Annotated in this window: 122 protein-coding genes and 2 pseudogenes (2 of these 124 only partly in view); 46 read left to right on the top strand and 78 right to left on the bottom strand. The window is 52.3% G+C overall.

Annotated elements, in window-relative coordinates; genetic code table 11:
• Both QY332_16375 and QY332_16370 read left to right on the top strand, forming a co-directional pair.
• A protein-coding gene (locus tag QY332_16375) for an ABC transporter permease (GenBank protein WKZ35189.1) crosses the window boundary here: on the top strand, positions 1-56 show its end. 733 nt of this gene lie to the left of the window's left edge; 56 of the gene's 789 nt are visible here — the last part of the coding sequence; its start codon lies beyond the left edge, outside the window; the stop codon is at positions 54-56.
• Between the two features lie 112 nt (positions 57-168).
• Positions 169-1,209, top strand: coding sequence for an ABC transporter ATP-binding protein (locus QY332_16370; GenBank protein ID WKZ35188.1), 1,041 nt, complete (start codon positions 169-171; stop codon positions 1,207-1,209).
• Positions 1,210-1,232: 23 nt separating this feature from the next.
• On the opposite strand, the gene QY332_16365 is transcribed toward QY332_16370, so the two are convergent.
• The 5 genes from QY332_16365 to QY332_16345 are packed head-to-tail and all read right to left on the bottom strand — an operon-like array spanning position 1,233 to position 4,749.
• Positions 1,233-1,817, bottom strand: a complete 585-nt coding sequence (locus QY332_16365; GenBank protein WKZ35187.1) for a metal-dependent hydrolase — start codon at positions 1,815-1,817, stop codon at positions 1,233-1,235.
• Between the two features lie 45 nt (positions 1,818-1,862).
• Positions 1,863-2,309 carry a redoxin domain-containing protein gene (locus QY332_16360; protein ID WKZ38476.1) on the bottom strand — a complete coding sequence of 149 codons (447 nt, stop codon included), beginning with the start codon at positions 2,307-2,309 and terminating at the stop codon, positions 1,863-1,865.
• Positions 2,310-2,438: a hypothetical protein gene (locus QY332_16355; GenBank protein WKZ35186.1), complete on the bottom strand. Its 129-nt coding sequence runs from the start codon at positions 2,436-2,438 to the stop codon at positions 2,310-2,312.
• 17 nt (positions 2,439-2,455) lie between these two features.
• Positions 2,456-3,058, bottom strand: a complete 603-nt coding sequence (locus QY332_16350; GenBank protein ID WKZ35185.1) for a CDP-alcohol phosphatidyltransferase family protein — start codon at positions 3,056-3,058, stop codon at positions 2,456-2,458.
• Positions 3,058-4,749: an NAD(P)/FAD-dependent oxidoreductase gene (locus QY332_16345; protein ID WKZ35184.1), complete on the bottom strand. Its 1,692-nt coding sequence runs from the start codon at positions 4,747-4,749 to the stop codon at positions 3,058-3,060. Before QY332_16345 ends, QY332_16350 begins: the two co-directional genes overlap by 1 nt.
• Before the next feature lie 131 nt (positions 4,750-4,880).
• On the opposite strand from QY332_16345, the gene QY332_16340 reads away from it, so the two are divergent.
• Positions 4,881-5,531: a sigma-70 family RNA polymerase sigma factor gene (locus QY332_16340; GenBank protein WKZ35183.1), complete on the top strand. Its 651-nt coding sequence runs from the start codon at positions 4,881-4,883 to the stop codon at positions 5,529-5,531.
• 105 nt (positions 5,532-5,636) lie between these two features.
• A complete protein-coding gene (locus QY332_16335; protein WKZ35182.1) occupies positions 5,637-5,834 on the top strand; it encodes a hypothetical protein in 198 nt (65 codons plus the stop codon).
• 509 nt (positions 5,835-6,343) lie between these two features.
• On the opposite strand, the gene QY332_16330 is transcribed toward QY332_16335, so the two are convergent.
• From QY332_16330 to QY332_16290, 9 genes are all read right to left on the bottom strand, one after another.
• Positions 6,344-6,832: a transposase gene (locus QY332_16330; GenBank protein WKZ35181.1), complete on the bottom strand. Its 489-nt coding sequence runs from the start codon at positions 6,830-6,832 to the stop codon at positions 6,344-6,346.
• A gap of 25 nt (positions 6,833-6,857) precedes the next feature.
• Entirely contained in the window at positions 6,858-7,337 is a 480-nt protein-coding gene (locus QY332_16325; GenBank protein WKZ35180.1) for a winged helix-turn-helix domain-containing protein, read from the bottom strand.
• 51 nt (positions 7,338-7,388) lie between these two features.
• Positions 7,389-7,679 (bottom strand): VOC family protein, encoded by a 291-nt coding sequence (locus QY332_16320; GenBank protein ID WKZ35179.1) that lies wholly within the window; start codon positions 7,677-7,679, stop codon positions 7,389-7,391.
• A gap of 284 nt (positions 7,680-7,963) precedes the next feature.
• Entirely contained in the window at positions 7,964-8,140 is a 177-nt protein-coding gene (locus QY332_16315; GenBank protein ID WKZ35178.1) for a hypothetical protein, read from the bottom strand.
• Between the two features lie 75 nt (positions 8,141-8,215).
• A complete protein-coding gene (locus QY332_16310; GenBank protein WKZ35177.1) occupies positions 8,216-8,443 on the bottom strand; it encodes a hypothetical protein in 228 nt (75 codons plus the stop codon).
• A gap of 150 nt (positions 8,444-8,593) precedes the next feature.
• Positions 8,594-9,085: a hypothetical protein gene (locus QY332_16305; protein ID WKZ35176.1), complete on the bottom strand. Its 492-nt coding sequence runs from the start codon at positions 9,083-9,085 to the stop codon at positions 8,594-8,596.
• Positions 9,086-9,240: 155 nt separating this feature from the next.
• A complete protein-coding gene (locus tag QY332_16300; protein WKZ35175.1) occupies positions 9,241-9,546 on the bottom strand; it encodes a hypothetical protein in 306 nt (101 codons plus the stop codon).
• Positions 9,547-9,708: 162 nt separating this feature from the next.
• Complete coding sequence (locus QY332_16295) at positions 9,709-10,086, bottom strand: hypothetical protein (GenBank protein WKZ35174.1); 378 nt, start codon at positions 10,084-10,086, stop codon at positions 9,709-9,711.
• Positions 10,087-10,167: 81 nt separating this feature from the next.
• On the bottom strand, positions 10,168-10,479 hold the full coding sequence (locus QY332_16290) for an antibiotic biosynthesis monooxygenase (GenBank protein WKZ35173.1): 312 nt from the start codon (positions 10,477-10,479) through the stop codon (positions 10,168-10,170).
• 213 nt (positions 10,480-10,692) lie between these two features.
• Here QY332_16290 and QY332_16285 point away from each other — a divergent pair, with 213 nt between their 5' ends.
• A complete protein-coding gene (locus tag QY332_16285) occupies positions 10,693-13,671 on the top strand; it encodes a BTAD domain-containing putative transcriptional regulator (protein WKZ38475.1) in 2,979 nt (992 codons plus the stop codon).
• A 332-nt stretch (positions 13,672-14,003) separates the two neighbouring features.
• Here the strand turns inward: QY332_16285 and QY332_16280 are convergent, their stop codons facing one another.
• The 3 genes from QY332_16280 to QY332_16270 all read right to left on the bottom strand — a co-directional run bounded on the left by QY332_16280 (position 14,004) and on the right by QY332_16270 (position 15,217).
• Positions 14,004-14,360, bottom strand: coding sequence for a hypothetical protein (locus QY332_16280; protein ID WKZ35172.1), 357 nt, complete (start codon positions 14,358-14,360; stop codon positions 14,004-14,006).
• Positions 14,347-14,883, bottom strand: a complete 537-nt coding sequence (locus QY332_16275) for a DUF6036 family nucleotidyltransferase (GenBank protein ID WKZ35171.1) — start codon at positions 14,881-14,883, stop codon at positions 14,347-14,349. Before QY332_16275 ends, QY332_16280 begins: the two co-directional genes overlap by 14 nt.
• 193 nt (positions 14,884-15,076) lie before the next feature.
• On the bottom strand, positions 15,077-15,217 hold the full coding sequence (locus tag QY332_16270) for an LUD domain-containing protein (GenBank protein ID WKZ35170.1): 141 nt from the start codon (positions 15,215-15,217) through the stop codon (positions 15,077-15,079).
• A gap of 535 nt (positions 15,218-15,752) precedes the next feature.
• Here QY332_16270 and QY332_16265 point away from each other — a divergent pair.
• Positions 15,753-16,115, top strand: coding sequence for a hypothetical protein (locus QY332_16265; protein WKZ35169.1), 363 nt, complete (start codon positions 15,753-15,755; stop codon positions 16,113-16,115).
• Between the two features lie 5 nt (positions 16,116-16,120).
• On the opposite strand, the gene QY332_16260 is transcribed toward QY332_16265, so the two are convergent.
• Positions 16,121-18,691: a helix-turn-helix domain-containing protein gene (locus tag QY332_16260; GenBank protein ID WKZ35168.1), complete on the bottom strand. Its 2,571-nt coding sequence runs from the start codon at positions 18,689-18,691 to the stop codon at positions 16,121-16,123.
• A gap of 158 nt (positions 18,692-18,849) precedes the next feature.
• Between QY332_16260 and QY332_16255 the strand changes: the two genes are divergently transcribed.
• The 14 genes from QY332_16255 (at position 18,850) to QY332_16190 (ending at position 31,964) form a co-directional block, all read left to right on the top strand.
• On the top strand, positions 18,850-19,467 hold the full coding sequence (locus QY332_16255) for a sigma-70 family RNA polymerase sigma factor (GenBank protein WKZ35167.1): 618 nt from the start codon (positions 18,850-18,852) through the stop codon (positions 19,465-19,467).
• A gap of 140 nt (positions 19,468-19,607) precedes the next feature.
• Complete coding sequence (locus QY332_16250) at positions 19,608-20,981, top strand: hypothetical protein (protein WKZ35166.1); 1,374 nt, start codon at positions 19,608-19,610, stop codon at positions 20,979-20,981.
• 241 nt (positions 20,982-21,222) lie between these two features.
• Positions 21,223-21,915: an AAA family ATPase gene (locus QY332_16245; protein WKZ35165.1), complete on the top strand. Its 693-nt coding sequence runs from the start codon at positions 21,223-21,225 to the stop codon at positions 21,913-21,915.
• 511 nt (positions 21,916-22,426) lie between these two features.
• Positions 22,427-23,488 carry a PAS domain-containing protein gene (locus QY332_16240; GenBank protein WKZ35164.1) on the top strand — a complete coding sequence of 354 codons (1,062 nt, stop codon included), beginning with the start codon at positions 22,427-22,429 and terminating at the stop codon, positions 23,486-23,488.
• A 15-nt stretch (positions 23,489-23,503) separates the two neighbouring features.
• Positions 23,504-24,151 (top strand): response regulator transcription factor, encoded by a 648-nt coding sequence (locus tag QY332_16235; GenBank protein WKZ35163.1) that lies wholly within the window; start codon positions 23,504-23,506, stop codon positions 24,149-24,151.
• 21 nt (positions 24,152-24,172) lie between these two features.
• The gene (locus tag QY332_16230; protein WKZ35162.1) at positions 24,173-25,054 is read left to right on the top strand and encodes an alpha/beta hydrolase; all 882 of its coding nucleotides are present in this window, start codon (positions 24,173-24,175) and stop codon (positions 25,052-25,054) included.
• Positions 25,055-25,094: 40 nt separating this feature from the next.
• Entirely contained in the window at positions 25,095-26,282 is a 1,188-nt protein-coding gene (locus QY332_16225) for a serine hydrolase (GenBank protein WKZ35161.1), read from the top strand.
• A gap of 434 nt (positions 26,283-26,716) precedes the next feature.
• Positions 26,717-27,382 carry a DUF5698 domain-containing protein gene (locus QY332_16220; GenBank protein ID WKZ35160.1) on the top strand — a complete coding sequence of 222 codons (666 nt, stop codon included), beginning with the start codon at positions 26,717-26,719 and terminating at the stop codon, positions 27,380-27,382.
• A 140-nt stretch (positions 27,383-27,522) separates the two neighbouring features.
• The gene (locus tag QY332_16215; GenBank protein ID WKZ35159.1) at positions 27,523-27,948 is read left to right on the top strand and encodes a DUF3887 domain-containing protein; all 426 of its coding nucleotides are present in this window, start codon (positions 27,523-27,525) and stop codon (positions 27,946-27,948) included.
• Between the two features lie 129 nt (positions 27,949-28,077).
• Entirely contained in the window at positions 28,078-28,470 is a 393-nt protein-coding gene (locus QY332_16210) for a hypothetical protein (GenBank protein ID WKZ35158.1), read from the top strand.
• Positions 28,457-29,743 (top strand): MFS transporter, encoded by a 1,287-nt coding sequence (locus QY332_16205; protein ID WKZ35157.1) that lies wholly within the window; start codon positions 28,457-28,459, stop codon positions 29,741-29,743. Before QY332_16210 ends, QY332_16205 begins: the two co-directional genes overlap by 14 nt.
• A 1-nt stretch (position 29,744) precedes the next feature.
• Complete coding sequence (locus tag QY332_16200; protein WKZ35156.1) at positions 29,745-30,761, top strand: alpha/beta hydrolase; 1,017 nt, start codon at positions 29,745-29,747, stop codon at positions 30,759-30,761.
• 10 nt (positions 30,762-30,771) lie between these two features.
• Entirely contained in the window at positions 30,772-31,242 is a 471-nt protein-coding gene (locus QY332_16195) for a hypothetical protein (protein ID WKZ35155.1), read from the top strand.
• 29 nt (positions 31,243-31,271) lie between these two features.
• On the top strand, positions 31,272-31,964 hold the full coding sequence (locus QY332_16190; GenBank protein ID WKZ35154.1) for a hypothetical protein: 693 nt from the start codon (positions 31,272-31,274) through the stop codon (positions 31,962-31,964).
• Positions 31,965-32,379: 415 nt separating this feature from the next.
• Here the strand turns inward: QY332_16190 and QY332_16185 are convergent, their stop codons facing one another.
• Positions 32,380-35,019, bottom strand: coding sequence for a helix-turn-helix domain-containing protein (locus tag QY332_16185; GenBank protein ID WKZ35153.1), 2,640 nt, complete (start codon positions 35,017-35,019; stop codon positions 32,380-32,382).
• 128 nt (positions 35,020-35,147) lie between these two features.
• Here QY332_16185 and QY332_16180 point away from each other — a divergent pair, with 128 nt between their 5' ends.
• Positions 35,148-35,633: an SRPBCC family protein gene (locus QY332_16180; protein ID WKZ35152.1), complete on the top strand. Its 486-nt coding sequence runs from the start codon at positions 35,148-35,150 to the stop codon at positions 35,631-35,633.
• A 33-nt stretch (positions 35,634-35,666) separates the two neighbouring features.
• Positions 35,667-36,116 (top strand): cupin domain-containing protein, encoded by a 450-nt coding sequence (locus QY332_16175; protein WKZ35151.1) that lies wholly within the window; start codon positions 35,667-35,669, stop codon positions 36,114-36,116.
• 22 nt (positions 36,117-36,138) lie between these two features.
• Here QY332_16175 and QY332_16170 read toward each other — a convergent pair.
• Positions 36,139-36,911, bottom strand: a protein-coding gene (locus QY332_16170; GenBank protein ID WKZ35150.1) for an IS5 family transposase whose coding sequence is annotated in 2 segments (ribosomal slippage) — positions 36,139-36,578 and positions 36,578-36,911 — 774 coding nt in all. Because the reading frame shifts where the segments join, the coding sequence is not laid out codon by codon here.
• Positions 36,912-37,206: 295 nt separating this feature from the next.
• Here QY332_16170 and QY332_16165 point away from each other — a divergent pair.
• The 3 genes and pseudogenes from QY332_16165 to QY332_16155 all read left to right on the top strand — a co-directional run bounded on the left by QY332_16165 (position 37,207) and on the right by QY332_16155 (position 39,854).
• Positions 37,207-38,382 carry a transposase gene (locus QY332_16165; protein WKZ35149.1) on the top strand — a complete coding sequence of 392 codons (1,176 nt, stop codon included), beginning with the start codon at positions 37,207-37,209 and terminating at the stop codon, positions 38,380-38,382.
• Between the two features lie 72 nt (positions 38,383-38,454).
• A complete protein-coding gene (locus tag QY332_16160; protein WKZ35148.1) occupies positions 38,455-39,525 on the top strand; it encodes a recombinase family protein in 1,071 nt (356 codons plus the stop codon).
• 68 nt (positions 39,526-39,593) lie between these two features.
• Positions 39,594-39,854 (top strand): annotated as a pseudogene (locus QY332_16155) (transposase).
• 26 nt (positions 39,855-39,880) lie between these two features.
• On the opposite strand, the gene QY332_16150 reads toward QY332_16155, so the two are convergent.
• A protein-coding gene (locus tag QY332_16150; protein ID WKZ35147.1) for an IS5 family transposase occupies positions 39,881-40,698 on the bottom strand; the annotation gives its coding sequence in 2 pieces (ribosomal slippage) (positions 39,881-40,317 and positions 40,317-40,698; 819 coding nt in all).
• Here QY332_16150 and QY332_16145 point away from each other — a divergent pair.
• Together QY332_16145 and QY332_16140 are read left to right on the top strand one after the other, a co-directional pair.
• Positions 40,697-41,545 carry an IS3 family transposase gene (locus QY332_16145; GenBank protein ID WKZ35146.1) on the top strand — a complete coding sequence of 283 codons (849 nt, stop codon included), beginning with the start codon at positions 40,697-40,699 and terminating at the stop codon, positions 41,543-41,545. The two genes, QY332_16150 and QY332_16145, sit on opposite strands and share 2 nt — an antisense overlap.
• A gap of 238 nt (positions 41,546-41,783) precedes the next feature.
• Positions 41,784-42,431 carry a transposase gene (locus QY332_16140; GenBank protein WKZ35145.1) on the top strand — a complete coding sequence of 216 codons (648 nt, stop codon included), beginning with the start codon at positions 41,784-41,786 and terminating at the stop codon, positions 42,429-42,431.
• Here the strand turns inward: QY332_16140 and QY332_16135 are convergent.
• The 27 genes from QY332_16135 to QY332_16005 form a co-directional block, all read right to left on the bottom strand.
• On the bottom strand, positions 42,423-42,785 hold the full coding sequence (locus tag QY332_16135) for a hypothetical protein (GenBank protein WKZ35144.1): 363 nt from the start codon (positions 42,783-42,785) through the stop codon (positions 42,423-42,425). The genes QY332_16140 and QY332_16135 overlap by 9 nt on opposite strands.
• A 16-nt stretch (positions 42,786-42,801) precedes the next feature.
• A complete protein-coding gene (locus QY332_16130; protein ID WKZ35143.1) occupies positions 42,802-43,185 on the bottom strand; it encodes a hypothetical protein in 384 nt (127 codons plus the stop codon).
• A gap of 4 nt (positions 43,186-43,189) precedes the next feature.
• Positions 43,190-43,990 carry an alpha/beta hydrolase gene (locus QY332_16125; protein ID WKZ35142.1) on the bottom strand — a complete coding sequence of 267 codons (801 nt, stop codon included), beginning with the start codon at positions 43,988-43,990 and terminating at the stop codon, positions 43,190-43,192.
• A 14-nt stretch (positions 43,991-44,004) separates the two neighbouring features.
• Complete coding sequence (locus QY332_16120; GenBank protein ID WKZ35141.1) at positions 44,005-45,156, bottom strand: isoprenylcysteine carboxylmethyltransferase family protein; 1,152 nt, start codon at positions 45,154-45,156, stop codon at positions 44,005-44,007.
• On the bottom strand, positions 45,153-46,457 hold the full coding sequence (locus tag QY332_16115; GenBank protein WKZ35140.1) for a glycosyltransferase: 1,305 nt from the start codon (positions 46,455-46,457) through the stop codon (positions 45,153-45,155). The genes QY332_16120 and QY332_16115 overlap by 4 nt, the downstream gene beginning before the upstream one ends.
• A gap of 326 nt (positions 46,458-46,783) precedes the next feature.
• Entirely contained in the window at positions 46,784-47,470 is a 687-nt protein-coding gene (locus QY332_16110; protein WKZ35139.1) for a DUF4386 family protein, read from the bottom strand.
• A 94-nt stretch (positions 47,471-47,564) separates the two neighbouring features.
• Entirely contained in the window at positions 47,565-48,284 is a 720-nt protein-coding gene (locus QY332_16105) for a DUF4386 family protein (GenBank protein ID WKZ35138.1), read from the bottom strand.
• A gap of 46 nt (positions 48,285-48,330) precedes the next feature.
• A complete protein-coding gene (locus tag QY332_16100) occupies positions 48,331-49,044 on the bottom strand; it encodes a hypothetical protein (GenBank protein WKZ35137.1) in 714 nt (237 codons plus the stop codon).
• Complete coding sequence (locus QY332_16095) at positions 49,041-49,502, bottom strand: hypothetical protein (protein WKZ35136.1); 462 nt, start codon at positions 49,500-49,502, stop codon at positions 49,041-49,043. Before QY332_16095 ends, QY332_16100 begins: the two co-directional genes overlap by 4 nt.
• A gap of 144 nt (positions 49,503-49,646) precedes the next feature.
• Complete coding sequence (locus QY332_16090) at positions 49,647-50,339, bottom strand: hypothetical protein (protein WKZ35135.1); 693 nt, start codon at positions 50,337-50,339, stop codon at positions 49,647-49,649.
• Between the two features lie 39 nt (positions 50,340-50,378).
• A complete protein-coding gene (locus tag QY332_16085) occupies positions 50,379-51,461 on the bottom strand; it encodes an alpha/beta hydrolase (protein WKZ35134.1) in 1,083 nt (360 codons plus the stop codon).
• Between the two features lies 1 nt (position 51,462).
• Positions 51,463-51,762, bottom strand: coding sequence for a hypothetical protein (locus tag QY332_16080; protein ID WKZ35133.1), 300 nt, complete (start codon positions 51,760-51,762; stop codon positions 51,463-51,465).
• A 17-nt stretch (positions 51,763-51,779) separates the two neighbouring features.
• Positions 51,780-52,634, bottom strand: coding sequence for a hypothetical protein (locus tag QY332_16075; GenBank protein ID WKZ35132.1), 855 nt, complete (start codon positions 52,632-52,634; stop codon positions 51,780-51,782).
• Positions 52,631-53,317, bottom strand: coding sequence for an MIP family channel protein (locus QY332_16070; GenBank protein WKZ35131.1), 687 nt, complete (start codon positions 53,315-53,317; stop codon positions 52,631-52,633). Before QY332_16070 ends, QY332_16075 begins: the two co-directional genes overlap by 4 nt.
• A gap of 152 nt (positions 53,318-53,469) precedes the next feature.
• Positions 53,470-54,690 (bottom strand): glycosyltransferase, encoded by a 1,221-nt coding sequence (locus QY332_16065; GenBank protein ID WKZ35130.1) that lies wholly within the window; start codon positions 54,688-54,690, stop codon positions 53,470-53,472.
• Positions 54,691-54,694: 4 nt separating this feature from the next.
• Complete coding sequence (locus tag QY332_16060) at positions 54,695-55,768, bottom strand: serine hydrolase domain-containing protein (protein ID WKZ35129.1); 1,074 nt, start codon at positions 55,766-55,768, stop codon at positions 54,695-54,697.
• A gap of 25 nt (positions 55,769-55,793) precedes the next feature.
• The gene (locus tag QY332_16055) at positions 55,794-56,444 is read right to left on the bottom strand and encodes a CPBP family intramembrane metalloprotease (GenBank protein WKZ35128.1); all 651 of its coding nucleotides are present in this window, start codon (positions 56,442-56,444) and stop codon (positions 55,794-55,796) included.
• A gap of 126 nt (positions 56,445-56,570) precedes the next feature.
• Positions 56,571-57,179, bottom strand: a complete 609-nt coding sequence (locus tag QY332_16050; GenBank protein ID WKZ35127.1) for an isoprenylcysteine carboxylmethyltransferase family protein — start codon at positions 57,177-57,179, stop codon at positions 56,571-56,573.
• Between the two features lie 2 nt (positions 57,180-57,181).
• Complete coding sequence (locus tag QY332_16045) at positions 57,182-57,664, bottom strand: nitroreductase family deazaflavin-dependent oxidoreductase (GenBank protein ID WKZ35126.1); 483 nt, start codon at positions 57,662-57,664, stop codon at positions 57,182-57,184.
• Positions 57,665-57,667: 3 nt separating this feature from the next.
• Positions 57,668-58,126 carry a hypothetical protein gene (locus QY332_16040; GenBank protein ID WKZ35125.1) on the bottom strand — a complete coding sequence of 153 codons (459 nt, stop codon included), beginning with the start codon at positions 58,124-58,126 and terminating at the stop codon, positions 57,668-57,670.
• 27 nt (positions 58,127-58,153) lie between these two features.
• Positions 58,154-58,606, bottom strand: a complete 453-nt coding sequence (locus QY332_16035) for a hypothetical protein (protein ID WKZ35124.1) — start codon at positions 58,604-58,606, stop codon at positions 58,154-58,156.
• The gene (locus QY332_16030) at positions 58,603-59,880 is read right to left on the bottom strand and encodes a DUF418 domain-containing protein (GenBank protein ID WKZ35123.1); all 1,278 of its coding nucleotides are present in this window, start codon (positions 59,878-59,880) and stop codon (positions 58,603-58,605) included. Before QY332_16030 ends, QY332_16035 begins: the two co-directional genes overlap by 4 nt.
• The gene (crtI, locus tag QY332_16025; protein ID WKZ35122.1) at positions 59,877-61,373 is read right to left on the bottom strand and encodes a phytoene desaturase family protein; all 1,497 of its coding nucleotides are present in this window, start codon (positions 61,371-61,373) and stop codon (positions 59,877-59,879) included. The genes QY332_16030 and crtI overlap by 4 nt, the downstream gene beginning before the upstream one ends.
• A gap of 85 nt (positions 61,374-61,458) precedes the next feature.
• The gene (locus QY332_16020) at positions 61,459-62,460 is read right to left on the bottom strand and encodes a squalene/phytoene synthase family protein (GenBank protein WKZ35121.1); all 1,002 of its coding nucleotides are present in this window, start codon (positions 62,458-62,460) and stop codon (positions 61,459-61,461) included.
• Between the two features lie 106 nt (positions 62,461-62,566).
• Positions 62,567-63,130 (bottom strand): nitroreductase family deazaflavin-dependent oxidoreductase, encoded by a 564-nt coding sequence (locus tag QY332_16015; GenBank protein ID WKZ35120.1) that lies wholly within the window; start codon positions 63,128-63,130, stop codon positions 62,567-62,569.
• Positions 63,131-63,231: 101 nt separating this feature from the next.
• Positions 63,232-63,543, bottom strand: coding sequence for a hypothetical protein (locus QY332_16010; GenBank protein WKZ35119.1), 312 nt, complete (start codon positions 63,541-63,543; stop codon positions 63,232-63,234).
• Between the two features lie 53 nt (positions 63,544-63,596).
• Positions 63,597-63,887 (bottom strand): ATP-binding protein, encoded by a 291-nt coding sequence (locus QY332_16005; GenBank protein WKZ35118.1) that lies wholly within the window; start codon positions 63,885-63,887, stop codon positions 63,597-63,599.
• On the opposite strand from QY332_16005, the gene QY332_16000 reads away from it, so the two are divergent.
• Both QY332_16000 and QY332_15995 read left to right on the top strand, forming a co-directional pair.
• Entirely contained in the window at positions 63,882-64,037 is a 156-nt protein-coding gene (locus QY332_16000; GenBank protein ID WKZ35117.1) for a hypothetical protein, read from the top strand. The genes QY332_16005 and QY332_16000 overlap by 6 nt on opposite strands.
• A gap of 96 nt (positions 64,038-64,133) precedes the next feature.
• Positions 64,134-64,766, top strand: a complete 633-nt coding sequence (locus QY332_15995) for a hypothetical protein (protein WKZ35116.1) — start codon at positions 64,134-64,136, stop codon at positions 64,764-64,766.
• Positions 64,767-64,779: 13 nt separating this feature from the next.
• Here QY332_15995 and heR read toward each other — a convergent pair whose 3' ends face one another.
• From heR to QY332_15975, 4 genes are all read right to left on the bottom strand, one after another.
• Positions 64,780-65,592: a heliorhodopsin HeR gene (gene heR / locus QY332_15990; GenBank protein WKZ35115.1), complete on the bottom strand. Its 813-nt coding sequence runs from the start codon at positions 65,590-65,592 to the stop codon at positions 64,780-64,782.
• 49 nt (positions 65,593-65,641) lie between these two features.
• Complete coding sequence (locus QY332_15985) at positions 65,642-66,211, bottom strand: heme-binding protein (protein ID WKZ35114.1); 570 nt, start codon at positions 66,209-66,211, stop codon at positions 65,642-65,644.
• A gap of 124 nt (positions 66,212-66,335) precedes the next feature.
• Positions 66,336-67,247, bottom strand: a complete 912-nt coding sequence (locus QY332_15980; protein WKZ35113.1) for a dienelactone hydrolase family protein — start codon at positions 67,245-67,247, stop codon at positions 66,336-66,338.
• A gap of 177 nt (positions 67,248-67,424) precedes the next feature.
• Positions 67,425-68,582, bottom strand: coding sequence for a lipocalin-like domain-containing protein (locus tag QY332_15975; GenBank protein WKZ35112.1), 1,158 nt, complete (start codon positions 68,580-68,582; stop codon positions 67,425-67,427).
• Positions 68,583-68,629: 47 nt separating this feature from the next.
• On the opposite strand from QY332_15975, the gene QY332_15970 reads away from it, so the two are divergent.
• Complete coding sequence (locus QY332_15970) at positions 68,630-69,328, top strand: ABC transporter ATP-binding protein (GenBank protein WKZ35111.1); 699 nt, start codon at positions 68,630-68,632, stop codon at positions 69,326-69,328.
• Between the two features lie 5 nt (positions 69,329-69,333).
• Positions 69,334-71,886, top strand: a complete 2,553-nt coding sequence (locus tag QY332_15965) for an ABC transporter permease (protein WKZ35110.1) — start codon at positions 69,334-69,336, stop codon at positions 71,884-71,886.
• A 79-nt stretch (positions 71,887-71,965) separates the two neighbouring features.
• On the opposite strand, the pseudogene QY332_15960 reads toward QY332_15965, so the two are convergent.
• The 18 genes and pseudogenes from QY332_15960 to QY332_15875 form a co-directional block, all read right to left on the bottom strand.
• Positions 71,966-73,083, bottom strand: a pseudogene (locus QY332_15960) (IS3 family transposase).
• 167 nt (positions 73,084-73,250) lie between these two features.
• Positions 73,251-74,135 carry a hypothetical protein gene (locus QY332_15955; GenBank protein WKZ35109.1) on the bottom strand — a complete coding sequence of 295 codons (885 nt, stop codon included), beginning with the start codon at positions 74,133-74,135 and terminating at the stop codon, positions 73,251-73,253.
• A gap of 53 nt (positions 74,136-74,188) precedes the next feature.
• Positions 74,189-76,408, bottom strand: coding sequence for a DEAD/DEAH box helicase (locus tag QY332_15950; GenBank protein WKZ35108.1), 2,220 nt, complete (start codon positions 76,406-76,408; stop codon positions 74,189-74,191).
• A 1-nt stretch (position 76,409) separates the two neighbouring features.
• Entirely contained in the window at positions 76,410-77,744 is a 1,335-nt protein-coding gene (locus tag QY332_15945; protein ID WKZ35107.1) for an ATP-binding protein, read from the bottom strand.
• 1 nt (position 77,745) lies between these two features.
• Positions 77,746-79,404, bottom strand: coding sequence for a TerB N-terminal domain-containing protein (locus tag QY332_15940; GenBank protein WKZ35106.1), 1,659 nt, complete (start codon positions 79,402-79,404; stop codon positions 77,746-77,748).
• A gap of 381 nt (positions 79,405-79,785) precedes the next feature.
• Positions 79,786-83,073 (bottom strand): UvrD-helicase domain-containing protein, encoded by a 3,288-nt coding sequence (locus QY332_15935; protein WKZ35105.1) that lies wholly within the window; start codon positions 83,071-83,073, stop codon positions 79,786-79,788.
• A complete protein-coding gene (locus QY332_15930) occupies positions 83,073-86,105 on the bottom strand; it encodes an exodeoxyribonuclease V subunit gamma (GenBank protein ID WKZ35104.1) in 3,033 nt (1,010 codons plus the stop codon). The genes QY332_15935 and QY332_15930 overlap by 1 nt, the downstream gene beginning before the upstream one ends.
• 134 nt (positions 86,106-86,239) lie before the next feature.
• The gene (locus QY332_15925) at positions 86,240-87,349 is read right to left on the bottom strand and encodes a hypothetical protein (GenBank protein ID WKZ35103.1); all 1,110 of its coding nucleotides are present in this window, start codon (positions 87,347-87,349) and stop codon (positions 86,240-86,242) included.
• Between the two features lie 3 nt (positions 87,350-87,352).
• Positions 87,353-88,054: a M23 family metallopeptidase gene (locus QY332_15920; GenBank protein ID WKZ35102.1), complete on the bottom strand. Its 702-nt coding sequence runs from the start codon at positions 88,052-88,054 to the stop codon at positions 87,353-87,355.
• The gene (locus tag QY332_15915) at positions 88,054-88,986 is read right to left on the bottom strand and encodes a hypothetical protein (protein ID WKZ35101.1); all 933 of its coding nucleotides are present in this window, start codon (positions 88,984-88,986) and stop codon (positions 88,054-88,056) included. The genes QY332_15920 and QY332_15915 overlap by 1 nt, the downstream gene beginning before the upstream one ends.
• Position 88,987: 1 nt before the next feature.
• Positions 88,988-89,479, bottom strand: a complete 492-nt coding sequence (locus tag QY332_15910; GenBank protein WKZ35100.1) for a hypothetical protein — start codon at positions 89,477-89,479, stop codon at positions 88,988-88,990.
• A gap of 7 nt (positions 89,480-89,486) precedes the next feature.
• On the bottom strand, positions 89,487-89,753 hold the full coding sequence (locus QY332_15905) for a hypothetical protein (protein WKZ35099.1): 267 nt from the start codon (positions 89,751-89,753) through the stop codon (positions 89,487-89,489).
• A gap of 22 nt (positions 89,754-89,775) precedes the next feature.
• Entirely contained in the window at positions 89,776-90,258 is a 483-nt protein-coding gene (locus QY332_15900; protein WKZ35098.1) for a hypothetical protein, read from the bottom strand.
• Entirely contained in the window at positions 90,255-91,064 is an 810-nt protein-coding gene (locus QY332_15895; protein ID WKZ35097.1) for a DnaB-like helicase C-terminal domain-containing protein, read from the bottom strand. The genes QY332_15900 and QY332_15895 overlap by 4 nt, the downstream gene beginning before the upstream one ends.
• A 46-nt stretch (positions 91,065-91,110) precedes the next feature.
• Positions 91,111-91,581 (bottom strand): hypothetical protein, encoded by a 471-nt coding sequence (locus QY332_15890; GenBank protein ID WKZ35096.1) that lies wholly within the window; start codon positions 91,579-91,581, stop codon positions 91,111-91,113.
• Positions 91,578-93,284 (bottom strand): hypothetical protein, encoded by a 1,707-nt coding sequence (locus tag QY332_15885; protein WKZ35095.1) that lies wholly within the window; start codon positions 93,282-93,284, stop codon positions 91,578-91,580. Before QY332_15885 ends, QY332_15890 begins: the two co-directional genes overlap by 4 nt.
• Positions 93,281-94,186 carry a hypothetical protein gene (locus QY332_15880; protein ID WKZ35094.1) on the bottom strand — a complete coding sequence of 302 codons (906 nt, stop codon included), beginning with the start codon at positions 94,184-94,186 and terminating at the stop codon, positions 93,281-93,283. Before QY332_15880 ends, QY332_15885 begins: the two co-directional genes overlap by 4 nt.
• Positions 94,176-94,571 (bottom strand): A24 family peptidase, encoded by a 396-nt coding sequence (locus QY332_15875; GenBank protein ID WKZ35093.1) that lies wholly within the window; start codon positions 94,569-94,571, stop codon positions 94,176-94,178. The genes QY332_15880 and QY332_15875 overlap by 11 nt, the downstream gene beginning before the upstream one ends.
• A gap of 211 nt (positions 94,572-94,782) precedes the next feature.
• Between QY332_15875 and QY332_15870 the strand changes: the two genes are divergently transcribed.
• From QY332_15870 to chrA, 10 genes are all read left to right on the top strand, one after another.
• The gene (locus QY332_15870) at positions 94,783-95,202 is read left to right on the top strand and encodes a LuxR C-terminal-related transcriptional regulator (protein WKZ35092.1); all 420 of its coding nucleotides are present in this window, start codon (positions 94,783-94,785) and stop codon (positions 95,200-95,202) included.
• Positions 95,203-95,308: 106 nt separating this feature from the next.
• A complete protein-coding gene (locus QY332_15865) occupies positions 95,309-95,839 on the top strand; it encodes a hypothetical protein (GenBank protein WKZ35091.1) in 531 nt (176 codons plus the stop codon).
• A gap of 24 nt (positions 95,840-95,863) precedes the next feature.
• Positions 95,864-96,115, top strand: a complete 252-nt coding sequence (locus QY332_15860; protein ID WKZ35090.1) for a hypothetical protein — start codon at positions 95,864-95,866, stop codon at positions 96,113-96,115.
• Positions 96,116-96,136: 21 nt separating this feature from the next.
• Entirely contained in the window at positions 96,137-98,287 is a 2,151-nt protein-coding gene (locus QY332_15855; protein WKZ35089.1) for a DNA polymerase domain-containing protein, read from the top strand.
• 142 nt (positions 98,288-98,429) lie between these two features.
• Complete coding sequence (locus tag QY332_15850) at positions 98,430-98,861, top strand: hypothetical protein (GenBank protein WKZ35088.1); 432 nt, start codon at positions 98,430-98,432, stop codon at positions 98,859-98,861.
• A complete protein-coding gene (locus QY332_15845) occupies positions 98,858-99,277 on the top strand; it encodes a chromate resistance protein (GenBank protein WKZ35087.1) in 420 nt (139 codons plus the stop codon). Before QY332_15850 ends, QY332_15845 begins: the two co-directional genes overlap by 4 nt.
• Before the next feature lie 14 nt (positions 99,278-99,291).
• Positions 99,292-99,687 carry a hypothetical protein gene (locus QY332_15840; GenBank protein WKZ35086.1) on the top strand — a complete coding sequence of 132 codons (396 nt, stop codon included), beginning with the start codon at positions 99,292-99,294 and terminating at the stop codon, positions 99,685-99,687.
• 25 nt (positions 99,688-99,712) lie between these two features.
• The gene (locus QY332_15835) at positions 99,713-100,156 is read left to right on the top strand and encodes a chromate resistance protein (protein WKZ35085.1); all 444 of its coding nucleotides are present in this window, start codon (positions 99,713-99,715) and stop codon (positions 100,154-100,156) included.
• Positions 100,157-100,242: 86 nt separating this feature from the next.
• A complete protein-coding gene (locus QY332_15830) occupies positions 100,243-101,166 on the top strand; it encodes a YncE family protein (GenBank protein ID WKZ35084.1) in 924 nt (307 codons plus the stop codon).
• Positions 101,167-101,186: 20 nt separating this feature from the next.
• On the top strand, positions 101,187-102,389 hold the full coding sequence (chrA, locus tag QY332_15825) for a chromate efflux transporter (GenBank protein ID WKZ35083.1): 1,203 nt from the start codon (positions 101,187-101,189) through the stop codon (positions 102,387-102,389).
• 62 nt (positions 102,390-102,451) lie between these two features.
• On the opposite strand, the gene QY332_15820 is transcribed toward chrA, so the two are convergent.
• The 3 genes from QY332_15820 to QY332_15810 all read right to left on the bottom strand — a co-directional run bounded on the left by QY332_15820 (position 102,452) and on the right by QY332_15810 (position 104,710).
• Complete coding sequence (locus QY332_15820) at positions 102,452-103,576, bottom strand: cation diffusion facilitator family transporter (GenBank protein ID WKZ35082.1); 1,125 nt, start codon at positions 103,574-103,576, stop codon at positions 102,452-102,454.
• 46 nt (positions 103,577-103,622) lie between these two features.
• Complete coding sequence (locus QY332_15815; GenBank protein ID WKZ35081.1) at positions 103,623-103,910, bottom strand: metal-sensitive transcriptional regulator; 288 nt, start codon at positions 103,908-103,910, stop codon at positions 103,623-103,625.
• 131 nt (positions 103,911-104,041) lie between these two features.
• Positions 104,042-104,710, bottom strand: coding sequence for a class I SAM-dependent methyltransferase (locus QY332_15810; protein WKZ35080.1), 669 nt, complete (start codon positions 104,708-104,710; stop codon positions 104,042-104,044).
• A 121-nt stretch (positions 104,711-104,831) separates the two neighbouring features.
• Between QY332_15810 and QY332_15805 the strand changes: the two genes are divergently transcribed.
• From QY332_15805 to QY332_15785, 5 genes are all read left to right on the top strand, one after another.
• Complete coding sequence (locus QY332_15805; protein ID WKZ35079.1) at positions 104,832-105,392, top strand: TetR/AcrR family transcriptional regulator; 561 nt, start codon at positions 104,832-104,834, stop codon at positions 105,390-105,392.
• Between the two features lie 113 nt (positions 105,393-105,505).
• Positions 105,506-105,694, top strand: a complete 189-nt coding sequence (locus QY332_15800) for a hypothetical protein (protein ID WKZ35078.1) — start codon at positions 105,506-105,508, stop codon at positions 105,692-105,694.
• 260 nt (positions 105,695-105,954) lie between these two features.
• The gene (locus QY332_15795) at positions 105,955-107,337 is read left to right on the top strand and encodes a serine hydrolase domain-containing protein (protein ID WKZ35077.1); all 1,383 of its coding nucleotides are present in this window, start codon (positions 105,955-105,957) and stop codon (positions 107,335-107,337) included.
• Entirely contained in the window at positions 107,334-108,422 is a 1,089-nt protein-coding gene (locus QY332_15790) for a hypothetical protein (protein ID WKZ35076.1), read from the top strand. The genes QY332_15795 and QY332_15790 overlap by 4 nt, the downstream gene beginning before the upstream one ends.
• A 10-nt stretch (positions 108,423-108,432) precedes the next feature.
• Positions 108,433-109,656 (top strand): glycosyltransferase, encoded by a 1,224-nt coding sequence (locus tag QY332_15785; GenBank protein ID WKZ35075.1) that lies wholly within the window; start codon positions 108,433-108,435, stop codon positions 109,654-109,656.
• Between the two features lie 60 nt (positions 109,657-109,716).
• Here the strand turns inward: QY332_15785 and QY332_15780 are convergent, their stop codons facing one another.
• The 5 genes in view from QY332_15780 to QY332_15760 are tightly spaced (at most 15 nt apart) and all read right to left on the bottom strand, a layout consistent with a single transcriptional unit that may run on beyond the window.
• Entirely contained in the window at positions 109,717-110,919 is a 1,203-nt protein-coding gene (locus QY332_15780; GenBank protein WKZ35074.1) for a hypothetical protein, read from the bottom strand.
• Positions 110,916-111,932, bottom strand: coding sequence for a hypothetical protein (locus QY332_15775; protein ID WKZ35073.1), 1,017 nt, complete (start codon positions 111,930-111,932; stop codon positions 110,916-110,918). Before QY332_15775 ends, QY332_15780 begins: the two co-directional genes overlap by 4 nt.
• Before the next feature lie 15 nt (positions 111,933-111,947).
• Positions 111,948-112,364: a pilus assembly protein TadG-related protein gene (locus QY332_15770; GenBank protein WKZ35072.1), complete on the bottom strand. Its 417-nt coding sequence runs from the start codon at positions 112,362-112,364 to the stop codon at positions 111,948-111,950.
• Positions 112,361-112,789 carry a hypothetical protein gene (locus QY332_15765; GenBank protein WKZ35071.1) on the bottom strand — a complete coding sequence of 143 codons (429 nt, stop codon included), beginning with the start codon at positions 112,787-112,789 and terminating at the stop codon, positions 112,361-112,363. The genes QY332_15770 and QY332_15765 overlap by 4 nt, the downstream gene beginning before the upstream one ends.
• A protein-coding gene (locus QY332_15760) for a pilus assembly protein (protein ID WKZ35070.1) crosses the window boundary here: on the bottom strand, positions 112,786-112,960 show its final stretch. The gene runs 218 nt beyond the window's last position; only the last 175 of its 393 coding nucleotides appear in the window; its start codon lies beyond the right edge, outside the window; it ends in the stop codon at positions 112,786-112,788. Before QY332_15760 ends, QY332_15765 begins: the two co-directional genes overlap by 4 nt.

The raw sequence follows: 112,960 nt of genomic DNA, 5'->3' as shown, positions 1-112,960 counted from the left end.
CCTTCACCGCGCGCGAGTTGATGCGACACGGGAATGAGATTCGGGAGCAGTATTAGCGAGTATGTCATTGCGAGTGGCGATGCTCTTTCGCCGCGAAGCAATCTCATCATCGTGGGGGATTACTTCGTCGTCGCTCCGCTCCTTCTCGCAATGACATAAAAGGAATTTATGACCCACATTACTATCACCTCTCTCCACAAAACCTACCCCAACGCCTCTGCGCCTGTGTTGAAGGATTTTTCGCTTTCCGTCAACGACGGTGAAATGGTCGCCTTGTTGGGACCTTCTGGCACGGGCAAGTCCACGCTGCTGAAACTGATTGCGGGCATCGAACGACCCGATGGCGGCGACATTCTCTTCGATGGCGAGTCGATTCTGAAGACGGAGCCGAACAAGCGCGGGGCAGTGTTGATGTTCCAGAAGTCGTATCTTTTTCCGTTCTTCAATGTGGAAGAGAACATTGGCTTTGGGTTGAAGATGCAGGGTGTTTCAGCGGGCGGGATTCATGGGGAAGTGAAACGCATGTTGGATTTGATCGGCTTACCTGGGATAGAGAAGCGCAATGTGGGTCAGCTTTCGGGTGGAGAGGGTCAGCGGGTGGCGTTGGCGCGGGCGTTGGTGACTAATCCCAAATTGTTGATGCTGGATGAACCGCTCTCGAGTTTGGATACGTCAGTACGGATGAATTTGCAGGCGGCGATCCGTGAAATTCAGCGTGAGTTGGGCATTACGACGATCTTCGTCACGCATGATTTGAGCGAAGCCATGGCGATGTCTGACCGTATGGCGATTTTGTTGGATGGGGAAGTCACCGCATATGACAAGCCCAATGTGCTGTTTCATCGTCCGCCGTGCGTGCGGAGCGCAAAATTTGTCGGGGTGGATCTGTTCCTCGAAGGCGAATCAGGCGACGGGTGGCTGGAGGCGGCGGAGGTGGGCAGGGTGAAACTCAAGGATGAGTCAAAGGTCGGTCGAAGTGTGTTCGCCATCAGACCAGAACACATCCGCATTCAAAAAGAGGAAAGAGGACATTCTCTAAAGGGCGTGGTGCAGAGTTGTTTATTTCGCGGCGAGGCGTTAGAGCTTCAGGTGCGGCTGGGCAGTGTGACGACGCGCGTGCGCCTGCCGATGCCCGCGCCGATGTATGCGCACGGCGAAAATGTTTTTGTGCAGTTGCCTGCCGATCATTTGTTTGAGGTGGCGGGGTAGTGAGTGGAAAGTGGGGAGTGTGTTCAGTGGTTAATCGTCCGCGGTCGCTTGAGTCTTTGGATCAACTTCGGCAAAAATAAATATCCCAACAGCAGGATATTGATCCCCAACTCCACCCAGAAGAATTGACTCGCGTGGTGCGCCGTGTCCCAGTAACTGACGGGGCTGTAGAAGCGCGTGTGCCAATCGAAAGGGAAGAGGAGCACGGGACCGTCGTTGTAGTGGGTGAGGATGTCGATGACGGAGTGAACCATGCAGCCGAAGACGAAGGAAAGCCACCAATGTCCGCGCGTGCCGACCTTGTCCACGAAGCGCCAGAGTAGGATGGCGTAGATGATGAGCACCGTGGGCGAGTGTAGGAAGTTGTGTCCCGCGATCCAAAATGGGTTGTTGAAATAGGCAGGGTGGATGACGTTCTCCATCACACTGCTGGTATCCTGCTGAAGAATGAAGCGATAGTACAAAAGCGTTCCCCACGAAAGCAAACCAAACGGCAGGTCAGGCAGGACCGATCCCCACAAAAACGCAGACCTGGCAAGTTTGAATTTTTCGCCAAATTTCTTTTCGATGGCGGCGTTGATGACGAGGTGGGAGGGGATGGTGTTCATGGTTGGACGATTGACCATTGACCGCGGACGATGGATGATGAGCCTTTATGATCTATTGTCCGTCGTCCGCGGTCTTTCGTGTGAGATTTTTTCCAGCGTTTTCAAGAGTTTTTCCACCGACGGTCTGTCGGCGGGGTCGTGGCTGGGATAGACGAAGCGCAGGTTGCCATTCATGTCCACGATGAAGTCGCCACCAAGTTGAGATGTGTCGTCGCCGTGCGAGTCGTGGAATCTTTGTCCCTGCAGCCAGCGGGTGAAGTATAGCCATATTGTGCGCGGACTGCGCGAGCGCAGTTTTGAGCGTTCGAGTCCGTAGTCGTTGTAGACGTTTCGCTCACGGTCGAGCAGGACGGTGAAATTGCCGCAGGTTTCTTTGAGCCATTGTTGCATGGCTGGGAGGGTGCCAAAGGAAATGACAAAAACGCGGGTGTTGAGTTCCGCAAATTCGACTTGACGGTCGCACAACTGTGCGACATGCTCACGGCAGGGAATTCAACCCAGGTGACGAAGGAATACGAGCAGGGCATTTCCGCTTTTGAGGACTTCGCGAAGGGAGACTTGGCCGTCTTCGGCGGAGGTCAGGGTGAAGGCGGGGGCGGGGGAGTTGAGTTTGAGTTCCAAGTTTCAGGTTCCAGGTGTCAGGTTAGGATTCGTTTTGCCCAAATAAGTCTTTGAGCGATGGTGATGAAGACGAGTATGGCGAAGATGGAGTAGAGCGTGGTGAGATAGGCAGGAAAGAGGGTGAAGACTCCGAAGGCGATGATGGTTTCAAATCCGCCGATGAGACCTGCGGGCATAACGATGGTCGTTTGTGTATCGTCGCCGTGCATGGCGCGTTTTTCGAGAATGGCGGCGAGGTACATCCATGAGGCGGTGTTGATGTAAAAGGACGCGAGCATGAAAGCCAGGGCAAGGTAACGCTCACTCGAAGGCGAACCCGCCACCAGTCCGATGGGAAGCGCGGCGTAGGCGACGAAATCGGTCAGGATGTCCACGTATCCGCCGAAGTCCGATTGCTTGTTGTGCATGCGAGCGATCAAGCCGTCGAGTCCGTCGAGGGCGCGGTTGAGAATCCACAAAGCAAACGCGGCGGGATAGAGTTGACGATAGGCTGACCACGCGGCAAGCAGTGCGACGACGAGTGCGACGAGCGAAATGACAATGGGAGGCACACGGCTCAGACGTCGGGCGAGCGGAGCGCCAACCCGATCTTTGACCTTGCGAAGGGGCGTGTCGAACATTACTTGATCTGCCACGAAAGCCGCGCACGGGTCTTGCGTTGTTTGCGGATGCCGCGCTTTGAATATTTCATTTCATCCTTCGCGGCAAGGATCAGCAGGTTGAGCATGGACTCGTCACCGAAGAAGTGATCGCGGTAAATACCACTGCCCATGAAGCCGACTTTGCGATTGAGTAGATTGAGGCGCAGTTTGTTATCGGGCAGATGATTCTTGCCGTGCAGCAATGCGCGGATGGTGGTGGGCATCCACGGGAAGCCGTCGAAGAGGCGGCGGATTTCTGCAACGGTGCGATCTACGTCCGCTTCATCTTCGGGGTTGACCTTGTCCATCAGCGCGTCGATCTGTTCCTGGATTTCAAAGAACTTGCTAAAGCCGCCGCCTGCCAAACGATGTGGTTTCATCAACTCAAGATATTTTTCGCGGTCGTCGTTGGCGCGGAAGCGGTTCATGATAAGACGCAGATATTCGAGATACGCGCCTTGCAGCCAGACGACGGAATAGACCCGCCAAAGTTTGTAATTACTCCAAGATTTGAACGAACTTGCCACCAGCCTGTCGTGCATGTTGATGTACCCAAGCGTCATCGTTTCAAGGTCGGCAAAGGCATTGGCAGAATAATCGCCCGTTTGTTTTGCCTTCAACAACAAATGAGCCATCAGGAAAATGCTGGCATGGGTGACGTACAAACCTTTGGAGTACAACGGGTCAATGAAGCCCGCCGCGTGAGCGAGCAGGGCAAAGCGGTCACCAACGATGTGATGTGCGGAATACTGCAAGCGGTCAATGCGCATGAAGTCGCGCACGGCGCGGGCGTCTTTCAATTGCGCTTCGATATCGGGAAACTGCTTGATGAACTCGCGGAATTCCTGTTCGGGTGTCAAATCATCCCGCTGGGGATACAACCTGGGGTCGAGTTGCAAGCCCACACTGCATAACGGATTCGTCGAGCCTGTGTGATTATTGAACGGAATCACCCACAGCCAGCCACCTTTGAAGACGTGATGCAGCGTCCCTTCCGATAAACGATACGGATGATGAAACTCTTCTTGCGACGGTCCCGCATTGTTGAAGCAGGGCACATCGATCATGTGCGTAAAGATCGTGCGTGAATGAGACATGCTTTCACGATGGCGCCAGCCTGCCTTCTGCGCAAGGATGGATTTCATTCCGCCCGCGTCGATCACATATTCCGATTCGTACACTACATCTTTTGTGGTGATAATTTCCACGCCATCAGATTTCACGTCAATATCCTTGATGAACGTACCCTGCGAGATCGTCGCGCCGTATGAAATCGCCACCGATGTCAAAAAATAATCCGAGTCCTGGCGCGTGATGTGAATCTCATGCCCATACGGCAAACGCGGAATCACCGCCTGCAAACTTTTTTCCACATTCACATGCTGTCCCGCGGTGTGATGCACGAAACTAAAATGCCGCTTCACGCCATGCTGCGTGCCGATGTTCTGATAATAATTTTCCGAACTGTAATACGCCAACTCGGGCACATCGTAAAACTCCGCCAGCGCCCGCATCGCCTCCGACGTTTCAAGGATCATCGACTCGCCGATCGTAAAGCGCGGGTGCGTCCCGCCTTCGAACACGATCACCTTCAATCCCTTCCGCGCCAGAACGCTTGCCAATGTCGAACCGCCAATGCCCGAACCAATGATCGCCACGTCATATTTCATGGGTACTGCCTCCGAGTTGAGTCTACTTTAGATAAGACACATGTCGGGGTGGAGTTCTTACACAATGGCTGACCGCAAACCGTCGACCATGGACGGTGAATAACGGCCTGACGTCTGCGGTTCACGGTCGGATGCGCTATAATCACACCATGCCGCGCGACAACCAGACTTGGCTCCACGACTTGCGCTCGCCCGATGCCCGCGACTCCGCTCTTACAGACCTGCACGGAATCCTGGAGCGCGTCCTGCCACGGGCGTTATCCCGCTGGCTTTCCCCCGACTCTGGTCATTTCGATTCGTTCCTTGAAGACGTCATTCAAGAAAACCTCCTGCGCGTGATGGACAAACTTGACTTGTTCGAGGGACGCAGTCAATTTATCACATGGGTTTACAAGATCGCCACCCGCATTGCGCTCAATGAACTCCGTCACCGCCGATGGAAGGAAGTCTCGCTCGACGGGTTGGAATCCAGCGACGACCCGAGCGAAATCCCTTCTGAACGGTTCGCGTCGGATGATCCGCACCCCGAATCCGCGTTAGAGCGCAAGGACGCCGTCACTCTCGTGGAAACGATCCTTGCCGAAGAACTCACCCCGCGCCAGCGCGCCGTGATGACCGCCATCGGCATCAAAAGCGTGCCAATGGATGAAGTCGCCCGCCGCATGGGAACGAACCGCAATGCCATCTATAAAATGATGCACGATGCGCGGCTTCGCCTAAAACGACGGCTTAAACGGGAAGGCTTTGAACCCGAAGAGTTGTTGAACCTGTTTGGTAAGTAAATACGGTAGTTGAATGTCAAATAGAAAATGAGAAATTTATTAATTTGGTTGCAGGGATTATTTCACAAAACGCCTCGGAACCCGGAGGTGAAGGTTGCGCTTTCCATGATGGCGATGACCCACGACCAGGAACTTACCTGTGACGAGGTCCACGCGCTCATTGACCAATTCGCCGAAATGCAAATGCGCGGCGAAGACCCCGCGCATCTATTCCCGCTTGTCCAGCGTCATCTTGATATGTGCCCCGAATGCAGGGAGGAATTCGAGGCGTTGCTGGCGGCGTTGGATGTTAGCCCATCGTAATCATTGGAAGGTGTTGTAAGTTTCTCCGCCAGAAGTTGTGACTGTGTTTCTTCAATGCCTGCGAGGTTTGAAATAGTTTTTGTCAGCTTTAAGAGATGTGGATACCGATTCTGTCAAGGCTGTTAGGATAGGACCAACAGGTGGCGGCTGTGGAGATTGAAGTGCATCTATTACCCCCATACTTGGATTCGGCGAAATTGCCTGTAATGCACTATTGAGGTAGATTAGAAATCTTGCCGGGTCGTTATCGTTCTCGTCCAGCGATAGCCAGACGGCTGGTCGCCCGCTACTCATTATCCATTCGCTGGCCAATGTGCTTTTTCCGAAGCCAGCCGGAGCAGAGATAAGGGTCAGTTTGTGCCCCGTAGTTAAACCCTCTGAAAGTTGCTTGATCAGGCGGGAATGGGCTACTACTTTGGAAGGTGGCGGCGGAATATAGAGTTTCGTAGCCAGTATTGGGGTAACCATAAATAGATTATATAACACCTACTTGAGTTTTCGTACATTATTCAGGTTAACTGAAGTTGCCTAACAGAAAGACCGGCGGCATGAAAGAAGCCAAGAAGTAAGTCTGGTCGACGACGCAAGCGAGCAAAACCACGATCAAGCATTGAGCGAATCTCCTCTTTAGAAGTTGGACGAGCATTTCTGAGATGTTGTTTAACATTTCCGTGACAATACTCTTCCGGATTGAGCTGTGGAGCGTAAGCAGGTAACTCTTCAATCATGATCTCAGGATGCTGGCAGAGATAAGCTTTGGTGAGCTTGCTAAGATGAATACGGGCTCGATCCCAGATCAAGATGATTTTTCCAGGTACCTGCCTACGGAGGTGTTCAAGTGCCTCAATCAAGTTATCGCTTTTTATCGAACCTTCAAAACATTTCTTGTAGATCTTGCCTGTAAGTGTCAGCGCTACGGCTGTCGATAGCGCTCGACGATCTTTGGTTACCCGTCGAAAAACGGGTCTCTTGCCAGTCCGAGCCCACGTCGTAGCCAATATTTCTTGAAAGGAGAACCCAAATTCATCCCAAAATACGATTTTTGCTTTGAGACGATGTGACTTTTTTTATCCTTGGCCAATCTCCTAGCAACCAAGCTTCCACTAACTCTTTTTCCTGTTCAATAGCCTGTGGCATTGGCTTTTGTGGACTGAAACCTAGTTTGCGCAACAATCGATTGAGGTAATTCGGATGATAAGTGACATCAAATTCTCTTTTGATCAATTTTTGGACACGGTCCAATGTCCAGCGATCAGTTGGATATCCATTCGCCAAAGCCCCTCGTTCCAGCTTCCTCTTTAAGCTTTGCTTTTGTGGATTACTCAACTTCGGCTCGCTACCAGCCGCTTTTCTTTTTTGGAGTCCGCGCATACCTTTTGTTTCTATGATTCTGGCCCATTGGCCGACCGTGGCCCGGCTTACTCCGAGGTGTCTTGAGATTTCGGCTTTTGACATTTTTCCAGCTTTCAACAGCCGTCCACCTTCAAGCCGTCTTTCTTCCATTTGTTCTCGGGTTAGGTATGATGGTTTCCATGTCATACCGACTATTGTAAATCAATCTAAGTAAACCTGAATAATTGCAAAATGAGAAAGGGTAGTCAGCTTCGGGTCGATTTGAGGAGATTTATCTCTCGTGAACCAATCCATCCATTTCTCTTCAAACAGCGCCATGTGGTCATTCCCTGCCCCGACGGCATAAAATATAATTGTGCCATTGCTATCTTTGATTTCTCGTAGAACTTCAAGACCTATCACTTGTTCGTAAAATCTTCTCATCAGATCGAGGTCGTGGACACGTAACGCTATTTCAGCAATTCCTGTAATCGATTGGTTAGGCTTGTTCATGGCTACTCCTTTAAGGGTGATTGGCTTCAACAACGCTCTTCATTTTTGGGAAGAATGCTATGGGTGAGCACATGCTCTTTCACAACGGCCGGTTGCACCAATGCAAGGCTCACCGATGGATGCCCACGCTGCTGATTGCATAATCGGCATCCATTTAGGCTTGATTGCAGGATCGCTCAAGAAGTCGAAAACATCCTGCGGTGAACGGTTGATAAAAACGCTTACTGTGAACTTTCCCATTGTCTGTTCTCCTTGTGAACTTATAAATACGATGAACGATGTTCTTAAAACGGTTTGAACCTCATCAGCCAGAGGAGGATGGCAAGCCCAATGATACCTGTAACCGAAACGATCATCGCATTGGGCGCGTTGCGCACCTCATCAAATTCTTTTTGCGCGGCGGGCAAGTCCACATTTGTTTTTCTGGCTTCGATCAGGCGCCGGGCAGCGTTCGAGATCATGCCGTAGTAACCTGCCCCATATTGATACATGACCCAGGATACGATCAGGAAGACAAGCGCTGAGAGCCAAACCCACTATTGTCGCCACCAGACAGTCATGAATGCAGGAGCAAAGCCGAAGAGCCCCATTGCGACAGTGAGATACCTGACATACCTGATGTCGGGAACATTGCTGAAGAAGGTCAGGCTTCGTTCAGGGTCGGGCTCACCGCGGAATTTCAGCATCGCGGCGGCGTGGGCTCCGTGGGTGAGCATGAAGAGAAAGGCGAAAAAGATGTGCAGAAGTACCAGCCAGTTGTACATGTAAGACTCCTTAACCACTAAAACTATGATATGTTATTGCGAGCGCACGGAGCGAAGTGATCTTCGTGCCATCTGCAACGGACTCGAACTGGATACTTCACTTGGCCTTTGCAATCCTGGTAGCTTCGCTCTCATCAGTGATTTTCTTGTTCACCGCGCATTCCACCTGACGAGTAATCCCAACGGCAGCCCGATGAGCAGATTGTGCTGTAAGATGAGTACAATGAGCAGCCACAATGGTGGGGCTGGCAGCGTGGGCGCAGCACTGAGCGGCAGGACAATAAAGTTCATCACGATGAAAACGCCAAACCCATATAGGAACGAGCCAAGGATGACATGGCGACGCAGGAGCGGAATTCGGTCAACGCTGAAAATAAAAACGCCAGCCATAATCGTGATCATGATGAAATCGAGGACCAGCCCAAACAAGGCAGTGGCAAGTCCGCCTGCAAAAGCAGCCTCGCCCATTATGCCGCTGGCTGCAAATTGCAATGAGCTAACAATTGGAGTCTTAAGAATCAGCCCAAAAACGATTCCTTGTAAGATCACAAGATGGAGAAGACCTCCGATAAACCCGCCGATCAAAGTTAAGCGGAAGAGTGAATTGCGGGAGGTGGGGGATGAGCTGGTGATAGTAGACATAATTAAGGGTTCCTTATTTGTTTAATACTAATTGTTTGCAATGTATCACTAACATGGTATAAGCCTGCACTAGCTAAGAGGTGATTTTGCTGGAGCAGGACGCGAAGCGGCTCGAAGTCACGCTCTGCGAAAGGCTTGATTGCCGCGTAGTCCCGCTATGCCGCAAACAAAAAGTATCCGGCAACCAGAATAATGACGATATTAAGTGGCCAGATCACCATCTCCAGCCTTTTGTCGCGGGCTATTTTGTTGAATGTGATGGTCAAGCCGACAGTGCCGATGGTCGTCAAGGACAGCACAACCCACAGTACATTTGGTACGGAGAGATAGACCGCGATGCCCAAAGCGGCATACACCAACATGAACACGAAGACAGGTAGGTTATTCCGGATTCCGAAGCGGGCAACGATGATGCCATGCAGGACGACGTTGAGGATAAGAAGGGTTAGAAGTAGTGACATGGTGAAAACTCCTATTTAAAAAGATTATGACGTTTAAAGATTTGCGCCATCGTCCCCTTTAGGGGATATCCACTTGAGGTTGGATGAAACTACGCCATGCTTATATGAGCGGACTCGCCATTCCAACAAATGTAGAATGATGAGTCTGCTCATATCAATGAATTACCTTGCGCTTGCTGACATACTGGCTTTGCCTGCCATGAAGAAGCCAACTGCGATCAAAGCTTGGATCAAGGCGGGTATCCATGAAATATTATGGGATGGCATGTCCGTTAATGTGACCCCATATAAGCTTACTAAAGCCCACAGAACAAATAACAAGGTGTAACCCAGGACGACCGAGTCACGCGTTTTTGACGTACCGTCATTCCGAACCAGCCAAGCCAGCACACCAAGCGCAAGCAATATCACACCATTTATTTTGGCGCTGAAAGCTGCCGTCGGATCAGTTCCCGCAAGAGCAGGTGGAGCGAAGAATGACAGTAAGCCGAACAAGATCAGAACAATGGCCGCGATGGTGAACATAACATTGAGTTTCATTTTATTTTCTCCTTTGGTTATATGGGATGCAACTCAGAGCGAGCGCATCAATCGTTACAATTTTATGGATGTGTGAACACATCAAGGCAGTTGCCTGATGACCATCGCCCTGAACGGCGCGGCCAACAGTTCCTCCAGAGGCGTATAGGCGCCGTCGTTCATCGCTTGTTGCATGACTGCCGCCCGCACCTCGGCAGATACCCAATCTGCGATCTCGACCAGGATGTCGGGGTTATCGATCACCTCGTAGCACGTGCTGCCCAGAAAACCTGGCTGGCCCAATCCATATTCCCCCACAACACATTCAAGCAGATTTCTGAGCTCAGTCCGCCTGCCCGGTTTGGCATGGAGTTCGACGATCACTTTGATTGGCGCTTCATTTTCCGTTGACATGGAGTACTCCTACGGTAAATCGGGTTTGATTTGCAGTGCATTGGGTTATGTTGCAAACCATCAGTTGGGATGGACCAGATCTGTTGTAACAATAAGCAGTTCCTTTCTGATGGGAATCATGTAATAATTGACTCATGCTCGTTGCGCCATACTCTTTTGATACTTTAACGAAACGCCATTAATTCATCATTATTTGGACACATATTGTCTGAAATGATTTTTTCTTTATTGGGTCGCTTGCAGATCGAGAATCGCCAGTCGGGAGCCATTACGCTCGCCAACCGCAAAGCGATCGGGCTGCTTGCCTATCTCCTGATCGAGTCAGATCACGCGCACAGCCGTGAGTCTCTGCTGGGCTTGCTGTGGCCCGACTTGCCCACCGCTTCAGCACAAAACAATCTGCGCGTCACCTGGGCGCATCTTCAGAAAGCGCTGGGAAATAGCGCTTCCGATGAACAACCCTTCCTGATCGGTGACCGACTCACGCTGCGTTTCAACCCCCTCAGCGATCATGAACTGGATGTAACCCGCTTCAACACCTTAACCGAGGCTTGTCGCCTCCACCCGCATCCTGATCCACTCTCTTGCATTGAGTGCGCTGCCCGGTTGACACAGGCGCTCGAATTGGTGCGCGGCGAATTTATGGAGGGATTCTCGCTCGGCGATTGCGCGCAATTTGAGGACTGGCTCCTCATTCAGCGGGAAGGATTCCGCCTGCGGGTGACGTCCGCACTGGAACAGCTTGCCGAGTTTCACGAACGTGCTGGTCAACTGGCTGAAGCGGAACGTTCCATTCGCCGTTTGCTTGAATCTGAACCCTTGCGCGAATCCGCTTACCGTCAATTGATGCGTGTGCTGGCGCGCGCAGATCGGCGCAGCGCCGCATTGGATGTGTACGAAACCTGCCGCCGCGTGCTGGCAGCCGAACTTGGACTCGCTCCAGCCGTTGAAACCGTAACTCTTGCCGAACAGATTCGTGCCCGAGCGCTGGTTGAGGCGCATGCCACGCACATCGACCTGCCGCCCGTTCTGACTCGCTTCTTTGGGCGTCAGCAAGAATCCGCGCGTCTGGTCGATTTTCTGTCGCGCCGAACGGTCAGGCTGGTGACATTGGCAGGACCTGGCGGAGTTGGCAAGACCCGCCTCGCAATCGAAGCTGCCCACCGTATGGCAGGCGTTTTCGCCCACGACATCTGTTTCGTTGAATTAGCCGGGGTTACGGATGAAAAGTCCGTGGATGATGCGGTCGCGGCGGCACTACATTTGCCGACCGGTAACGGCAGATCATCCACGGGCGCAATATTGGATTATCTGCATGGCAAGACCATGCTCCTGGTGTTGGATAATTGCGAACATCAGGTGAAAGCCTGCGCGCGACTCGTCCAAACCCTCTGCCGCGATGCCGAAGGGCTGACCGTACTTGCGACGAGCCGTATCCCGCTTCACATTGACGAGGAGCATGTAGTCCGGCTGGAGCCATTTGCGATCCCCACAGTCAATGACACAGGACAACTCACGGTTGTGGACGCGCTAAAGTTTGACTCCGTTCAACTGTTCACAGACCGAGCCGCACAATCGTTGCTGCAATTCAAGCTAAACGATGCGAATGTCAAGGCGGTTGTTCGTATCTGCCAACAGCTGGACGGTATCCCATTGGCGATCGAGATCGCCGCCGCACAGGCTCGTGCGCTGCCTATCGAAGCAATTGCCGAACGGCTGGATCAACGCTTCGCCTGGCTGAATAAGCGGGCGGGCGAAACCACATCACGGCAACATACGCTTCATACCTTGATTGACTGGTCTTACGGACTCTTGAATCCTCAGGCGCGTGCGTTATTGCTCCGATTAGCGGTCTTTGCTGGCGGGTGGACTTTGGAAGCTGCCGAGGCAGTCAGTTCACCTGATGAACCGTGCGCCGATTTACTTGCCGAACTGGTCGACCACTCACTGGTGGTTTTTGGGGCGGATGCCGAGCATCGCCGTTATAGTATACATGAGATCATCCGTCAGTTTGCCCAGGAGTATTTGCGCGGCAGCGATCAAGAACTGGATGCGTCGGAACGCCATGCGCGCTATTACGCACAACTTGTCTCCAAAGTAGCAGAAAACCGAATAGGAAAATCTTTCTCTGAAAGACTGCAGATCGCTGTAAATGATCACGATAACCTGCGACAAGCGTACGAATGGTTGCTCGTTCACGATCGCGAGCAGGCACTTGCCCTGGTCGCACAATTGGGCACACAACTGAATTTCTGGGAACTGGGCGGATTTTTCCAGGAAGGACGTCGCTGGCTGCAACGCGCGTTGGAAGACACTCAGGGTTCGGTTTCGATCGAGCGGGCAAAAGCCCTGCTGGCGGCGGCCGAGCTTTCGTCAGCGATCACGGATTTTGAATATGGGTTGCAATGTGTTCAGCAAGCTCGGCAGTTGTTTCAACAATTTGGCGATCAACGAGGGGAGATTGATGCGTGGTTGAGGTATTGCGATCTGGCTGGGCTTGCTGGCATTGACCCGAATAAACAAGCGCAGGCTGAAGAAGCCCTTGCGATGGCTGAGCAGCTCTCATATACTTTTGGGATGGCAAAAGCTAGGCAGATACTGGGATCTATTGCTTACGATGCCGATATGCCTGAAACAGCACTTCAATATCATATCCCTAGCGTCACGCTATGGCGCGAACTGGAGAACCCGTTTGAACTTGCAAATGCCCTTAATAACCTTGGCGTAGTTTTGATGGAAATTGGCGAATACGTGGAAGCGAGACAGGCATTCGAGGAAACACGGGAGATCTTTCAATCGCTCGGATATCAACGCGGCGTCGCTCTCGCCATACACAACCTGGGAGAAACGGCTTATAAGATGGGGGAGGTTGCAAGTGCCAGGGAACACCTCACCGAAGCCCTTCGTATTCGCCAACATTTAGGCTTGCCGCGTGGTTATCCCTACTCCTTTGAGCTTCTCGCCCAAGTCAACGAAAGGGAACGGCGCTACGAACATGCGGTTCAACTCCTCGCGGCAGCCGAGACCTTGCGGATCCGCATTGGCGCGCCGCTCGAACAAGTCGCCCAGAAGCATGTCACGGCTGTATTGGCCAGCGCACGCACTCAGCTTGGGGATGTGGTATATGAACTGGCATGGTCAAAAGGTGCGGGAATGACCATCGAGCAAGTGATCACACTCGCGCTGAGTTGAGCGGGTCTACACTATTGAAGTGCCTTAAAACAAACTCCCCGGCTTTTTAAAGCCGGGGAATGGGGCATGATTGTTTATGATAGAAATTCCTATTCCCATACACGATCATTCAACTATATAGAGAACTTTACGCTGTTCTTAGCATCCTGCCCCCATATATGGGAGCAAGGTGTGCTATGTATTAAATGTGGTTCAATGTGGGGCGAAACTTATACCCGTATACCAGATATGTACCCCGCCAGGCTGATCCAATTGCGGTTGTGAGGTAGAAACTGGAGGCAATGACGATATTGATCAACCGCCAAAAGAATATTGGAATAAATAGCATGGGCTTATGCAAATTCGAGAAAATTTGGCGGGGCATAAAGGTGGCGTTTACGCATAGGCTCAGGCGATTGGGTTTCGCAAAGCAAGCGTAAGCGTTTCATCTTCTCTGCGGATTGAAGTAAATAGAAAGGTTCTTGTAATGGCTCAATCTCTTTTGTCCATGCAGGAGGTTCTTGTTTTTGACGGGACGCCAAAAGTTCCGCCAGCGATGCAGACAAAGCAAGCAGACGTAAATCGTTTGTTTTCGGTCGCAAGATCAGGCCCCAATTAATGTTAGCGCGGGCAATATCCTGTACTAAACTACGAAGCCGCAAACTATCCCTTTGAAGCGCTGCTTCAGCGAGTTGTTCAATCAGTTCCATGCAGAGCCTCCCATAAATCTAGAAAGGCGTATTGTGCAGTTAATTCATCTCCCGGGACAAGATACGGTTCAAGGCTAGCCCATATTTCATCCTTGCCGCGTCCCGATACAATTTCCTGTAAAAGACGGCGGGCATCGGAAATATCAAGATCATCGCGCCATGCACAAAGTTTCATCGCAAGCAATTGCGCAAGTGATGGGGAGAATGCGTCTATTCCTGGTGCGCTAAATAAAAGCGACCCTTCACTGATGCCCACCATATAGCCCTTAGCTCCATCGTTTAGCCAATCTTCGGGCCAATCGTTTTCAGCAGCGATTTTTTTTACCAGATTTCTGACAAGTTTTGCTTCAGCAGGGGACAGAATCACAGCATCTACATCACGTGTGGATTGTCGGGCGTCATATCCCAATACCATTGCTGCGCCACCTATAAGCGCAAGCCGCACATGCAGTCCCTGACTCTGCGCCAGTTCACCAAGCCGCCGTAAGCCATCTTGAATTTCTTCGCGCGAGAATGTTGCCATATAAATATTTTACCCCAAAAAAGGAGCGCTGCTCTCATATGCTTTGAAACACTAGCAATCCTATTCCCAGCACAGGTCAGTAAAAGTGATTGACTTAACCAACCCTATATTGCGGCAGGTAAGGTTGGTTTCAATCTAATATATTTATCAACTCGTTTCGCAACAAAAAATTATCTTGAATGCGTTTACCGATCTATTTACCCAGCATCCACACATACAAGTTCTTTGGACCATGCACCCCTAATGTGGTCAACTCAATATCCGCGGTGCGGCTGTGACCGGTGATGAAGACGAGGTAACTGCTGTCTTTAGCTTCGGCGAAGACTTGATGCATATCCACGCGAAGGATAGTGGGGTGTACAATGGCAAGGTGAACACGCGTTCTTGACCTTCATTGTAGTTCGGTTGTAGAGAACAGCTTGTAATGAAAAAGATAACGTCTTGACAATCCTGCGAAAGCAACGGATTGTCAAGACGTTTTTTTCAATTAAATTTGCGCCCTTTGATGGAAAGTGCGACATGATCGTTTATGAGAGAAATTCCTATTCCCATATACGATCATCCAGCAATATAGAGAATTTTATTCTATTCTGAGCATCCTGTCTCCCTATATGGGGAGCGGATGTGGTATGTATTAAATGTGGTTCAATGTGGGTCGGAGCTTATACCCGTATGCATGATATATGCCGCGCTGGGCAGATTTTTGTGCAGCTTTGAATGTAAAAACAAGAGCAAGAAGGCTAAAACCTGATATTTCATTGAAACAGCCAAATTCCCACGCTCTTCCCCTGAACCCGTCGAGGAACATTTTCTCGCTCAAGTTCGTTATGCGGTGGTTCAAGAGACCGTAAAGGAATTTTTTGTCAACAATGAACATCTATACTCACTTCCCCGCCTGGCACGTGCTGGGAGAACTCGTACTTCACATCGCCACAAGCACGGACGAGGCTGTCCATACCTGGTTGGCAGAGGTACTCATGCCCATCAACTTGTCACCAGATTTTCTGGAAAGGGTATTGAGGTCTGCTCAAGAGTCCGTTGGGAACACTATTCATCCCAACTCTGAAGATACACTCTCTCATATCCACATCTCGATCCTTGTGCCACGAGGACACACCCCATCGAGAAAGCCCTGGGGATTTTTCCATATCGAAAGGATAGAGGCGAGCGCAGACAACAGCGATGAACGCCATCATGCCATCGATTTTTATTTGTATGTCGAGGGGGAATAACCAGCTTATCTTAAAACTTCCTGCGCCCACTCTTCGGTTGCCTTTTGCTTTGCGTAGTTCTCCGCCGCTTTGACCTGGTCGGCTGTCAGGTGTGATGAGATCGCTTCACGCAGCTTTTCACTACGGGCACGCAGATGCGGGGTCACGGAAGGATTCGAGATGACAGATAAAGCCACCGCCAGCTTCGTCTCTTGTGGAAGCCCATTTTTCATTTCCATCTCTATAAATGAAACCAACGCACTCAGTGTGATAAGCGTCCATTTGTTGTCGCGGGCGGCGGCATAGGCTTCGAGGAACAGGCGTTTCGCTTCCACATTCGACCGAAGCGCGGCATACGTCTGCCCGAGATGGATGACAGGCTGCATGGAGTTCAATTGGTCGCCAATCTCTTTGTAGAGCATGATGCTCCGCAAGAAATGCTGCAACGCTTCTTCATTCTGACCTTGTGCCAGTTCCACCATCCCAAGCATATCCGACCCGAACGCCTGCGCCCAACGATCCATGTTAGCTTTTGCAAGCGCGTTACTCTCATTCAAAATGGAGCGAGTCTCTTCGACCTGGTTTAGTGCAAAGGTTGTCATTCCCAGATATAACATGCAGAAGACCAACCCGCGCGGGTCGCCGACGGAACGCCAGATATTCAGGCTCTCGGTCAGTTGCTGATAGGCTTCGTTCAGGTTTCCGTGCTGGTACGCCACGATACCAAGCATATTGACGGAGATGGCTGTGTGCCACGGCGTCAATGACCTGCTATGGTTAAGGCTTTCGGTAATTAGTCTACCCGCTTCAGAGATCTCACCCTGCATCAGCGCAAGATATCCCCAATTGCCAAAGATGTAATACAGGACTTCGGGGTCGTTGTGTTCGCGGGCGATCTCCAAACTTTCTGCAAGCAGAGTTGTCGCCCGCTCTGTGTTGCCTTTGCGGAACTCGAACCAGCCCACCTGATCTACCAATGCAGCAAAGGATGATTTTTCCTGCGGGCTTTTGAGGCTGTCTGGCGCCCCACCAGCACGGAACTTATTCATGGCGGCTGTGAATGCAGAGAGTGCTTCATCGTAATGAGCATTCACTTCGAAGTACCAATTCAAACAGGGAGACATCCTGCGCAGGATCTCCAGCCGTCCCTGTTCGACAGCCCAATGCCAGCCTGCCAGCCAGTTTGATGTCTCTGAGCGGACCAGCTGCGTTGTCTGTGGCTGGTCCGCGCTTTTGAAGGGGGATTCCAATGCCGCGATCCATTCGGCAAAATACAGGGCATGCTGTTCAGAGGCATCTTGCTCTTCTTCGAGATTGGAATGAAGTCGGGCAGATGCATACTGGCGGATCAACTCGTGGAGGTGGTAGCGGTCGGGGTTGCGATTGAAGCGCAGGAGGGATTTATCCACGAGCGAGGACAGCATGGGAAGGGTCGCTCCCATCGCCTTGATGGCGGCTTCACGCGTGAAACCTCCCTGAAACACGGACAATCTTTTGAGCAGTGTGTTTTCCTGTTCGGTAAGTAATGCCCATGAGTGGTCGAAAACGGCTTTGATCGAGCGGTGACGTTGAGGGACATCGAGCATTTTGGTTTCGAGGAGGTCGAGACTCTTCTCAAGTTCCTCTGCGATCTCGCGGCAGGCTAAAGACCGCACCCAGGAGGCGGCGAGTTCGATGGCGAGAGGCAACCCGCCCACGAGTTTGCAGATGCGGACAAGCGCATTCGCATCATCCGGCTCCAACGAAAAATTCTGTGAAGTCTGGCGGGCACGTTGGAGGAAAAGAGAAACGGCGCTGTTGTGCTCGATGTTTGCATCCGTTCCTTCGGGGATGGGAAGTCCCTGTACTTCGAAGAGCCATTCCCATTGCAGGCGCAGTTGTTCGCGCGAGGTGATGAGCATTTTAACCTGCTGGGTCTGTTGGAGGAGCTTGCCCAGCAGACTGGCTCCTTCGACCAGATGCTCCATGTTGTCGATCACCAATAAAACGTTCTTTCCTTGAAGGAATGTTGCGACTTGCACGAGTGGTTCAGCAGGACCCGAGAACGCCACCCCGAGCACATCCGCAACCGCAGGGACGATGGACTCGGTCATGCCGACGCCAGCGAGGGAAATGAAGTAGACGCCGCCGCTGAAATGGGATTCGAGTTGGCGTCCCGCTTCGATGGCAAGACGGGTCTTGCCGATTCCGCCTACGCCTGTCAATGTGAGCAGGCGGCAGGCGGGTTCGAGCAACTGGCGGGTAATCACATTGACTTCGTGTTCACGCCCGACGAGCGGGGTGGGAGGAAGGGGCAGATTGCCAGGATTCAGTTTGGGAGGTGAAACAGGTTCGATACGGGAAAGAGGCGGGATGGCGTCCAGGCTGGAGGTGCTTTTTTCCTGTCTGGCAATTTTGAGGAAGTGGGCACGCTGGTCGGCGGGGATGTCCAGTTTTTCGGCAAGCAGTTCGGCGATTTGGCGCGAGGGACGACGCTCATCCGACTCGATCTTGAACACAAGCGAAACAGAACATCCCACCTGCTTTGCGAGTTCCTGTTGTGTCAGGTCGAGTGCTTTACGTCTTTTTCTAATCCAGCTTCCGAATGAATGATCCACAAGTGTGTTTAGGTTGAATGATCGGCGAAACGACGCCGAAATTGTACTACTTTTTGTCCAGTTTCTTGTGTTGATTAGCGACACCCACCCCAGATTGACAGAGAATAAAGTAGGCATGGTGTTGAGCAATTGTTTTGGAAGTATTTGAGGAGATCGGAATGAATACCCAAATCCATGATGAATCTCTGGTGCTGGCAGCTTCGAAAGGCGATCTGGAGGCGTTCAACCAGTTGGTGCTGAGTTATCAGGATCTAGCCTACCACCACGCATATTCTCTGATGGGCGATTCAGCTTCCGCTGAGGATGTTACGCAGGAGAGTTTTGTGAAGGCATTTCGGGGATTGAACGGGTTTCGTGGAGGGTCGTTCCGCGGCTGGCTGTTGCGGATCGTGACCAACTGTGCGTATGACGTTCTGCGGCGTTCGCAGCGCCACCCGTCGCAGCCGTTGTTCCCTGAGGATGATAACGGTGAGGAGTTGGAGTCTGCGCCGTGGCTTGCTGACCCGTCCGCTTCGGTGCAGGATGCGGTGGAACAGGCTGAACTCTCAGAGGAGATCCGTGCGTTGATGGAGCAACTGCCTGAGACATATCGCAATGTGCTGACACTGGTGGACATCTATCAGTTTGATTATTCGGAGGCGGCTCAGACTCTGCGTGTGCCGATCGGTACTGTGAAGAGCAGACTCGCACGGGCACGCCTGCAAATGAAGGACATGTTGAAGGATGTATTGGATGATAGATCTTTATTGAAGACGACGAACCTCCTGTACTCATAAAACAGGCGGTTCATCTTGTACGATTTTGATACAACCTTTTAAGTCACATTCGGGAACATTTTCATATGTCACATCGTTATCTGTCCGTTCAAATGGTTGACCATCCTTTTTCTAAAACCATTTATTTGTAAGGAGAAAAAATGAAAACAACCCCCCTATCGTTCCTATTGTTGAGCCTATTCCTGCTGCTCAACGCCTGCTCGCCGCTGACCACCATCGTAAGCGAATCTGGGCAACAACCCACGCCCGTCGAATCGTACGACTCGCCATCAGTTGGCTACCAGACCATTGCGGTGGATCAGGTTGAGGTGGAGGTCGGAGTCGGCTCGCCCATCCCCGTGCATGTGATCGTCAGCGGCTGGATGCCCGATCCCTGTTCGCAGGTCGAACATACCGAGATCAAACAGGACGGCTCGAACTTCATCATCACACTGTCTGCCACGCCCGATGTTGGTGGACCCGCAGTGGACGGATGTATAAAAGATCCGATGTATTTCAAGATGGGAATCCCGCTCAATGTGGTGGACTTACCCGCCGGTTCCTATTCTGTGACCGTGAACGGTTCTCGCGCCGACTTCAAGCTGGATACTGCCAATTCAACCTCTTCCCTGCGGGCAGTGGATATGCCCTTCGATAAAACTGACATACAAGTAGATGCGGTCAACGTTGACATTGGTCGTGGCTCACCGCTTCCCATCCATGCCATCGTTTCGGCGAACCTGCCGAATGCCTGTGCCCAACTGGGCAAGGTGCGTGTGCATCGTGATGAAACAACTTTCTTCGTGCGGCTTGTGGCGTATGTCCCTGCAGAGACCGACTGCAATCCCGATACGCTTCCGATGCGTGTCGAAGTCCCGCTGAATATCGCATTCGCTCCCGAGGGACCCTATGAAGTGAACGTCAATGGCGTCACGGCAAGTTTCGATCACCGCGCGGCATCGACTGAGACCAGCCAATCGCCGATCCCAGCTACTTGGATGACCTACAACAGTGCCAACCAGCAGTGCGGATATGCAATCAGCTACCCACCAGAAATGCAAGCCACTGAGCAAACCCCGTATAGTCAGATACTTCGTTTCAACCTGCCAGATTCAGATGCCGGCATCCCAAATTTCATCTACATGTCCGTGGTTACCCCTGAAATCCAAAAAATGGTCGAGGATGGTGTCTATAACCATGATGTCTACAATTATGACCCAGCGGCAACATCAATCATGGTAAATATGCAGCCTGACGAGAGCAAATCGGTACACCAGGCACCTGGCATGGAAACAGGGTTTACCTTTGAGCGTAAACTGGATACACAAATCAGCGGTCACATTGCTCAAACCTATGAGAATATCCATCCGTGGGAGTTCCCTGGCGGGACGAAGGAGATTCGATATTACCTGTCATTGGACGGGTGCATTTACCTGATTGGTGGATACGTAGATACAACCCAGTCGAATCAACCTGGTGCGATTATGGAAAATCTTTTCCACCAGATTATCGCTACCGTGCAAGTGGCGCCGTGAGTAGTGGTCATCGTGGAAATTATATGGCGCATGGATAATCTCGGGCTTCTCTTCCGCTTTGCCGTTCCACTGAACACGGTTAAGATGGGAGATGATGGGAGATGGTGCATCATCACGGTGCGCTGCACCAGCAGATTTGTATCCGCAAGGCAGGTTCGATTGCGATTATGAATATCGAAGTTTTCCAAAGGTATTCTTATATTGCCCATACCTGAAAGCTTTCCGTTTTATAATTATCTACATGTCGTTTCCGCTCCTATCCACCAAACTGTACCCGCCGCTCCCAACAGATGGGTTGGTCATTCGTCATAGATTGGTCGCACGGATACAGGCAGGCGCGAACGGCAGAGTGACGGTCATCTCCGCCCCACCCGGGTTTGGAAAAACAACCCTGCTTTCCGAATCGCTTGCGGCGAATAAAAATATAAAAGTGGCTTGGTACTCATTGGATGAAGACGACAATGAGCCGGGTCGCTTTTTTACTTATATTGCTGCCTCATTGCGCCCGCTTGAGCCTGATCCTGTCCCAGCGCTTGATCCCCTGCTGGCGGCTGGTCCCTCCAACCCACGCGAACTGACCGCCGCACTCATCAACGACCTCTCAGAATTTGTCAGCAAAAGCGTCGTCCTGATCTTGGACGATTATCACCATATCACGCAGCAGCCCATTCACGACGTGCTTGCCTACCTGATCGACCATCTTCCCAACAACATCCATCTCGTCTTCATCAGCCGCGCCGACCCGCTGCTCCCGCTGGGACGATGGCGCGTGCGCGGACAGTTGACCGAGATCCGCGCCGATGACTTGCGCTTCACCGAAGAAAAAGCCGCGCAATTTCTGAACCAAACGATGGGACTCTCACTGAGCGCCGAAGACATCCGCACGCTGGAAGGGCGCACCGAAGACTGGGTGGCGTCGATCTTGAGAAGATAATGGAGGAAAAAACAATGGGCGAAGTTATTGCGCGTTATATTGGGTGAATTTCAAGTTATCGTATTGATGAACGAAAACACCCCTATACGTAGGGGTGTTCATTCGTTTTTGGCTTTTTGTTCTCTATTTGGCGGGTACAAAATTTTGTGGCCTGAATCTATACCCATATACCAGATTTGTACCCCGCCGGACAGATCCGATTACGGTTGTGAGTGGAAAATTGGATTTAATTATGGTCAGCAGACCATCAAACTTGAATCTTTGGATACAAATATTTTAGGTCAATACGAGCGTTGCAGATTGTAAAACACCAAAGGTAGTATCTAATATCGAAATCACGATTTCATGTCGTTGCGAGGAAGACAGAGTCCGGCGAAGCAATCTCCCCAGGTTATGAGGAGATTGCTTCGCCCTAGCGGGCTCGCGATGACATCGAATATCTTGGATATTAGACACCCTCAAACAAACCATTAAATTTTTCCCTATCTAATTCCGATTATAATGCCCTGAAATGTCAGCCGAAACGCACCTACCTGCGATAGAGCCTGAAATCACCCCAAAGCCATCCCTCACCGACGAAGAAAAACTTCAGCTTGTCGCCAAAGTCTCTGCCGATGCCATCTACGATTGGGATATCGTGGGAGGTGAAACGCGCTGGAACCACGGCATGCGGACGTTGTTCGGTTATGCAGGGGATACTGTGCAGACTCATCACTGGTGGCAGGAACGTATCTTCCCCGATGATAAGGAACGGGTGGTCGAGAGTGTCCGAAAAGCGCTCGAAAAAAAAGTGGATTACTGGACAGAGGAATACAAATTTCGCCGCGTAGACGGGACAAACGCGCACGTCATTGACCGTGGTTATTTTATTTATGATAAGGATCGCAATCCGCTTCGTATGATCGGTGCAATGGTGGATATAACCAGCAGAATCAATCTGGCAGAGGCGGAGATCAAGTCTGCCATCGAGGAACGTCAGCGGCTGGCGCGCGACCTGCACGATACCGTCGCGCAGACGTTATACAGCATGACACTTTTGGCGGAGGCAGTCCGCCGCATGGCGAACGCGGGAGATCTGGATCAGGTTCAGGCGTATGCGAGCCGCCTGGGAGAAACTGCCCAGCAGTCCTTGAAGGAGATGCGGCTCCTCGTTTACGAGATGCGCACGTCGGTTCTCGAGGAACAGGGTCTGGCGAAAGCCATCCAGAATCGCCTTGATGCCGTCGAAAAACGTTCAGGCATTGATGTCCACTTTCAGACCAACCTTGAGGGGAAATTGCCCGAGCCCCTGGAGCAGGGTTTGTTTTACATCGTGAGCGAGGCGCTGACGAATTCGCTGAAACATGCCAACGCAACTTCGGTTAAGGTTGTGATGTGTGTGGATGGCACAGAAGAAGTGGCAATCGAAGTCAGCGACAATGGGCGCGGCTTCGACCTGAACGCGGCAAAGGACGGCGGCGGCATCGGGTTGAACAGCATGAAGGAGCGCGCCGAAAAACTGGGCGGCGCAATGAAGGTCGTTTCGGAAACGGGACAGGGAACGCGCGTGCTGGTGCGCGTCCCGTTCCCTTAGTTTTGGAGGAGAGACATGACGGACAAGATTCGCATCCTGATCGCAGACGATCATGCCATCGTGCGCGAGGGCCTGCGCGCCCTGCTCGCCACAGAACCTGACCTGGAACTGCTCGCCGAAGCGACGGACGGGGTCCAGGCTGTGGACAAAGCCCGCGCCCTCAAACCCGACGTGATCCTGCTCGACCTGATGATGCCGCGCATGGACGGCGTGGAAGCCATCGCCGAGATCAAGAAGGATTGGCAGGAGGCGCGCATCATCGTGTTGACCTCGTTCTCGGACGATGAGAAGGTATTTTCCGCCATCCGCTCTGGCGCGCTGGGATATTTGCTCAAGGATTCATCCCCGCAGGATTTACTGCACGCCATCCACACGGTTGGAAACGGTGAAGGCTTTCTCTCCCCGACCATCGCATCCAAAGTGATGCGCGAGATCAACCAGCCACCCAAACTGCCGCCCACCAAAGATCCGCTCACGGAACGTGAAAATGAGATCCTGCAACTCGTCGCGCAGGGACTGACCAACGACCAGATTGCAGAGCAACTGGTCGTCAGCGAGCGGACGGTGCGAACGCACGTCAGCAACATTCTGGCAAAACTGCAATTGGCAAACCGCACCCAAGCCGCGTTGTACGCGTTGAAAGAGGGATTGGCTTCGCTGTAACTCAATAACACTCGGAGGAATATGACAAAACTGAATCAGCAACTTCAACTACCCGATGGGCGCAAACTTGGTTATGACGAGCGCGGTCCAGCAGACGGGAAGCCGCTTTTCTATTTTCACGGTTCGCCGAGTTCGCGCGTTGAATCCACGTTGTATGTAAGCGATGAGTTGTTAAAGTCGCTCAATGTGCGTTTGATCGCGGTAGATCGCCCAGGGTTGGGACTCTCCGATTTTCAGCCGACCCGCCGAATTCTGGATTTCTCCAAAGATATGCTCGCGTTGGCGGATTATTTGAACATCGAACGTTTTTCCGTGCTTGCCTATTCACTTGGCGGACCATATGGATTGGCTTGCGCATTTTCTATTCCAGAGCGAATAACTAAGGTTGGTATTGTGAGCGGCGCGGCGATGTTCACCGAACCAGAATTGATGAAGAACATCAACGAAGGGACGCGAAAATTCTTAACCATGCCGCGCGAATCTCCCTTCGCCTCGCGCCTGTTTCTGGGGATGATGATGGGATTAATGCCGCGCCTCGCGCCCAAACAGTTCATCGCGGGAGCCGCATCCGTGCTCCCTGCTTCCGACCGCCAAATCGTCGACTCAGATCCTGAATTCCAGCAAGGATTTATCCGCATGGTGCGCGAAGCCACGCGGCAGGGAACGCGCGGCGCGTTCCGCGAATCATTGCTGTCAGTCACGGATTATGGATTCCGCTTTCAGGAGATTCAGATGCCGATCCTGCTCTGGCACGGGGAGGCGGATCAAAATATACCTGTGGAGATGGCGCGTTTTGCTGCATCAGCCCTCCCGAAGTGCGAAGCGAAGTTTTATCCAGCAGAGGGACATCTCTCGCTATTCAAGAAGCACGCGGAGGAGATCATCCGCGCTCTGATAGGTTGAATCTGAATTGCTGCAACCTTTATAAGTTATGGAGGTTTTCATGTCCAGATTGAAGAAGATAGTAGGAATACTCTTTTCCTCCATCCTCATCCTTGTTCTGGCGGTATTTATTTCTGCAAGCCTGTACGACTCGCCTGAATATGCGCGGCGGCTGTTAATGTATGGGCAGTCTGATATTAACGACCGCGCCATTTTTCCTGAGCGCCCGATCCAAAATGGCGGGAATGTCTCTGTGCTGGAAAAAGGCAATGGGGGAATTCCCGAAACGCTTACATGGACCCTTCCCAGCGGTGAAGCCCGCACGGCAAGTTGGGAAGAGGTGTTCAGCCGCACCGATACCAAAGCCTTCATCGTGATTCGGGACGACAAGATCATCTATGAGGGCTATTTCAATGGCGCGACACGCGACACGATCAACACCTCCTTTTCATCAGCCAAGTCATTTAACTCAGCCTTGATCGGCGCGGCTATCGCGGACGGTTTGATCGAATCTGCGGATGACCCAGTGATTAAGTATGTCCCCGAAATTGCGGGACGTGGACTCGATACGCTCACCATCCGCGACCTGTTGTTGATGAGCACTGGCATTCGATACGCGGAACATCCCACTCCGTTCGGCGATGACGCGTTGACTTACTATTCGCCTGATCTGCGCCGCACTGCTTTGCGTGTCCGAGCCTCTGGCGCGCCGATTGGCGATGAATGGCTCTATAACAATTATCATCCACTGCTGGAGGGTTTGATAATTGAACGAGTCACGGGTGTGAACGTGTCGGAGTATTTGCAGGAGAAATTCTGGAAGCCGATGGGAGCGGAATATTCCGCCTCATGGAGTTTGGACAGTGAGGCCTCCGGCTTCGAGAAGATGGAGAGCGGCATCAACGCCCGCGCTGTTGACTATGCCCGCTTTGGACTGGTCTTCCTCCATACTGGAACTTGGAACGGTAGTCAAATCCTGCCTGAGGAGTGGGTGAGTGAGTCGACAACCCCTGAAGATGCCTGGAAGGTTCCATCCCTTTCGGGTTTGTCCCTGTATTACAAGTATCACTGGTGGGGATTCCAGAATGAGGACGGTACATATGATTTCATGGCACTGGGCAGATACTGGCAGGTTGTCTATGTTGCGCCGCGCAGGAACGTGGTGGTGGTTCGCCTGGGCGACGATCCAAACTCATATCCCGTCAATTGGACCGAAGCGATTCACAATCTGATCGATCAAATGGAATAGGCGAACTTTTTCAAAATAAGCGGAAAGTTTGATTGAAATTCAAGTCACACCGGTGACGGGTTCAGGATGGACAATGTCAGCGGGCACACAAATGATGGAGACGGAATCAGCGGAGTCTGCGTCAATTCCAACGAAGGTGACTGGAGGTTTATGGAACACCTGTTGTGACTTTATCATGGTGTCCACAAAGCGTATTTACAGGAGTACGCAGGTAATCAGGGATTGGCTGTCAATACAAGCGCGTTTCTCCGAATGTCGTCTCCGAGTTAATCAAACTTCACTTGTCCTGAGCATGGGCTATACGTCATTTGTCCTATCCAAGACCGCCGAAAAGGCGGTCTTTTGTTTTAGCTGTCTCACGTCACTCCGCCGATGTGATTTCTTCATCAATATCGTATTGTTGGCGCAACCCCAATTCAAAGGAGCGCCAACTCATGTTACGCACCATCTCCCAAAAATTCGACTCAAATGTCTGGAAACGAAAAATCATCTGGGTGGGTATTGCCGCCGTCGCTGCCATTAGCCTTATTGCCTTCACTGCTGAGATCATATCCGATTCGATTAATTCACTGGCGTTCCTCATACCGTGGAGTTCGCTCGGTGGCGCGCTCTTTATCGTCGGATTGCGTCTTGCCGATGTTCCCATTGGAACTCTGAAAACCGTCCTGATGGTGCGCGGCATGCGGACGTGGGCGACAATCCTTGGCTTGATCGAGGTCACAGTATGGATCACAGCAATTGGCAAAGTGATGGGTCATCTCGACAACCCGTGGAATATTGCAGGCTACGCGCTCGGTTATAGCGCAGGCACTTGGCTGGGCATGTGGATCGAGAACCGACTGGCGTTCGGCTCGGTGGAAGTCCACACGATTTCGATGACCAGAAGTGACGAGGTGGCGGATGCCATCCGTGCCTTCGGGTATGGCGTTACGCAGTTTCAGGCTCTTGGTCAATCAGGTCCCGTCTGCATTGTCGGTACGATTGCCGAGCGCAAGCATCTGGATGGACTGCTGAATCGGATTCGGGAGGTGGACGCCAGCGCCTTCGTCACCGTGGACGAGACCAAACAAGTGCTCGGCGGCTACCGCCTTGGCAAGTAACTGTACGTCATTTGTCGCATAAAAGACCGCTCGAAAGGCGGTCTTTTGTTTTACCCGTTTCACGTCACTCCGCCGATGTGGAAAGGAAGGGAAAACCGTACACTCATGGCAGCAATTCAAATTCAAAAGGAGAATGAATCATGAAAACCAAATTCACCACCCTGTTCGTCTTATTGATCGTCGCCGTGCTGGCATCCGCGTGCGGAGGTTCAGCGCCAGAGGGCGAAGCGACATCCGTTCTGAGTCAGGAAGAAGCCGCAGCCATCGTGGAAAACGCCATGCAGGGACTTGCGGACGGCGACTACCCCGCCTGGAGCCGAGATTGGTCCGACACGATGAAGAACGCCATCCCCGAGAAAGCCTTTCTGGATTACCGCAGTCAGGTGACCGCCCAATACGGTCAATTCGTGTCCATCGAGTCCGTGACCCTCGAGCCTGGCAAGACGCAGGGCTACGTCCGCTGGGCGGCGGTCTGCACCTTCGAGAACGGCAGGATCAAATTCAATTTCAGTTTCGAGAACGACGGCAGACTGATCGAAGGCGTTTTGCCCGAAGCCGTGCAATAACCTGAGCCGCTGAACGAAGCCTCCGAGCTGCACATGACGGAGGCTTCGTTCTCGAATACGTCATTTGACGTACCTCAAATCCGCCTCCCCGCCGATGCGCCAGCCTGTTGGAAAAGGTATTCTTGAAACATGGACAAACACATCGAAATCCTTATCGTCACCCGTTCGGATGTTTTACAACAAGGGCTCGGCGCATTGCTCGGATCGCTTCCGCACATCTCACGCGTCCAAGCCGCCAAGGATCTGCCTGACGCCCACACCCTCACCGAAGAACACCGACCCAAAATCGTCCTGCTCGACGAAACCTTGCTTGGCAAAGACCCAATATCCGCGCTGGAAACGTTCCGTTCACTTTCGCCTGGCACGAGACGCGTTTTGCTCGTGGATGATGTTTCAGGAAGGGATGTGCTGATCACACATGCAGAGGCGGTTCTGATCAAAGGCATCGCACCCGCTGCCATTGCATCAATCATTACCAATTTATTGTCAGAAGAAGGAGATGAACACAATGATTCAAACTGAAACCAAAACCAATCCGTTCCGCGAAGTGATTGGCAACTATAACTTCCGCCTGCTGTGGGTCGGCGAAGGCATATCTGTGCTTGGCGACCACTTCTACATGATCGCCCTGCCGTGGCTCGTCTTGCAATTGACAGGCGACTCACTTGCGATGGGAACCGTGCTGGCCCTCTCGGCGATTCCCCGCGCGTTGTTGATGCTGGTCGGCGGCGCCCTTACTGACCGCTTCTCGCCGCGCTCGCTTATGCTGGCGTCAAATGCGGCGCGTTTTATGTTCGTTTCCCTGCTCGCAGGATTGGTCTTCACGAACAATGTCCAACTGTGGATGTTATATACTCTTGCCATTCTATTTGGCGTGGCAGATGCGTTCTTCTATCCCGCGCAGAGTTCGATGACGCCGCAACTGGTGAAGAAAGAAAACCTCCAGGTTGCCAACTCTCTTATCCACGGCATGATGATGCTTGCCATGCTGGCAGGTCCTGTACTGGCAGGTGTGTTAATCGCAGTGTTGGGAGATGGTCGTTCTGCTACGGCAGATATGAAAGGCATTGCCGCAGCGTTCGGTCTTGATGCGCTGACCTTCCTTGCCTCGCTTGTCACGCTGGTGTTTATCAGAACCCCGCAGAACGAATCGCGCGAAACCAGCGAGAACATCCTCGAATCCATCCGCTTAGGCCTGAACTTCGTCTGGAATGATGTTCCCCTGCGTGCTTTCTTCTTCGTAGTCGCAGCGGTCACCTTCTTTTTCAACGGGCCCTTCAACATCGGCGTGCCCATCCTCGCAAACACGCGCTTTCCCGAAGGGGCGGTTGCCTACGGAACCATCCTCTCCACTTGGGGAGCGGGCTCGCTCATTGGGATAGCGCTGGCTGGCATATTACCTCGCCCGAATCCGAAGCGCATGGGTACAGTGCTCCTCAGTCTCGTTAGTGTGATGGGCATCGGACTCGCCCTCCTTGGCGTCTCGTCATCCACCCTCATCGCAGCAGTCATTGGACTCACGCTTGGCTCAGTCAATGGGTATATCAACGTCTTCTTCACCACCTGGGTGCAAAGTCGTGCTCCTAGAGCCTTCATCGGTCGCCTGATGTCGTTGCTCATGTTCTCCAGCACAGGTCTCTTCCCCGTCTCGATGGCGCTCTCTGGTGCTCTCAGCCGTGTGGATGTGACTCTGTTGCTCACCGTCTCTGGTGGGATCGTCGCCCTGCTTGGAATTTTGATGACTCTAAATCCAACTGTCCACGCGATGGAACCTGCCGCGCAGATTGGAGATTGACATGAACCTCTCGCCTCTTTTCTGGACCTTGAGCCTGCTCGCTGTTTCGATCGGCATTTTCCTCGCCCTAGCATCTCGTGCCAAAGCCCGCCTCAGGAAGCAGTATCTGCCCATCGGGCAGATGGTGGACATTGGCGGTTACCGCCTCCACATGCACGTCGAAGGCGAAGGGACTCCCACCGTCATCCTCGACTCAGGCGCAGGCGGGATCGGACTCTCATGGGAACTCGTCCGCCCTGCCATTGCCAAAGCCACGCGGGTCGTCACCTATGACCGCGCAGGTCTCGGCTGGAGCGACCCCAGCCCCTACCCGCGTGATGCGTTCACGATGGCGGTGGAATTACACACGATGCTGGTCAATGCAAACATCCCTGCCCCATACATCCTCGTCGGTCACTCCCTCGGTGGACCTGTCGCCCGTCAGTTCGCGGCGAAATATCCGGGTGAAGTCGCTGGGCTTGTGATGGTGGATTCCGCTCACGAACAGCAGATGAAACACTTCCCTGAAGCGATGGTGAAAATGGCAAACTCGATGAAAGGCATGATGGGCGTAATGAAGTTGATGGGTACACTCGGCATCTTTGCCCTCAAGCCCAGCCTGATCGCAATTGGAGACAACGGCAAACTCTCGAAAGAAGTAGTCGCACAAATGCAAGGTGTGATGGCATCCAGCAATAGCCATGCTGAAGCGTTGGTCGCTGAATCTGAAAGCGTTTACGCGGCGCAGACCCAGCCTGTGTCCACGCTTGGCGACCTGCCTCTGACCGTCATCAGTCATGGGCAATTGGATGCAAATGCCGTTCCACCATCATTGGGTCAACAGGTGCGCGACGAGTACGAAGCCGCGTGGCAAAAACTTCAGGCGGAGATTGTATCGCTGTCAACTCGAGGCAGGCGCATCGTCGCGGAAAGAAGTGGGCACAACGTCATGTTCGATCAGCCTGAGATCGTTACCGAATCCATTTTGGAAATGATGGGTAAAATTCGATATAAGGATTCTTTATCCATCAAAAAATAGGAGATGAGCCATGTTCAAGTTGGTTGAGCCGTATCAAAAACGTCCGATCCGCTTTTTGGAGTTGTGGGAAAAGGATGGCTGGCGCTTGAAAGTGTACAGCCTTGCCTATCGGATGCCGCTTGCGCGTCCGCATGTGGTGGAAGCATCGAAGTCCGTTTTGTGGAAGCACTTGCAGAAGGTCGCGCGCGACAAACCGCATTACAACGTCGGCTTTATCGGCGTCAACGACGGGCGCGGCGCGATCTTCGCCTTCGTGGATTTCTGGGCGGACGAGAACGAACTGCATCATCACGTCTTCGTCTCTCCGAAGGAGGAAGTGGAAAAACTCGAATACAAGACTCACACAGGTCTGACCGCCTGCGTGTGGGACGCGGCGCTGCTCGGCTTCGAACGTCAAGCCTGGGTGGATAATGTGCTGAATAATCCGAATGGTCCGAGCATCGAAGCGTATCTGTTCACGCGGATGAATGAGGATATGTAAATCAATATTCGTTGATATACTTTTGCTGTATGGTTATACAGACCCTGACCACAAAGCTGTTTCCGCCGCAAACATCTGTGAATCTTGTTGAGCGTGATGATCTGGCAGCCAGACTCGACAAGCTCTTGAACACACCGATCACCATTGTTGCTGCGCCGCCAGGGTTTGGAAAAACGACGTTGCTCTCTGCGTGGCTTTCAAATAGACCAGACATAAAAGTGGCTTGGTACTCATTGGATGAAGACGACAATGAGCCGGGTCGCTTTTTTACTTATATTGCTGCCTCATTGCGCCCGCTTGAGCCTGATCCTGTCCCAGCGCTTGATCCCCTGCTGGCGGCTGGTCCCTCCAACCCACGCGAACTGACCGCCGCACTCATCAACGACCTCTCAGAATTTGTCAGCAAAAGCGTCGTCCTGATCTTGGACGATTATCACCATATCACGCAGCAGCCCATTCACGACGTGCTTGCCTACCTGATCGACCATCTTCCCAACAACATCCATCTCGTCTTCATCAGCCGCGCCGACCCGCTGCTCCCGCTGGGACGATGGCGCGTGCGCGGACAGTTGACCGAGATCCGCGCCGATGACTTGCGCTTCACCGAAGAAAAAGCCGCGCAATTTCTGAACCAAACGATGGGACTCTCACTGAGCGCCGAAGACATCCGCACGCTGGAAGGGCGCACCGAAGACTGGGTGGCGTCGATCTTGAGAAGATAATGGAGGAAAAAACAATGGGCGAAGTTATTGCGCGTTATATTGGGTGAATTTCAAGTTATCGTATTGATGAACGAAAACACCCCTATACGTAGGGGTGTTCATTCGTTTTTGGCTTTTTGTTCTCTATTTGGCGGGTACAAAATTTTGTGGCCTGAATCTATACCCGTATACCAGATATATGCCGCATTTGGAATATCCTTTTGCAGATTTGATATGAAATATGTCACTTTGAACAAAAAGCTAACACGAGATCAAACCGAGCAGACACCCGCCCGGTTTTCGCTTACAGTTCTTTAGTAGGGCAACTTTTTCACTAGAAAGTAACTAACTTCACCCTGCTGAGGACTTCCGTTTCCGCTTGCCGCCTATGATAAAACCTGCCAAAAATAATGGTGTTTGCAATGAAACCCGGTGATTATATTGGTTTCTTTCCCGCAGGAATTTCATTATTTGCAAGTGATGATTTGTGTATCCCCTCCAATGCCAGCGCGATTGCTGCTTCCATCGTCATCGTGCGCCCTTGAGTGGAGAGCTCGGCAAATTTCGTTTCATCGATCATGGTGTGGATTTTTGCAAGAATCTCGTCAATGAATGTCCCTTGCATGGGCCAGATAATCGAACGACTCTTTTGGCGCAAGTCACCTGCCCAGGCGATCAACAACGCGGCACGGACGGGGTCTTCTTGTCGCACAAACAGACTTGCCACTGTTTCGATGGTTTTCGCCAAACCATCGAATGCATTTAGCTTTTGAAACTGTATGACGCAATCATGTAGCAGTTCTTTGGCTTCCTCCATGTCGCCCTGGTGAAGGAGCCCCATTGCCAATTCTCTGCGATTGTAGAGAGCTGGCATGAGATCGCCATTCTTTTCGTTTAATTCGATCGCCTTCTTGACGTATGCGATGGAATCCTGATACTCATTTCGAAAAAATGCAAGATATCCGTAGATCGTCAAAGCATTTGCCTCCCCTACGGAGTTTCCAAGTCGTTGAAAAATTGACAGAGCCTCTTCCGCCATGGGTAACGGCGAGGAAAAATCTCCATGCAAGATCAAAAAGATGGAAAGATAGTACAGGGAAAAGGCAAGCCCTGAAAGATTCCCCAACTCACGTTGAAGACGTATGCTTTCAACCATATAGGCTTTCGAGGCTTCATAGTCAGAGGAACCTACCAACCGCATCAAGGTGGTTGCCTGCCCGAGTTTGTCGCCCACCGCCTCGTACAATGCCAAACTCTGTTTCATGATCGGAACCCCTTGTTCGAAATCTCCCCGCTGCCAAAAACTCACCCCCAAAATATAAAGACTGTACGCTTCAGTAGACTGATCCGAGATACTACGCGACAATTCCAGACCTTGATTGACGCTTGCGCGCGCCTCGTTAAATTTTCCAAGATTTGTCAGTATCAAACCACGATATGCCAGCGCCCGAGCGCGCAGTGAATCCGCAGCGTGGTATTGCTCCAATAAGCGATTCAGCCATGCATCACATTCCTGCGGGTTGATGCGTGCATTCCAATACAAAACCAGCGAAACCAATAAACGCATGCCAGCTTTCGCATCGGCAGCAATCGCCCATTCCAAAGCCAGGCGCAGGTTATCCAGTTCGTCGTCTAATTTGTTCACCCAGACGATTTGATCTGAACGATATAACTCAGGTTCGGCTTCTTCTGCCAGCTTCACAAAATACGCCAGATGTTTTGCCCGCATCGCGGAGGCTTCTTCGGCTTCAGACAATTGCTCAAGCGCATATTGACGGATCGTTTCCAAAAAGTGGTAGCGGCTTTCGGCTTGTCTGGTTTCGACAAGCACCAACGATTTGTTAACCAGTTGCGACAGCAGATCAAGGATCTGGTGGGATTCAGGATCCCCGCTTCCTTCGCCGCCGCAAACTGCTTCTGCAGCTTCGAGCGTCCATCCGCCGACGAAGACCGCCAGCCTACGGAATAGAATCTTCTCCTGCTCCGAGAGCAGGTTGTAACTCCAGTCGATCATGGAGCGTAGGGTTTGTTGGCGCGGGATTGTTGTCCGTGCGCCGCCTTTCAGCAGTTGGAAGCGGTCATTGAGCCGTTTCACAATTTCATCTACCGTCATCATTTTGATGCGCGCCGCCGCCAACTCGAGGGCGAGGGGAATGCCGTCTAACCGGAGGCAGATTTGGGCGATGGTTGAAGCATTTGCCTGGGTCAAGGAAAAACTCGTAGAGGCAGCCGAGGCGCGTTCCACGAAGAGGCGTCCAGATTCGGAGTCCATTAAAGTAGAGAGGTCTGATTTGGAATCGGGAATGTTGAGCGGCGGCACAGCATAGGCGATCTCGCCCTTGACCCCAAGCGTTTCGCGGCTGGTGGCGAGAATGACCACATCCCTGCATGACTGCGTGAGCAGATCCGCCAGATGCGCGATGGGCTCGATGAGATGTTCGCAATTATCGAAAATGAGCAGCGCCTTGCGAGAGCGAAAATATTCGACCAATACTTTGGTGACAGAAGGCGCTGATTTGCTCGACTCTTTCAACCCAACCCAATTCGTAACTTCAAATGCGACCAAGGTAGGCTCGCTGATGGACGCAAACTCAATCAGCCGGACTCCATCAGGAAAGAAGGCGAGCAAATCGGATACGACCTGAAGCGAGAGGCGAGTTTTGCCTGTGCCGCCTGGACCTGTGAGGGTGACGAGGTGATGAGCTTTTAACAGGTCAGTGACTTCAGCGATTTCCTTTTCGCGCCCGATAAAACTGGTCAATTGATGAGGGAGATTATGCGGCGTGCTATTTGTTTGGGAATTATCTGAAGGGAGTTGGGGCTTGTCTTTCGCGAGTTCGAGCAAACGCATCATCCACTTTGAATCATTTTCGAGTCCCAATGCAGGAACGAATAAAGCCGTTATCGTTGCCGCGTCGGGTGTCCGTTGATTCTTTTCAATACGGCTGATCTGTGCATCGCTATACCCGACTGCCATGGCAAGCTCCATCTGAGTCAGATGCGCCTGTCGGCGAAGGTGTTTAACCAGATCACCAAACGTGGAAAATTGATCGGGGGTAACGGCTGTGGGACTCAATATAAATTTACTCCGCTGGCAGGCAAAGTATAGCCGAATTACTATCCCTTCGAGAATTTTTGGAGAAAAATGTCAAGTTCTGAAGTTGAGGGAGGTGTATAGTTGAAACATCAACAAAGGAGACTAACATGGCTTACAGTTTTGAACGAAGTATCGTTATTCATGCAACACCGGAACAAGTCTACGATAACCTGCTCGACGTAGCCTCCCACAAGAACTGGGGAGAGATGACCGAAATGGAGCTTTTATACGCAGGTCCTGTGAAAATTGGCAGCCGCTGGCGTTCGGTCGGCGTTATCGGCAAGGATGTCATGCACGACGAATGCACCATCATAGCGTTGGAGCGTCCGCACTTGTTCCAGTTCAAATCCGTTACCCAACATTCGTCGATGGGAACAGCAGGCATGATCTTTACCTATCAGCTTGAAAAGGCGCCAGATGGTACGCGAGTGACCATTAGCCGCGGATTTGTTCCCGATGAAATGTCAAGCAAGCTGATGCGATTTTTATTACTGATAGGGATCGGAAGGCTGATGGACCTTTCCATGACAGCGCCGATCATGGACCGGGGGCTCGCCCGCTTGCGCGACTATGTGGAACAAGCCCACAAATAAAAATATTCGACCACAGCTAAGCAAAGAGGAAGTATGGAGCCTGTCACCCCAAAACCGATTTTAATACCGCCTGGCTCAGGCAGAGTTTTGAAGTTGATCGGTGTTACGCATAAGTTGACGAGTCAACAAACGGGTAGTGATTATTACCTCTTTGAATCTGAGTTCGATTCCGAAAGCGGGAATCGCCTGCATGTCCATTCGTATGAAGATGAAATCATATACGTCTTACAGGGAACGATTCAGATCAGGCTGGGCAATGACAAACTGGAAGCCAGCGCAGGCGGGATCGCGCATCTGCCAAAATGGATCCCGCACGCTTTGTATAACCCGCTGAAAGTACCTCTCAGAATTTTGGCACTGGCAATCCCAAGCGGCATGGAGCTATTCTTCGATGAACTCGAATCCGCGCTACAGGCTGGCACGATAGACGACGCGAAGCACAGGGAAATTTCTCAAAAGTATGGGATTGAGTGGTTGGAATAACAGCAAACTATTAGAAGTCATCTCAAAAACACGATCTGAATAAAATGATCATGCAGCCCAACAAGACAAAGGCAAGATAGTTTTCAAGGATCCGTTCATGTCGAGTCTGTATTCTCCGAAAGTTTTGCAGCCAAGCAAACAACCGCTCGATCTTCCAACGGTTTCGATAACGCCGCAGAGGCCTGCCATCTTGGGTGCGTGGCTTTGTGCGGTTGGTCTTGTGAGGTGCGATCAGCTCAATGCCTTGTTTTCGCAACCTCTCGTCAAGTGGGTCACTATCATACGCTCGGTCACCGATCAGTTTTCCCGGACGCTCCTTGGTGAAACGGCTTTTGAGCGTGCTTTCGACCAGTCTGACTTCATGCGGCGAAGCACTTTCAACGGATATGGCGATAGGAAGACCAGCGCGATCTGCCACTGCCATGAGCTTTGTACCCTTGCCCCGCTTGGTTTTTCCCACCCCTCGGCCCCCTTTTTTGCGATGACAAAGCTGCCATCGATGAAACACTCTGTCAAATCCAGCTTGCCACGCTCTTTCACGTCTCTCACCAGAGCCTGCAGCACCTTTTCGAAGACCCCCGCCTGCACCCACTCTTGAAAGCGTCGATGGCAAGTCTGGTATGGCGGGTAGCGCTCTGGCAAATCCTGCCAACGTGCTCCCGTTCGCAAAATCCAAAGGATGCCATTTAGGATCTCGCGATCATTGACCCTCGGCCTGCCGCGTCCATCCGCTCTTCTAACAGGCTTAGGAAGAAGGGGTCTGACAATTGCCCATTGTTCGTCTTTGATGTCCATTGGCTCGCTCCCAGTTCGGGTTTGAGCCCCAGTCTACCATTTTTGAGATAGCTTCTAGTCAAATCCCAATAGGGCGATGATAGGCACGCTCCGATAAATTAAGCTGACTCATGCACAGCACGATGTCGCCGCTCGCATCAAACTCTGACCTTCGGGCTAGGGCTGCCTGTACAATTACGCAATGTAATTGCGTAATTGTACAGGCAAAGCGATTCGACGATCAATTTGAAAATCAGTAGTTCACGAAAAGGCTTGAACGTGGTTAACTTGGCTCCGACCAAGGAAACCCATAACCATGTCCAAGCCCACAATCAAGATTACCCGAACAATTCGTTCCGAGCAAGTGCTGAATGCCTTCATGACGGTGGTTCGCAAGAACCTGCCGCTGGAATTGCGAAACACCCGGATCACTGCCGAAGATATCCTGTATGTGTTGGCATACGCCAATGTGCATCGTTTGAGCATTGAATCGGCTTGTCTGGAGTTGCAGAATGCGCCTTCGGGTAATCGTCTGCGAGAAGTATTAGCCCAGTCGCTGCCAGACCGAGCCGGTTTGCAGAACCGATTGAACCGCATCTTTCATCGGCAACTCCATCCCAGTGTATGGAAGTGCAAACGCGATTTCAATGTGGCGATTGACCTGACCCTGATCCCATATCATGGTCAGCCGTATGAAGACAGAAAGGAGATCGTACGCAGTGCACCCAAGTCTGGGACAACCCATTTTCATGGTTACGCCACGGTTTCGATTGTGCGGGACCATCGGCGCTACGTTGTGGCGTTGCGCTTCATCGAACATGGCGAGGATATGGCCGACATCGTCCGCTGGCTGCTGAAACGCCTGAAAACACTCAAATTTCGCATTCGACGGGTGTTTTTGGACAAAGGTTTCTGCTCCAAGCCGGTTTTCAAGGTTCTGGACCAACACAAGGTCAGTTTCGTAACGCCCATTCCCGTGCGTGGCAAGTCGGGCGGTGTGCGGACTTTGTTTCAAGGTAAATCACGTGTCACCACCTACACCTTTAACAGCCCAAAATATGGCATATATACAGTGCAGGCGGTGGTCGTCCAGCGCTATTCCAAAGGACGCTATGGACGACACAAGAGCAAGTGGTTTGCGTACGCCGTCTCCGGATTGCCCTCTGGCATTTTGCCTGCCCAGGTGTTTGAACTTTATCGTCAACGCTTCGGCATTGAGTCGAGCTACCGACAAATGAACCAGGTGCGCGCTCGAACTTCCACCCGTAATCCTGTCATCCGCTTGCTGCTGGTTGGTTTGGCTTTTGTCTTGTTCAATCTGTACATTGCCTTGCGCCAGAATCTGGCCTCCGCGCTTAAAACACCGTTAGAATCTTTCAATCGCTTCTGGCTTTCTTTGCGCCGTGTCGCTTTCCTGCTCAGTCGTGCCATTGAACGCTTCTGGGGTGCGACTGAGGTCATTCAACATCAATCATGTTTTGTGCTTTCGTGATCTACTGAAAATATATAAAGGAAGTGTTGGAGCATAGAATAAAAAGCATCATAGATTACCAAGGAATCAAAAATGTCTCGCCGAGCAGTGATCTATATCCGTACATCATCAGAAACACAGAGCGAAAAATCCAGTCCCAGTGAGCAAGAAAGTGATTGCCAAACGCTGGCAAAACAAAAAGAATTACAAGTGGTTCATGTTTATCGGGAAGTAGAAAAATATCGAGTGGGGAACAGGTTAGTCGAACCTTCTGGCAGTCGTTCAGATCGCCCCGCCTTACAAACCATGCTCAAAGATGCGTCTAGGGACAAATTCGATGTCATCCTCGCCTGGCGCGAAGACAGACTATATCGCGGGATACGATCCATGTTGACAGTCTTGGAAACCGTCCAAGAATACAAGATCGAAATCCTGCTCGCAAGAGAAACCTTCGATCCCAAGATCGCTCCAATTCGTGCCTGGGTAGCCCAAATGGAATTGGATGGGATGAAAGAGCGGATGGAAATGGGAGTCAAAGCGCGGCTGAAAGCGGGAAAAGCAAACACGGGACAAGATCGTTACGGTTATATTCGCATAGGTGAAACCATCCACCTTGTCGAAGAAGAAGCGAAATGGGTTCGGAATATCTTCGCATGGTACATCCAAAAAACTCCCCTCAATCAAATACGAAAATACCTGATCGCTGGCAATGCTCCACAAAAGGGGAGCAGCATTCCCCGACACATCCAATGGTCCCGGTCCAGCATTCAGGCTATACTCAAATCCGCCAAAGAGTATGCCTATGGCTTCAAAACCTATTCCCGTGCAGGGCAGACTTTCCAAATCCCTGTTACACCCATCCTCGATATATCCACCTATGAATTGTTTGTGAAGATGCGAGAAGAAAACAAAACCTACCCAAAACACCGCAGGCAAAATGACTACCTGCTATCCGGGCACCTGAAATGTGCCTGTAAACTGACCTGGCGGGCACGCACCGCAACCCACCGCAATAGTCGCAAGGGCGAGTGGGTGGAGCGTAAAACTCCCATAGGGACCTATTTCTGTCCGCAACCTCATAAGGAACTCAGACCGCCAGACTGTCCCAAGTCCGTGAGCGCCAAACAAGCAGAAACACAGGTCTGGGAGAAATTGTATGGGTAACCCTCCCCTAAAATAGTACCAGAGAAAAGTAGACAACTCGTGGCAAAATAGAGTAAGGAGAGCATGTCATGAAGAAGTCGAAGTTTTCGGAAAGTCAGATCGTAAATATCTTGAAAGAAGCAGAAGCCGGAGTGTCGGTAGAAGATCTGAGCCGCCAGCACGGGTTCAGCAAAGCGTCCTTTTACAAATGGAAAGCCAAATATGGCGGGATGAGTATCAGTGAAGTGAAGAGGATGAAGGAGTTGGAAGAGGAAAACCGCCGCTTGAAGCAGATGTATGCGAACCTGAGCCTGGAACATGAAGTGCTGAAAGATATCATCGAAAAAAAACTCTCAAAATAGACCTCTTGCAAAAGTCAAATTGAGTTGAGTTCAAGGTTGTAAATAGCAGCAATCAGGTTGAAGCGCAAAGCAAATCTCTTTCTACGATTGCGATACCTCTCGCTCAAAATGCGAAACACTTTCAACTTACGGAATATATGCTCAATCACAATCCGTTTCCGTGCCAAGCTTCGATTGCTCTGTTTCTCTCGTTTCGTCAGAGCATGGTATTTGGATTTCTTGAAGGGTGTTTGACTGTTCTGATGAAACTCCATCAATCCTTGATAGCCCGCATCTGCCAGAATACGCAGATGTTCAGAGAACTCACAGGCATCGTCTTTGAACAGTTGGAAGTCGTGTTTGCTTCCATGACTAAAGGCGGTGGTTATGATTTGGGTACTTTTTCGATCAGCCATCACCTGCGCTTTTTGGGTGTGACGCTTCTTTTTGCCACTGTAATGCCGTTTTTGGCTTTTTTTGGACGTTCCACTGGCTGTTCGCTGACATCAACCAGCACTACCTCGAACACCGTGTCACTGGCTTGGAGTGCCTTTTTGCCAGGCAAACGAAACTTTTTTGAACGGACTAAGGCCTCCTCTACCTTGCGAATGGTGCGGCAAACGGTTGCTTCACTGACACCATAGGATTGCGCAATATGAAATTCTGTGCGATATTCTCGCCAGTACATCAAGGTCATCAACAACTGATCGGCTCGGCTCAGTTTTGGCGGTCTCCCGAAGTCTCGCAGCCCTTTCTCAATGACTGTGAGCATCTGCTCGAAGGTTTCGCGCTGGACGCCAGTTAGCCGTTTGAAGTCACTACCTTTGAGATGTGCGATTGTCTTATAGTTCATGTGCCTATTATGGCACACTTATGCAAGAGGTCTAATAGAAGAACGACGGAAACTGGCTGGATATGCTATTGCGGAGTTTGGACTGAGTGAACGACGGGCGTGCCGCACAATTCAGGTGAGTCGTTGTGCGTATCGCTACCAGGCTAAGCGAACTGCAGATGGACCGATCGAAACGGAGTTGCAGCAGTTAGCACATAGGCAGCCGCGCTGGGGCTGTGGCAAGATGAGCGATTATCTGAGAAACCAGGGATATGCCTGGAACCACAAACGGATCCGCAGAGTGTATCGCGCGTTGGCGCTGCACCTGAAAAGAAAACCGAAGAAACGATTACCTGCCCGCACTGCCCAGCCACTGGGGGCGCCTGGGCGTGTGAACCAGACTTGGTCGTTGGATTTCATGAGCGACAGTCTGTCCAATGGCAGACCATTCCGAACCTTGAACGTGATCGATGACTTCAACCGCGAAGCACTCTGGATCGAAGTGGATACCTCCCTCCCAGCCGAACGGGTTGTGCGCGTTCTGGAGCAACTGCTCTTGTGGCGTGGAACGCCCACTCGTGTTCGCATGGATAATGGTGCGGAGCTGATCTCACAGCGGCTGGAGAACTGGGCACAAGAAAAGAACATCGAATTGCTCCACATCCAGCCTGGCAAGCCTGCCCAGAATGCCTACATTGAGCGCTTCAATCGAACCTTCCGAGAGGAAGTTTTGGATGCCTATGTGTTTGATGATCTCCAGGAGGTGCGCACCATCACCGAACGTTGGTTGGAAGACTACAACACCATCCGTCCGCACGAGGCCTTACAGGGTTTACCACCCCGCCTGTTCACACAACAACATGCCTAGATTTGTCTACTTATGAGTGGTACTAACTTGGGGAGGTTGACAGCCATAGAACAATTGGCTTGCAGTGAGCCTTCGGGTGTCGGACTGGAAATGACGCACTGGTCAACCCGAAGTTTAGCCAAAATCGCCATGCAACAAGGCTTGGTTTCTCGCATTGCACATTCCACGGTGTCGCTGATCTTGCGTAACGCAGACTTGCAACCGCATCGTCACCGCTACTGGATTACGCCAACGCTCAGTGAAACCTTTTTGGAGCAAGCCAGTCGGGTACTGTGGGTACTATGAAAGGATTGAAACGCTCAAGGCGCAAAATGAAATCGCTTTGGCGTTGGATGAGAAGCCCAATACACAAGCCTTGCAACGCTCTCATCCAACCCAGCTCATGCGTACTGGACAAATTGAACGACATGAGTTTGAGTATATACGGCATGGTGTCGTCAACTTCCTTGCTTTGCTCAACCTGTACAACGGCAAAATCCGCAGTTGCTGTTTAGAGAAAAACGACAGCGAGCATCTTTGTAAATCTTTACCTGTTCTACTGCAACCCTTTCACTCTTTTAACCGAGTGCATCTGATTTGGGATGGCGGACCCAGCCATGTTTCTGCCGCAACGAACTCGTTCCTAAAAGCTCGTTATGGGGACTGGCTGCGAGTGGTTCCTACTCCAGCACATTCTTCCTGGCTCAATCAGGCAGAAATTCTTCTGAAGTGTTTTGAAGTTCGGTACTTACAACGCGGCAACTGGACAAGTCGCCAACACTTGATTGGTCATTTACATGCCAGCACGCCCGAATACAATCGCTTATGGGCTCACCCCATCAATTGGTCATGGACACGTCGCGACCTTCGCGAATGGGCTGAGAAAAAATCGACAGGACTATGTTAAATTACTTTGCAAACGCACCACTAGGTGGGCAAAAAAAGGCAAGGTGAGCGGCATGGCGGCTGCATAAGCAATTGAGTTGTAGGCTACATAGAACAACGCGCCGGGCAGCCCCAGCAGACCAAATAAGTTCCCGCGGCGGAATAACCACAACATGCCGAGCAGGATGGGCAGGCCAATGACCAGATTGACGACATCGTTGGCGAGGAAAGATTGGCGCAAGTCATCATTGGGGTAGGATGCCATTGGGAAAAGCAGGCCGCCCAGCGAGGCCAAGGTCATCAGGATCGTCACAAGCAGGGCAAGCCGGGAAGCGAGAGCAAGGTCGCGGGTCAGGGGCAGGCGAGGAGTATTCATTGCGGTTGTTTCCTTTTCAAATCACCCAAACCGCAGCCAAAATCCCCAGGCTGATCAACAATCCAATCCCACCCTGGTCGGGCAGTTCGTTGAATTTGCCATCCCAAAAAAGCAGATAAATGAACACGGAAAACCCTGCCGCGCCGAGGGTCATGGTTCGCCACCAGCCGGCCCCGAAGAACAGCCCCAGCCCTGCGGATAAGAATCCGAGCGCCGCCAGCGCCAGAGAAACGGCAGCCAGCCAGCGGGCAACCGGGTCGCTGAGCAGCCGCGAGAACAGCCAGGAACCGTCGGGCCAGATCAAGCCGGGACGCAGTTCAAAAAAGCGCAGGGCTTGTCCAGCGTAAAGCAGATGGACAAAGGCATGCAGAATGAAAAAGATTCCAGCAAAAATGTTCATCGCATTATTCCTCTTTTAAAAATGCCAGCACCTCGCGCTCGAACTGCTTCCCAGTGGCCGGGTGGCGCATGTTTTCGTAAAGCGCCAATCGCGCATGGGGGATGCCCGCCGCCGTCTCGCGGAACAGGACCGGGGTATAAAAGGGGTCGTCGGTGCCGGCAATGACTAGGGTGGGAGCCTTGATTTCGGACAGGCGGTCTTTGAAGGCGTGCTGGTCTTCGGTTTCGATGGTGATAACCAGGTCGGACAGGTCGGGCGTCTTGCCTAGGGACAGCAACTGAGCCGCCGTCCAAGCCAGCGGTGGGTTGAGCACCTTCCAGATTCCCGTACTGGGTAAAATGAACCGAATCATGGCCTGCCAGGCTTGCCTAACCCGTCCCTGCTGCGCCAGATGCCCGATGTCAAGTTGAATCTGCTTGCCTGCTTCGCCCAGGGTGTGCGCGCTGGAGTGAATCACCAGGCGGCGGACAAGATCGGAGTGGTCGGCGGCGAAGTGGAGGGCGATGGAACCACCGGTCGAGACGCCAATCACGTCCACGGGACCGTCGAACTCCTGGCGAATCATCCCGGCGTAATCGTCGGCCATGTCTTTGAATGTGCACCCACCCGGCAGGCCTGGTTTGCGCAATACAGCATACAGGGTGTAGTCTTTTTCCAAGAATCCGTAGCCGAAAGTCATTCCCGATTGCGGTTTGTTCTCAAACATCAGGCCCTGGAAGATGACCAGGGGTTTGGGACCGTGACCTGCCCGGTTGTAGGGCAGGCCGTTGCGAAAATAACCGGAAGTTGCGAATTTTTTAGCCATTGCATTTCCTTCTATCAGCGTTTCGCGCGCCCAAAGCCGGATACCGCCGCCAGCGCCGGCAGGCCAATATCGAAGACAAAAAACAGCAGTCCGCTCGCCGAAAGCATGGTCCCGCCGATGAAATGCCCCAGCAGCCAGTTGCCCGGCAGCCAGAGCGCCATCAAGACCAGCGGCCAGGGCCAGAGTGCGGCGACAAATCGCCAGCCCGCCCCGCCCGGCCTAGCCGGCGAACCCAGGTTGCCCGCTGTCACTGCCGCCGCCATCCCAATAAAGACCGGCACGAAGCCGCCGCCGACCAACAGCGCCAGCAGGGTTAGCAACCCGAGGACACGCCCGCCGCGCCTACGCCCGACAAAAGCCGCTGCCCAGACGGTCATCCCCACACCGGCCAACATGGCGGCAATCCCGGTAACGAGCAGGTTGGGAATCAGCGTCATGGCTGGGAAACAGGCGTGCCAGACCATCTCCGCCTGGCAGGGCGTGCCGATGGCGTTGAAAATCAGGCCGTCCGGCGCAGTGTTTCCCTGCAAAATCTCGAAAATGCCGTGCTGGATGGCAATCAGCCCGGCGTAGATGCCTAGGAAAGCCGTCGTAACTCGCAAGGGGTCATTCCCGTCCAAGCGCGGCAGCAGCATTCCGACCTGTTCCCGATAAGCGGCATACGCTTCCCCAAACATCCTTTCCAGAATGTACTTTTCCTCAATCCGAGCCTGCGCATAAATCATCCCTGCTATGAGGGGCATAAAGCCGAGCGCGTACCATGCGCCCCAGGCTAGGAACCAGCCCAGCAGCATAACCCATCCGGCAGTGTACTGCGGATGCCGCACCCAGGCATACGGGCCGCTGTCCACCAGTTTGCCTACTTTGTCCAGCGTGGTGGTCGTGCCTTTCTGGCGCAGGTAAATTGCCGGGTAGACCCGACCGAACAAGCCCAGGATGAGCAGCGGCAAACCAAATCCGTATTGCACAAGTGGACTCTGGAAAGTGGGTTGAGTGAACAAAGGCAGCGCCAAGCCTAGAAATCCAAGCATGGCTCCTGCCCCAACCAGGGTTTTCCGCACTGTTTCACTTTCCAGTTTGCCCGAGCGGGTCAGCAGAAACGAGAGCGCAGTAAACACAAGCGCAACAGCGGGAAACAACCACCAAATTGCCGGAAAGGGTATCATTTGATTTGCTCCATTCTTGATCTCGATGCGCCAAAAAAGTTGACGATTTCCCTGGCGGCGATGGCCGAGCCGTCTACCTTATCCTGAAGGGCCTTCAGGCGCAACATATTCTCGCGCAGGCTGGCATCCGCAAGCAGGCGTTCCAGGGCGCGAGCCAGCGAACGTCGGTTAAGGTCCCATTTCGAAAGCATCAGGCCGGCCCCCTGGCGCGTGACCAGCGAGAGATTGCCGGTCTGCTCCAGGTGCATGGGGATGCCGACCAGCGGCGTCCCGGAATGGATGGCGGTCTGCACCGTCCCGGCCCCGCCGTGCGTGATGGCGATGTCGGCCAATGGGTTTACCAGGTGCGCCGGAACGTGTGGCGTCAGCAGGACACGACCCGAAGCGTTCCCATCCCGCCCTGGCAAGACTGTGGTGGTGGCAATTACAGATTGAATCTCCAGTTCGTCCGCAATCTCGACGACCTCCCCCAAGACGCGCGGCGAACCGGAAACGCCCATCGCGCAGTACAGTTTGGGGCGCGGGGTATCAAAGTGGGCACGGATGGCTTCAGGGACATCTCCCGGCAGGCGGGCAAAGCACGGGCCGCCGTAGCGATAGACCGGCGACCGGTGGAAGAAGCGCGGATGCCTGGGGCGGTAGGCATTTAATTCGTCGGCCGGGATGCCCAGGATTTCGGGCGCGTCCATCACTAGGGTCAGGTCGCCGGCCATCAGGTCGAGAGTGCTTTTCCACTGCGGCAATCCCAGCGATTCTGCCATGCGGTTGAAGGTCCCCAGCCAGATTTTGGTACGCGGCAGCCACCAGTTGACCAGCCAATTCAGCGGCAGGCGGCGGGCCGCGCCGAACAACGAGGGCTGGAAGACGCCCATCTTGCGGTCGAAAAACGGCGCGGTGAACGGGCCGGGTTGTTGGACTAGGATGGGAATCCCCGCCAGCGGCGCGGAGAGATACGAGGGCAGGTTCCAGCCAATCAGGACGGAGTCGGCGCGCGCCTGGCAGAAGGCGTCGGCTTCGGCGGCGATATAGGCGGCGAGTTCGTCGTCGGTGAAGAAACTCTCCCGAAAGGGGTTGCCCTTTTCGCCGCGGTTGAAGGCCATGTACTCGGCGGCCCGCTCCGGCGACATGGTCGGCGCGACGGCCACGACCTCGAAACCCGCTTCTCGCGCCACAAATTCATAACCCCCGCCGTGACTGAAAAAGACGACCTCCTGCCCCAACCGGCGCAGGGCCTGTCCCATCTCGACCAGGCGCGAGACTTCAGACAGGTAATAGAAATGCGGGAAGCAGATAATTTTCATGGTTTTCTATAAAAAGCATAACCAATCCCATTCCAACGACCAAAACGACTGGCGCAATACGATGGATGGTCAACAACCCTGAACAAACTCGAACCAACCGTGTTCGAGACCGGTAATCCCGGCGATAATTCCCAGCCAGGTGGCGACGGTTTTGGTTGATTTTCTCATCATTTACTCCTTTAAAAATTTCCACAAAACCCGGGCCAGGAGAAAATACCAGAGTATCCAGAATAACCCGGCAACTGCCAGTTCAACCCATCTGCACCTATCCGGCACGCAGCAGTTTACCAAAAACAAAATCGTGGATGACAAAAACTTTGTTCACATCATTGTCCTTTTGCCAGATGGAATAAATCTCGCCCCAGCAAGATGCTCCAGGGCACGGAACCCAGCATACTCAAAAACAGGAACATCAGGCCCACAGCAGGTACCCAGAAGAAAGCACCAATTGAAAAGGTGACGATCCCGATATAGGCAGTCGCTCGTCCAAAGAATTGGCTGCGCCGCATCAAAAACGAATAAATCAGGGAGGCCAAAGCGCCGAGGAACATGGAAATATGCCAGGCTGCGCCATGAAACTGCGCCAGCAGGCTCTCGCCAGCAACCAGGTAATACCCTTTGTCCATCTCTGCTTGGGCGGAAGCATATAACTCGCCGAGCGTGAATATCTCGAAAATCGGACGGGCGGCGATCATGGCAGTCACCGCAACCAATCCGAGGGTCAGGGCAATCAGGGCATACGTCTCATCCACCCGCTTGAGCGCAACGTACAGCGCCAGGTAGATGAATATCGAAACCAGATTGGTAATCGAGACTCCCAGGTCGAGAGCGATGAAAGCCGCCCAAATATTGGTTTGAACCAGGGTGTAGATTTCTTGCGTCGGAGTGACCCCGGCTGCATACGGCCAACGGATGTATCCTACTACCGAGGCCAGCATCAATACCAGGTTCACCAGGACGGCAATCCCGCCGATTGTATAGAGATTTTTCCAGTTGAAGTTGGTTTCGCGCATGTCATTTCCTTTTTGATAAGCCAGATTTTCTCAGTTTCATCATCCCTTGCAAGCCACTGGCGACCTTAGCCTTTGCAGAACAAAATATGACTCTTCAGGCAGGTTTCGAGGCAATTTGGGCGATTTTGAACAAATAACGCGCCATCAGCAAACACCAGGGAATCGTACCAATGGTATTGAAAAAGAGGAAAAGCAGCCCAATTTCGGGCAGGAAGAATCCCAGCCCGGCAGCGCTGATGACAATGCCGAGCCAGGCCGTAGCCTTGCTGAAGAAACGAGAGCGCAACATCAGCAGGCTGTTGAGCAGCCCGGCCAGCATCAAGAAAGCCGTTTGCATGACCCAGGCGCTACCATCCAACTGAACGCGCAGCACTTCGCCGGCAGCCAGCAAACGCATTTTTTCGGCAGCATCTGTTGCAATGGCATATTGATTGCTGAGCATCACCAGTTCGACCAGCGGACGACAGACAATAATCAGGCCAACCCCCAACAGGTTCAGCGCCAGGGCAATCAGGGCCAGCGATTTGTCCACCTGGCGCAGGGCAGCATACAAAGCCAGGTACAACAGCAGACTGACCGGGCCAATCACAAGCATCGAAACATCGAGCGAGATGAGCGCGCCCAGGCGGTCGGTTTGCAGCAAGCCGAAGAGGGCTTCAATCGTTGTCTCGTTGGCCGTGTAAGGCCAGATAAAGTAAGCGCCGATTGCCAAGACCACGAAAACGGCAATCAGGATGCCGGCAATGCCGCCAAAACGGTAGAGTGTTTTGTAGTGTGGGTCAAAAATTGGTGTTTCAGTGCTTTGGACTGACATGAGTTTCTCCTAAGATAAACAAGATTCCGGCAAAGCCCCTCATCGTTTATTCTTTTGCAGATTGCCATAAAACCCGCGCTACCAGCAAATGCCAGAGCATCCAGAACAGCCCGGCAGCGGCCAGGAGCAGGTAAACCGGGACAATGGGTGTCAGCGGGAAGACCAGGCAATAGGCCAGGTCGCAACCGCTGGCGAGCAGGCCGAGGATGGCTGTGGTTCGGTGCGAGGGCAGCAGCACAAGCGAGAACAGCAATCCTGCTAGGGCGACCAACAGCAGGCTGACCAACCCGCCTGTGCCGGGAATGCCTGCCAGCGGGTCATTGCCTGCCAGAATGGTCTGCCCGACGGCCAGCAGGTCGGTGCTTTGCGCGGCGGAGGTCGCGGCAGCGTAGCGTTGACTGAGCGCGAACATGGTCAACGAGATGTTCGAGGCAAGGTTGAGCGTGACGCCCACCAGCCCGCTGGCGAGGGCCAGCGTCGTCAGGCTTTTGTTCAGTGACCACAGCCGTGCCGCCAATGACAGGAATATCACCCCAACCAGTCCATAATTCAACAGGTCAAAAAAAGCCAGCAAAGACAATCCGACGAAGGGATTGGCTTGCAGGAGCGCGTACCAGTCCGCAATCGTGTTCGGGATGGCTTCAATGCCGGTGAATAAGGATACTTCCGCGCCAACGTTGCGGCGGAAGAGCAGGGCAGCCAGGACGGCGGCAATTGCGCCGAGACGATAAATCGGTTGCCAGGTTTCGGTTTGGGTCATTTCAAACCATCCTTTTTGCCATCCAGTAATTTCTTCCAGCGGCGCTGGCGGTGACGATAAAACAGGTGAGCAAAGGCCCAGATTAACCCGGTCAGTAGTCCGGCCTGGATTTCGATTTCATCGCTGTAATGCAGCTTGCCATTTGCAAGCGCGTGAAATCGAATAGTGTGGTTCCAGACCGGCGCGAGCGCGCCGCTTTCCTTGCTCTCGATCAGGTTGGCTTCCCGGTCTATGTTGGTAAGCGTGAGGCGGTGCTCGCCAGCAGGCAGGAATCCAAACAGGGACAGACGCAGGGCATATGTTTTGCCCACAACCCAGTCGCTATCCAATTCGCCGGGAACCAGCGGCTCGAAATACAGCAGCGGCGCGGCAACAAAGCGCAGTGAAGCCGGGCGGCTGATTTCATCCCAAAGTTGTTCAGCCGTACAATCGAACGTGGTGGAAATACTTGCAAGCATTAGTCAATCTCCTTTTTTGCCCGCATAATAAGCCGGGAAGCCAAACATCTTGCCCGCCTGCACCAGGGGGTGAGAGAGGAGCATACTGTCAAGCATAGTTTTGTGGTTGGGGTTGAAATTTGCCATCAGAGGAACCTTTCGTCTTTATTTTTGTAACGCGCGGAAGATTTCCATGGCGCGGTTGAGGCGGCGGGTCATGCTCTGGATGTCGGCGATCTTGAAGTTGGGATCCATCTCGGCAAACGTGAAAATATTTCCGGCGGCATGGAGCATGTACATTTCGGTCTGGCCGAAAAAACGCGCCAGCGATTCATCCATAAACAAACGTAACCCATCCGAATCTTGGGAGGTAATCACATAACGCTCAGCCAGCGCCGGGTATTGGGGAAATGCCACCGGTTCGCCGATTTTCGACATGCCCCATTCCACAATCCGGTTAGCCAAACCGCTGAGGGCGTATTTTTGATTGGATTTTGGGAAAAAAGCAAACGGCGGCAAATTTAGGGATGGTGAAATAATTGCCACTGCCTGTCGCTCTGTCCAACTGTCATCTTCACCGGATGTATCCACCAGGTCGAACAGGAACATTTCTCCATCCGGGATGAGACGCCGGGAAACGTTTCGCAACTGGTAACTATTTTTCGACCATGTGCGGTGATATAGGCTGTAGATTTTCTCGGACACGGATTCGTCTGCTTCGGATGAGGAGAATCCCAGGCTTTGGATAACCTGTTTTTTGGTTTCCTTCTCCTTACGGCTCGATTGAATCGACATGGTAACAATCCAGCCAAATATGACCAGAAAACCGAACATGAAAAGGATGGCAGTAAGGTCCATTGTATAAACTCCGTCTTAGCTGGGGAGACTGTTACAAAATCAGGGAATATTTTCCTGTAAAAAACTAACAGATCGATTCTTAATGAAAGACCAATGATTTTGTAAAAATGGAGCATGTCCTCCTTCAGGTGCAAAATAAATTTCTACGTTATTCAAACTATTTTCCAAATATTGACCATGTAATAGAGGTACTACAGGGTCTTTTTCCCCGTAAAAAGCCAGCACTGGCGATTGAATAAGACTGTAATCGGGTGTAGCCATTAAATTTTGTTGCTGGACTAAATCGTTCTCCGTGCCCTCCCACCTGCGACTTAGCGGCGTTGAATCGCGAAAAGTCCGCTTCAGGTTGTTCACTTTTTCCGTATCTTGTGCAGCTTGATCGGCAATTTCTTCTATTTTGGATGGTTCCAGATTTGTGTTGTCTACCAAGGTTTGGCGAATCGCTCCTTTTGTATCCAACTTCAGGAGTATTTCTTCACTGAACCATATGGTCAGATCAACGAGAATTGGGGGGAAGTCCAAATAGGCTGTGCCTTCCTGGGATGCTTCGTTGTGCTCCCACTGGTAGGTAATGGCAATAGCCATGATAATCCCCCAAACTCTCTCCGGATAACGATTGGCAAACTCCAAAGCCGAAGGTCCTCCGCCGGATACGGCTATCAAGGCCACGGATTGGATATCCAGATAGTCCAACAAGGCCGCGTATAAATCTGCTTGATCAGCAGGCGTGAGGTTGTTTTCATGCAAAGGAGTGTTCAGATACCCCGGACGAGAAACAGACAGAACTCGAAAACCAGCTTTATCAAGTTCTAGCATTTGAGCTGTGCCTAACCCAAAATCATAGCCACCCATCACCCCGTGAATGCTTAAGACTACGGGGCCAGTTTCGCCAAACAAGGTGTACTCTATTGATCCTCGGCTTGTGTTTGCGATCTGGCTTCCTTCATCTATTACCCGGTTGCGCTCGTCTGACCATCGCCAAAAACGGAAACCAACAAACGCAATTAAAATAGTGCTGAGAGCTATCAAGGTTGTTAGTCCTCTGGAAACCAGTCTTTTCAAATGTTGCCACCGGTCGGGCGCTTGACTTTCGGGTAATTTGCCCTCAAAAAAAAGATTCATTTTATCCTCCCCTAAAATGCTCTGCGTCATCCATCGCGATAAGGATGAAAGGATTCTCGCTGCCGTTGATGGAGAGAAAAGCCAGGGATTCTTGAAGGGTGCAGGCATCAAAAATCGGTTCGGGGATATTGGCGATGACCGGGGCAATGCCGGCAATGACACCAGATGTTTCACAATCCAGGCGATATGTCATCATCTCGCCATTGGAAGCGCCGGTCACATAGACACGGCTGGTATCCAACGAATGGGATAGGAGCAGGTTGTCGAGGACGATATTATAGTTGGGGTTGAAATTTGCCATGAGATATGAAAGAATTCCTACGAGAGCTGTACGAACCAAATTGTCGGCAGCAAGACGACCACAGCCAGCAGGAAAGTCAACACGGCGGCAATCCACCAGACTGGTTGCGGCTGCTCAGGCAGGGCAACCGGGTTGGGCAAAGGCTTGTGGACATCCAGCCAGTAGGCTGCCAGGAAAAAACCCCAGAAGAAGCCGATATAGCCAAACCAATATTGGAAGACGACAACAAGGACACCGTCGCCGCCAAGCGGATGCCAGAACGATAAAAGGGTAAAGAGGAGGTTGATTGCCAGATACGGAACCAGCAAAATTGGCAGGGAGACGCGCATCCGCTCGGCTTTGTCGGTGGCGTTGGCGGCGAATCGCAGCGCAGTGCGCGCCAGCCAGAAAAAGCCCCACAGGGTGCCACTCACGCCAACCAGCAGGATGGGAATTCGCGCGCCCCATGAACCGCCGAGCATGTCAATGACTTTTCTCCAATCCCCCACTTGTTCGCCGCCAGGTTGGTAAAACAGGGGGTCAACAAATAGGTAACCAAAACCCATAAACAAGGAATATCCCGCGAAGTACATCCAGAACAGGGCGGGCATGGCGCTCTTTTGTTTCATTGCGCGTTCAAAGAGAAAGACCGCCAGAAAGCCGGTCAGGATGTTGAGCAAAGCCGGGCTGCCCTCGACGATAAGCGCGCCGGTCTCATTCGGTGTGCCAGGCCAGTCCCACAATACAGCAAACAGATTGAATGCCTGCCATTCCGCGCCGACCAGCACAGCCGCAACTCCATGACAGGCTTCATGGAATATCTGCGCCCCAAACGCGCCAAGCAAAGCGGCGGTCAGGGTATTGATCAATGTGGGAGTGGATACTGTTTTCATATTTTATTTTCCTGAATGTGTCCCTTTTCGGAAGGTTCCCGGATCAGTTGGTATGCCAGCGCACCCAAAACTGCGCCGACGATGGGTGCAACCAAGTACAGCCATTGATATTCCCAATTTCCATTAATGAGAGCAGGTCCAAATGAACGGGCTGGATTCATGGACGCCCCGCTGATGGATCCTCCCCACAAAGCGTTCACCATGACCGTTGCGCCAATCATGATGGCAGCCAGTTGCCCGACAGCCTTTGTATCAGTTGCCACAGCCGTAATCACAAACATGAGCGCAGCGGTGAGAAGGACTTCGAGCAGAAAGGACTGTGCCAGTGATCCGGAAGGTTGGGTAACTCCCAGTTGGGTATCAAATCCGAACAATATTCCCAATACAGTGCTTCCCGCAACTGCGCCGGCAAATTGCGCTGCGAGATATCCGCCCACCCAACGTAGGGGGAAATGACGTGTAAAAGTGAAAGCCAGGGTCACCGCCGGGTTGAGGTGTGCCCCGGAAATATGTCCGGTGGCGGAAATCATAACCATGACAACCATGCCAAACGCGAGGGCAACACCGCCATGAGTCAGGCTGCCTGTTTGCGATTCCACAACGATTGCGCCGCATCCGACAGTCACCAGTGAGAACGTACCGATAAATTCTGCCAGAACACTGCGCCAGGAAAAAGTTTGCATTATCTGCTCCAATTTGAGTTTTACACTAATACTAATTGAGCATCGGCCTCCCTTGCAAATGTTTACCAGACCTTAACATACGCACCTTGTAAAGCATTTCCAGCATCTTTTTGTGCCATCTGGGGGAGGAAGAAACATTCCAGTTGGTTGGTTCATTTTGGCTCCACTCGGATAAGTTCTTCAATCAACCGCACCGCCTTCGTCACCCCGTCTGGTTCGGCGCGGATGGCTGCGCCCAGGTCGGCGGCTTTCTGGCGCATTTCGGGGGACTGCATCTGGCGCAGGGCGACGGCCATGTTCGCCGCATTGAGTTTGGGGCGCGAAATCGGTTGCGGCCCGACGCCCAATTGCGCGACCTTGCCGCCCCAGATGAATTGGTCAATGATGTGCGGGATGACCAACATTGGAATCCCGGCGCTGAAGCCGGAGGCAGTCGTGCCGAAGCCGCCGTGATGGACGAGACCGCTGGCACGCGGCAGCAGCCAATCGTGTGGGATGGAACCGGCGTGGAAGACGTTCGAGGGGATGGGCAATTGCTTCATCGCCTCGTCCCAGCCCTGGACGATGGCGCGGAAGCCAGCCTGTTGCACTGCAGCAAGCGTGATTTGCGCCGCATCAAGCGAGTCCTCGCCGCTGAGCGCCATCGCTCCCAGGCTGACCACCACTGGCGGCTCGCCTGCCTCGAGGAAGGCGGCCAAATCATCGGGTGGAGTCCAGGTTTCGGGCGCAGGGGCGAACCAGTAACCGGTCAGGCGGTGACGCGGCTCCCAGAGCGGGTTAGGCGGGGAAATCTGCGGGCTTAACGGAATCAGGTTCAAGGTCTCGGAGGTGATTCCGGTCGGCCCCATCGGCGGCAGTTCGGCTCGTTTGCGAATCTTGTCAATTGGGCGGGTCATCAGCATGCCCATCCCTGCCCCGGCCAAGCCCATCAGGGCGCGCTTGAGGAAAGAGTCCTTTGGGTCTTTGGCCGGGATGGCTTCCGGCATCAGGGTCACGCTGACGGTGGGCAGGCCGAGTTTGTCGGCTTCCATGCGTCCAGCGGCGGAGTGCGAGACGATGACCAAATCTGTGCCGCGGCAGGTTTCCAGCAGGCCGGCGTGCGATTGTTCGAGCATGGCGAAGGAAAACTTCATCACGCGCATGAAGCCAACCATAAAGTGCGGGGCATTGGCGCGAATCATGGCCGCTTCGTGGCCGATGTCGATGTCCGGCCCCATAGGAGCGAAGTTCACGCCATAGGATTCGACCAGCCCGCGCATGCAAGGGTGGCTGGCGAGGGTGACGTCATGCCCGGCCTTTTGCAATCCGAGCGCCAGGGCGATGTAAGGCTGCACATCGCCGCGCGTGCCGATGGTGGGGAGGATGATTTTCATCGTATCAACTTATCGCGCGAACCAGGTTCAGCATGAAGAAAAACGGCCGGGCTGGGGTAATCACGTTGAGTGTCCCAGTGAGATAAAGTGAGCGCGATGGGCAGGCGAAGGCGAACGATCCGGTCGAGCCGGAATGCCCGATGAATTCCGGGAGCGGGGTTATCCAAAAGTAGCGCGGCAACTGTAAGTACATCAGCCCATAGCCGTAACGCAGCGGGAAAAAGATCTTGTTCCAGGTCATCATGCGTTCCAGCAGGACTTTCTCGAACAGACGGTCCTCGAAGAAAGCGCGCAGGAAACGCATACATTCGGAGGCGGTAGAAACCAGGCCGCCATCCGAGATATTCGAAGACAGGTATTGGGGGACATTGGCCGGGGCGTTGTTCAAATAGAGCGTGGCGGGCGACTCGCCGGGGCGGAGCTTCGTCCAGTCGTAGAGATAGGTATGCTGCAAGCCAAGCGGCGCGCTGATGCGTTCCTCGAAATTGACTGCCATGGGCTTTTCGGTGATGGATTCGATGATTTCACCGAGCAGGCGGTAGTTGAGATTGGAGTAATAGGCCCAGCCCGGCGTTCCCGGCGCAAAGTGCGGGGACAAGTTATGAGTAATCCTGAGCGCTTCGGCAGTATCAATGGCACGGTCGTGACCGGCCATCAATTCATCGAGGACGCTTTTACCGCCGCGCGGTTTATCGGCCTCGAAATCGGCCAGGCCGGAAGTCTGGTTGACCAGTTGGTAGACCTTGAGTTGGCGGCTGTAATCTACGCCTTTGTAGATATGAATCCCATCGAGCAGGTTAGCCCGTAAATATGCCGAGACCGGCGCTTCGAGGTCGAGGCGTTTTTCATCATACAGTTGCATGAGGATGGCGGCAGTGTACATTTTGGTAACGCTGGCGATGAAATACGGCGTTTCGGGTGTCATCGCCGCTCTGGTAACAGGGTTTGCCTCACCCGCCGCACCGACGAAATCCAGGCTTTGGTCGTAGGATTGCACCGCCGCGACGATGTTATGCAGGCCGCCTCTGCCAACCTGGGAATTCAGCAGGGATTGTAGCTTTTTGGTCTTGTCGGTCATGATTTTGCCTTTCATTGCCATAGAATTATTTTAACAACGCCAATACGCTTGGTGCGAGATAACCGCTCAGTGCCAGTGTTCCACTCAGGCTGTGGGAAATTGCCGTCCATTTGGTGGAGCCGGTGCAGTAGGCGATGTAACCGTATGCCAGGCCGAGTAAAAACGTCGACAGGACGAAACTCCATTTGTTTCCATCGGAAAAGATCGATAACGGGACAAGATGCCACAGTGCGAATCCAATTGACGGGAAAATGACTGCCAGCCAAAAATTATCCGGGAACATCCGGACATACAGTCCGCGCCAGAGGATTTCTTCGCAGATGCCATTGATCGTCGCGGCGGGGATGGCGATCAGGATGAGGGTTGGCGAGGCGCGGAGGAAGTCTCTGCCATACATGAGAATCGATACCAACGTGATGAATGCCCATAGAGCGGCAGCCAGCCAGTTCGGCCGGGCAAGAAGCGGGGTTTTATCCACGAAGAGCGAGAGATAGCAGTCCCAACCCACAATGAAAAGGGGAAGCAGGATACACCAGACCGCCCAATAAAAGAGAAACCCAATCAAGTGTCCTTTTTCCTTTCCAAGTCCCTTGGCGGCTATGGAAAAGACAAGCGCTGTGCTTGGAAGCAAAAGAAAGGGGATTGCAATAGTCAGGATGAGATTAGTTTCTGCCATGTTCATGCTGTTAGGTGTTGTCGATCATTGCGAGCGCGGAGATAAGCATCCCCAATCAAGAGGATATGCCCGCTGAATTCGAAGACACCGATACTGCCTATGTATACATCAACTTGTTCAAGCGCATTACCCCGGGCGATCTTTTTGGGAATTCCCAACCCAAAACAAATACCTGGGAACTTTTTGACAATAACGCACGTATTCCTCTCCAAGTAAGACCCGTAAGTGCTCCTCTTCGGTCATGACCATCCAGTGACCAATTACTCCGTAAAGAACGATCCAAATTACAGCAAACCAGGAAGGCCATTGCACTGTTACCCCGATGACCAACAGATACCCTCCCAGGATTTGTGGATTTCTTGTAAAGCGGTAGGGTCCGATACTTACCAAACCTTTTGTTTCAACGCCGAATGCCCGTCGCATTCCAAACCATCCCATCGTGCAAAAGGCAACGAGGAATCCCAATAGAATGATGACCAATCCCAATATTTGCTGCTGCCTGGATGTTGGTCCTGCTAACATCCAGGATAAGGCCCACTCTGGTGGGTTGAACAAGTATGGGAAAGCCATCAGCCCCGCAAAGGCAAGCAATTGAACGATCGATGACCAGCTTGTCAGGCGTCCATGCAGACGATACTCCCGGCGAACAATCACTCGGAACACCACGTAAGCAACTGCCAGCAGCAGGAAAACGCCACCCAAGAAAACCGCGGGATTTGGATTCGTGCCAGCCATCTTTACCTCCATTGATTGGAATCTTGTTCCCTGATCGGACGCAGGATCGCCATTGCTTTTTTCCGGCAGAACTTTTCCAGATCGGCGCGTTTGAAGCGTATGGGCAGACCATCGAATAAGTGCATGATCAGGCGGATCATGATCGGGTGACGTTTCAGGCGTAGTTCGATGAAATCGGCGATGCGGACCGGGTCGGTGACCGGCTCGGCAGCGGCATCAAACTCACGATCCCGGATCTGAACCCGGACCTTGGGATTGGCGCGGATATTCTTGATCCAGTCCGCGTCTGATCCACGCGCCGAGGCGATGTAGTAAATTCCGTCCACTTCTTCGTATTGGAGCGGGGTCACACGCGGCAGACCAGACTTGCGCCCGATGGTGGTCAGGAGCATCACTACGCGGGTGGGACCGAATCCGCGTTTGTAGTTCGCCATCATGCGGGTGTTGAGACCCTTCATGCGGTGGTAGATGGTTTGGGCTGGCATTACTTAATTCGCCTGTGCAAGCGCGGTAAACAACAAGACCAGCACTCCGCAGATTGCCATCGCGTTGACATACCAGCGAAAGCGGGTAAGCGCCAGCGCCGCGCCCGTGTTCGAACTCATCAGTGGACCGACGCGTATGATGGCATTGAACCAGAAGCCCATGGCGATCATGACTACGATCAACAGATGCTTGACCAGCATCATCATGCTCCAAAAGTTGTTGAATTTTCCAATCCCCAAATAATTTGAATCAACAAACGTCAGGTACAAACCTGTGATGGTAAACACCAGGAGGGAGACATACAGCCATTTGCGGCTTTGTTTGGATATTGCACTGAGTGCCGTGGGAGTGTCTGCAAGTGCGGGCAGATAGATTGCCGCGAGTAAAACAAAATGCCCAACGAAGACCACAGTAGCCAGCGCGTGGAGCCAGTAGGAGAGTGTGATAAATATAGGCGTCATGTTTTTTTCCTCCGAAGGAAACGTTTTTCAAAATGTCAGGTTTTGGATCCCATGCCAGGTATGCAGAGCGACGAATATGACAGAGAAAACAACATAGGGCGCAGAGTGACCGATTAACGCAATGCCGAGAAACGGGAGGAGTGGAGTGAGGCGCGGGGCGAGTAATCCAAGCGGGCTGGCGCTCCAGTCAGAAGCGGGCATCCATATTAGGGGAATCCAGGAAGCGAAATAGATGAGCGTTCCAAAAACATAAATCACCAACCCCGCCTTCCCCAGTACATCTCGAAACTGAAGAGCAAGCAAAATTGGAAAAACAAACACGATGATTCTTGTGATGCTTTCCGCTGTCAATAGCCAGGCAGGCGAGTTGGCATCCGAGACAACTTGTTCAAGGGTTATTTTGGGAGCCAGGACAATGTTCCATGCCAGCAATGGAAGCATCAGCCACAAACCGTTGAGCCAGTGTAGTTCGAACTTCATTCAGACACGCCGTTTCTGCCCATCGGCTGAGGCTTGAGATAGGTCAGGGAACGCCAGAGCCATTCAGCGGGTCCGTATTTGAAGCGTTTCATCCACCAATGACTGAAAGGGATTTGGAGCAGGTAGATGACGAAAGTCAAACCGATGCCTGCCGCCGCGCCCATCTGACCGAACAAGCCAAGCCCGTAGCCGTAGAAGATCAGCGTGCAGACGATGGACTGCGTCAGGTAATTAGTGAGCGCCATCTGCCCGACCGGGGCTAAAACTTGGAGCCTTTTCCCCCAGACCGGTGAAAGCGCCAGCAGGCAAAAGGCGGAGACGTAAGCGAGCATCAGCAATGGCGCGCCGATTGCCTGTGCCGCGGTTGCCATTAACAATAGACCGGACGGTTCGATGCGCGGAAGCGGCATGATGAGGGTGGCATAGAGCGCGTTTCCGGTCAAGCCGATGAGCAAGCCCCAGAACAGCAATGTGCGGAAGAAGCCGCGGTTGTCTTCGAGGTGTTTGAAGATTTCGCGCCTGCCAAAGTAAACGCCCAGCAGGAACATCGCCAGCACGTTGAAACCCATCACAAAAAAGGCTGACAATCCCATGCTGGTATAGTCATATATGCGCTGTTCGGTGATTTCGGCGAAATTACCATCCGCATAGACGCGGTTGGCACGCACCAGGTCGGTCTTGAAGGACGCAATGGTCTCGGCAAAGACCGCATCGATTTGCTGAGCGCCCTCGGGGACGGAACGCCCAAACTCGAGCAGTCCGGCCACCGCAGTGTTGAACAACAGCGGAATCGAGATCAGAATCGCCGCCCAGATCAGCAGGGTGCGCGGCTTTGCCTTGCGGAAAAGAACGAGCAGGAAGCCGAGCAGGGCATACAAGATAAGAATGTCGCCGATCCAGATTAGGAAGGCATGAACAAGACCAATCAACAGCAGGACGAACAACCGCCGCAGATAGAGCGGGACGAACTTGCCGCCGCGCGCTTCAATGTGCTCCATTTGCAGGGTTAATCCCAGCCCGAAGAGCATGGAAAACAGGGCGTAGAACTTGCCTTCCCCGGCAAAATGTATGAACCATTCGGCGGCGCGGTCAAACCAGGGCATGGCTGGGTCGGCGGGGAAGAGGATGGCTTGTATCGGGCGGTAGAAAATGGTCATGTTCACGAGCAGGATGCCGAATAGGGCGAAGCCGCGCAGGATGTCCACGATCTGGACGCGTTCGGCTTGTTGGACGGGGGCGATGGCGGGTTTGGACGAAAGGTCAGGTGTAGTCATTGTTCAACTCCTTGGATTCTTAGGTCGTTCAGAATTCGGTGGGCGGACTGGCGTCCCGAGACCATTGCTGTCGGCATGCCCGTGCCGGGGCGGGTGCTCGCGCCAGTGAAATACAAATTTCTATAACGCGGATGTTGAAAATCGGGACGGAAGTAACCCAACTGGGTCAGGTTGTGACACAGCCCGTGCGTGGAGCCTTTCGCAAGGTTATAGCGTTTCTTCCACGAAAGCGGCGTGAAGGTCATCTCGAATTTGATATGCGCTTCCAGGTCGGTAATTCCCAACGAAGCCAGCCTCCTGAAAACATGCATCCGCGCTTCGTCGCGCAAGCCAGCCCAATCCTGGTCGCCATTCCCACTCATGTGCCCGACAGGGACAATGGCAATCAAAGTATCTTCTCCACACGGTGCCATGGACGGGTCGAGGCGGGCTGGGGCGTGGATGTACAGACTGGGATTGGCGGGCAGGCTCAGGTCACGGATGATGCGCTCGAAGTTGGCGCGGTAGTCACGCGCAAGGAAGAGCGTGTGCGGCGGGAGCGTCTCATAGGGCTTATCCATCCCCCAGAAAAAACTGATGACCGAACACGAATAGCGTTTACGACTTAACTTTCTGGCTTCGCCATCCTGCGGTATAAGGTTTTGATAGACGTACGGGAGGTCGGCGTTGGCGAGGACGGCATCTGCTTCGAGCAGTTGACCGTCCACCCAGACGCCGCGTGTGCTTCTTCCGTTGACCTCGACCTGCTCGGCGGACGAATTGAAGAGGAACTCCACCCCAGCCTCTTGCGCCAGCAACATGAGCGCTTCGACGACTTGATACATGCCGCCGCGCGGATACCACACGCCGTGCGCCAGTTCGGTGTACGCCATCATCGAAAAGGTGGCGGGCGCCTCGAACGGACTCAAGCCCATGTACACGTCCTGGAATGTGAATGCGGCTTTGAGGCGCGGGTCGTCGAAGTAGCGCTTCATATTGGCATAATGTTTTGCCAATGGCTTAACTTGTTGAAGCAATGGCAGGTTGCCCAGCTTGAAAAAATCGGATGCGTTGCGAAAATCTGGGCGAACCAGTTTCTCGATACCAAGATGATAGTGACGATGCCCCTCGTCCATGTAGCGCAGGAGACCTTGAAAACTTCCGCGCTCGAACCCTTCGAGTTGCTCCTGCATGGATTTCATGTCGGATGTCAGCGCGAGTTGGCTGCCATCATCGAAGACCAGATGATAGGTCGGGTCGACGCGTTGCAGGTCGAGCGTCTCGCGCATGGATACGCCAAGTGCGGCAAACTCCGCTTCGTAGAGCAGCGGCATCACCAGCAGAGTCGGACCCGTGTCGAAATGATGTCCGTCGCGGCTGATGCGGTCACAACGCCCGCCCGCATGGGGGTTCTTCTCGATGACGGTCACATGCAGTCCGCGTTTTGCCAGATGGGTTGCGGCGGTGATCCCGCCGATGCCCGCCCCTATCACAAGTACAGTTTTTGTTTTCATTATTCACCCATTGGAACGTCCCGCAGGTTTCTCGATGAGCCGAGATTGATTTGTTCAAACCTTCGGGACGGTGTTTCCCATCTGTTTACCTCTTCTCGAACCGCACAGGTTGCGACGCCAGTTTGCGCGCTTCGGTCCTGGGTGGCTGCAACGTGAACATGGAAGTTATCGTATGCCAAGCCATCCACAACCCTGCTGCAAATCCCTTCCGTTCTGGATATTCGGAACGCAGGCAATAGTTGTCGCGTTCGATGGCATCCAGCATCCATGCGAAGCGCGCCGTGTACGCATATCCAGCCAGGCGGAGGCGCCAATTCTTCACCTGCGCCGTGCATTCGCGTCCCACCTTGAAATAGCCGCGCGCGAACTGGACCCGCCCGCAAACCCAGTCGCGGTATGCCTGACTGTTCACCTGATGCGGTGAAATTCCACACGCTTCAAGATGCTCGCGCGGGATGTTGAAATAGCCGTTTTCCACATCCTCCTGCGCATCCCGCAGCATGTGGGTGATGTGAGCCGCATGCACCGCCAGATAACGCGCTTCGTGAGGCGGAGAAGGATCATCGTGACCGATGAAGTAATACAACGCCTCCGTGACCGCCTTCGCCAGTTTGTGCGAGTACTCGAACAACTCCGCCTGCGAGACAACTCGTCCGCGCCGCCCGGCATCGAAGACCATCACGTCCATCATGTTGCGCAAATAGATTTGCAGTCCGCTGTTCCTTTCGGTGTCGTTACGGATGAGGTCGACCAGCATCATCTCCTGGCTGGTTGCGTCGCGGGGCGAATCGCCCCGATAACATGCCTCCAGAATTGACTTTTGCCGCTCGACAAATGCGATTCTTTCCGCGCCCGCATCATCCCCGTAGGGGGAGCCTGATCCTTCGTCGATGACATCGTCCACCCAGCGGAAATATCCGTATGCCCGATACGCGTCGGCGGCGCGCTCATGGTCTGCAATGAAACGGATCGTATAATAGGTCTGCTTGCTGGCTGTTTTTGTGATGGAAGCGCCCAGCCGCCCGCTTGTGTTAGCTTGCTTGTCCACGTCATCCTCGATGTTATTTCCAGGTATGGTTTGTGTCATTTTGTACATTATCAAGATGTACGGGTATTAACATTTGTAGTTGCGGGGGAGATATACCTGCGGGCATTATAGTTTCAAGAATGGTGTGCCATTGATATACCATCTGTTAATGCATCATAAAGCATGTTAACAACAAACAGATAAGTAGCAAAAACGCCCAGAGCCAGGCCAAATCTGCTTGTAGGGGCGAAGGGGTGACCTGGGTGGTGGGTTCGAACGTCACAAAAGTGAAGCGTTCTTTTTCGGCGAGAAATTGTTCCAAAGTCATCTCAACCTGGGCTCTTTTCATCATGTTTCGCATCGTGGGGTTGGATTGTGTCCATTCAAAGGCGCGGGTTAACTCTTCTTCTGTTGTGATGCGCCGCGCCCGAACGGATTGCGCCCCGCGCCAGGTCTGGATTGTGGCGCGGGGGTTGGCGTCGAGGTTACGGTACCAATCCGCTTTTGTTCCCCAGCCGCTCATCACGGTTGGTTTGCCTTCAAACTCGTGGAATTCGATGCCCGTCCGGCGCGGCTGACCGCTTTTTCGTCCGATGGTGGTCAGCGTCATGAACAGGCGGCCAATGAGAAAACCCATTCCCATTCGGTAGAGCAGGATGGGCAATTTATATAGCCACTTCAGCAGCCCTTTGGGGTAGGGCATGCTCTCGATCCAGGTTTTATGATTCATAACTGACCACTTTGATTCCAGGGACACTTACAAAACAGCGCTTGTCACAGCCTGCTTTGCCCATTATACAAAATGTGAGAAATTTCACATAAATTTGGAGGTTAAGGTTTTGTAAATAATTCGCGGATGACGTGGCTTAACACATCGGACACTTCGCCAAGGTACGACACCATACCCGTTTGATTTGTCCAGCGACGGTGTTCGATCACATCCCCTTCGGCTGAATCCAGCAGAAGTTTGGCAAGGCGCGCCTCCGCTGTTTCTAACGATAGGTCTGCCTCGAGGTTACCAGTTCGATGATCCTGTCTGTCATGGGATTGGGTCGTTTCATCAACATGCCGACCTCGTTGAAAATCTCCCCTGTATCCAAAAAAACGCAAGACTTGCTCACGTCCATCCGGCGATGTTTTCATTACTTTCAACCAGTTTTCATTTCATTGTTGGTTTTCGTTTTGTTGTGAAATTATCACCCCAAAGGCAGGGTAAAGATAAATTCACTGCCTTTATTTTCACCTTCACTCTCCGCCCAAATTTTCCCGCCCTGCGTTTCTACGAGATGTTTTGCAATCGTCAACCCAATGCCTGAGCCGCCATGTGCGCGCGAGCGGGATTTGTCCACGCGGTAGAAGTGGTCGAAGATGTGCGCAAGGTGTTCGGCAGAAATGCCAATGCCCGTATCGTGGATGGAGAATTTCGCAAACGATTTTTCGCGCTCAATGGTCACGGTCACTGTGCCGTTTTGGGGCGTGTATTGCAAGGCATTGCCAATCAAATTGGTAAGGACTTGCAGCGCGCGGTCTTCGTCAGCGAGGACGAGGATGGAGTCGTGTGGCAGGTGGGTGCGGGCATCACGCGCGCGCCGCTGGCATGTTTTGAGCAGGCAATACGGGCGTTCATGTCACTCTGAGGGGTGACGCTGCGCGTCACGTCCAAAGTGTCTCAATGGCTAACAGAGATTCTTCGCTTTGCTCGGAATGCCATACTACTTTATAGGAGAATCCCAATGATTAAAAAACCTAAAGTTGCAGTAGTAGCCGTCGGCGGTAACGCTTTAGTGCGCGAGAAGGGCAAGGAGACATTGCCCGATCAATATGCGGCTGTTTGTTTGACCATGCCCCATATTGTGGACATGATCCAGGATGGATGGAATGTGATTGTCACCCATGGGAATGGTCCGCAGGTTGGGTTTATCTTAAGACGATCGGAGTTATCGATCAGCGAAGTGCATTCCATCCCGCTCGACTATGCCGGTTCGAATACGCAGGGCTCCATCGGTTACATGTTCCAGACCGCGTTAATGAATGAATTCAAGCAGCGTGGAATGCCCAATCAAGCTGTGACAGTTGTCACTGAAACACTCGTGGATAAAAACGACTCTGCATTCAAAAATCCTACCAAGCCCATTGGCTCCTTCATGGATGAAAAGACTGGGCCTAAACACCGTGATGCTGATGGCTGGTCTGTGATGGAGGACGCGGGACGTGGCTGGAGGCGCGTGGTTGCCTCGCCCGGGCCATCAACTTCCTTTGGTAGGTCGCAACTTGGGTTATGTATTAAATGTGGTTCAATGTGGGTCGAAACTTATACCCGTATATCAGGTTTGTACCGCATCGATGTAATTCTGGTGATGATTTGATTGAAATATATATTTATACAGGAGCCAGGGTGCCGGTCCAGATTAGCCAGCACAACACGGTTTTGGCTAATAAGCTCAGGATGATGTAGGCGCGTTCGCCGAACAGATAATCCTTCCAGGGGCCGATCTTTTTGTATTGTAAAACCATGTTGATGGCGAAAATGTTAAAGAAGACAAACAGTGTGGGAACGATGGCGTACACGAAGGCAGGTGGCTTGGCACTGCCATCGCCGGAATTTACTGCGCCCACAAAGTACAGCATGATCACCACCCACGGGATGAACCCGGCGACACAGCCATAGATAAATGCGGTCCAGTCGGTCTTTTGGGTGTGCTGGTTATGCAACTCCATCATGATGCCAAACAGGTTCATCGTGGCGTTGAGCGTGAAGAGCAGGATGATCGCGCCCAGATCCCAAAGCCCGATCAACATGCCGATCAGCACGATCATCAGCGATGAACTCAGGGCATACTCATAGAAACGCACCGGGTTCATACCCTTCTTGAGATTCTGGACATAACTCCCATACCCGATGGTTGACAGATAGAAGTGCGCCACAGCTGAGATAAGCAGGAACATCGCAACGGCTGGGCCGAAAGGAAGTTCATAGAATAGCTCAGTGCCCGGCTTCAACGAACGGGTGGCGAGGTCAAAATTCAGATAATTGGTGAAGATGGGGTAGGTGGTGTCATTGCTGACCCCGATCATGAATATCCCCTGAGCTAGGTGCAGGAATCCCATGATCAGGTTGAATCGCCGCAATCCGGTAAACTTGCGCTCCGTTGCGCTTGTTGAACTGTCCGTTCCTTTACTTTTGGTTGCCATTTCATTTTCTCCTTTTGTACAAATAGATTGATCACTGAATATCGTATTTTTAGGGTTGCGAATTTGCTTCGCTCTTGATCTGAATCAAAACTTCATTACGCGCCAAAAAACCCGGCACCCACGGAGGGTTATAACCAGCCACGAGAAAATCACCTTCGGTTTCAAATCCCTGTTCCTCCAGCCAATGACTGAGGCGCTGCTTGTTTTTCTGGATCGTCTCTTGCTGGAAATATCCCGAAAAACGGATGGCAGCCATGGTTCTGGGTGGGAGGTGTGTGAAATGAATACGAGTATCTTTCGGTTGAGGCAGCGTTTCCAGGGTGTATTCGGCAGGCATAATGAAAGCCACGGTGAAGCTCGCTGCACCGGTGACGGTCACCGGGGTGGTCATGGCAATTTTCTCGGATTGCGAAGCCTGGACAGGCGTAGTCATCTCGATTTTCTGTCGCGATATGTTATTGCCGAAAATATAGCCCGCCAGAAAATTGAACCCTTTTTCAATCGCTGATTTGTAGTTCGTATCCTCGACAATCACCTCGGCTTGGATATAACCCGGATATTGCCGAATTTCAAATTCGTTTTGTTTCCTGAATACGGAATACTTTGGGGTTTCGGCCATGTATGCCTCTCTTTTCTTCTTATTATCCTACATTCTTGCTCTCTGTGCGCAGACTTACGCCAATAGAATTCATTTGCATGCAATCTGCCGAATAATTCCAGCGCTAGGCGTACCAGGTTGCGAATCAGTGCATGTGACTGGCTGTGCCAAAAGCATGTTCGTAGGTTAACATCAGATAATACTGCCAATCAAACTCAGGGAGATATGCAATTGATTGGCCGGTTTGGCCCGCGCCAGGCTGGCTGAGGTGGACACCCAAAAATTTGAGCATTTGCGCCCAGGCTTGGCCCTGAGCGCCACCAGCCCGAATACCCGCCATGTCCTGGACAAAAGCATGTGGCTGATCGGGATAGATCGTGATTTCATGCTGAACCCCGGCCTGGGTCAAGGCCGTCTCGAAGGCTGTCACGTTCTCCAACGGGATGGATTGATCGGCTCCGCCAAAAATTCCCAAAACGGGGCCCGGCAGGTTTTTCAACACAGCGGGGTCAGTCTCGGGAGAACCGTAGAAAACAACGGTAGCCGCCAACTGGTTGTTATGCAGGCTGTAGGCAAGCGCAGTACGCCCACCATAACAAAACCCGATAATCGCAATCCGCGAGCTGTCAACAGCCGGTTGGGCTTCCAACCAGGCGTAGACTGTATCCAGGTCGGCATTGACCTGTTCAGGCTTGGTGGTGCTGACCTGATAAATCGCGCGGGGAATCCAGGAGGTTGTGGAGCCGCGAAACGTATCGGGGGCAACAACCAGGTACCCTTCGGCGGCCAGGCCATCCGCCTTGCTAACAATGGATTCGTTCAAGCCAAAGAATTCATGAATCATAATCACAACCGGAAATGGGCCGGCACCCTCAGGTTTTGCAACGTAAGCTCGTACATCGGGTATACCGCTCATTCCAGGAATGGTGGTATTGGAAATTCGGTCAACACGCCCGGCGCCCAAGACATAATCCGCGGCAACCGAGCCGACCAACAACACAACCACTAAAACCACAACAAACAGCAACCCCAACAAAACACGCCTGACGATTTTCATGTTCAACTCCTTCAATTAATTAATGTACTTTCCAGGTTGTTCAAGAAATGTGATTTTTTCGAAAAATAGAATCTTGATAAAGCTCTGATTGGAAGTCCTTCGACAGTCCGAACGATTAAACAAACCATGAATTGACAAACAACAGCGGATGGGAGTTTCTAACACGATGCTTACGAACTACGGCAGGGGCAGGTTCCCGGCATACCCTGTCAACTCGATGTAGCCATTCCCGTTCACAGACTTGCCATCGCATGTCCCTTCAAAGCGGACGGCACCCTCCCAGTACGTGACCGCAGGGAAGTTGACCTCCTGGTCCGCCATCCTTGGTTGGACGTTCAATTCGCAGTTCGGTTCATTCAGTTGGATGTTCCACGCGGCAGGATACATACCTGCTGTGTGTGGACTGCGCCACTGGTCGAGGACGGTGATGCTGAAATCGTCGTTTTGCAGGGAGCGGGTCGAGCCGTCAGCGTGGATAAAGGTCCCGCTGGACGAATCAGACGTCCCGCCGCCTGATTCGCGCAACTGGAACAGCATCAACGCTGAGCCATCGTCGAGTTGCAGGGATAACCAGTCCCAGCCGATCTGTACTTTATCCAAAACGCCGGTGCTGAATTCGTGGTCTTTCCACGCCAGCCCGCTGACCGGGTACGTTTTACCTCGCACTCGCACCAACCCATCAGCGCGCAGGCGCGGCTGACTGTAATAGTATGAGGCGTTTGTTACTTCTTGTCCCTTGCGGCTGTACCCGTTCTCGCCGTGCAGGATGACGCCCATTTCATCGGTCAGGTTCAGGTCAGTGGCAAGCCCGTCCTGTGTGGCTTGCAGGCGATAGGAGTCTTTGTCTATCTCGACAATGCTCCAATCTTCGAGCCAGACGCGGTACGGACTTGCCTGCGCGCCTGCCAAGCCGGGTCCCGCGCGGGAGTAGCGTTCGTAAGCATGGAACTCGTTTGCCTCGATGTCGCTCAGGGCAAAGTGGGCAAAATACAGGCTGTCGCCATACCACGCTGAGTCAGCGGGCAGGTCAACTGTCGGGGGCACCAAGCTCACTCGAAACACGGTCAACTCGAAGCCGAAGGGACGACCATCTGGCGTGGACAGGTTTCCGGTGTAGTACCACCATTCCGTCCGAAAGTCTGGATGCGCACCAAAATCGGCTGGAAAGGTCAGGGGACGTGATCCATCTGCGGAGGTGAATCCTTCCGGGATTTCAGGGGAGAAATCCACGGCTTGCAGCTCGGCGGCAGGGGTCGTTTGCGGGGTGCAGGCAGTCAACAGGAGCGCGGTTGAAATGAGAATCGTATGAAAGAGTGGGAGTTTTAGAAAGTTCATAGCAGTATGATGCGTCTGTGGATTGGTGAAAGATTAGACAACATGCTTTGCGAAAGTCCTACCTGATGACAGCCTTCCTGCGTTTCCAAGACCTGACCAAATCCTATTATGAGGGCGACGTGCAACGCGTCGTCCTGCAGAACGCGCACGCCGAATTCAAGCCCGGCGAAATGACCGCCATCATCGGCAAGAGCGGGAGCGGCAAGAGCACCCTGCTAAATCTGATCAGCGGCATCGACGCGCCTGACAGCGGGCAGATCTGGGTGGAGGGGCGCGACCTCGCCGCCCTGCCCGAGCGCGAGCGCACCCTGTTCCGCCGCGCGCGCATCGGTTTCATTTTTCAGTTCTACAATTTAATCCCCACGCTGACCGTCGGCGAGAACATCAGCCTGCCGCTGGAACTTAACCGCTTCCCGCGTGCTCAAGCACAGAAGAAAGCCAAAGATTTTCTGGACTCTGTCGGACTGGTCGACCGTTGGACGACGTTTCCCGAGAAACTCTCCGGCGGCGAACAACAGCGCGTCGCACTTGCCCGGGCGCTGGTCCACGACCCGTTGCTAATCCTCGCCGACGAACCGACTGGCAACCTGGATGAAGAAACCGGCACACAGGTTATGTCCCTGCTGGCAAAACTAACCCGCGAACAAAACCGCACCCTGCTGATGGTCACGCATAGCGTCGAAACCGCCTCCTACGCGGATAGAGTCTTGCGTCTCTCGCACGGTCAACTGGTAACGGAGCGCTGAAGCCCATGCTTTCGCTTCGCACCCTGCTTCGACACCCGATCCAATTTGCGCTGATGACTCTTGGCATCGCGCTCGGTGTGGCGGTCATGGTTGGGATCGACCTTGCCAATGCCAGCGCCGAACGCGCCTTCGACCTGAGCGCAAGCGCAATCACAGGACGCGCCACGCATGCCATCGTTGCCGGGAGCGGCGGGGTGGATGAAACTCTTTATGTCCGTCTGCGCACCGACCCGCAGTGGCGGGGTCAATTCGAGAGCGCGCCGACTGTCCGGGCTTTTGTCGTCAGCCCGCAGTTGGGGGAGATTCCATTCACCTTGCTTGGTATTGACCCGTTCGCCGAAGCACCCTTCCGCAGTTATCTAGGCGGGGGACAGGGCTTCGACTTTCGATCCATCGCTCCGCTGCTCACCCAGCCCGGCGCAATTTTGCTCTCCGCGCCGACCGCCGAGCGTTACGGCTTGACGCTCTGCACGAACGAACTGAACGACTCCTGCCGCCTCGACCTCTCCATCAACGGTGAGACGCGCCCTGCCTACTTCGCCGGTCTGCTCGAACCCTCCGATGACTTCACCCGCCGCGCGCTCGATACGCTTATCATCACCGACATCGCCACCGCCCAAAGCCTGACCGGCACAGCAGGAGAATTGACCCAGATTGACTTGATTCTGCCCGAAGACTTTGACACAGCCGCATTCACATCAGTGCTCCCAGCGGGCAATCTGCTGGTCGCCTCCGCCACACGCAACGACCAGGTCAACACCATGACCGCTGCCTTCCGCGTGAACCTGACCGCGCTCAGCCTGTTGGCGTTGGTGGTTGGCATTTTTCTGATTTACAACACCATGACTTTTTCCGTGATCCAACGCCGTGCCATGTTCGGCACCTTGCGCAGTCTCGGCTATACCCGCGAGCAGGTCTTCGGCATGGTGCTGGGCGAAGCCGCGCTGGTCGGTGCTTTGGGAGCAGGCATCGGGCTGGGCTTGGGCGTTTTACTGGGACAGGGAGCCGTGCAGATGGTCACGCAGACCATCAACGATCTGTTCTTCGTCGTAAGTGTGCGCGGCGTGCAAATCCCCGCATCCAGTTTGCTCAAAGGTGGTTTAGCAGGTTTGTTTGCCAGTTTACTCGCCGCCGCCCCGCCAGCATGGGAAGCCGCCTCCGTCCCGCCGCGCCTGGCACTCTCCCGCGCAGGACTGGAGAGCAAAGCGGATGCCGCTGTCAATCTCGCCGCAGTTCTCGGCATCTTTGCCGCCCTCGATGGCGGATTGATTCTCACCATTCCCACCCGCGACCTGGTCGTCAGTTTCACGGGTACGTTTGCTGTGGTCATCGGCTTGGCGGCACTGACTCCATTTGTGACGGTGACACTCATGCGCCTGCTCAACGACCCTCTTGCCGCACTCTTCGGTTTGCTGGGGCGGCTTGCCCCGCGCAACGTTATCCGTTCGCAAAGCCGTACTGTTGTTGCTGTCGCTGCTCTGATGATCGCCGTTTCGGTCACCATTGGCGTGCAGGTCATGATCACCAGTTTCCGCACCACCGTCACACTCTGGCTCGACCAAACCTTGCAAGGGGACATCTACGTTGCTGCGCAAGGCTTGAGCGCCACCCGTCTCGACACCCCGCTCGACCCTGAAGTGATCTCCATTGCATTGTCACATCCGCTCGTGCAGTCCAGCGCGGTCGTGCGCGTTATCAGTGTGGAGACCGAGTCTGGGTCTGTGGATCTGGTTGCGGCGACGCCCGACCCGCTGCTCGATGCACGCATCCTGCTGGATGGGAATCCCGATGAGGTTGTCAGGAAAATGCGAGATGGGGCGATTCTCCTCTCTGAACCATTGGCTGCCCGTCTTGGCATTGATTCTGCAAATGGGACGTTCCCGCTTCTGACTCCTGAAGGCTGGGTTCAATTTCCTGTGGCAGGAATCTACGCCGATTACGCATCCACGAGCGGGACGATCCGCATGGATATTGATGTGTATCGATCCATTTGGAAGGACAACACGTTCAACGGTGTTTCCCTGACACTTATCCCATCGGCAGATGTGGATTCCGTCACCGCTGACTTGCGCGGGCAATTGACCGGCTTCGAGCGCGTTCAGGTCAACCCAAGCGGTGCGCTGCGTGACGATGCCATCAAGATATTTGACCGCACGTTTGCGATCACCACCGCCATGCAGTTGGTCACGACACTAGTCGCGTTTATCGGTGTCTTGAGTTCTCTGTTGGCTTTGCAGTTGGAGAAAGCCCGCGAAATGGGCATCCTGCGTGCGCTTGGTTTGACCCTGTCCGAAATGCGTCACCTCACATTTTGGGAGACGGGTCTGCTCGGCGCTTCTGCGGGACTGCTCGCCCTGCCCACCGGCTACATCCTTGCGTGGATACTGATCTTCATCATTAACCAGCGCTCCTTTGGCTGGACACTTCAAATGCAGATGGAGCCCCTTCCATTTGCGCAGGCATTTGTTCTGGCGGTCAGCGCCGCCTTGCTTGCGGCAGTTTACCCTGCCTGGCGACTGAGCCATATGCAAACCGCCGAAGCCCTGCGCGGAGAGTGACCATCATAAAGAAAAGAGACCTTCAATGAGTTGTAGTGACCCCAAAAAACTGGACAGAAAAGTGGCGTATGCTATCAAGCTAATGCCACTGGGCTTCAAATTCGACTGGGGTCAGATAGTTCAGGGAGGAGTGTACACGCTTGCGCATGTATACATCCTCGAGAAATCGACCGATCTGCTGGTAGGCTTGATCATAATCTTCGTAATCGGAGAGGTCAACCTCCTCTTCTTTGATGGTACGCATCAGACGTTCGGCAAACCCGTTCTCGGTGGGTTTCCCGACGTGCGCCATACTGATGCGAATGCCTTGGGCTTGTAAGAGTTCGGTGTAGTCCGTGGCAGCATATTGAACGCCTTGATCCGAATGATGGATCTGTGGGCAGTGCTGCGTGGATAAAGCCTTGAGCAGCGCTTCCATCGTCAACATTTGTTCAAGCGTCTGTCCCAGGTGCCAGCCGCGAATGGCACGTGTGCAGACATCCATGAGGACCGCCAGATAGACAAACCCATGCTTCAGGCGAATGTAAGTAATGTCTGCGACCCAAACTTCATCGGGCTGAAACACCTGCCGTCCCTCGACCAGGTTCGGATAGCGTGGAAACGGGTGCCGGCTATTGGTCGTTCGTCGCTTGCGGACCACTTTTTTCGCTTGCAGGCCCATCTGGGACATCCAGCGAGCGACTCGTTTGCGGTTGACATGCCAGGCACGCCGACCCAATTCTGCGGTCACACGTCGATATCCATAACAGGGGAATTCGGCACATACATCGCTGATGGCGCGTTTGAGCTCGGAGACGCTCTCACGCTGAGATTGATAATACAGACTGCTGTGGGGTACGCCCAGCGCCTGACAGACAGCCACCTTAGGATACTCTTTTGCCATCTGGCGGCTCAACTCGAGCCTGGTTTGCGGTTGGGCGGCAAGATCGTCAATGCTTTTTTTAGAATTTCGATCTCCAGGCTTTGCTTGCCGGCCAGTTTCTCCAGCTCCTCAATCCGAGCTTGTTGAGGATCCACTGTGGCACCACTCTCAAAGACCTTGGAAGCATTGGCCAGAAACTGGTTCTTCCAGTGTGATAACAGGTCTGGTTTCAAATTATGTTCTCGACAGATCTCGGCTGCGCTCTTGGCTCCACTGAGAATCTCCAGTACAACTTTAGCCTTGAATTCGGCACTGAAATTCCGTCTCGTACGCATTGGCACTCCTTCTTCGACAGTTTACCTTGTTTAGACCCTCTGTCCAAGTTTTGGGGTGCACTACAATGTATTCAAGTGTTTGTATTGACCGTTCAAGTAATTTACTTGAACACATAGGGCTATTTTACAACTTCTGTTGAGTTGAGTCAAGCTTGAAAAATGTGTTATTAGCTTTGCAGTAAAGAGAAATTGAGCCCCAGCGCGATTTGTGTTCCTGGAAAAAAAACTGTCTCAGATGTAAATACCCTACCCGCCTTAAAGTGGCTTAGTACCGTAGCGTCATGAGACCGCAAATAAAGCGAACCGTTATTATCTTGCAGGATTTGCTCAACCCGTCTTAAACCAAGTCCACCGCGTCCTGTGTCTCTGGCTGATTGTCCTTCCATAGCCAATTTGAGGTAATCAATTGCAGAGCCAGCTATGAGGCCATAGCGCGATTCTAAACTTCCCCTTATCCCGCATCCAAGATCCCCAACTGCCACTTGCACATTGACCACGTTTAGTGCTTGTTTCTCGTATTTTTGTATTAGGACAATCCCATTTTTGTCAGCGCTATGTTGGTAGACATTTGAGCACAGTTCGCTTAAAGAACCCAACAAGCTATTTAATGCACTCTTGTTTAGCCAATGACTAAAAATATTCTCGGCTCTTTCAATAGTTTTTTCAACATCTGAATTTGTACTAATCCTGGTCATTTCCAATAATTGACTGGTGTGTGAATTTCGTGCCCACTCATCTGCACCTAAATTCTCTATTTCCAACCAATCTTGTGCTCCAACAGGAATATCCATTCTTTGTAAATATTTTTGCACTTCTCGGGAAACATTTCTCAGCAACACCTTTTTTTTTGTAATCCCGTATATATGCCGGCAAACAAGAATTAATCCAAGAGCGCGAGATGGTGTGATAAATCCTGCTCTCTCCATGTTTATAGAAATAGTTGATGTTGAAGTAGTTTTATTAGCAAGATCGAATAACAAATTTAAATCGGAAAAATTATCTTCCGACGTTGAAGTCGAGTAATTAATTTGTATTTCATGATTAATGTTCATGAAGTTCAAATCCTATTGAGCAAGAAAAATTGCTACAGAGCATTTTGCCTTGACTATTTCTCATTTTGGTATATTTGATCCTTGTATAAATTAGAAACGATAATACCTTGTAAATCTTTTCTTGCCTGTTCCCAATCCAGCCATTCCTGTCCGGTGCGTCTCGCAATCAAATGATCAGGAATAAATTCATCGAATTTTTGGATGCGTTGGATCTCGACCGGGATCATGTTGACAATATCTTCCAAACCATATCCCGAATGGGCAACATCCTGCAATCTGGACGTAAACTGCTCTCTGGTTTCACCTTCTGCCTTGGCAATGGTCATAACCCAGGGAAACATCATCATGGGGAAGTCGGCTTTTAGTCCACAAGCTTGGAACCAATATTGAAGCGTCCGGGCAGAACGTGTGCCTGTCCAGGGGAAGATCACCCAATTTCCAGGAAGTTCAAATATCTGCTTTTGCCCAATACCCCAGTCCAAACTGAGCCGGCGCGTATCTGCCACAGCACGTTGCCCATTTGCATCCAAATATGAAAAGGTCTTGTCAGATAATAGAATTTCCAGAACACGCTGAGCAATACGCGGATGCATTTCAGGGATGCCTGCCCCAAGGAACATAACATCGCGGGAGTCTTTCGCCGGCTCCACCAGGACTTGCTGCTTGTCTTCAAATATCTGCTTTACCTCCCATATCCTGCCCACCAAGAGTAGGCAAGTACCGGGAGCCAAATCTGGACGAGGACTGATCCGTCCAAGAATGCGTTCCTTATGGAAAACATCCCATTCCGGCGGAGTGGTAAAAACAGCATAGAAATCCCTGGAACGAACCACCTTTTCACCAGTCAGCCCCAGAATGATCTCGCCTGTTTCCAACTGTTCAATATGATCTGTAGCTCCCAAATGTTTGAGTAGACCGGCATATTCCTGCGATGTCACACCAGGGAAAACATTCGAGCCTAAGAAATGCCCCACCAAATCCTTGGGGGAACTGCCATGTGTCTCCACTAATCTGGAAAGCATTTGGTGATAGAGAACATTGTAGGCAACGGTTCTCTCAAGGGGCGGCTCAAGCCAGCCTTCGAGGAAGAGATCCACGATTGCCAATGACTTCAACAAGGAGAAGGGAATTCTTTCATAGAATTCATCACCTGCTTCGGACTCGATCTCTGATGTGTAAATCTGCATAATGCGGCTGGCATCCTGCCGCCGTCCGGTTCGTCCCAAGCGTTGTACAAAGGACATCACCGTGTGAGTGCTGTCCATTTGCACGGCAAGATCCAACTGACCGATGTCGATCCCCAATTCCAGCGTGTTCGTACAAACCACGGAGGAAGGTCGGTCATCATCCCGCATGCGGACTTCCGCGTCCTCCCTGATTTCCTTGCTGATCGATCCATGATGGGGAAGGAAATGTTCAGGCAGGCGTTCGCGTTGATTGCGGCGGTTCAATTCTGCCGTCAGAACCTCCACATGCCTACGGCTGTTGCAAAAGATCAGCGACCGTTTGTTCTTGGTAAGAGCATAGAGATCGTCAAGCAGTTCGGAAGGGATATCCTCTTTTGTAAGAGAAAAATGCAAATGGCTTAACTTCGTTGGGGGCAGGCTGACATCTGGGTCGATGACCTGCACCTTCGAGGGGTCGGTTGGATTTAACCACCTCTTTGCCGCCTCCGTATCACCCACGGTGGCGGACAAACCAATCCGTCTTGGACGGTTGGATTTTGCATACTTCTCGATGCGTTGCAACTGGCTGCGGAGTTGCACACCGCGATCCGATTCCATAAAGGAATGGACTTCATCTACTACGATGAACTGCAAACCGCCAAATAAACGATGCAGGTGATTGGTTTTGTTGACAAATAGACTCTCAATGGATTCGGGGGTAATTTGCAGGACCCCGCCCGGCTGCTTGATGAGGTCGGCTTTTTGACTGCTGCCCACATCGCCATGCCAGCGGTGGATGGGAATATCGCCTGCTTCACACAATAGATCGAGCCTGCGGAATTGATCGTTGATCAACGCCTTGAGCGGACCGATATACAATGCTTTAATCGATCCCATTGGCTCCTGGGCGATCAGGCTCAGAATGGGAAGGAATGCCGCTTCGGTCTTGCCGCTGGCGGTGCCGGTTGTGATCAGGACATCGTTCTCGCTGTCAAAGATCGCGTTAATCGCCTGGGCTTGAAGTTCCCGAAGTTCCTGCCAACCAAGACGATAGACAAATTCCTGTACAAACGGGGCAAGTCGATCAAAGGCGTTTGGGGAAGACATGCTAGTTCACTTTGAAGTCGCTGAAACGATCCAATGGGTTTTCATCATTGGAGATTGAAACATCTTGCGGCTGGTCTTCCTTCGGTGCCGGCAAGCCCATGACAATTTCCTGCCAGGTCTTCTCCGGATACTGGTCCAGCAAATTCGATAGATTGACAAACTCACGCACCAGTTCACGCGGCGTGGTAAATTCCCTGGCGCCCATCCTGCGCAGCGTTTCCTCCATGTAGGCATGGATATCCTGGTCTGTCATTTTCACCGGAGCTGCAGCCTGGCTTTGGTGGATCTCGCGGATCTTTTGGAGCAGGACGAAAATCTCTTCCGCGGTTAGGGAAGATAACTTGATAACTGGTCCGGTGAAATCCTGCAATCCCTCCCCGAGAAAACGATTACCTGCCAGACGGGAGCGTAATGCCTCATAGCTGAATAACCCGCGACGTTGATCTTCCAGAAATTCGGGTGTTCCGCCAAAGATAAAGCCAATATGTGCCGCCTTGCCCTGCAAACAATCATTGATGATCGAGAGGATAGCCTCGTAATTATTTTTTCGGGAAACACTGTTGGTGATCGTGTAAAGATAAGCCGCTTCATCCAAACAGACCGTGAAGCCGCTGTAGCCGATCTTTCGGAAAAAGACGGCAAACACCTTTAGATAATCATAGAAGTTATCGCTGTCAATGATCGTTCGGATCTTCAACGCGGCGTAGGCTTCTGTCTTGGTGCCATATTCCCCGCGCATCCAGCGCAGGGCGCTGGATTTCAATTCTTCATTGTTTTCTGCATATCCCTGATAGTAGGCAGCCAGGACGGAACCAAAATCAAAACCGTGGATCAGTTCCTGCATGTCGTTGAGCGTGCTGAGGATCCGGCTTTTCACTTGACTGACGAACTCTGGGGAGCCGTGATCCAGACCACTCTCTGTGGCGACACTGGTTTGGATGCCGGAGATCCAGCGTTCGATGATCGTTGGCAACGCATTGCCATCCGGGCGTGTCTGGGTCGAGAGATTTTTCATCAATTCCCGATAGGTGGCAATGGCTTCATCCCCGGAACCAAAGAGCCTGCGTTCGGGAGAGAAATCCGCATCCGCCACCACAAACTTGCTTTCCAGGGCATAGGTGCGCATCAGCTGTAGTAGAAAACTTTTACCACTGCCAAATCTGCCAATGACAAAACGAACGGTCGCGCCGCCCTCCCGGTTATGATCCAGGTCGCTTTTGAGGGCAGCCACTTCCGACAGGCGTCCGACGGAGATGTGCCGAAGACCCGTTCGGGGAACCACACCGGCGCTTAATGAAGTCAGGATTGTTTTTGCTTCGCGTTTTGTGATCGACATATTATTTCACCTCAAGTCCAAGATGTCCGCGCAGGAGCGGGAGATATTCCTCCTCCACAAACCAGGTTGTCCCATCCAGGTAAAAGGGGAGTTGCCCAATGTGTACCTGCGCCTTTTCATTCAATGAATCCATGACCGCGTTTCCCATTGCATTGTGAGTCCTGGCAATGACATCAAGTTCTGTTTCCTCCAATTGTCCGCCTGTTCCAAGAAGTTTCGTGATCTCCACTTCCACGGGGTCGAGTGCGTCAAAGAATTGCACCCACGGATTGAAGGGTTCATCCATGCCTTCCTGAGAGGCGTCATCCTGGCTGGGAGGCATCTCCTTTACGACAACTTCCAATTCGTCCATAAAATCCTCTGCCAGGTGGATGGCATCGGCGGTTTGATATACCATTTTATCGCCAAGCACACTCAACGATTTCTTGTTGATCGATTCCAGAAGCACGGAAACTTGTTCCAGTTCCACGCCAAGGGCGATGTTGATCTGTTCGAATGTGTTCCATTCCTTCGCAAGCAATCCGGCAAGCACCATCCGCTCAGAGGATTGCAGGGATTTCCAAAGGGTACGGGTTTCTTCAAGATCGGTCAGCAATTCCTTTTCTGCACCGACCTGTTCTGTAGCCAGCATCTCGCTTACCACCCGACTCTCTTCATGCAGCGAGGCGACTCGCTCCTGATCGATGGTGATCTTGATGGGCTCAGGTTTTCTGGGACGGGTCTTTTCCTGTTGGAACGCCAGATCCAGCTGTTGGGCAAGGTCGGCGGGTAGTTCAATGCCGGATAACTTTGCCGAGAACTTCAACTGTTTTCTCAGGATGTTTTCGGCATACTTCATGATGGATGTGATGTTATTTGCCAACCGTGTTGAACCGGCATAATCCCTCCCGGTCGCCAGACGTGCGGTAGCCGGATGGGAAAAACCGATTAAGGCGGAGGCAAAAACAGGTTTCTCATAATTGAGAACGCGTTCTGATACGAACTGGTCGATTACAGATTTTCCGGTTGTTTTGAGATAGTGAGCGTTGGCGACTTTGATGGCTTTCTCATAGGAATAATCGACGAAGTGGTCTGTGTTGTATTTTTGATAAAACTTGTTTCGTGGCTGGTAGTCGGACAATAGGGACCAGATCTTATAAGGAAGCGCATCGACGCCATTGGCGCGGATTGCTTTTTCCACAATGATATTGACAATGGAATCGGGTATATCCACCCCATCCACGCTCAGGATGGACTCCCACCATGCCAATGCCTGGGCGCCACCAACTTTTACAGCCAGAAGATCGCCTCCCCAATCTGGCAGGTAGCGGTCCAGGTTTGGATATTTTTCGCGATATGCCAGCCAAATGATACGAATTCTTTCAGCCGCCTGAATTGGATCGGGCGTTTCGACCAGGTTCAAGACCTCATATACATGGATGAAGATGTAACTTAGGTCACTGGGATGGAATGTATTCTGTCGGGTCTGGGATCTCCAATAAAAGTACCATTGTTGCTGCGAGCCATTCATGTCACTGTAGGTCGGCCAGTAACATTTGAAAGGCACATGATTGGCAAAATTTTCCTTCTTACCCTTCAACTTTTGCGCTTCTTTTACAAAGCTCGTCCCCCTGTTTTCATAGGTGATGGTGACGCCTATGGAAGGCGTATAGCTTTGCATCCCGGCAGGCGTAACATCTACAAACCGATCCGCGCTAGTTACCCTTTTGGTATTGGCAGGCGCGATCTTCTTCCTCTGCGTTGTCTGAGGTCTTGGGGTGGTATTCGGAGAACCGAGGGAATTAACAAGACTCTCCAACAATTGGAACGGCCAAAGCACCAACGAAACCAGACAGCAACCTTGATTGGATTTTCTTTTTCGTTTTGGCATACACTACTACTCAATTTGTTTCTGAACTCCCCGCAGGGCGGATCCCATCTCAAAAAATAAAATGGTTTTTACATCCACAATGAAGAAAGGCGTGCCTTAACAGGGTTTCTTGATTGTCTGTTATTGTAGGCTAGGGAGGCTGATTTGTCTAATGAATTTTTCCGCTAAGGATTAGGATTGATTCGCGATATGCGTTCGCCCGTTGTTGTCCAGGAAACAAAGCGATAACTTTGGCTCCTGCCCAAATAGTTGCTTGATGGCGCTGGCATATCGATCCAGTTGCCTGGAATACTTTCCCACCAATTCCCTATACTGTTCTTCTGAGCGGATCGCATCGGTCTTAAAATCCACCACGAACCACTCTTCCCTTTTGCGGTAGAGCAGATCGATATATCCCGTCTCGGAATGGTCTCCATTCATGCGGGTATACGGCACCTCATGATGACGTTCATCGGCATGCTCGATCTCTTCACGCAACGGATGGGCACAGAAACGCTCGATCAACTCAAGCACACGCCGCACCGCCTCGACGCGCTGCTCTTCGGTCGCAAGCCCGGCATCCAGCGTCAGTGATTTTAGCAGGGGAATCAGTCGGGAGTCATCCACGTGTAGCCAGAGTTCCAGGGCTTTATGTGTCATCTGTCCGATCACACTGGGCGGCACATATAATGTCGGCTCGGTCGCACGCCAGACGCGTCGAACGGTTTCCTCATCCGCTTCAATGGAAATTTGTACAGGATCGATTATGGGCTCATACAAGGGTGATGCCTGTGGTTCTGCTGGTAATGCGGATGGAGTAAGTGCCGCCGTTTGGGACTGCGCACCCTGCCCATGTGAACACCACACCAGAACAGGATGTTTTTGGGCAGTCTTGGGTTGAGAGTAGTTTCCTGTTTCGTCAAGAAGCTCATCAGGAGAGATTTCCAAAATCACACATAGTTCCTTCATCCAGCCGGCAATCTTGCTTCTGCCCTGGCTGACATGCCCACTGACGATCAACTTATCCCTGGCACGAGTCATGGCGACATACAAAAGGCGTCCAGACTCAGCTTCGTTTTGCAGGTCATCCAATTGTTTGGAGAGACGATACAGCATGGGCTCCGGTTTTATCTGGATGGACAAGCCCATCTCCGGCAGAAGATAAACTGGGTCACTTCTATTCATGGTGGTGCGGGTGGCATCCGCCAGAATTACAACGGGGAACTCCAGCCCTTTGGATTTGTGAATAGTCATCAGACGCACGGCGCCTTGCGCATCAGCAGGGGCTTCTCCCTCGCGGGCGCCGGCATCGTTGAGGGTGATGAGGTATTCCAGAAAATCACGCACACTGACCAAGCCGCTGCTCTGTGCATCAGCGAGCAGTTTGTCGAGATTGCGCCAGAGTCGTCCACTTGAACCGCCTTCACCCTCAATGGCAAGAACGGCGCGGTAATCAACTGCATTAACCAGTTCCTTGAGCAGGTCTGCCACAGATTCGCGATCCACACGCGGGAGGAGATCATTCAAGATGGATACCGCTCGTCTGGTGCAGGCTTGATCTGATTCGTTTAGGTATGAAATATCTTCACGCAGGGCATTCCAATAAGACGACTTCTTCTTTCCATGATGGCGCAAGAGATACAGCGCGGAATCGCTTAAACCGAACGCGGGGGATCGCAGCAAACCTGCCATTGCCAGATCATCGGCAGGGTCCGCCAAGGCGCGCAGGATGTTCAGGATATCGCGGATCTCAGGACGTTCGTAAAATCCCCGTCCTGCCACCGTAACGAAAGGAATGCCGACATCTTCGAAGGCATCTTCATACCAGGTATATCCGGTCGAGGCGCGAAAGAGCAGGGCGACATCATCCCAACTTTGGATCTGTCCCTCTTCACGGAGTTTGAGTAGGCGCTGGGCAAGGGCTTGCGCCGCTATGGGACGGGCATCTTCGGCGTCCTCCCCGGCGCCCAGGATGAACTCGATATGCGGATCGGAGATATGATCTGGTTTTGCTTTGCGATGCGCGTTCAACGGACGGAATGGAACATAAAAAGGTTGCCCTGGACGATCCTCTGTTCCCATTACACCTGCGAGCAGGTTGCCGGTGGCATCCAACAGGGACTCATGGGCGCGGTAGGTGATATCCAGATCAAGGACCAGATCACCCTGGGCGTGGGCTCGCGACTGCACTTCACGAAAGACAGTTACGTCGGCACGACGGAACCGATAGATACTTTGACGGTCATCGCCCACCACGAAAAGCCGACCACCTGTGCCTGCCAGGGCATCCACAATCCTGCGTTGGCGCGGGTTTGTATCCTGAAATTCATCCACCAACAGGGCTTGCACTTCATTCTGCCAGACAGCACGAATCGCATCTTGTTGGAGCAGGGACATTGCCCCATATTCAAGGTCATCGAAGTCGAGCGCGTGGCGCAGTTGTAATTCGGATCGATAGGACTGATGCAGGGTCTCAAAACTTTTTTCGACTAGGGGTAGGATTGTCTTAAAGGTCGCTTCGGATTCGGCGCTGGGCGGTTCATCCTTGGAGTTGGCGCCACCGATCAAGGGGTCAAGAAATTCATCATATACCGCCTGCAGGTCGGCATGGATTTCCTTTACCCTGCCTTTTTTGCCCGCGCCTTTTTTCAGAAAATCGCGGCGCGCTTTATGCAGGTGTTGGGTACAAGCGATGACGTCGCCCTTTGTAAACGCTTCTTCTGCGCTTTCCCATTCCTTCAATAGATCGATGATCTGTGGGGCGAGTTTACCGCCCGCGTCATCGAATACCTGCCGTTCTGTGAAACCACGTAATTCCTTGATGCAATCCATGACTGCTGGAGCATGAAACCGGACTTCGAGATGAGAGCGCACAATGGCGTCCCCATCCAGGGCAGATGCGAATATCTCACTTGCTTCCAGTCGCTTGTCCAGCAGGATGGCAAGCAGGTCTTGTACTCCCTGAGTTCCCAACGCTTGAAACAAGTATCTGTATTCTGTCTGGGAAACCATACCGATCACAACCGTTTCCACCAATTGCTTCTTGAGGGTCTTTGCCAAACCCTCGTCGATCACATCAAAACGTGGATCGACCCCGGCTTCAGCAGGATGGGCGCGCAGGATCTCGGCGCACAGACTGTGGATGGTGCCGATCCGGGCGGAATCCATCTGGTTGTTCAGGGATGTCCAAAAGGCACGTTCATCTAAGGTATCCGCCTTGGATACCAGGTCCAACAATGCCCCGCGTAAACGTGAGCGCATTTCCCGGGCAGCCTTTTCTGTGAACGTGATCGCCACCACCAGACGTGGGGAAAGCCCATCTGCCAACAAGGACGCGTACCTTGCGACTAGGGTGCGGGTCTTACCACTGCCGGCGCCGGCGGTAACGATAATATTTTTTCCGCGCTCTAATGCGGATGTACGCTGATCCTTCGTCAGACCAAAGGTGTTGACAACCCGTTGTGCTAGTGTCTCAGCCATTACCAGCCTCCCTTTTGATAACGCCAACACCATTGCGCGGCGGGGCAATACTCGGGACAGCCGCCTTTGGGTGGAACGGGAGGAAAGTCGCCGGTGCGGATGCCTTTCAGGATACGGGTGAGGTGCTCTTTTGAGGTTTGAATCGCAACTTCAATGCCTTCGCCCGTTTTGGACTTGAACGTGGAAAGCTTCAAAGAACCGGATTCTGCAGCTCGAATTTTCCAATACATTCCCTCAATAGGTTCACCCAACTTCAAAGCTTCTTTTGCAGCGAGGGCATACAACGGCAGTTGCAAACGCCTGCCGTGCATCAGATCTTCTTTGGATAAGTGAGAACTGCCAGTCTTGTAATCAGCAACGCGCAGATTCCCGTCTGCATCCTGGTCAATGCGGTCGATCAAGCCTCGCAATAGCACCTTTTCTCCATCCAACTTGATTTCCAAGGGGGGAGTGTCCTGGATCCCAAAGGCTTGTTCGTATGCCATTGGTTTCCAGCCTTCCGAGGCTTTAGCAAGTGCAACAATTGTGGTTTCCAACATCGCAATGAATTGGCCCTGTTCGAGTTCCCACAACTCGGAGGGACGAAAGCCAAAATCCTGTGGCGCTGTGGCAAAGACCGATTTGGCGACTTCGGGGAGACGCTTCAGCACTGAATCGACTTCCTCTGGATTATCGGCAGTTCGGTATACCTCTTCCAGGACCTTGTGCAGGATCGAACCCACCTGGGCAATGTCCAATCCCAGGGATGGGGGTGCAGTTACCTCCAGGTCAAGTACGGTTTTAACGTAGAACATCTGCGGGCAAGTGCCATAGGTTTCCAGTCGCGAAGCAGACCAAACCTTCTCGGGCGCAAACCGTTTGGTAAGTTCCGTTTGCAAATCATGAGTTGCGCCTTCGTAGGTTCCATCGGCAAGTTTGGCACGGCGGGATCGGATCACATCGCGTGCGTGTTGCAGTTGATGCCAGCGTGTTTCAAGGTCGGCATAATGTTGAGGCAATGCTTTGCGCCGGACCGCCCAGAACAACAATTCCTGAGATGAGGCAGCATCCGTAAGATGGCGCGGATCGTCCGGACGGATTTTTTGTACGGTGGTGTTTTTTTCAAACAAAGATTCCACCGCGTTCCAATACGGTGAGGCTTCCCAAAGTTCACCATCTTCTGAAAGATAGGGGCGTGTCAGCAGGAGGTGGGCATCGGCGCGGGTGACTGCTTGATAGAACAAACTACCCTGTTCACGTTCCAAACGCGAGTCCAGTCCCAATTCCTCCCGCAATGATTCAGGCAGGAAAGGATCAGGGCGTTCTACAGATGGAAAGAGCCCCTCTGATAGACCAAGGATCGCTACTGCCTTGAAGCGCAAGCCGCGTGCTTCACGAATATTTCCGATCAGGATGGAAGCGCCCGGAACAGATGGTTCGGAGAGCGCACTGCCTGCCAGCGTGTTTTGCAGGTCAGAGAGATATTGTTGATAGTCCACCACCCGAGCACCCACAATGGATTCGCTCATTACCAGAGCACGAAGCGCTTCTCGGAATCCTTCCAAAGCAATTTCATCTTGTTCACCGTTGCTGTTTTCATGAAAATGCAGATTGGTCAGCAGGTCTTCCAGCCAACGTGTCCATTCCGTCTGCGTACGAACACCTTCCGGCGGTGTGATCATTTGGAAGAAATCATCGAGATGGGTTTGGAGCGCTTGGATAGCTATCCCGCGCGGAAGCTTTTTTAATGTACGTTCATCGTCGAGATCAAAAGGGCTGCTTGTGCCGGATGGGGAGAGTCTCTCCCATATTTCATTCCATTGTTCCCGCCCTTCAACAACCATCCCGATGTGACTGATTTGTTCCAGCGAGTCGATTGTTTCCAAGGGCAGACCAAAGGAGAAGTAGGGGGATCGCAGCACTTTGAATAATGCATTAGTTCGGAAGTTTTGTGTTGGCAGGCTCAATAGATGGAGAAGTGCTGTGATGGCGGGCGACATAGTGAGAGAGTCGCTTTGAGTGAAATGAACTGGCATTCCGAACTCAAGTGCCGCGCTGTGCAGATAGGGTCGATATTGATTCAGGTCGGGCGCAAAGATCGCGCACTCCTGTAGAGGAATGGCAGTTCGTATGACAAGGGACTTGATCCAACGCAGAGCTTCCCTTGACTCTTCAGCAGGAGAGCGTAGTTCCCGCAGGAAGGGTTGGGTGGGTTTTATGATGGAAGTGGGGATGGACGTAAAAAGATGGCTTTCCACATGGGCAATATCGGCGGGAAGAAAGTTTGTTGAATTATTTATCAAGAGTTCCAGTGAAAAGTCTTTTTGCAAAGAGGAATAGGTGCGAGCAAATCGTCTATGTGCAGTTCGGAAAAATGCGGCATCCCCAGGTAGGGTGATCAGCAGGTTGGTGAATTTCTCCAGAAGCTGTAAGATACTTCTTTGTGTTCCGATGAAGGAGTCAAAGCCGTCCACCACCAGGAGTTGCATTGAATTTTCCATCAGATTTGGGGACTCTTCCAGGGCGGCGACAGCCAGCCAGCTCAGTCCTTCAAAATCCGCCCATCCCATATTTCGCAACTTTGTTTGATAGGCGACATACAGCTGTGCCAGTTCCTGTTGAGCGAGTGAAGTACCTTTTGAAGAAGTGATGAAAGTTTCTGGGTAGATCAGGGCGCGTTTGAGTTCAGCAAAGACATCTTGCAAGGCAAGAATGAACCCCGGCTGGGTCCGCAGGGTTGCATAATGAACCAATGGGGTTGTATCCACAACATCCTGAACAATGCGGTGCAGGAGCGCATTCGAGGCAACAGGAACATATCCGCCAGATTTTTCCAGGATATTCTTATACAGGTCGTTGAATGTTCCAACGTATACACCGATTGATCCGCCGCTGGCCGACAAGCGACGGCGGAAATAGGCAGCCTGCAAACGATCCGGGACGATCACACGAATTTTGGCAAGCGGGTATTTTTCAAGTACGACGCGAATATCGTCGATACAGGCATTTGTTTTGCCTGTGGCAGGGGCTGAAACAATCAAACGTGTCGGCATGGTATCTCCCTTATCTTTCCGGTCCGAGATCGTAAAGTATAGCAGATGAAATTCTGTTTATGGTTTTAAATTTGTTTGCAATCAAAACAACATCTCTACCACTTGATAATCTGCTATATGGTCAATACTATATTTTAGATAATCGTCACTTTTCCCCACTCAACATTTGGAAGTTTTCCATACTTTCGCCTATTCCCCATCAACACTGCGATGTCTTCAGGTAAATTTTTAAATGCCCAGAGAGCAGCCTTCTTGACCCAATCCGGGCTTACCTGTGCATAAACAAGCCGGACACCAGTTTCCCGACAGAATGCCAAGGCTTCTGTCCATCTCTTTCGTGTAATATCTTCTATTTCTTCCTTCTTTTTGTGCTCATCCCCAATTTCCAACCAGAACAAGGTCTCGAAACCCTGAATCCGACCCCAGGCAAGCCCGTCAGGGCGCACTGCCGTTTCAGGAAGTTGCACTTCGGTCCATCCCGTCCATATTTCAACTTGTGGGTAGGCGGATCGTAACCATGCCGGCCACCTGCGGGAATTCGTCCTATGTGATGTCCCAATTAAGTGCGGGTTCAATTCCTTCACGCCGCTAAAATCCACTCCATTTGATGCCCCCCAACTGCGTAAAGAAACGGATACTCCTTTGCGGGTTGGATGCCACATCCAGTACGGATCCATTTTCTTTGGCTTTGACTTGTCTTTTTGGAACTGCTCGCCAAGTTTGAATACCACCATTTTTCTTTTTTGAAGCCTCTGCAAAACATCATAAGTTATTGTTTCAGGAAGACCTGTCAAAGAAGCGATCTCCTCCTCAATCCCTTTCCGGTTTCTGGTCAAAACCTGGAGACTTTTCAACTCTTCACGAGAGAAACGGGAGATCTCATCGTCCACCTTGGGAGGATGATGGAGTGAAGAAGAAAATAATCTTGGACCAAAAGAGAAACTGCGATAATCCGGTGTCTTGTCTTTTGAAGTGACAACATATGGAATGGAAAACCCGGATGTCATGGATCGTTTGACCTCCATCAGGTACCATTCCCCGGGAGATGTCACGCGGATCCAAAGAGATGCGCCGGGTCTTTTTTTATCCAACTCGGCAACCAGGCGCTGCAAGAGGGGATGAAAGTCAAATGGTGGCAATCCATTCAAGGCGTCAATATCGAATATGAAGGTGTCGGTATAACCGCCTTCAAATTTTAGGCTGATCCAATCAGAGAAGGTAACATCACCCAATCGAACTGTCATGGGTTAATCCGAACATCCAATGTTGATGTACTCATCGACCGTAAAATAGTTTTGAGGGTTCAGCCAGACAGCGCTTTGTTCCCCTGTCTGCTGGCGAATGCCGTAATGTAAATGCGCACCGGTGCTATTGCCGGTGTTGCCGCTCAATCCCACCACATCGTCGTAGTTTACGATTTGCCCCTCCACTACCTGGATGCTGCTCAAATGAGCCAACCAGACCTGATAACCATTATTCTCAACCACTACCAGATTACCCCACGGACCGTTCGAGCCAGCCCACACGACCTTGCCTGCGATGGTTGTATGAATCGGTGTGCCTTCATTCACGGGAAAGTCACTACCAGTATGCGTCTGGTAATGTGGGTCTTGGAACTTACATCCTAATAATGGCTTGTCATAGATATCACCCCAATGTGGAATGGGGCCGATCAAGGGCAAACCATAGATATCAGAACCGGGTCCAACATAGCCATCGAAGGGAACAGCGCTCATTCCGGATGGAAGTGAATTGCCATACGAACCGTTGTCGCTGGTCTCTGCATATTGGGGGATATCGAACAACCATTGCTCCACACCGGGCTGCGCCCATGCCGGGAGTTGCGGAATGGTCAGAACCACCAGCATGACATAACCCACCACCAAAGCCGCCCCGCATAACAACGGGGCGGTCATCAAGGCAATGGAAAATCGGAAGAAACCTTTCATTACAGGACTCGTCCCAGCCGATCCAGGCGAATTTCGCCCTGCTGTCCGGCTTGCAAGCCCATCGAGGCTTCAATGGACAAACCGTTGCGGATCATGCGCATCGAGAGCCAGTAGGAAACACCTGAGCCGAGGATTACAGGAGATAGAAAAAGCGGATTACCAGAATACAACTTCCCAACCTCGGGAGTGGTGACGGCAATCAATACCAAAACAGCAGGAGGGAAAAGAGCAAGAAAACGCGCCTGCCATTCGACACCTTTGGCGGCGGCACGCGCACGGGACAGCACTTCCACAACCGTCCCAAGAGTCTTTCGCAAGGAAGCCACCAGCGGACCGATCTCGATACGCCCTTCGATGGAAGCTAATAATGAAGTAGCGACAATGTCCACGGCGGGATTGTCCCAGGCGGTTGTCCATTCGCGGACAGCTAATGCCGCTTCATCGGCGGGTGCAGTCCGTAAGCGCACAACTAAATCACCCAGCACCATCCTGCCATCCGGTCCCACTGCTTGCGCCGCATCATCGAGGGCATCTCCCAATGGCTTGCCTTGTGATAACAATGTCTCCACTACACCCAAGCCACGTAAAATATCCTTGGCCTGCTTCAAGCGAAATTCCTGGCGTTTGTCGGAAAGTGTTCCTGCGTACAGCAAGCCACCTGCAATCGCAAACAGTATGGCGGGAAAGAATCCCAGGAACATGCCGCCTGCCAAGCCACCGCCAACCCAAGCCAGAAAGCCATAGGCGATCTGGTTGAACGCCAGTCCTGTTCCAGTCTGACGCGCAAACTTTTCGGGATCGAATTTTTTCTTCGGTTGCGCAATGCCCATCGCACGCGCCATGCCCGCTTCGTCCACGGTACGACGCCAGCCAAAGGCGATGGGGATGGTTGCCAGCGCCAGGGCGCCAAGTATTGAAATCAACGTAATCATCTTATCTCCACGTAAACCAGAATGCGAGTTCCTGCGCTCCACCATTTGCCAGCCAGACGGCAAAGTAAATTCCCACGACTCCCAGCAGGACAGTCAACAGCGGATAGACTCCGACTTCGTTCCATGCGAGGTCAATGGGGCGCATGTTTGCTTGCGGCATCTGTGGTTGGTATGAAGGAGCAGGACGTTCACGCTCCACTGTCGGACGCTGTGCCTTTTGTTTGGATGGAGGTGGATCGCCTTCGGTTCTGCGGGTGGCTGCTTGTTGGTTGACATACTGCCGGGTCTGCATCGAATAGCGAAAACGACGCATCAACCAGACTTCGGGTGGGACGCGGTCGGGTCCAAGTCGCAGGAGAGCCAGCGCCATGAACCCGACCAATACCAGAAAACCGATCACCACCTTTCCGGTGAAGGATAGCGGAAGGAATAAACATAAGACAGCCAGCAATGCGCCAGCGCCAAGGATGCCAAGATCACGGTCGTTGAACATGACACTCCTAAAACGGTGGTTTGGGTTGGAAGTTCTTCAACATCTCACCCAACTGCGGCAGAAAGAGGAAGGCAAACAACACAATGATGACCAGACCGACCACACCTATGATCGCCATTGATGTCATGCGGCTTCCGCCGAAGGCCATACCCGCCGTGCCCTGCAGAATGAAATACAGGCCACCCAGCAATGCCACAACGATCAAGAGTCCTGCCATGAATGCCCAGGCATCGCGGGCAATCGCCAGAATTTGTTCCATGATGGGATCGAACATAAATATCTTCTCCTTTGAAATTTCAACAAGTACCGAGGAACCAGGCAGCCAGGGGAATGGCGGCGCTGGCGAGGATCATGCCAAAGAGCGCTTCACCAGATTCAATGAGTGCATTGGCAAATGAGGATGCGCCACCAATCGAAGCGGACAACATCGTCGTGAATGCCGCTTTCAACATACGCAAGGCTGCCAGTCCACCGATCAATCCAGAGGCAAGTGTGCCCAATTCACTGATTGGTCCGCACCCACCTACACCGGGTAATGTGGATTGCAAGGCGCTCACGATCTGCGGAATTCCAAGGAAGGCAAACAAGCCCAACACCAGAATGGAAATCAGCGCAGATATGGATTCCCACACCCAAAGATTCGCGCCTAATACAGAAGCGGAACTCACGCGCAACATCTGGGCAATACCCGCCAGCAGCGCGAAGGCGACAAATGCGCCTGCCAGGGCAACCCAGGCTTCGCGCAGGAAGGTCAATAAAAGGGATGTGACTTCACTCATGACAATGCCATCGGATTATGTTTATGGAATTCCGCTTCGAGCGCGGGATAGAAACGTTCACCCCAGAACTGCATGGGCCAGCGTCGTGCCGGTCCGGTGCGATCTTTGAGGGTCAGGACTTCCAGCGGAGCGCAACCGCAATCGCGGACATCGCCGGTGCGGTTGACCACCAACACACGGTCCGCTTCATACGGGACACGCTCATCGCCTAATAATGCGGATAGATCATCGCCATCATTGAAGCGTTCGGATTTCAAGGCGGCTGCCGCGATGATCGCCCAACCATGATGCCGCGCCATCTCACGCAACGCGGCGGCGGCTTCGCCACTGCGACCTTCTTCGTTCATCATGCCGGTCAAGCCAACGACAGGCACGCGGTTGAGATAATCTACGGCGATCAGTGCCGGCCCTTTGACAGGGAAGGCGTAATCATGGATCAACATGTCTTCCAACGCGCGCACTGTATCCTCACCTGAGTTGAGCGATAGCAATACCGCTTCACTGGCGCGTGCCAGGGCTGCCTCCACAACGGGTTGCGAGGGTTGCGTATGAGGTCCACCGGTCATTGCCTCTGTTTGCAGAAACAGGCGAAAACGCAATTCCTCGGGGGTGTGTTCATAACAGCCAATGGCAGATGGAATATGCAGGCAGGCAGACTCGAAGATCATCCGCAGCAGCCAGGAAGTCTTTCCGATTCCTGGCGCTGCGGCGAGTAATGTCAAGCCGCCGCCCCAGAAAGGCAGGCCAGCGAAAACACCAAAAGGAGTGTAGGGCTGTGGGTTGCCCAAAGTTCCAGAGCGTGGCATGGGGTCATCTTATTCAATTGTGGAAGGGGGATGTGTGCTCGTGTCGCTAGAGAGTCGGCAGGAATAAACGCAAAAAGAGATAGACGATCAATCCAAGCAACAGACCTGGCAGGGCAGGGATGTTCCCTTGTTGTCTGCGTATCCAAAGCCTGCGCCAGAGTTCCAATCCCAGAAGAGACAGCAATACGGCAGGGAAAGGAAAAAGACAGGCAAGCCCGCTAATCGCAAGCAAATCTGCCCTGCCAATGATGCCCTTGCGATACCCATATCCGGTGAACAACACTGGCCAGACAGGTGGGTAAAACAACAGGGGTATGGCAAACCAACCGGATAGATTACGGAAGATGCTCCACAAACATGCCAACAGTACGATCCCGGTCTGAATGGGTGTGGCGGGAAATGTCAAAAGGATCGTTCCAAACAGAAAGACTTCGATTCCTGGCACCAGGCGATAGCGCAGGTCGGCATAGCTGAATATGGAAAAGGAGACCAGCGCAAAGGTCTCTGCGAGGGTCATGAGCGCTCCTCTTCATCCCTGGAGTTTGGCATGAATGTGAGTATCTCCTTCACCCGTGTTGCGTTTCCGATTTCAGAAGCGCGCATCAATGGATCGCGCGCTGTCATGATCTCTTCAGAATGATCCAGATAAGCTCGTGTCATCTGTGCCGTTTCCTGCGGGTATTGAGCGGCGAAAACATTTGGGTCCATCCCATGTTGAGAGATGTCCGCGGACATGGCTTGAAAGCCCTGCTGGAATTCCTGGGGGGAGCCGTTGAAGTTGGATTGAATGGAGGCATTCACCGATGGCGAGAAACCAAAGTCATCTGAAGGTGATGAGGGTGGAGCGCCATTGAAGCGCTGCATTCGTTGCCCCAACTCCGCCTGTCGCGCCGCCAATTCATGTCCATGTGCCAGGGAACGATTGTAGGCAGCCGGAGCACGCAATCCCATTGCTTCCAAATTTCCGGCTTGTTGTGTCAATTGCTGAGCCGCATTCAAATGCCCCATTGCGGCTTCCGCGCCGGTCAGTCCACTCGTGGCAGTAGATGTTGCAGATGCGCCTGCACCTGTCGTGGCTCCTGCCGCTCCAACCGCACCAGCTCCCGCCGCTCCCACGCCGCTGGCAGCCAATATCCCGATGGAAACGATTTGTTGCGCTGCCTTGATCATCCCGCCAAAGGCATCAGCCGTGGTGGAGATGGTCATCTTGCCCAGGATGCCTGCCAGTGACAGCAACAATCCGGTCGCGCCCCACAGCCAGACGACACGCAGAATGGCGGACAACAACCCCTGCTGACCCATCCAAGTACTGGCTGCCATGCCTGCCTTGAAGACTCCACCTGCCACAATAGGCAGAAGAGCAATCAAGATCACTGCCTTCATCCATAGGGAACGCAGCCAGGTTGCCTGAGGCAACACGCTCGCAATAGCAAGAGGTGGAGCGAGTACAGCAAGAATAAATAGAACGGCATTGGCGGACGCAAACGCAAACAACATTCCGCCGATGGCGAGTAATGAACCAATCGATAGACCGATGTTGAGTAAACTGCCAAGGAAGGTCTGGTTGGCAAGACCCAATAAAATGGAAGTTGCTGTAGTGTTCTCGACGAAGCTGATCGCCAGTCCTCCCGTTTCACCAATTACTTTCCCAACCATCCACCATCCAAGACGAACGATCAGATCCAAAAATGGACCGGATGCAATCGCCAATACACCAGCAGTCACCCAATCCCCAACCACACGCAAGCCACTGTCATCATCACCGAGTAGCCTTCCCCAGTGATACAACGCCAGTCGTAATAGAAACAAGGCAGGTGCCAATGCCGCCGCGACCGGCAAACTGGATTGTGCCACCGTGCTGTAATCGCCCTGACTGGGAGCCTGTACGATCTCGCCGATCACGCTTGTCCAGCGTGCCACTTCCTCACTCATGGCGCGAACTTCTTTATCGGCAGCTTTATCGAAGATGCCCGCCAGGGCTTCGGAGATGGTTTCGGCGGGGAAGATCAGGTGATTGAAGATCTGCGAGATGGTGGTTGTAGTGCTTCCTCCACCTCCCGTGGGTGGAGTCGGCGTGACTGTGACCGTCACAGTGGGTGTGGGAGTCAGGAGCAGGTTTGCGTTGGAGGCATACACTGGCGTGGCAGACATTGTCAATCCACTCAGGAGCAGGACGGCAAGGAAGATCGTCAGGATGATAAGGATGCGAAGTTTTTTCATAAGTCCTTCAAGGCGTGTTGGGAGATATAGTTCCTTGTAAAACACAATTGCTGGTATCCGCATTGTTTGCAGATCGATGGCTGCCGCAGGGCATTAATGGGTGGGTGCGGACCCTTCTTCGCAAGGTTGGACAGGGACTCCACCGTTTTTTCCAGATCCCTGTTGGCAAGGAGTTGATCGAAATGCTTCGCTTCGCCGGTCTCCCGATCCAGAGCAACGATGGCAGGCGTGTTGGACCAGGGCTGTTTTCCCAGGGTGGTGCAGCGGCTTAGCAGGGAAAAGCGCAGTTGATCCTGTTCGCCTTTGGAGATGAGTGAACCAATCTTGGTTTCCGTGACATGTCCCACAGGGATCTGCCAGACCCAGGTATCGAATTGGACAGGCAGGCGTACTCCAGGCAGGGTCAGGCAGACTTTCTCCGCATTCAGGCTGTAGCCAGCGTCACGTCCGATCAACATCGCGGCGCGCCAATCCTGGGAGAGGAATGCCCAGGTGCGAACGTAAATAAACAGGTTGCGCCAATCCCCGCCGAGATTATTGATCGCATTCTGGGAACCATACCGGCGACTCATGGAGATATTCCCGCCGCGAAAGAGGGTCATAAGTTCCGGGGCGCGAAGATTATTATGTTGCCTTCTATATTCCTCCACTTCGCGGATGTAGGTTCGAATTTCCTCGATCAAAGAGTCAAAGTCATACTTGATCAAGAATTCGAGCAGAGTCCCACCGGATGATAGATCTTCGAGGGATTTCCAGACGGGATCGAAGGGCGGGGTAGGGTCGGCGCCCACCAGCCACCAACGTGCGGCAGCGGGGCAGAAGGTATAAACCAGCGCGGAGAGAATGGGATTCCCGCGCGCGTTTTTGGGGTTGAGCATCGCAAGGAAGAGATCAGTGTACATGCCAGACCATCAGAAGAAATGGAATCGTTCGCCAGGCGGCGGGGGATTTCATGCCGGTGAGAGATTGCTTCTGAATAATTCTCCAGAAGAACTGAATGATGCTGGTGATCAGGAAGGAAAGGAATACAAGCAGGATCAGGGATGGGATATTGGAATCGGGTAAAGCCCAAAGAACTGCCATCCAGAGTTTGACATCCCCGGCACCCATCCAACCGCTTGCCCAGGCGGAAAGCAGCAGGAAACATGCCAGCCACAAATCAATATGTCCGGGGAAATGCGCGATCATGCCCGCAAGAATCAATGGATAGGTACACCAGTTCGGGATGCGATGAGCACGCAGGTCATACAGGCTTACAGCCAGAAGATAAAAAAGCAACCAGGTCATTGGTTGCTCATGATATAGAGATGGATGGGTGGGTATGGGGCAAGTGTCGCTTTCGCCCATAATCGGAATTGGCGACAGAAGTTTTATGCTTGATGAAATATTTGGTAAAATATCTTTGCAACGTTTAGGGTGCCCCCCTCACCCTGGGCGTTGCATTTTTAATGCGTGATGCTTGACATAAGAACATTTGTTCTGTTATTATCCCAGCAGTATGTCTATCTGGGATCGTCTTCTGTACCTGATAGGCTTGCGTCCAACGCCCGGTCCTCGAACCTATCATTTTGATGCGAGTGAAAGCCTGCAAGTCACGCTTTCCACCCTATCCTCTGACGAAGGCCGTCCTGAACACGATTTGATCCCCGATATCCTGGCCGCAGGTCTGACACAATACACAGCCAATGAAAGACTCTGGAATACCTGGGAGTCTCTCTCTCAACGCGAAAAGGATGTCACTGCGCTGGTGTGTCTGGGCTATACCAACCGCGAGATCGGGGCAAGATTGCATATCTCGAGCGAAACGGTCAAGGATCGTCTGGAAACAGCATTTCGAAAATTTAAAGTACACAAGCGCAATGATCTGCGCGTTCTTATGTCTTACTGGGATTTTAGCGAGTGGGAACGCCAGCACTAGGGGCTCACCCCAGTCTTCACCACTACATACAGTACCCCCAAAACACCCCCATCTGACACCCAGGTGGGGGCTGTTATATATGAAGGGGAGGTTGTATTCTGTCGGCATGGACATCCTTCCCGTTCTCAAAACCGGCAAACTAATTGTGATCTACACATCGGATGCTGCACGCACCGAAAGCATGGTCTTGATCGCTGAACTTGGCTTGCGCGGCGAAGTCACCATCATGGATGGCGGTAACCGGTATCGTCCGTATCAGGTTGCCACATTATTGCGCAGGAAAACGGTGGATATTTCAACGGCAGCAAACCGCTTGTTCAGCCGACGCGCCTTCACCTGCTATGAGATGAATACCTTGTTGAGTTCCACTCCATCCCTGAACCAGCCCTATTTGATCCTGGACTTGTTGAACACATTCTATGACGATCATGTACCAGCCTATGAAGCGGATCGACTGTTGAAATCCTGCCTGTCTCAGATTCAACGCCTCGGGCTATCCGGACCAGTCGTTGTGACTCTTGCTCCACCTCTGGCAGAGGAACGCGGTTTTCTGCTTGAGCAGGTCTGCCGACAAGCAGATGAGGTCATCATCAAAGAAGTGCCTATTTGCCAACCCACCCAACCAGCGCTTTTCTGATCGAACCATATGGGTCGCACTCTCGTGACCATCACCCAATTTTTGACAGAAACCGAAGCCAATCTTTCGGCATTTCGGCGTACCTTGCGTCGCAGTGATCAGTATATATTCGATGGTCTCTTTGCCGCTGCGCGTCGGCACATTGCTGCCATCGGGCAGGCGGAGTCTCTATTGCCTTTTGAAGCTGCCTTGCTTGCCATGTTGTTGGAGCAATCCAAGGAAATCGCGGTACTTCAGCAGGAACTTGATGAACTGAAAAAGAAAAACCTGGGTTGAATGGCGAAGCCGTGTCGGAATATGGCTGAGGCAATTGGCTGGCTCCTGGATGTATATGCGGAGGAGGATGGAATCACTCTATGGCTGCTGACGGATGATGACAAGCGCCTGCACCTGCGTATGGAATTTGACATCACGTTCTATGCGGCAGGGGACTTCAATTCATTACGACAGGCATGGATTTACCTGAAAGAAAAAGATGTCAGACTGGCACGTACCATCCGCCGCGATCTCTTTCTTGGCGAACGGGATGTAATGGCTGTTACTACCTCCAATCCAGCCAGTCTTCAAAAAATGTTCGGGGAACTACAAAGGCAATTCCCTTCCATCGATTACTACGATGCGGATATTCCCGTCACCCTGCGTTTTATTACCCGGACAAACACCTATTTATTGGGGCGCTGCCATGTCAGGTTCGATGATGAATGGATTCAGTCCATTGAGCCTTTGTCCTCGCCTTGGGAGATCGACCCGGTGCCCATTCCCCTGCGCATTCTGACTCTTGCACCGGACTGTAATCCTGCGATCCGGAAACCCAAACAATTGCATGTGAAATACGGGCAGAGGGAATACAGTCTGTCCCTTGATTCACCCAGACCCTTCCTGATCGGCTTGAAAGCCGACCTGCAGCGCCTTGATCCCGACCTGATCCTGACCGATTACGGTGATACTTGGTTGTTCCCGCAACTTGGTGCGTGGTCTGAGGAAACCGGCATTGAGTTGAATCCGAATCGTGATGAGAACAGACAGGTCATGACGCGCAAGGCAGATAGTTATTTCGCCTATGGACAGGTGACGTATCGCGGTGCGCAGTCATATTTGTTTGGTCGCTGGCATATCGACCGCAGGAATGCAATGTCTTTCGGCGAATATGGTTTGGAAGGCGCAATGGAACAGGCGCGTGTTACGGGCATTGGTGTGCAGGAAATGGCGCGCAAGTCTCCCGGTGCAGGCATCACTGCCATGCAGATGTTGACCGCTTTGCGCAATGAGATCATGATCCCTCTCCAAAAGCAACAAGTTGAAGGGAGGAAGACTCTGTCCGAATTGATCCGCGCTGATCATGGCGGTTTGATCTACCAACCCTTGATCGGACTCCACGGTAATGTGGCACAGATCGATTTCTCTTCCATGTATCCTGCAATCATGGTGAAACACAATATCTCTCCGGAGACCGTTGGGCTGGAAAATGCGCCAGAGGGATTGATACCAAAAACCCTGCGACCTCTGTTGGAAAAACGCCTAATGCTAAAGAACATCCTCTCCGATCTCGACCCGCGCGATTGTAGAGTCGGAATCCTCAAGGCCCGTGCTGCGGCGCTCAAGTGGTTGTTGGTCGTGTGCTTTGGATACCTGGGATACAAGAATGCCCGTTTTGGGAAAATCGAATCCCATGAAGCCGTGACTGCCATGAGCCGCGAGTTGATGTTGCAAGCCAAGGAGGTGGCAGAGGATCTGGGATTCACGATTTTACATATGTATGTGGATTGTTTGTTCGTCCAGCAGGAGGGGTTTCACAAGCCATCAGAATTTATGTCACTTATGAATGCCATCGAAGAGAAGACAGGCATTCCCATTGCATTGGAAGGAGTTTTCAAGTGGGTGGCATTTTTGGCGTCAAAAAGAGACGCACGTGTGCCTGTACCCAATCAATACTTTGGCGCCTTCCAGGATGGTACGCTCAAATATCGTGGCATCGAGTTACGTAGAAGGGATACAACCCTGTGGGTGAGAAAGGTTCAATTTGCGGTGCTGGAAGTTCTGGCAGGTGCGAATACCCCGCATGAATTTGCAGACCGCGTTCCAGAGGTTATGAAGTTGGTGGAATGTGCAAAACGAGATCTCAGAGTCGGACGTGTTCCATTGGAAGAATTGGTCATCCGTCAAAGGTTAAGTCGGACAATTGAAGCCTACAAGACTCCATCACCAGCTGCACGAGCCGCCTTGCAACTGCAGACACATGGCAGGCTGTTTGCTCCCGGTCAATCGCTGGAATTCCTGTTTGCGCGCAATGCCTCCGGTGTCCATGCCTGGGAACTGGATGAGGCATTGGACTCCAAAAGATTGGATACAAAGCGCTATTGCAGGCTCCTGGATCGGGCAATTCAAACGGTGCTTGATCCAGGCAGGCGATTCCAGAAAGATTGGTTTAATGAAAGCAGTGCCTTGTAAGGAATATATTACGGTGATGAAGCAAGGGACGGATATTTTTAAGAAAAGAAATATCTTCCCAGAAATTTGAAAACCATCTTGTTCTTGAAAATTACCAACTCTTCTTGGAAAATATGAAGTAAAATGTAACCACTGTTACATTATGACCACCTGGCTGCTCTTCCACTACAAGCTCCCCTCCAAACCATCCGCCCTGCGCGTTTACGTCTGGCGCAAATTGAAGCGGCTTGGGGCGATCCTGCTAAATGAAGCCGTGTGGATTTTGCCGGATACACCCAAAACCGCCGAACAATTTCAATGGCTGGTGGCTGAGATACAGGAGATGAAGGGAGAGGTCGCCCTCTGGAGATCAAATCTAATTCTTGGGCAATCAGAGGATATGCTGGTGGAAAAGTTCAGGCAACAAGTCGATTCGGAGTACAAGATGCTGCTGAAACTATTGGATCGCAAACAACCTGACCTCTCCAAGGCTTCACAAGAGTACCAGCAGATCATGACTCGGGATTATTTTCGGTCAGAGATTGGCAGACAGGTCAAGAAAAGACTTTTAGTGTTGCGAGGAAAAATACAATGAAATGGGTTACCTGGGAACAGATCGGCGTGGACCGCATGGCGTGTATCTGGCTCATTCGCCGCTGGATCGATCCCAAAGCGGAGTTTCTTTTTATCCCGGCAGGCACAGAGTCGTTGCCTAAAGGCGCGGAACCGTTCGATATTCCCGGAGTGCGCTTTTCCCATTACCGGGGACATTGCACGTTCCACACCTTGTTAAAGGAACACGGATTGAAGGATCCCATACTGATACGCATTGCCAGCATCATCGATGAAGCGGATATCGTCCAGGAAGCCAACGTCGAACCCACCGCCTATGGCTTGGACCTGCTTTGCCGCGGTCTGCGGCGCATCAGCCGGGATGATCATGAAGCCTTGGAACGCGGTATGCTGATCTATGAAGCTCTGTACGCAGAGCTATCCACCGGTGAACATTAACCTCAAAGGAAAGCATGAAGCATTCAACTCCAACAATCATCTTTGTCTGCGAGCATGGTGCGGCAAAAAGCATCATCGCCGCTGCGTACTTCAACCAACTGGCTCAGGAGAGGGGCTTGGAATTTGTTGCGCTGGCGCGGGGCACGAACCCAGATCCTGAGCTATTGCCAAAAACAGTTCTTGGTCTTCAACAAGACAGGCTTGCCTCCACTGAAACGACGCCGCAAATGTTGTCCCTTCAAGAAGTCGTTTCGGCGCAAAGAGTAATTTCGTTTTGTGATTTGCCAGCCGAATATCAACAGAAGACCATTGTTGAGCGGTGGGAGGATGTCCCACCTGTCAGCGAGGATTACGAAAAGGCTCGCGATGCGATCATCGCTTATCTCAAAAGCCTTGTCAAAAGCCTTTGATCAAAATTCATAAAGGAGAATTATTATGAAATGGATCACCCGTTCGCATGTGCATGTTGACCGAGTCGCCTGCCCGTGGCTCATCACCCGCTTCATCGACAACGAAGCGGAGTTCTTGTTTGTACCAACCAATCAGATCGAAAAAGTTGCCAAAGAGGAAGATGCCATACCCTTCGACGCGCCCGGCGTGGAATTAGGTCATGGCGAAGATGGGCGCTGTTCGTTTGAGTCCATCATCCTCAAATACGGACTCAAGGAACCCGGTCTGTTGCGGCTCGCAAAGATCGTCCATGCCGCCGATGTTTCAGAAGATATTGACAAAGACCCGATCGCGCGCGGACTCGAAGCGATTGCCAGCGGGTACAGCCTGCGCTTCCCTGAGGACATGGAAAACCTTGAGCACCAGTTTGAGGTCTACGATGCCTTGTATGCCTGGTGTCGCCTGGAAGTTGCCAAAGGGAACAAGTGAACCAGACGATGATCGTCTCGAAGGATAAGGTATATCGTACCCGGAATTCGTAGAACCATCGGGACGATTTGAACAAAGGATTTAACATGAGCCTACAATTACAGGGATATATTGACATGCCTGAGCATCAACAGGATGGCGGCTTTGATCATGCCGCCGTACATCTTGCCAAACACTTGTTATATGTAGCCCATACATCCAATGATGCATTGGATGTGATTGATTGCGCATCCGACCGCTACCTGCGTTCCATTCCCAATCTGACTGGTGTTGCCGGAGCACTCGTTTCGGAGGAACGCAATCTCATCTTCACATCCAATCGCGGTGAGGACACCGTTTCGATCTTTTCTCCGGACGATGATGCTGGCGCAACAAAAATTAGCGTCGGCATCCGCCCAAACGGACTCTCCTTCGACCCCAAGCGCGGGCACCTTCTCGCCGCGAATGTCGGCAATCCTGAGATCCCTAACTCGTTCACCGTTTCGATTGTGGATGTGGAACGCCATGAGATGATTCACTCCATCCCGGTGCCGGGTCGCACATGCTGGACGATCTTCGATTCAAACTCGGATTGTTTCTACGTCAACATCGCCGACCCGTTTGAGATTGTGGTAATCGAATCCGCCAACCCGACACGTGTCGCTCGCTCGATGGCGATTCCAGCCAAAGGTCCGCATGGACTCGATCTCGATCCAGCCAGCAATCAACTCTTCTGCGCCTGTGATGCGGGCAGACTGTTTGCGTTGGATGCATCCACAGGCAAAATCCAACGTGAAGCCGAGTTGAGCGGTACGCCGGATGTCATCTTTTACAACGCTGCTTTACAGCATCTGTATGTCGCCATTGGCGACCCCGGTGTCATTGATGTTTTCGATACCACCAAACTGCGAAAACTGGAAACTGTAAAAACCGAACGGGGCGCTCACACCATCGCATTCGACGCAGAGCATAATAAAGTGTATGCATTTCTGCCCAAGACTCACCGTGCAATGACGCTTTTAGATGCATAAGCCGTTACTTTAGGAGTATCATGACCAACACCCCTCTCTCGAACATTCCGCACGAATCATATCCAAAATTATTCTGGCGCTTCCTGAAATTCGGTCTGTTGGCATGGGGCGGTCCCGTTGCGCAGATCGCCATGATCCGCCAGGAATTGGTGGACGATGAAAAATGGATCAGCAACGAACGCTTCAATCGCGTGCTGGCGGTCTATCAGGTTTTACCTGGTCCCGAAGCACATGAGTTGTGCGTTTATTTTGGAATGCTTTCACGCGGGCGCATGGGCGCGTTTCTGGCAGGGCTGGCATTCATGCTGCCCGGCTTTCTCTTGATGTTCGCGCTCTCGTGGTTCTATGTCGCCTATGGCATCACCTCTCCGTTATTTCAAGCCGCTTTTCTTGGCATGCAACCCGCCGTCGCCGCGCTGATTGTCCGCGCCGTGCATCGCATTGGCGGTCATGCACTTCATACCAACCGCTGGTTGTGGGGCATCGCGCTATTAGCAGGCATCGCCCAATTATTGGGAGTGAACTTCCTGATCATTCTTTTGGTTGCGGGAATCATGTATGCTCTTGCTCAACGCGAAAAACAAAAATGGGCGATGGGGATTGGAGTTGGATTCGCTGCATGGATATTTGCAACCGCGCTCGGATGGATTCCATTGTTGACATTACAACCCGCTTCTTCCCTGACTTCGGGTGGTTCACCCACCCCGGGCAGTTTGCTACTCTCTGGCTTAAGAGCAGGCTTGCTTACATTTGGTGGTGCATACACCGCCATCCCATTTTTACAGCATGATGCCGTTGAGATCGGCGGCTGGTTGACCAATGCGCAATTTCTGGATGGGTTAGCTCTGTCTGGTTTGCTGCCTGCACCATTGATTATTTTCTCGACCTTCATTGGCTATCTCGGCGGCGGAGCATTGGGAGCGATTGCCATCACATTTGGCGTATTCGCCCCCGCCTTTGCCTTCACGATGATCGGGCATGACTACGTGGAACGGTTGATCGAGAACACCGCAGTCCATGCCTTTCTCGATGGAGTGACTGCTGGGGTGGTCGGGTTGATCGCTGCCACCGCGCTTGGCATTTTGAGCGAAACACTGATTGGTATCCATGCCTGGGTGATCTTCGCTCTTGGATTGTTGGCGCTCTTTCAATCCAAACCCAAATGGACGATTGCTGTGGTAATTCTTAGCGCAGGAGTCTACGGTTTGATTTTTCTCAGATAAAAAGTTTAGAATCAAAAACGCAGACTCAACGAGTCTGCGTTTTTGATTCTAAAGATTCCTGTTTAGTCTGCTGCGGGCAGAAAGACATGATGTTTGGTCGGGTGATAATCCACCGTCTCATCGCACTCGCAAGGATCGACATGCACCACTACTTCCACCAGGGCGGGTAATTTATGGAAAAGACTGTGACGCACTTCCTCAGCGATGAAATGGCTTTGCAAGGTGGTCAACTGACAATTCACGGTGATGTGCATTTCGCCATATAGCCGATGCCCCAGCCAGCGAATGGCTGTGCTATGAACATCCAAGACGTCTTTTACATGGGAGGCAGTATGCTTGAATTCTTCGTAGATTTCAGGATCCACCGCATCCATCATGCGATGCCACATATCCACTGCGGTTTTCCAGACGATACCAAGGATGGCAATGCCGATTCCCAGACCAATGATCGGGTCAAAGAGCGGGAAACCCAGCCAGACACCAATCGCGCCAGCCAAGACTGCCAGTGAGGTAAGCCCATCGGTGCGGGCATGGTAGCCATCCGCGATCAACGCGGCGGAGCCGATCTCTTTGCCGACCCGAATTCGCAAGACCGCTACAAGTTCGTTTCCGAAGAAGCCGATAATGGCAGCGGCAGCCACCCACCCAAGGTTGCTAAGCGGCTGGGGATCGATAATTTTCAAAATGGATTGATAGATCGCCACCCCTGCGCTGAAAGCGATCATAACTACAATGATGACGCCTGCAATATCTTCTGCGCGTCCGTAGCCATAGGTATAGCGGCGGTTACGGGCGCGGCGCGAAAGCCAGAACGCCAGCCCAAGCGGAATCGCTGTCAATGCATCCGAAAAGTTATGGATGGTGTCGGCGAGAAGCGCCACACTGCCGCTGATCGCAACGATCACAACTTGAAAAGTGGCTGTAACAAGCAAACCAACCAGAGAAACCTTCAGCGCCCACATACCGCGATCTGTTGCCAGAGTGGGATCAAGCGCAGCTTGTTGATGTCCGTGACTGTGAGGCATAAATAAGTGTTGCAGCCAGGCGATCACAGGATTGCTGGAGTGGGAATGTCCATCCTCATGGTCGTGGTCATGGTCGTGTGAGTGATCATGATCTGCATGTTCATGAGGGTGAGGGTGGTCATGTTCGTGCTCATCATGTTTGTGCTCTTCAGAATGTTTCATTTGCCTCTCCGTTTTGGTAATGTCTCACGCCCTAAGGCGCGTTTTTTTATTTGATAAACCGATCCAATGAAAGTTTCAAGTCGCTCATCGCATTTTCGAAATCCCCATCCTTCACCGCGCGAACCATGCAGTGTTTTAGATGGTCTTCAAGGATGATCTGCCCTACCTGGTTGAGCGCGGAACGTACTGCTGCAATTTGCACAAGCACATCCGGGCATTCCGTATCTTCCTCCACCATACGCTTGATGCCGCGCACATGTCCTTCGATGCGTGCCAGTCGTTTGAGTACAGCGTCGTTGCTTTCGTGCTTGTGGGGAGTTTTTGTTTTGCCCATTTTGACTCAACCTTTCAACGGTAACATAATATCGTCCGTATCCCCCCAGGGGGGATACGGACGATATTCTAGTTCAAGGTTTTTTTTATTTCCAGTGACAAACATCACACTTGTGATAGGTGTATATAAAGTTAATGGGTGGGTTTTATCGCCCGTAAAAACCCTATCGTCAAAATGCTTTCATCCAATAACTGGACATTCTCGAAACCTGCTTCTTCCAGTTTCTTTTGCAGGTCTTGAATGCCAAACCGATCTACCCGACCACCGTGAAAGGTCAATGTAGCAAATAGACGGTCATGCAGGGACTTGCTCAAACGCAGCATGTCCGCGATAAAAATACGCCCGCCAGGTTTTAGAACGCGGCGGATCTCCGCAAAACCCTTGACCTGCACCTCATGCGGCAGGTGATGCATCATCAAGCTGGAAGTGACTACATCGAATGAAGCATCTGGATAGGGTAAAGACTCGATCACACCGACGCGGAAATCAATCTCAAGTCCCGCGCGAGCCGCTTTCTTGCTCGCAACGGCGATCATCTCTGGTGCAGGGTCGATCCCTGCAGCCTGACCATTGCTTCCGACACGCTGTTTGGCTGGGATGGTCACGCCACCAGTACCACAGCCAACATCGAGAATCTTTTCACCCAGCTTGAGTTGGGCAAGATCCACTGTCATGGTGCGCAGCTTGCCAGCATGTCCAAGTGTCAGGAGGGTTGTAAAAGCGTCATAGAAAGACGCCCAGCGGATCAAGCGTCCCTCGGTTTGCGCGGGTGTTTCATGCGAGTGAGAATGAGAATGCATTTTGACCTCTTTGTTTTTTTATTGAATTCTAGCGATGGCAGGTCATGGAATCAATCATCAATCCGGGTAGAATGTTCACTACTGGACAAAATCGACAAAATGTTCAGTTCTGGAGAATCAAATGAACGATAAGAACGACCGGCGCAGCCAGCGTACACGCCAACTGATCAGCGATGCCTTTGTGGAGCTATTGCTGGAAAAAGGATATGAGGCGATGTCCATCCGGGATGTGATCGAGCGGGCGAATGTGGGGCGTTCCACGTTCTATTCGCATTTCAGGGACAAGGAAGAATTATTCGTCAGCCAGTTGGACCGGCTGCTCGAAGCGCTCAGCCGTCATCTCCCCCAGGAACACGTCGAGCAGAATCCATTCTTCCCCAGTCTTGGTTTATTCCAGCATATTCAGGAACAACAAAACCTATTTCGTGCGCTGTCATGGACTTCCGGTGTGGATATCCTGACCAAGCACTTGCAAAAATCCATGAGTGAAAAAATCGAGGAGAAATTGCAATCCAGCGGACAGACATATGAAGTCCCGGCGCCTGTCATGGCGAACTTTCTGGCTGGCAGCTTTCTAACTCTGGTCAAATGGTGGTTGGATAATAAAATGCTTTACTCTCCGGAAGAAATGGACGCCATGTACCGCAGCCTGGCATTACCTGAAATTTCCCATCCGGTTTAATTTTTTAGATGCTTATGAAGCGCAGCTTTTTGTTCTGCTGCTCCTTCAGTTGCGGCAACTTGTGTTCCAACGCAAGATACAGTGTTTGTTTGTATTACACCCAAGGCCGGGATATGCTTTTTGCCATCGCCAGCCGTTTTGAGATAAGTGAGAATGAGATCACCACCGATGCCGATTTAACCAACAATGACCTGCTGGATCCCGACATGTTGCTCATCATCCCTGACCGGATTTCAGAGCCCACCATAAAAATAACCATGCCCATTATTTTTGAACAACAGCTAAGTTTCACAAGTCCATAATATGGAAAAGAATCTTGATCCCAAAAAATCATCTTGGTTTTAAGGATAAATTTTCATTATTTTGTGTAAAATTAATTGTTTATTATTTGGCGAGCTGAGAGGAGAAAGATATGGTTTATCGGTACATTCATAATGCAATCAGTTGTCTTGTCGCAGTGGGTTTGATTTTTGCTTCATTTGCTTCGTACAATTTGGTTTCTGCGTCAAACTTCCAACAGGTTGACTACGCAAGCCGTCTTGATACGTTTCTGATAACGCAAATGGAAACCTATAAGATCCCCGGGTTGGCTATTGCCATCGTCCGCAATGGGGAGGTTGAATACCTAAATGGATACGGGGTTGCAAACCCCGATGGCGACCCGGTTACGCCTGATACGCCCTTCCTGCTGGCATCGGTCAGCAAGTCATTCACTGCGCTCGGCATCATGCAACTGGTCGAAGATGGGAAGATTAACCTAGATGACCCGGTGCAAAAATACCTGCCCTGGTTTGATGTAAAAGGCGAAGGCGAATCGGAGATCACAGTGGCGCATTTGGCGTATCAGACCAGCGGCTTCAACGAATATCAAGGCAACGAGATGAACCTGCGCCCGAATACTCCGGATGGGTTGGAAACCGGGGTGCGGGATTTGTCTCGTATCGAACTCAACTTCAAACCAGGCGAAGACTGGGGATATTCCAATATCAATTACAGCCTGCTTGGTTTATTGATCCAGGAAGTGGCGGGACAAAGATACGAAGCCTATATTGAGGAAAATATTTTCACTCCGCTGGGCATGACCCATTCATACACCTCATTGGAAAGCGCCCGGTCAGGGAATGCATCCCGTGGCTATTACCCCATCTTCGGGGTTCCGATGGCACTTGACCAAAACATGCTTTACACAACAGCTACCTTGCCGGCGTTCGGGTTATGGTCAAGCGCGGAAGATATGAGCCGCTATTTGATCGCTCACTTGGATGAAGAATCAGCCATCCTGCTCTCTCCCGAAGGGATAAAGCAGCTCCATACTCCCGGTGCAGAGATCGGACCCGGCTATAGCTACGCTATGGGCTGGTTCCATTCCCCGGCTGCGTTCGACTCCGACTTCCTGCAAACCCTTGGAACAAACATCACCCCTTCGGACGATCAGCAAGTCCTTTGGCATGAGGGCGACTGGAAGGGTTACAAATCTGTTGCGCTCCTGCTTCCCGGGTTGGATTACGGCGTTGTATTATTGATGAATACCAATGACCCTACCATCGCATCGGTCTATCGGGATTTTGCATGGGATGTGACCCTGATAGCGCACGGCGCTGATGCTTACTACTTCGCCCCCAGCGAAGATTTCGTCGTCCGTTATTCCCGTCCGATTTTCAGCGGATTGACGCTACTTCTACTGGGTGGGTTGGTGTGGTATCTCCGTCAGTGGAAACGTCCAATGTCCAAAAACAATGCTTGGGGAAAGTTGATCAGCCTACTGATCAACTTGGGCTTGTTAGCTTTTATACATTTAAAATTGTTACCCGAGAACAACACCAGCATCATGGCGTTACTTAACAGGGCGCCAGATCTTGGCACTCTTACCATCCTTGTTACCCTGCTTTCTGGTGCCTGGGTCATAGTGAGTGTATGGATGCTTGTGAGGACCCAGCCAAAATGAAAAATACAAACGTCATCACCAACCTCGACCAGATCACCACCGAGTGGCTGACCTCCGTCCTCACCCAAAGCAGAGCATTAACCCAAGGTGCGGTGCAATCATTCGAATTCGGCACAGGTCAGGGCAACTGGTCCACAAGCGCGAACCTGAAAGTGACGTATACCGAAGACGCACAAGGGGCATTGCCGGGACATCTCTTCCTCAAAATGGTGGATACCGATTTGGGGGACGGTGAGTTCTTTAGCGACTCGGAAGTCGCCTACTATACCCGAGATTATGTGGATGTGAAGAATGCTCCCATGTTGCGCTGTTATGGCGCTGCGTATTCACAGGAGCTCAATCGTTATCACCTTTTGTTGGAGGATGTTTCTGAAACGCACATTGAAGCCTACGACAAAAAACCGACACTCGAATATGGTCTGGCGCTTGCCGAGGGATTGGCGATCCTGCATGCCCGTTGGTGGGGAAAGGCTCGGTTGGAAGTGGCAGGCACGAGTGGGCATGATGCGCAGCACATCCGAAACTTTGTTGAGATCGCTGAACCGGGCGCGGGGCACATCCTTGAACATTTTTCTGCGGAACTAAAACCGCATTGGGCGGATCTTCTGCACGAACTATACGCCAAACATCCATTGGTATTGATCGAACGATCCAGAGACTTGAATGGTTTTACCTTTATCCACGGCGATGTTGGTTCATCGAATGTGCTTGTGCCGCGAGATGGTGATCGTCCGCTTTATATCATTGACCGCCAGCCCTTCAATTGGAGCCTGACCACCTGGCTGGGAGTCTATGATCTCGCCTATGCCATCGTGCTGGATTGGGATGTGGAATTGCGCAGGCAATATGAAATGCCAATTCTCAGGCGGTATCATGAAACGCTTATCCAAAACGGGGTTTCCAACTACACATGGGAGCGACTGTTGGATGATTACCGTTTGTGCGTTGTAATGGGTGTCTATATTGCCACAGAATACTGTCGTGGAGGAATCAATGAACGCTGGACGCACGTCTGGCTGCCCATGTTACAAAGATCATTGACGGCTTGTGATGATCTGGATTGCCAGGCACTATGGAAGGTATGATCTAGTTGCCATGCATATCTCCATTCTTGCCCTAGGTTCCCGTGGTGACATTCAGCCTTATGCCATACTTGGCAGCGGGTTGAAATCCGCAGGGCATCAAGTCCGCTTTATTACATTTGAGAGTTTTGCTTCCTTAATTGCTGAACTGGGTTTGGATTTTCAACCCATCCCTGGAGATGCACAGGCAGTGGTGGCAGATGGCGGGGCAAATATGTTGGGGCTGGTGCGTTCTTTCACCGGCCTCGCAAAAGGATATGCACGAAGCCTATCTGATCCGCATTTGGGTGAAACAGACCTCATCATCAATCAACTGCCCGGCGGTTTGTATGGATTTGATCTGGCAGAAAAATACAACCTGCCGATGATGCTGGCGTCTGTCATTCCGTTGGCTCGAACAAATACCATGCCGTTAATGGGTTTTCCACCCCTGCCTCTGCCCGGATACAACCGAATGACCTATTCTGTGGGGGAGAGGGTTTTGTGGCAGATATTTCGTTCGGTGATCAATGAATGGCGCACACAAACTCTTAAACTTCCACCTCTCCCTCTCAAAGGATATTTTGAACAACTGGGAACTCAGAAAATCCCAATTCTGAATGGATTCAGTGAACACGTCGTACCGCGTCCTGCCGATTGGAATGAGCATATTCACATTACTGGCTATTGGTTCGCTGAAGAGAAACACTGGGAGCCTCCCAATGACCTGCTGGATTTCCTGAATGCCGGCAAGCCGCCTGTATTTATTGGATTTGGAAGTATGCCGATCAAGAATCCGCGCCGTACTACGGAGATTATTTTGGAAGCCTTGAAGCGAAGTGGACAACGCGGCATTCTCCACTCGGGCTGGGGAGGGCTGGGGAACATATCCCTGCCAGAGAATGTATTTAAGATCGAATATGCCCCATATAGTTGGTTATTTCCACACATGTCCATGATCTTTCATCATGGTGGTTCTGGCACGACCGCCTATGCACTCCGCTCAGGCGTGCCCTCTTGTGTGATTCCATTTGTGTTCGATCAGTTTTATTGGGGAAAACTGAGTGCAGAATTAGGCGTTGGACCTCATCCCATTCCGTTTAAAAGGATGTCCATCGAGCGTTTACGAAACACGATTGATCTTGGGGTTCATGATCTGTCTCTACGGAACTGGGCAACTGCTCTCAGAGAAAAGATCATCCATGAAAACGGGATTATCAATGCGCTAAAGACCATCGAAACTCACTACACACGATGACAGAAAGGTATGCATGTAAGGAATGCATACCTTTCTGTTGTAATAAGGTTTCGGAGGAATTTATTGCCCCGGCCAGCCAATCTGTCCCTGCCCTTCACGCACTGCCCAATAGATGATTCCGCCCCAATTCCAGGAGCGCTGGTATTGTGGGCTGCTGATACTGCCGGCATCATCCATGCGCCGCAGGGTTAGGTTGGTATCCCAGTATGCGTCCGGCGTGCCATCATTGTTGATATCCGCCATTCTCGCGGCAGGTAGATTTGCCACTGCTGACGGGGGAATCTCGCCTCCGCTGGACTGGGTTTTCCATTCATAACCAGTGATGCCACGATGTCCGGTTCCGCCCCCGCAGTTGTAATTTCCGTTGCCATTCGGACCGGCAAGACAGCCCTCGATGGCTTCATACTCCTGATAACGCAACTCCCAGAACAACTTGTACGGAGCGCGTCCGTTTCCGACGAACAGGGGCATGTCTCCGGGGAGTTCATCCAGTCCACTGACACTGCCTGCGAGGGTGGTCGCTCCGACAGCCGGATGGGATGGTACTTCCCATTGAATGGTTTGGCTTGCGCCATTGGATAACATCAGGTCTCCAATCAGAGGCAGAGTCACAAACATGGGACCAGCAGGTCGCAAGGTCAGGATCAGGCGTAGATTTTGCCAGTCGCCCACCTGTGGATGACTGGGCGATCCGCCGCCATTGGGAATGTAGTTCACGCCACCTGATCCGGAGGATTCAGGCATACCGCCATTGCGGACAACGGTAGGCCAGCGAACAAGAGTCGCAGGATAGGGGCGCACATCCAGATAGATCTCGGGAAACGTAACACGCGCACTTACGTTCCAGCCGCTGTTGGCACAGGTAATACCGCCAGCCGTCACAGAGAACGATGTACAGGGATGTTGAGGCGGCGTGGTATTGGGCAGTTCACAAGGCATGACTGCCGGCTGCTCGATGATATGCAGGACCTGCCCGGTGCAGTTATCCACCCGGATGGGAAACACCTTGCAGGAACTGCTTTCCGAATAATATTCAACGACCTGGAATGCCAGATGATTGCCGGGTGTGCAAGCGCCACCGCCATTGTTGTTATTGTTATTTCCACCGCCTTCCTCTCCGCCTCCTTCATTTCCTCCACCTGTTGTGCAAATGATGCTTCCATCCGGTTGAAAGGAACAGGATGGGGCAGACTGTGCCAGGACGGATAAAGGTTGAACGGAGATCAGGACGATCAGCAGAAGAAATAGACTGGCGCGTTTCATGGCGCGGCTCCCGATAACACGGAGAGGATATACTGCTTCTCGTTTTCATCCGTGAGAGACTGCCAGTTTTCCGGCAGCGTTTGCATGTCAAGATGATAAGTGTTACTCAGCCACTTGGCATCCCAAGGCTGGGAGTCGTATAAGGTCGCCACGGTTAGACGGTCGCTGGCATTTTCCTTTGCATTAGTGATCTCCAACTTGGGTTCCGTCTGTGTTCCCAACCAAACCCACTGTCCATCACCCAAATACCCAAAGAGCAGGAAGGAGCGCATGGGTGTGGCGGGCGCAGTGTAGATGTGATTATTCACTGCATAGAGGATGTGAGTATTCTCGGCATCCTCCACCACCAGACAGATTACCGGATATTCACCGCCCCAAATCTCCACACGATTGCCTTTCACAGAGGATGTCTCGAAACAGCCGCGTAGTCCATATGCTACCGCCGCTTTGCCATTGGCATTCAGACGCCATTCCTTGAAATCGGGATTGGGTGGGATGAAACTGACTGGCACATCCACAAGATCATTTGCATCCTTGGGAAGGGTGACGGTTTCCATCTGTCGCATGGGCATTTCGCTAAACCCAAGTAGTTCTGTGGCTTCAGCGCGACTATATCCTTCACGGATTGCCAGTGCCCATGCAATGGTTTTCTCCAAGCCTTGATATACACAAGCCGGCTGGATGATTTGGTAATTCTCGCTGATCATGGTCGGTGTGAAGGACCACTCCGACGAATCCGTTGGACAGCCAAACGAATCCACAGCTCCCGATGGGCCGGTCACAATGGTTTCCGTTGCCACTGGCTCCATCGTCTGTGTTGGGAGGGTGACTGCTTCCGGAGTTGCTTGTACACGGCTCATCAACAGATATCGATTCAATCCTGCCATCCCTCCAGCCATTAAAAGCAGGAGCAGGATCAGCCCGGTGACAACGGTGTAAATGCGGGGTTGCCGTTTCCCGGCAAGGTCTTTATAGGTCAATCCATCCAGGATTGTTTTCCAAAGGGATTTCATTCTTCTCCAAAAAAATTATTGATCTTCGCGGGTCACGCCATGCGCCAGATATCCAATGGCGCGCACGGTCACCCAGCGGGCGGGGAACAAGTACCCCGCCGATTGAACTTGAGCAGTGACATAACAGGCAGGGCGCCCTTGATGTCGTCCACAGGAGACCGAGGTAAGGTGCGCGGACCCCGGTCGCTGTGAATTGAAGTAAGTAGCGGCGATCCCGTTGCCAGCAGTAGTGGCGGTGATGGTCCCATCCGGCAAGACTGTGATCTCCTGTGCGCCGGCATGAGCAGCAAGGTCTGCGGCTGCCACGGTCTCCATTACGCGCGCGTTGGTCACCATGTAATCGAGGATGCCCAAAAGAAAGAGCGACATGATGGGCATCAGGATGGCGAACAAGGCAACAGATTGTCCGCGCTCGTTAAGTTTGATCTTCATCGCCACTTTGCCTTCCAGGTCTCCGAGCGCGAGATGAACCACTCGCTGTTCCATCCGCTTTGACTCAAACCAAACAAACCATCGAATAAGGTTGGCGCTTGAAACGAGACCAGACACTGACCTGGCTCTCCCGGTCCACCGGGCGGCGAGACCTGCACCCGATATTGCACACCCGCCGTGGCGGACCAGTCCGCATTCAGGGTTTGCCAGGCGACATTCACCGCATTGTTTCGGGCGCGTGCCGGATCAGGCGATTGCGACAGGAACTGTGAGCAGGCATAGGCAGCGGCGGTCGCTGCGGTGCGGGCTCGATGTGTGGGTATCCAAGCCAGCAGACCAAATGCCATGATGACTGCCAACATGGCGAACAAGGCGGTCTCTGCCAGAGCTTGTCCGCGTTCGCCTATTCGATGACGTGCTTTCATTCGAACCCTCCCGAAGGGGGCGGACCGGGATAGAAACGCCACAGGCGAAAGTTGGTCTCTGCGCGTTGAGCTTCGATCAGTTGGATGCCAAAGATCCAATTACGTGAGTCCTCCACGCTGATCAGCGAACGTACCTGACGTGGGCCGGTCTGACCGGCATTTATGCGATCT

This window comes from Anaerolineales bacterium (assembly GCA_030583885.1).
In the GTDB taxonomy this organism is placed as follows: domain Bacteria; phylum Chloroflexota; class Anaerolineae; order Anaerolineales; family Villigracilaceae; genus Villigracilis.
This window is presented reverse-complemented; position numbering and strand designations above follow the sequence as displayed.

What these genes read in the sequence shown, in the direction of transcription:
- QY332_16285 (WKZ38475.1), top strand. Translation starts at nt 10,693, where the DNA reads ATGATTTTTTCTTTATTGGGTCGCTTGCAGATCGAGAATCGCCAGTCG.
- QY332_15800 (WKZ35078.1), top strand. Translation starts at nt 105,506, where the DNA reads ATGCTTTTTGCCATCGCCAGCCGTTTTGAGATAAGTGAGAATGAGATC.
- QY332_16315 (WKZ35178.1), bottom strand. Translation starts at nt 8,140, where the DNA reads ATGATCTCGAACGCTGCCCGGCGCCTGATCGAAGCCAGAAAAACAAAT.
- QY332_16055 (WKZ35128.1), bottom strand. Translation starts at nt 56,444, where the DNA reads ATGGCAGAAACTAATCTCATCCTGACTATTGCAATCCCCTTTCTTTTG.
- QY332_16145 (WKZ35146.1), top strand. Translation starts at nt 40,697, where the DNA reads ATGTGCCTATTATGGCACACTTATGCAAGAGGTCTAATAGAAGAACGA.
- QY332_15835 (WKZ35085.1), top strand. Translation starts at nt 99,713, where the DNA reads ATGAAATGGATCACCCGTTCGCATGTGCATGTTGACCGAGTCGCCTGC.
- QY332_15985 (WKZ35114.1), bottom strand. Translation starts at nt 66,211, where the DNA reads ATGGCCGAAACCCCAAAGTATTCCGTATTCAGGAAACAAAACGAATTT.
- QY332_16280 (WKZ35172.1), bottom strand. Translation starts at nt 14,360, where the DNA reads ATGGAACTGATTGAACAACTCGCTGAAGCAGCGCTTCAAAGGGATAGT.
- QY332_16105 (WKZ35138.1), bottom strand. Translation starts at nt 48,284, where the DNA reads ATGTCAGTCCAAAGCACTGAAACACCAATTTTTGACCCACACTACAAA.
- QY332_16200 (WKZ35156.1), top strand. Translation starts at nt 29,745, where the DNA reads ATGAACCTCTCGCCTCTTTTCTGGACCTTGAGCCTGCTCGCTGTTTCG.
- QY332_15845 (WKZ35087.1), top strand. Translation starts at nt 98,858, where the DNA reads ATGAAATGGGTTACCTGGGAACAGATCGGCGTGGACCGCATGGCGTGT.
- QY332_16165 (WKZ35149.1), top strand. Translation starts at nt 37,207, where the DNA reads ATGTCCAAGCCCACAATCAAGATTACCCGAACAATTCGTTCCGAGCAA.
- QY332_15795 (WKZ35077.1), top strand. Translation starts at nt 105,955, where the DNA reads ATGGAAACCTATAAGATCCCCGGGTTGGCTATTGCCATCGTCCGCAAT.
- QY332_15930 (WKZ35104.1), bottom strand. Translation starts at nt 86,105, where the DNA reads ATGCCGACACGTTTGATTGTTTCAGCCCCTGCCACAGGCAAAACAAAT.
- QY332_16020 (WKZ35121.1), bottom strand. Translation starts at nt 62,460, where the DNA reads ATGACACAAACCATACCTGGAAATAACATCGAGGATGACGTGGACAAG.
- QY332_16210 (WKZ35158.1), top strand. Translation starts at nt 28,078, where the DNA reads ATGGACAAACACATCGAAATCCTTATCGTCACCCGTTCGGATGTTTTA.
- QY332_15935 (WKZ35105.1), bottom strand. Translation starts at nt 83,073, where the DNA reads ATGGCTGAGACACTAGCACAACGGGTTGTCAACACCTTTGGTCTGACG.
- QY332_16220 (WKZ35160.1), top strand. Translation starts at nt 26,717, where the DNA reads ATGTTACGCACCATCTCCCAAAAATTCGACTCAAATGTCTGGAAACGA.
- QY332_16130 (WKZ35143.1), bottom strand. Translation starts at nt 43,185, where the DNA reads ATGAACATTTTTGCTGGAATCTTTTTCATTCTGCATGCCTTTGTCCAT.
- QY332_16060 (WKZ35129.1), bottom strand. Translation starts at nt 55,768, where the DNA reads ATGACCGACAAGACCAAAAAGCTACAATCCCTGCTGAATTCCCAGGTT.
- QY332_15925 (WKZ35103.1), bottom strand. Translation starts at nt 87,349, where the DNA reads ATGACAGTTCGATTGGGTGATGTTACCTTCTCTGATTGGATCAGCCTA.
- QY332_15980 (WKZ35113.1), bottom strand. Translation starts at nt 67,247, where the DNA reads ATGAAAATCGTCAGGCGTGTTTTGTTGGGGTTGCTGTTTGTTGTGGTT.
- QY332_15880 (WKZ35094.1), bottom strand. Translation starts at nt 94,186, where the DNA reads ATGTACACTGATCTCTTCCTTGCGATGCTCAACCCCAAAAACGCGCGC.
- QY332_15820 (WKZ35082.1), bottom strand. Translation starts at nt 103,576, where the DNA reads ATGAAACATTCTGAAGAGCACAAACATGATGAGCACGAACATGACCAC.
- QY332_15920 (WKZ35102.1), bottom strand. Translation starts at nt 88,054, where the DNA reads ATGAAAGGTTTCTTCCGATTTTCCATTGCCTTGATGACCGCCCCGTTG.
- QY332_15885 (WKZ35095.1), bottom strand. Translation starts at nt 93,284, where the DNA reads ATGAAAAAACTTCGCATCCTTATCATCCTGACGATCTTCCTTGCCGTC.
- QY332_15830 (WKZ35084.1), top strand. Translation starts at nt 100,243, where the DNA reads ATGAGCCTACAATTACAGGGATATATTGACATGCCTGAGCATCAACAG.
- QY332_15815 (WKZ35081.1), bottom strand. Translation starts at nt 103,910, where the DNA reads ATGGGCAAAACAAAAACTCCCCACAAGCACGAAAGCAACGACGCTGTA.
- QY332_16265 (WKZ35169.1), top strand. Translation starts at nt 15,753, where the DNA reads ATGAACATCTATACTCACTTCCCCGCCTGGCACGTGCTGGGAGAACTC.
- QY332_16235 (WKZ35163.1), top strand. Translation starts at nt 23,504, where the DNA reads ATGACGGACAAGATTCGCATCCTGATCGCAGACGATCATGCCATCGTG.
- QY332_15865 (WKZ35091.1), top strand. Translation starts at nt 95,309, where the DNA reads ATGGACATCCTTCCCGTTCTCAAAACCGGCAAACTAATTGTGATCTAC.
- QY332_16120 (WKZ35141.1), bottom strand. Translation starts at nt 45,156, where the DNA reads ATGATACCCTTTCCGGCAATTTGGTGGTTGTTTCCCGCTGTTGCGCTT.
- QY332_15895 (WKZ35097.1), bottom strand. Translation starts at nt 91,064, where the DNA reads ATGCCACGCTCTGGAACTTTGGGCAACCCACAGCCCTACACTCCTTTT.
- QY332_16065 (WKZ35130.1), bottom strand. Translation starts at nt 54,690, where the DNA reads ATGAAAATCATCCTCCCCACCATCGGCACGCGCGGCGATGTGCAGCCT.
- QY332_15915 (WKZ35101.1), bottom strand. Translation starts at nt 88,986, where the DNA reads ATGATTACGTTGATTTCAATACTTGGCGCCCTGGCGCTGGCAACCATC.
- QY332_15945 (WKZ35107.1), bottom strand. Translation starts at nt 77,744, where the DNA reads ATGTCGATCACAAAACGCGAAGCAAAAACAATCCTGACTTCATTAAGC.
- QY332_15805 (WKZ35079.1), top strand. Translation starts at nt 104,832, where the DNA reads ATGAACGATAAGAACGACCGGCGCAGCCAGCGTACACGCCAACTGATC.
- QY332_16310 (WKZ35177.1), bottom strand. Translation starts at nt 8,443, where the DNA reads ATGTACAACTGGCTGGTACTTCTGCACATCTTTTTCGCCTTTCTCTTC.
- QY332_16175 (WKZ35151.1), top strand. Translation starts at nt 35,667, where the DNA reads ATGGAGCCTGTCACCCCAAAACCGATTTTAATACCGCCTGGCTCAGGC.
- QY332_16270 (WKZ35170.1), bottom strand. Translation starts at nt 15,217, where the DNA reads ATGCATCAAGTCTTCGCCGAAGCTAAAGACAGCAGTTACCTCGTCTTC.
- QY332_16370 (WKZ35188.1), top strand. Translation starts at nt 169, where the DNA reads ATGACCCACATTACTATCACCTCTCTCCACAAAACCTACCCCAACGCC.
- QY332_15965 (WKZ35110.1), top strand. Translation starts at nt 69,334, where the DNA reads ATGCTTTCGCTTCGCACCCTGCTTCGACACCCGATCCAATTTGCGCTG.
- QY332_16160 (WKZ35148.1), top strand. Translation starts at nt 38,455, where the DNA reads ATGTCTCGCCGAGCAGTGATCTATATCCGTACATCATCAGAAACACAG.
- QY332_16115 (WKZ35140.1), bottom strand. Translation starts at nt 46,457, where the DNA reads ATGAAAATTATCTGCTTCCCGCATTTCTATTACCTGTCTGAAGTCTCG.
- QY332_16095 (WKZ35136.1), bottom strand. Translation starts at nt 49,502, where the DNA reads ATGCTTGCAAGTATTTCCACCACGTTCGATTGTACGGCTGAACAACTT.
- QY332_16100 (WKZ35137.1), bottom strand. Translation starts at nt 49,044, where the DNA reads ATGACCCAAACCGAAACCTGGCAACCGATTTATCGTCTCGGCGCAATT.
- QY332_16190 (WKZ35154.1), top strand. Translation starts at nt 31,272, where the DNA reads ATGGTTATACAGACCCTGACCACAAAGCTGTTTCCGCCGCAAACATCT.
- QY332_16305 (WKZ35176.1), bottom strand. Translation starts at nt 9,085, where the DNA reads ATGTCTACTATCACCAGCTCATCCCCCACCTCCCGCAATTCACTCTTC.
- QY332_16080 (WKZ35133.1), bottom strand. Translation starts at nt 51,762, where the DNA reads ATGGCAAATTTCAACCCCAACTATAATATCGTCCTCGACAACCTGCTC.
- QY332_15940 (WKZ35106.1), bottom strand. Translation starts at nt 79,404, where the DNA reads ATGCAAAGCTATACGCCTTCCATAGGCGTCACCATCACCTATGAAAAC.
- QY332_15785 (WKZ35075.1), top strand. Translation starts at nt 108,433, where the DNA reads ATGCATATCTCCATTCTTGCCCTAGGTTCCCGTGGTGACATTCAGCCT.
- heR (WKZ35115.1), bottom strand. Translation starts at nt 65,592, where the DNA reads ATGGCAACCAAAAGTAAAGGAACGGACAGTTCAACAAGCGCAACGGAG.
- QY332_16335 (WKZ35182.1), top strand. Translation starts at nt 5,637, where the DNA reads ATGATGGCGATGACCCACGACCAGGAACTTACCTGTGACGAGGTCCAC.
- QY332_16325 (WKZ35180.1), bottom strand. Translation starts at nt 7,337, where the DNA reads ATGGAAGAAAGACGGCTTGAAGGTGGACGGCTGTTGAAAGCTGGAAAA.
- QY332_15775 (WKZ35073.1), bottom strand. Translation starts at nt 111,932, where the DNA reads ATGAAATCCCTTTGGAAAACAATCCTGGATGGATTGACCTATAAAGAC.
- QY332_16245 (WKZ35165.1), top strand. Translation starts at nt 21,223, where the DNA reads ATGTCGTTTCCGCTCCTATCCACCAAACTGTACCCGCCGCTCCCAACA.
- QY332_16090 (WKZ35135.1), bottom strand. Translation starts at nt 50,339, where the DNA reads ATGGACCTTACTGCCATCCTTTTCATGTTCGGTTTTCTGGTCATATTT.
- QY332_15890 (WKZ35096.1), bottom strand. Translation starts at nt 91,581, where the DNA reads ATGACCCTCGCAGAGACCTTTGCGCTGGTCTCCTTTTCCATATTCAGC.
- QY332_16040 (WKZ35125.1), bottom strand. Translation starts at nt 58,126, where the DNA reads ATGACGCCTATATTTATCACACTCTCCTACTGGCTCCACGCGCTGGCT.
- QY332_16295 (WKZ35174.1), bottom strand. Translation starts at nt 10,086, where the DNA reads ATGAAACTCAATGTTATGTTCACCATCGCGGCCATTGTTCTGATCTTG.
- QY332_15770 (WKZ35072.1), bottom strand. Translation starts at nt 112,364, where the DNA reads ATGAAGATCAAACTTAACGAGCGCGGACAATCTGTTGCCTTGTTCGCC.
- QY332_15995 (WKZ35116.1), top strand. Translation starts at nt 64,134, where the DNA reads ATGATTAAAAAACCTAAAGTTGCAGTAGTAGCCGTCGGCGGTAACGCT.
- QY332_15910 (WKZ35100.1), bottom strand. Translation starts at nt 89,479, where the DNA reads ATGTTCAACGACCGTGATCTTGGCATCCTTGGCGCTGGCGCATTGCTG.
- QY332_16015 (WKZ35120.1), bottom strand. Translation starts at nt 63,130, where the DNA reads ATGAATCATAAAACCTGGATCGAGAGCATGCCCTACCCCAAAGGGCTG.
- QY332_15975 (WKZ35112.1), bottom strand. Translation starts at nt 68,582, where the DNA reads ATGAACTTTCTAAAACTCCCACTCTTTCATACGATTCTCATTTCAACC.
- QY332_16340 (WKZ35183.1), top strand. Translation starts at nt 4,881, where the DNA reads ATGCGCTATAATCACACCATGCCGCGCGACAACCAGACTTGGCTCCAC.
- QY332_16045 (WKZ35126.1), bottom strand. Translation starts at nt 57,664, where the DNA reads ATGCCAGCCCAAACCATCTACCACCGCATGAAGGGTCTCAACACCCGC.
- QY332_15900 (WKZ35098.1), bottom strand. Translation starts at nt 90,258, where the DNA reads ATGAGTGAAGTCACATCCCTTTTATTGACCTTCCTGCGCGAAGCCTGG.
- QY332_16050 (WKZ35127.1), bottom strand. Translation starts at nt 57,179, where the DNA reads ATGGCTGGCACGAATCCAAATCCCGCGGTTTTCTTGGGTGGCGTTTTC.
- QY332_16075 (WKZ35132.1), bottom strand. Translation starts at nt 52,634, where the DNA reads ATGAAAACAGTATCCACTCCCACATTGATCAATACCCTGACCGCCGCT.
- QY332_16215 (WKZ35159.1), top strand. Translation starts at nt 27,523, where the DNA reads ATGAAAACCAAATTCACCACCCTGTTCGTCTTATTGATCGTCGCCGTG.
- QY332_15810 (WKZ35080.1), bottom strand. Translation starts at nt 104,710, where the DNA reads ATGCATTCTCATTCTCACTCGCATGAAACACCCGCGCAAACCGAGGGA.
- QY332_16345 (WKZ35184.1), bottom strand. Translation starts at nt 4,749, where the DNA reads ATGAAATATGACGTGGCGATCATTGGTTCGGGCATTGGCGGTTCGACA.
- QY332_15790 (WKZ35076.1), top strand. Translation starts at nt 107,334, where the DNA reads ATGAAAAATACAAACGTCATCACCAACCTCGACCAGATCACCACCGAG.
- QY332_16365 (WKZ35187.1), bottom strand. Translation starts at nt 1,817, where the DNA reads ATGAACACCATCCCCTCCCACCTCGTCATCAACGCCGCCATCGAAAAG.
- QY332_16300 (WKZ35175.1), bottom strand. Translation starts at nt 9,546, where the DNA reads ATGTCACTACTTCTAACCCTTCTTATCCTCAACGTCGTCCTGCATGGC.
- QY332_16320 (WKZ35179.1), bottom strand. Translation starts at nt 7,679, where the DNA reads ATGAACAAGCCTAACCAATCGATTACAGGAATTGCTGAAATAGCGTTA.
- QY332_15765 (WKZ35071.1), bottom strand. Translation starts at nt 112,789, where the DNA reads ATGAAAGCACGTCATCGAATAGGCGAACGCGGACAAGCTCTGGCAGAG.
- QY332_16110 (WKZ35139.1), bottom strand. Translation starts at nt 47,470, where the DNA reads ATGCGCGAAACCAACTTCAACTGGAAAAATCTCTATACAATCGGCGGG.
- QY332_16275 (WKZ35171.1), bottom strand. Translation starts at nt 14,883, where the DNA reads ATGGCAACATTCTCGCGCGAAGAAATTCAAGATGGCTTACGGCGGCTT.
- QY332_16255 (WKZ35167.1), top strand. Translation starts at nt 18,850, where the DNA reads ATGAATACCCAAATCCATGATGAATCTCTGGTGCTGGCAGCTTCGAAA.
- QY332_16125 (WKZ35142.1), bottom strand. Translation starts at nt 43,990, where the DNA reads ATGGCTAAAAAATTCGCAACTTCCGGTTATTTTCGCAACGGCCTGCCC.
- QY332_16225 (WKZ35161.1), top strand. Translation starts at nt 25,095, where the DNA reads ATGTCCAGATTGAAGAAGATAGTAGGAATACTCTTTTCCTCCATCCTC.
- QY332_16010 (WKZ35119.1), bottom strand. Translation starts at nt 63,543, where the DNA reads ATGAAAACATCGCCGGATGGACGTGAGCAAGTCTTGCGTTTTTTTGGA.
- QY332_16035 (WKZ35124.1), bottom strand. Translation starts at nt 58,606, where the DNA reads ATGAAGTTCGAACTACACTGGCTCAACGGTTTGTGGCTGATGCTTCCA.
- QY332_15855 (WKZ35089.1), top strand. Translation starts at nt 96,137, where the DNA reads ATGGCTGAGGCAATTGGCTGGCTCCTGGATGTATATGCGGAGGAGGAT.
- QY332_15950 (WKZ35108.1), bottom strand. Translation starts at nt 76,408, where the DNA reads ATGTCTTCCCCAAACGCCTTTGATCGACTTGCCCCGTTTGTACAGGAA.
- QY332_15840 (WKZ35086.1), top strand. Translation starts at nt 99,292, where the DNA reads ATGAAGCATTCAACTCCAACAATCATCTTTGTCTGCGAGCATGGTGCG.
- QY332_16030 (WKZ35123.1), bottom strand. Translation starts at nt 59,880, where the DNA reads ATGACTACACCTGACCTTTCGTCCAAACCCGCCATCGCCCCCGTCCAA.
- QY332_16240 (WKZ35164.1), top strand. Translation starts at nt 22,427, where the DNA reads ATGTCAGCCGAAACGCACCTACCTGCGATAGAGCCTGAAATCACCCCA.
- QY332_16180 (WKZ35152.1), top strand. Translation starts at nt 35,148, where the DNA reads ATGGCTTACAGTTTTGAACGAAGTATCGTTATTCATGCAACACCGGAA.
- QY332_16230 (WKZ35162.1), top strand. Translation starts at nt 24,173, where the DNA reads ATGACAAAACTGAATCAGCAACTTCAACTACCCGATGGGCGCAAACTT.
- chrA (WKZ35083.1), top strand. Translation starts at nt 101,187, where the DNA reads ATGACCAACACCCCTCTCTCGAACATTCCGCACGAATCATATCCAAAA.
- QY332_16195 (WKZ35155.1), top strand. Translation starts at nt 30,772, where the DNA reads ATGTTCAAGTTGGTTGAGCCGTATCAAAAACGTCCGATCCGCTTTTTG.
- QY332_15875 (WKZ35093.1), bottom strand. Translation starts at nt 94,571, where the DNA reads ATGACCTGGTTGCTTTTTTATCTTCTGGCTGTAAGCCTGTATGACCTG.
- QY332_15905 (WKZ35099.1), bottom strand. Translation starts at nt 89,753, where the DNA reads ATGTTCGATCCCATCATGGAACAAATTCTGGCGATTGCCCGCGATGCC.
- QY332_16250 (WKZ35166.1), top strand. Translation starts at nt 19,608, where the DNA reads ATGAAAACAACCCCCCTATCGTTCCTATTGTTGAGCCTATTCCTGCTG.
- QY332_16290 (WKZ35173.1), bottom strand. Translation starts at nt 10,479, where the DNA reads ATGTCAACGGAAAATGAAGCGCCAATCAAAGTGATCGTCGAACTCCAT.
- crtI (WKZ35122.1), bottom strand. Translation starts at nt 61,373, where the DNA reads ATGAAAACAAAAACTGTACTTGTGATAGGGGCGGGCATCGGCGGGATC.
- QY332_16205 (WKZ35157.1), top strand. Translation starts at nt 28,457, where the DNA reads ATGATTCAAACTGAAACCAAAACCAATCCGTTCCGCGAAGTGATTGGC.
- QY332_16350 (WKZ35185.1), bottom strand. Translation starts at nt 3,058, where the DNA reads ATGTTCGACACGCCCCTTCGCAAGGTCAAAGATCGGGTTGGCGCTCCG.
- QY332_16070 (WKZ35131.1), bottom strand. Translation starts at nt 53,317, where the DNA reads ATGCAAACTTTTTCCTGGCGCAGTGTTCTGGCAGAATTTATCGGTACG.
- QY332_16085 (WKZ35134.1), bottom strand. Translation starts at nt 51,461, where the DNA reads ATGAATCTTTTTTTTGAGGGCAAATTACCCGAAAGTCAAGCGCCCGAC.
- QY332_15850 (WKZ35088.1), top strand. Translation starts at nt 98,430, where the DNA reads ATGACCACCTGGCTGCTCTTCCACTACAAGCTCCCCTCCAAACCATCC.
- QY332_15955 (WKZ35109.1), bottom strand. Translation starts at nt 74,135, where the DNA reads ATGAACATTAATCATGAAATACAAATTAATTACTCGACTTCAACGTCG.
- QY332_16135 (WKZ35144.1), bottom strand. Translation starts at nt 42,785, where the DNA reads ATGAATACTCCTCGCCTGCCCCTGACCCGCGACCTTGCTCTCGCTTCC.
- QY332_15870 (WKZ35092.1), top strand. Translation starts at nt 94,783, where the DNA reads ATGTCTATCTGGGATCGTCTTCTGTACCTGATAGGCTTGCGTCCAACG.
- QY332_15780 (WKZ35074.1), bottom strand. Translation starts at nt 110,919, where the DNA reads ATGAAACGCGCCAGTCTATTTCTTCTGCTGATCGTCCTGATCTCCGTT.